General features: G+C 36.6%; 122 protein-coding genes, 1 tRNA gene and 3 pseudogenes (2 of these 126 running past the window's edge). 58 read left to right on the forward strand and 68 right to left on the reverse strand.

Going from position 1 to position 115,343, the window contains the following annotated elements; translation table 11 throughout:
* The 6 genes from IPL24_04295 to IPL24_04320 form a co-directional block, all read left to right on the forward strand.
* Positions 1-1,343: the 3' portion of a penicillin acylase family protein gene (locus IPL24_04295; protein MBK8362909.1), read on the forward strand. Its footprint begins 508 nt before the window's first position; only the last 1,343 of its 1,851 coding nucleotides appear in the window; its start codon lies beyond the left edge, outside the window; its stop codon occupies positions 1,341-1,343.
* 20 nt (positions 1,344-1,363) lie between these two features.
* Positions 1,364-1,549: a penicillin acylase family protein gene (locus IPL24_04300; GenBank protein MBK8362910.1), complete on the forward strand. Its 186-nt coding sequence runs from the start codon at positions 1,364-1,366 to the stop codon at positions 1,547-1,549.
* A gap of 6 nt (positions 1,550-1,555) precedes the next feature.
* Positions 1,556-1,891: a penicillin acylase family protein gene (locus tag IPL24_04305; GenBank protein ID MBK8362911.1), complete on the forward strand. Its 336-nt coding sequence runs from the start codon at positions 1,556-1,558 to the stop codon at positions 1,889-1,891.
* A gap of 79 nt (positions 1,892-1,970) precedes the next feature.
* On the forward strand, positions 1,971-3,467 hold the full coding sequence (locus tag IPL24_04310) for a redoxin family protein (GenBank protein ID MBK8362912.1): 1,497 nt from the start codon (positions 1,971-1,973) through the stop codon (positions 3,465-3,467).
* Positions 3,468-3,626: 159 nt separating this feature from the next.
* Positions 3,627-4,034: a hypothetical protein gene (locus IPL24_04315; GenBank protein MBK8362913.1), complete on the forward strand. Its 408-nt coding sequence runs from the start codon at positions 3,627-3,629 to the stop codon at positions 4,032-4,034.
* A gap of 59 nt (positions 4,035-4,093) precedes the next feature.
* On the forward strand, positions 4,094-6,286 hold the full coding sequence (locus tag IPL24_04320; GenBank protein ID MBK8362914.1) for a T9SS type A sorting domain-containing protein: 2,193 nt from the start codon (positions 4,094-4,096) through the stop codon (positions 6,284-6,286).
* A gap of 589 nt (positions 6,287-6,875) precedes the next feature.
* On the opposite strand, the gene IPL24_04325 is transcribed toward IPL24_04320, so the two are convergent.
* The 3 genes from IPL24_04325 to gldA all read right to left on the reverse strand — a co-directional run bounded on the left by IPL24_04325 (position 6,876) and on the right by gldA (position 10,457).
* Positions 6,876-8,168: a methionine adenosyltransferase gene (locus IPL24_04325; protein MBK8362915.1), complete on the reverse strand. Its 1,293-nt coding sequence runs from the start codon at positions 8,166-8,168 to the stop codon at positions 6,876-6,878.
* 215 nt (positions 8,169-8,383) lie between these two features.
* Positions 8,384-9,481 carry a hypothetical protein gene (locus IPL24_04330; protein ID MBK8362916.1) on the reverse strand — a complete coding sequence of 366 codons (1,098 nt, stop codon included), beginning with the start codon at positions 9,479-9,481 and terminating at the stop codon, positions 8,384-8,386.
* A gap of 67 nt (positions 9,482-9,548) precedes the next feature.
* A complete protein-coding gene (gldA, locus tag IPL24_04335; protein ID MBK8362917.1) occupies positions 9,549-10,457 on the reverse strand; it encodes a gliding motility-associated ABC transporter ATP-binding subunit GldA in 909 nt (302 codons plus the stop codon).
* A gap of 127 nt (positions 10,458-10,584) precedes the next feature.
* Between gldA and IPL24_04340 the strand changes: the two genes are divergently transcribed.
* The 4 genes from IPL24_04340 to IPL24_04355 all read left to right on the forward strand — a co-directional run bounded on the left by IPL24_04340 (position 10,585) and on the right by IPL24_04355 (position 13,720).
* Positions 10,585-11,433 carry a metallophosphoesterase gene (locus IPL24_04340; GenBank protein ID MBK8362918.1) on the forward strand — a complete coding sequence of 283 codons (849 nt, stop codon included), beginning with the start codon at positions 10,585-10,587 and terminating at the stop codon, positions 11,431-11,433.
* A 574-nt stretch (positions 11,434-12,007) separates the two neighbouring features.
* Positions 12,008-12,931 (forward strand): ribosome small subunit-dependent GTPase A, encoded by a 924-nt coding sequence (gene rsgA, locus IPL24_04345; protein ID MBK8362919.1) that lies wholly within the window; start codon positions 12,008-12,010, stop codon positions 12,929-12,931.
* A 4-nt stretch (positions 12,932-12,935) separates the two neighbouring features.
* A complete protein-coding gene (locus tag IPL24_04350) occupies positions 12,936-13,388 on the forward strand; it encodes a D-tyrosyl-tRNA(Tyr) deacylase (GenBank protein ID MBK8362920.1) in 453 nt (150 codons plus the stop codon).
* On the forward strand, positions 13,385-13,720 hold the full coding sequence (locus IPL24_04355; GenBank protein MBK8362921.1) for a nucleotide pyrophosphohydrolase: 336 nt from the start codon (positions 13,385-13,387) through the stop codon (positions 13,718-13,720). The genes IPL24_04350 and IPL24_04355 overlap by 4 nt, the downstream gene beginning before the upstream one ends.
* Before the next feature lie 198 nt (positions 13,721-13,918).
* Here IPL24_04355 and IPL24_04360 read toward each other — a convergent pair whose 3' ends face one another.
* Both IPL24_04360 and IPL24_04365 read right to left on the reverse strand, forming a co-directional pair.
* Entirely contained in the window at positions 13,919-14,623 is a 705-nt protein-coding gene (locus IPL24_04360) for a hypothetical protein (GenBank protein MBK8362922.1), read from the reverse strand.
* A gap of 5 nt (positions 14,624-14,628) precedes the next feature.
* Complete coding sequence (locus tag IPL24_04365) at positions 14,629-15,366, reverse strand: alpha/beta hydrolase (protein ID MBK8362923.1); 738 nt, start codon at positions 15,364-15,366, stop codon at positions 14,629-14,631.
* 161 nt (positions 15,367-15,527) lie between these two features.
* On the opposite strand from IPL24_04365, the gene IPL24_04370 reads away from it, so the two are divergent.
* The 4 genes from IPL24_04370 (at position 15,528) to IPL24_04385 (ending at position 18,423) form a co-directional block, all read left to right on the forward strand.
* Positions 15,528-16,340 (forward strand): energy transducer TonB, encoded by an 813-nt coding sequence (locus IPL24_04370; protein MBK8362924.1) that lies wholly within the window; start codon positions 15,528-15,530, stop codon positions 16,338-16,340.
* Between the two features lie 110 nt (positions 16,341-16,450).
* Positions 16,451-17,167 carry a MotA/TolQ/ExbB proton channel family protein gene (locus IPL24_04375; GenBank protein ID MBK8362925.1) on the forward strand — a complete coding sequence of 239 codons (717 nt, stop codon included), beginning with the start codon at positions 16,451-16,453 and terminating at the stop codon, positions 17,165-17,167.
* 17 nt (positions 17,168-17,184) lie between these two features.
* Complete coding sequence (locus IPL24_04380) at positions 17,185-17,586, forward strand: biopolymer transporter ExbD (GenBank protein ID MBK8362926.1); 402 nt, start codon at positions 17,185-17,187, stop codon at positions 17,584-17,586.
* A 3-nt stretch (positions 17,587-17,589) separates the two neighbouring features.
* A complete protein-coding gene (locus IPL24_04385; GenBank protein MBK8362927.1) occupies positions 17,590-18,423 on the forward strand; it encodes a cell envelope integrity protein TolA in 834 nt (277 codons plus the stop codon).
* A 118-nt stretch (positions 18,424-18,541) separates the two neighbouring features.
* Here the strand turns inward: IPL24_04385 and IPL24_04390 are convergent, their stop codons facing one another.
* On the reverse strand, positions 18,542-21,094 hold the full coding sequence (locus tag IPL24_04390) for a T9SS type A sorting domain-containing protein (GenBank protein ID MBK8362928.1): 2,553 nt from the start codon (positions 21,092-21,094) through the stop codon (positions 18,542-18,544).
* Between the two features lie 445 nt (positions 21,095-21,539).
* On the opposite strand from IPL24_04390, the pseudogene ligD reads away from it, so the two are divergent.
* Positions 21,540-24,292 (forward strand): annotated as a pseudogene (gene ligD, locus IPL24_04395) (DNA ligase D).
* A gap of 136 nt (positions 24,293-24,428) precedes the next feature.
* Positions 24,429-25,187, forward strand: coding sequence for a DUF72 domain-containing protein (locus IPL24_04400; GenBank protein ID MBK8362929.1), 759 nt, complete (start codon positions 24,429-24,431; stop codon positions 25,185-25,187).
* A 42-nt stretch (positions 25,188-25,229) separates the two neighbouring features.
* Here the strand turns inward: IPL24_04400 and IPL24_04405 are convergent, their stop codons facing one another.
* The 4 genes from IPL24_04405 to IPL24_04420 all read right to left on the reverse strand — a co-directional run bounded on the left by IPL24_04405 (position 25,230) and on the right by IPL24_04420 (position 27,395).
* Positions 25,230-25,787, reverse strand: a complete 558-nt coding sequence (locus IPL24_04405) for a hypothetical protein (protein ID MBK8362930.1) — start codon at positions 25,785-25,787, stop codon at positions 25,230-25,232.
* A 48-nt stretch (positions 25,788-25,835) separates the two neighbouring features.
* Positions 25,836-26,378, reverse strand: coding sequence for a hypothetical protein (locus IPL24_04410; GenBank protein ID MBK8362931.1), 543 nt, complete (start codon positions 26,376-26,378; stop codon positions 25,836-25,838).
* A gap of 198 nt (positions 26,379-26,576) precedes the next feature.
* Positions 26,577-26,984 (reverse strand): T9SS type A sorting domain-containing protein, encoded by a 408-nt coding sequence (locus tag IPL24_04415; GenBank protein ID MBK8362932.1) that lies wholly within the window; start codon positions 26,982-26,984, stop codon positions 26,577-26,579.
* 135 nt (positions 26,985-27,119) lie between these two features.
* Positions 27,120-27,395 (reverse strand): hypothetical protein, encoded by a 276-nt coding sequence (locus tag IPL24_04420; GenBank protein ID MBK8362933.1) that lies wholly within the window; start codon positions 27,393-27,395, stop codon positions 27,120-27,122.
* A gap of 1,072 nt (positions 27,396-28,467) precedes the next feature.
* Here IPL24_04420 and IPL24_04425 point away from each other — a divergent pair.
* The 6 genes from IPL24_04425 to IPL24_04450 all read left to right on the forward strand — a co-directional run bounded on the left by IPL24_04425 (position 28,468) and on the right by IPL24_04450 (position 31,390).
* On the forward strand, positions 28,468-28,761 hold the full coding sequence (locus tag IPL24_04425; GenBank protein ID MBK8362934.1) for a hypothetical protein: 294 nt from the start codon (positions 28,468-28,470) through the stop codon (positions 28,759-28,761).
* A complete protein-coding gene (locus tag IPL24_04430) occupies positions 28,745-28,972 on the forward strand; it encodes a phage integrase SAM-like domain-containing protein (GenBank protein MBK8362935.1) in 228 nt (75 codons plus the stop codon). Before IPL24_04425 ends, IPL24_04430 begins: the two co-directional genes overlap by 17 nt.
* A 10-nt stretch (positions 28,973-28,982) precedes the next feature.
* Complete coding sequence (locus IPL24_04435) at positions 28,983-29,684, forward strand: tyrosine-type recombinase/integrase (protein ID MBK8362936.1); 702 nt, start codon at positions 28,983-28,985, stop codon at positions 29,682-29,684.
* 308 nt (positions 29,685-29,992) lie between these two features.
* Complete coding sequence (locus IPL24_04440; protein MBK8362937.1) at positions 29,993-30,763, forward strand: hypothetical protein; 771 nt, start codon at positions 29,993-29,995, stop codon at positions 30,761-30,763.
* The gene (locus IPL24_04445; GenBank protein ID MBK8362938.1) at positions 30,712-31,101 is read left to right on the forward strand and encodes a T9SS type A sorting domain-containing protein; all 390 of its coding nucleotides are present in this window, start codon (positions 30,712-30,714) and stop codon (positions 31,099-31,101) included. The genes IPL24_04440 and IPL24_04445 overlap by 52 nt, the downstream gene beginning before the upstream one ends.
* A 40-nt stretch (positions 31,102-31,141) precedes the next feature.
* Complete coding sequence (locus tag IPL24_04450) at positions 31,142-31,390, forward strand: hypothetical protein (protein ID MBK8362939.1); 249 nt, start codon at positions 31,142-31,144, stop codon at positions 31,388-31,390.
* A gap of 771 nt (positions 31,391-32,161) precedes the next feature.
* Here IPL24_04450 and cadA read toward each other — a convergent pair.
* From cadA to IPL24_04535, 17 genes are all read right to left on the reverse strand, one after another.
* Positions 32,162-34,102 carry a cadmium-translocating P-type ATPase gene (cadA, locus tag IPL24_04455; protein ID MBK8362940.1) on the reverse strand — a complete coding sequence of 647 codons (1,941 nt, stop codon included), beginning with the start codon at positions 34,100-34,102 and terminating at the stop codon, positions 32,162-32,164.
* A gap of 164 nt (positions 34,103-34,266) precedes the next feature.
* The gene (locus IPL24_04460; protein MBK8362941.1) at positions 34,267-34,755 is read right to left on the reverse strand and encodes an SRPBCC family protein; all 489 of its coding nucleotides are present in this window, start codon (positions 34,753-34,755) and stop codon (positions 34,267-34,269) included.
* Between the two features lie 62 nt (positions 34,756-34,817).
* Complete coding sequence (locus IPL24_04465) at positions 34,818-36,086, reverse strand: efflux RND transporter permease subunit (protein MBK8362942.1); 1,269 nt, start codon at positions 36,084-36,086, stop codon at positions 34,818-34,820.
* An 11-nt stretch (positions 36,087-36,097) separates the two neighbouring features.
* The gene (locus IPL24_04470) at positions 36,098-36,367 is read right to left on the reverse strand and encodes a hypothetical protein (protein ID MBK8362943.1); all 270 of its coding nucleotides are present in this window, start codon (positions 36,365-36,367) and stop codon (positions 36,098-36,100) included.
* Positions 36,368-36,389: 22 nt separating this feature from the next.
* Positions 36,390-36,899 (reverse strand): efflux RND transporter periplasmic adaptor subunit, encoded by a 510-nt coding sequence (locus IPL24_04475; GenBank protein MBK8362944.1) that lies wholly within the window; start codon positions 36,897-36,899, stop codon positions 36,390-36,392.
* Positions 36,896-37,507, reverse strand: coding sequence for an efflux RND transporter periplasmic adaptor subunit (locus IPL24_04480; protein MBK8362945.1), 612 nt, complete (start codon positions 37,505-37,507; stop codon positions 36,896-36,898). Before IPL24_04480 ends, IPL24_04475 begins: the two co-directional genes overlap by 4 nt.
* Before the next feature lie 89 nt (positions 37,508-37,596).
* Positions 37,597-38,013 carry a hypothetical protein gene (locus IPL24_04485; protein MBK8362946.1) on the reverse strand — a complete coding sequence of 139 codons (417 nt, stop codon included), beginning with the start codon at positions 38,011-38,013 and terminating at the stop codon, positions 37,597-37,599.
* Positions 37,991-38,848: an efflux RND transporter periplasmic adaptor subunit gene (locus IPL24_04490; GenBank protein ID MBK8362947.1), complete on the reverse strand. Its 858-nt coding sequence runs from the start codon at positions 38,846-38,848 to the stop codon at positions 37,991-37,993. Before IPL24_04490 ends, IPL24_04485 begins: the two co-directional genes overlap by 23 nt.
* Positions 38,823-40,049: a TolC family protein gene (locus IPL24_04495; GenBank protein ID MBK8362948.1), complete on the reverse strand. Its 1,227-nt coding sequence runs from the start codon at positions 40,047-40,049 to the stop codon at positions 38,823-38,825. The genes IPL24_04490 and IPL24_04495 overlap by 26 nt, the downstream gene beginning before the upstream one ends.
* Complete coding sequence (locus IPL24_04500) at positions 40,039-41,934, reverse strand: efflux RND transporter permease subunit (protein ID MBK8362949.1); 1,896 nt, start codon at positions 41,932-41,934, stop codon at positions 40,039-40,041. Before IPL24_04500 ends, IPL24_04495 begins: the two co-directional genes overlap by 11 nt.
* Before the next feature lie 108 nt (positions 41,935-42,042).
* A complete protein-coding gene (locus IPL24_04505) occupies positions 42,043-42,261 on the reverse strand; it encodes a hypothetical protein (GenBank protein MBK8362950.1) in 219 nt (72 codons plus the stop codon).
* A gap of 111 nt (positions 42,262-42,372) precedes the next feature.
* Positions 42,373-43,806 carry a T9SS type A sorting domain-containing protein gene (locus tag IPL24_04510; GenBank protein MBK8362951.1) on the reverse strand — a complete coding sequence of 478 codons (1,434 nt, stop codon included), beginning with the start codon at positions 43,804-43,806 and terminating at the stop codon, positions 42,373-42,375.
* Positions 43,807-43,814: 8 nt separating this feature from the next.
* Positions 43,815-43,931, reverse strand: a complete 117-nt coding sequence (locus tag IPL24_04515) for a T9SS type A sorting domain-containing protein (GenBank protein MBK8362952.1) — start codon at positions 43,929-43,931, stop codon at positions 43,815-43,817.
* Positions 43,928-44,452, reverse strand: a complete 525-nt coding sequence (locus IPL24_04520) for a multicopper oxidase domain-containing protein (protein MBK8362953.1) — start codon at positions 44,450-44,452, stop codon at positions 43,928-43,930. The genes IPL24_04515 and IPL24_04520 overlap by 4 nt, the downstream gene beginning before the upstream one ends.
* A gap of 68 nt (positions 44,453-44,520) precedes the next feature.
* The gene (locus IPL24_04525; protein MBK8362954.1) at positions 44,521-44,946 is read right to left on the reverse strand and encodes a hypothetical protein; all 426 of its coding nucleotides are present in this window, start codon (positions 44,944-44,946) and stop codon (positions 44,521-44,523) included.
* An 83-nt stretch (positions 44,947-45,029) separates the two neighbouring features.
* Positions 45,030-45,542: a multicopper oxidase domain-containing protein gene (locus IPL24_04530; protein ID MBK8362955.1), complete on the reverse strand. Its 513-nt coding sequence runs from the start codon at positions 45,540-45,542 to the stop codon at positions 45,030-45,032.
* Positions 45,542-46,321 (reverse strand): T9SS type A sorting domain-containing protein, encoded by a 780-nt coding sequence (locus IPL24_04535; protein MBK8362956.1) that lies wholly within the window; start codon positions 46,319-46,321, stop codon positions 45,542-45,544. The genes IPL24_04530 and IPL24_04535 overlap by 1 nt, the downstream gene beginning before the upstream one ends.
* Before the next feature lie 950 nt (positions 46,322-47,271).
* On the opposite strand from IPL24_04535, the gene IPL24_04540 reads away from it, so the two are divergent.
* Genes IPL24_04540 through IPL24_04550 form a run of 3 tightly spaced genes read left to right on the forward strand, consistent with a single transcriptional unit; the run spans position 47,272 to position 48,567 of the window.
* Positions 47,272-47,757 carry a hypothetical protein gene (locus IPL24_04540; protein ID MBK8362957.1) on the forward strand — a complete coding sequence of 162 codons (486 nt, stop codon included), beginning with the start codon at positions 47,272-47,274 and terminating at the stop codon, positions 47,755-47,757.
* A 4-nt stretch (positions 47,758-47,761) separates the two neighbouring features.
* On the forward strand, positions 47,762-48,433 hold the full coding sequence (locus tag IPL24_04545) for a hypothetical protein (GenBank protein MBK8362958.1): 672 nt from the start codon (positions 47,762-47,764) through the stop codon (positions 48,431-48,433).
* Entirely contained in the window at positions 48,424-48,567 is a 144-nt protein-coding gene (locus IPL24_04550; protein ID MBK8362959.1) for a hypothetical protein, read from the forward strand. The genes IPL24_04545 and IPL24_04550 overlap by 10 nt, the downstream gene beginning before the upstream one ends.
* A 215-nt stretch (positions 48,568-48,782) precedes the next feature.
* Here IPL24_04550 and IPL24_04555 read toward each other — a convergent pair whose 3' ends face one another.
* The 5 genes and pseudogenes from IPL24_04555 to IPL24_04575 form a co-directional block, all read right to left on the reverse strand.
* The gene (locus tag IPL24_04555) at positions 48,783-49,367 is read right to left on the reverse strand and encodes a class I SAM-dependent methyltransferase (protein MBK8362960.1); all 585 of its coding nucleotides are present in this window, start codon (positions 49,365-49,367) and stop codon (positions 48,783-48,785) included.
* On the reverse strand, positions 49,342-51,249 hold the full coding sequence (locus tag IPL24_04560; GenBank protein ID MBK8362961.1) for a cation-translocating P-type ATPase: 1,908 nt from the start codon (positions 51,247-51,249) through the stop codon (positions 49,342-49,344). Before IPL24_04560 ends, IPL24_04555 begins: the two co-directional genes overlap by 26 nt.
* 11 nt (positions 51,250-51,260) lie before the next feature.
* Positions 51,261-51,593 carry an isoprenylcysteine carboxylmethyltransferase family protein gene (locus IPL24_04565; protein ID MBK8362962.1) on the reverse strand — a complete coding sequence of 111 codons (333 nt, stop codon included), beginning with the start codon at positions 51,591-51,593 and terminating at the stop codon, positions 51,261-51,263.
* 423 nt (positions 51,594-52,016) lie between these two features.
* Positions 52,017-53,117 carry an efflux RND transporter periplasmic adaptor subunit gene (locus tag IPL24_04570; protein ID MBK8362963.1) on the reverse strand — a complete coding sequence of 367 codons (1,101 nt, stop codon included), beginning with the start codon at positions 53,115-53,117 and terminating at the stop codon, positions 52,017-52,019.
* A gap of 7 nt (positions 53,118-53,124) precedes the next feature.
* A pseudogene (locus IPL24_04575) lies at positions 53,125-57,461 on the reverse strand (CusA/CzcA family heavy metal efflux RND transporter).
* A 531-nt stretch (positions 57,462-57,992) separates the two neighbouring features.
* Between IPL24_04575 and IPL24_04580 the strand changes: the two are divergent.
* The 6 genes and pseudogenes from IPL24_04580 to IPL24_04605 all read left to right on the forward strand — a co-directional run bounded on the left by IPL24_04580 (position 57,993) and on the right by IPL24_04605 (position 60,699).
* Positions 57,993-58,238 (forward strand): hypothetical protein, encoded by a 246-nt coding sequence (locus IPL24_04580; protein ID MBK8362964.1) that lies wholly within the window; start codon positions 57,993-57,995, stop codon positions 58,236-58,238.
* The gene (locus tag IPL24_04585; protein MBK8362965.1) at positions 58,216-58,359 is read left to right on the forward strand and encodes a hypothetical protein; all 144 of its coding nucleotides are present in this window, start codon (positions 58,216-58,218) and stop codon (positions 58,357-58,359) included. Before IPL24_04580 ends, IPL24_04585 begins: the two co-directional genes overlap by 23 nt.
* A 201-nt stretch (positions 58,360-58,560) precedes the next feature.
* On the forward strand, positions 58,561-58,776 hold the full coding sequence (locus IPL24_04590; protein ID MBK8362966.1) for a hypothetical protein: 216 nt from the start codon (positions 58,561-58,563) through the stop codon (positions 58,774-58,776).
* A gap of 194 nt (positions 58,777-58,970) precedes the next feature.
* The gene (locus tag IPL24_04595) at positions 58,971-59,144 is read left to right on the forward strand and encodes a hypothetical protein (protein MBK8362967.1); all 174 of its coding nucleotides are present in this window, start codon (positions 58,971-58,973) and stop codon (positions 59,142-59,144) included.
* A 255-nt stretch (positions 59,145-59,399) separates the two neighbouring features.
* On the forward strand, positions 59,400-59,816 hold the full coding sequence (locus IPL24_04600; protein MBK8362968.1) for a hypothetical protein: 417 nt from the start codon (positions 59,400-59,402) through the stop codon (positions 59,814-59,816).
* Between the two features lie 3 nt (positions 59,817-59,819).
* Positions 59,820-60,699, forward strand: a pseudogene (locus tag IPL24_04605) (hypothetical protein).
* A 386-nt stretch (positions 60,700-61,085) separates the two neighbouring features.
* Here the strand turns inward: IPL24_04605 and IPL24_04610 are convergent.
* The 9 genes from IPL24_04610 to IPL24_04650 form a co-directional block, all read right to left on the reverse strand.
* Positions 61,086-61,337 carry a hypothetical protein gene (locus tag IPL24_04610; protein MBK8362969.1) on the reverse strand — a complete coding sequence of 84 codons (252 nt, stop codon included), beginning with the start codon at positions 61,335-61,337 and terminating at the stop codon, positions 61,086-61,088.
* Between the two features lie 225 nt (positions 61,338-61,562).
* Positions 61,563-61,907 carry a hypothetical protein gene (locus IPL24_04615; protein MBK8362970.1) on the reverse strand — a complete coding sequence of 115 codons (345 nt, stop codon included), beginning with the start codon at positions 61,905-61,907 and terminating at the stop codon, positions 61,563-61,565.
* 14 nt (positions 61,908-61,921) lie between these two features.
* The gene (locus tag IPL24_04620; protein MBK8362971.1) at positions 61,922-62,086 is read right to left on the reverse strand and encodes a hypothetical protein; all 165 of its coding nucleotides are present in this window, start codon (positions 62,084-62,086) and stop codon (positions 61,922-61,924) included.
* Positions 62,080-62,274: a hypothetical protein gene (locus IPL24_04625; GenBank protein ID MBK8362972.1), complete on the reverse strand. Its 195-nt coding sequence runs from the start codon at positions 62,272-62,274 to the stop codon at positions 62,080-62,082. Before IPL24_04625 ends, IPL24_04620 begins: the two co-directional genes overlap by 7 nt.
* Positions 62,275-62,430: 156 nt before the next feature.
* Positions 62,431-64,455 carry a class I SAM-dependent DNA methyltransferase gene (locus IPL24_04630; protein ID MBK8362973.1) on the reverse strand — a complete coding sequence of 675 codons (2,025 nt, stop codon included), beginning with the start codon at positions 64,453-64,455 and terminating at the stop codon, positions 62,431-62,433.
* A gap of 692 nt (positions 64,456-65,147) precedes the next feature.
* Complete coding sequence (locus IPL24_04635) at positions 65,148-65,600, reverse strand: hypothetical protein (protein ID MBK8362974.1); 453 nt, start codon at positions 65,598-65,600, stop codon at positions 65,148-65,150.
* A complete protein-coding gene (locus IPL24_04640) occupies positions 65,590-65,901 on the reverse strand; it encodes a helix-turn-helix domain-containing protein (GenBank protein MBK8362975.1) in 312 nt (103 codons plus the stop codon). The genes IPL24_04635 and IPL24_04640 overlap by 11 nt, the downstream gene beginning before the upstream one ends.
* A 487-nt stretch (positions 65,902-66,388) precedes the next feature.
* Positions 66,389-66,688 (reverse strand): hypothetical protein, encoded by a 300-nt coding sequence (locus IPL24_04645; protein ID MBK8362976.1) that lies wholly within the window; start codon positions 66,686-66,688, stop codon positions 66,389-66,391.
* A gap of 241 nt (positions 66,689-66,929) precedes the next feature.
* Positions 66,930-67,004 (reverse strand) — tRNA-Val (locus IPL24_04650).
* Between the two features lie 213 nt (positions 67,005-67,217).
* On the opposite strand from IPL24_04650, the gene IPL24_04655 reads away from it, so the two are divergent.
* The 8 genes from IPL24_04655 (at position 67,218) to IPL24_04690 (ending at position 78,646) form a co-directional block, all read left to right on the forward strand.
* Positions 67,218-68,117, forward strand: a complete 900-nt coding sequence (locus tag IPL24_04655) for a YihY/virulence factor BrkB family protein (protein MBK8362977.1) — start codon at positions 67,218-67,220, stop codon at positions 68,115-68,117.
* 187 nt (positions 68,118-68,304) lie between these two features.
* On the forward strand, positions 68,305-68,766 hold the full coding sequence (locus IPL24_04660; GenBank protein MBK8362978.1) for a KTSC domain-containing protein: 462 nt from the start codon (positions 68,305-68,307) through the stop codon (positions 68,764-68,766).
* A gap of 93 nt (positions 68,767-68,859) precedes the next feature.
* Positions 68,860-70,017, forward strand: a complete 1,158-nt coding sequence (locus tag IPL24_04665; protein ID MBK8362979.1) for a DEAD/DEAH box helicase — start codon at positions 68,860-68,862, stop codon at positions 70,015-70,017.
* An 86-nt stretch (positions 70,018-70,103) separates the two neighbouring features.
* Positions 70,104-72,098: a T9SS type A sorting domain-containing protein gene (locus IPL24_04670; protein ID MBK8362980.1), complete on the forward strand. Its 1,995-nt coding sequence runs from the start codon at positions 70,104-70,106 to the stop codon at positions 72,096-72,098.
* Entirely contained in the window at positions 72,098-74,605 is a 2,508-nt protein-coding gene (locus tag IPL24_04675; GenBank protein MBK8362981.1) for a T9SS type A sorting domain-containing protein, read from the forward strand. The genes IPL24_04670 and IPL24_04675 overlap by 1 nt, the downstream gene beginning before the upstream one ends.
* 119 nt (positions 74,606-74,724) lie before the next feature.
* Positions 74,725-75,096 (forward strand): hypothetical protein, encoded by a 372-nt coding sequence (locus tag IPL24_04680; protein MBK8362982.1) that lies wholly within the window; start codon positions 74,725-74,727, stop codon positions 75,094-75,096.
* 61 nt (positions 75,097-75,157) lie between these two features.
* Positions 75,158-75,754 (forward strand): OmpW family protein, encoded by a 597-nt coding sequence (locus tag IPL24_04685; protein MBK8362983.1) that lies wholly within the window; start codon positions 75,158-75,160, stop codon positions 75,752-75,754.
* Between the two features lie 2,784 nt (positions 75,755-78,538).
* A complete protein-coding gene (locus IPL24_04690; protein MBK8362984.1) occupies positions 78,539-78,646 on the forward strand; it encodes a T9SS type A sorting domain-containing protein in 108 nt (35 codons plus the stop codon).
* Between the two features lie 141 nt (positions 78,647-78,787).
* Here the strand turns inward: IPL24_04690 and IPL24_04695 are convergent, their stop codons facing one another.
* Entirely contained in the window at positions 78,788-79,381 is a 594-nt protein-coding gene (locus IPL24_04695) for a hypothetical protein (protein ID MBK8362985.1), read from the reverse strand.
* A gap of 187 nt (positions 79,382-79,568) precedes the next feature.
* On the opposite strand from IPL24_04695, the gene IPL24_04700 reads away from it, so the two are divergent.
* Together IPL24_04700 and IPL24_04705 are read left to right on the forward strand one after the other, a co-directional pair.
* Positions 79,569-80,012, forward strand: coding sequence for a hypothetical protein (locus IPL24_04700; GenBank protein MBK8362986.1), 444 nt, complete (start codon positions 79,569-79,571; stop codon positions 80,010-80,012).
* Between the two features lie 265 nt (positions 80,013-80,277).
* Positions 80,278-80,517, forward strand: coding sequence for a DUF4258 domain-containing protein (locus IPL24_04705; GenBank protein ID MBK8362987.1), 240 nt, complete (start codon positions 80,278-80,280; stop codon positions 80,515-80,517).
* Positions 80,518-80,530: 13 nt separating this feature from the next.
* Here IPL24_04705 and IPL24_04710 read toward each other — a convergent pair whose 3' ends face one another.
* The 8 genes from IPL24_04710 to IPL24_04745 form a co-directional block, all read right to left on the reverse strand.
* The gene (locus tag IPL24_04710; protein ID MBK8362988.1) at positions 80,531-81,052 is read right to left on the reverse strand and encodes a GNAT family N-acetyltransferase; all 522 of its coding nucleotides are present in this window, start codon (positions 81,050-81,052) and stop codon (positions 80,531-80,533) included.
* Between the two features lie 25 nt (positions 81,053-81,077).
* Complete coding sequence (locus IPL24_04715; protein ID MBK8362989.1) at positions 81,078-81,470, reverse strand: DUF983 domain-containing protein; 393 nt, start codon at positions 81,468-81,470, stop codon at positions 81,078-81,080.
* A gap of 19 nt (positions 81,471-81,489) precedes the next feature.
* Positions 81,490-81,693, reverse strand: a complete 204-nt coding sequence (locus IPL24_04720) for a DUF2892 domain-containing protein (GenBank protein ID MBK8362990.1) — start codon at positions 81,691-81,693, stop codon at positions 81,490-81,492.
* Between the two features lie 222 nt (positions 81,694-81,915).
* Entirely contained in the window at positions 81,916-82,929 is a 1,014-nt protein-coding gene (locus IPL24_04725; protein ID MBK8362991.1) for a cytochrome-c peroxidase, read from the reverse strand.
* Positions 82,930-82,992: 63 nt separating this feature from the next.
* Positions 82,993-83,751 carry a hypothetical protein gene (locus tag IPL24_04730; GenBank protein ID MBK8362992.1) on the reverse strand — a complete coding sequence of 253 codons (759 nt, stop codon included), beginning with the start codon at positions 83,749-83,751 and terminating at the stop codon, positions 82,993-82,995.
* Positions 83,752-83,857: 106 nt separating this feature from the next.
* On the reverse strand, positions 83,858-84,175 hold the full coding sequence (locus IPL24_04735) for a hypothetical protein (protein MBK8362993.1): 318 nt from the start codon (positions 84,173-84,175) through the stop codon (positions 83,858-83,860).
* 289 nt (positions 84,176-84,464) lie between these two features.
* The gene (locus IPL24_04740; GenBank protein ID MBK8362994.1) at positions 84,465-85,754 is read right to left on the reverse strand and encodes a bifunctional folylpolyglutamate synthase/dihydrofolate synthase; all 1,290 of its coding nucleotides are present in this window, start codon (positions 85,752-85,754) and stop codon (positions 84,465-84,467) included.
* A gap of 409 nt (positions 85,755-86,163) precedes the next feature.
* Complete coding sequence (locus IPL24_04745; GenBank protein ID MBK8362995.1) at positions 86,164-86,517, reverse strand: hypothetical protein; 354 nt, start codon at positions 86,515-86,517, stop codon at positions 86,164-86,166.
* A 541-nt stretch (positions 86,518-87,058) separates the two neighbouring features.
* On the opposite strand from IPL24_04745, the gene IPL24_04750 reads away from it, so the two are divergent.
* Together IPL24_04750 and IPL24_04755 are read left to right on the forward strand one after the other, a co-directional pair.
* Entirely contained in the window at positions 87,059-87,400 is a 342-nt protein-coding gene (locus IPL24_04750; protein MBK8362996.1) for a hypothetical protein, read from the forward strand.
* A complete protein-coding gene (locus IPL24_04755; GenBank protein MBK8362997.1) occupies positions 87,397-88,554 on the forward strand; it encodes a hypothetical protein in 1,158 nt (385 codons plus the stop codon). Before IPL24_04750 ends, IPL24_04755 begins: the two co-directional genes overlap by 4 nt.
* A gap of 9 nt (positions 88,555-88,563) precedes the next feature.
* Here IPL24_04755 and IPL24_04760 read toward each other — a convergent pair whose 3' ends face one another.
* The 3 genes from IPL24_04760 to IPL24_04770 all read right to left on the reverse strand — a co-directional run bounded on the left by IPL24_04760 (position 88,564) and on the right by IPL24_04770 (position 90,585).
* Positions 88,564-88,704 (reverse strand): LysM peptidoglycan-binding domain-containing protein, encoded by a 141-nt coding sequence (locus tag IPL24_04760; protein ID MBK8362998.1) that lies wholly within the window; start codon positions 88,702-88,704, stop codon positions 88,564-88,566.
* Positions 88,701-89,600, reverse strand: a complete 900-nt coding sequence (locus IPL24_04765) for a glucosaminidase domain-containing protein (protein MBK8362999.1) — start codon at positions 89,598-89,600, stop codon at positions 88,701-88,703. Before IPL24_04765 ends, IPL24_04760 begins: the two co-directional genes overlap by 4 nt.
* A 100-nt stretch (positions 89,601-89,700) precedes the next feature.
* Positions 89,701-90,585, reverse strand: a complete 885-nt coding sequence (locus IPL24_04770; protein ID MBK8363000.1) for a pyridoxal-phosphate dependent enzyme — start codon at positions 90,583-90,585, stop codon at positions 89,701-89,703.
* Positions 90,586-91,266: 681 nt separating this feature from the next.
* Between IPL24_04770 and IPL24_04775 the strand changes: the two genes are divergently transcribed.
* The 3 genes from IPL24_04775 to IPL24_04785 are packed head-to-tail and all read left to right on the forward strand — an operon-like array spanning position 91,267 to position 93,581.
* Positions 91,267-91,431 (forward strand): hypothetical protein, encoded by a 165-nt coding sequence (locus IPL24_04775; GenBank protein ID MBK8363001.1) that lies wholly within the window; start codon positions 91,267-91,269, stop codon positions 91,429-91,431.
* Between the two features lie 6 nt (positions 91,432-91,437).
* On the forward strand, positions 91,438-93,120 hold the full coding sequence (gene hutU / locus IPL24_04780) for a urocanate hydratase (protein MBK8363002.1): 1,683 nt from the start codon (positions 91,438-91,440) through the stop codon (positions 93,118-93,120).
* Positions 93,121-93,170: 50 nt separating this feature from the next.
* Positions 93,171-93,581, forward strand: coding sequence for a hypothetical protein (locus tag IPL24_04785; protein MBK8363003.1), 411 nt, complete (start codon positions 93,171-93,173; stop codon positions 93,579-93,581).
* A 13-nt stretch (positions 93,582-93,594) separates the two neighbouring features.
* Here the strand turns inward: IPL24_04785 and IPL24_04790 are convergent, their stop codons facing one another.
* Both IPL24_04790 and IPL24_04795 read right to left on the reverse strand, forming a co-directional pair.
* The gene (locus IPL24_04790) at positions 93,595-94,143 is read right to left on the reverse strand and encodes a DUF1361 domain-containing protein (GenBank protein MBK8363004.1); all 549 of its coding nucleotides are present in this window, start codon (positions 94,141-94,143) and stop codon (positions 93,595-93,597) included.
* 6 nt (positions 94,144-94,149) lie between these two features.
* A complete protein-coding gene (locus IPL24_04795; protein MBK8363005.1) occupies positions 94,150-94,287 on the reverse strand; it encodes a hypothetical protein in 138 nt (45 codons plus the stop codon).
* A gap of 247 nt (positions 94,288-94,534) precedes the next feature.
* On the opposite strand from IPL24_04795, the gene IPL24_04800 reads away from it, so the two are divergent.
* Positions 94,535-95,986, forward strand: a complete 1,452-nt coding sequence (locus IPL24_04800) for an NAD(P)H-hydrate dehydratase (protein MBK8363006.1) — start codon at positions 94,535-94,537, stop codon at positions 95,984-95,986.
* A 147-nt stretch (positions 95,987-96,133) separates the two neighbouring features.
* On the forward strand, positions 96,134-96,481 hold the full coding sequence (locus IPL24_04805; GenBank protein MBK8363007.1) for a hypothetical protein: 348 nt from the start codon (positions 96,134-96,136) through the stop codon (positions 96,479-96,481).
* A 127-nt stretch (positions 96,482-96,608) separates the two neighbouring features.
* Here IPL24_04805 and IPL24_04810 read toward each other — a convergent pair whose 3' ends face one another.
* Complete coding sequence (locus IPL24_04810) at positions 96,609-97,163, reverse strand: GDYXXLXY domain-containing protein (protein MBK8363008.1); 555 nt, start codon at positions 97,161-97,163, stop codon at positions 96,609-96,611.
* Positions 97,153-98,436, reverse strand: coding sequence for a DUF2157 domain-containing protein (locus IPL24_04815; GenBank protein MBK8363009.1), 1,284 nt, complete (start codon positions 98,434-98,436; stop codon positions 97,153-97,155). Before IPL24_04815 ends, IPL24_04810 begins: the two co-directional genes overlap by 11 nt.
* 143 nt (positions 98,437-98,579) lie before the next feature.
* Here IPL24_04815 and IPL24_04820 point away from each other — a divergent pair, with 143 nt between their 5' ends.
* From IPL24_04820 to IPL24_04850, 7 genes are all read left to right on the forward strand, one after another.
* The gene (locus IPL24_04820; GenBank protein ID MBK8363010.1) at positions 98,580-99,155 is read left to right on the forward strand and encodes an RNA polymerase sigma factor; all 576 of its coding nucleotides are present in this window, start codon (positions 98,580-98,582) and stop codon (positions 99,153-99,155) included.
* A gap of 29 nt (positions 99,156-99,184) precedes the next feature.
* On the forward strand, positions 99,185-99,466 hold the full coding sequence (locus IPL24_04825; protein ID MBK8363011.1) for a hypothetical protein: 282 nt from the start codon (positions 99,185-99,187) through the stop codon (positions 99,464-99,466).
* A 69-nt stretch (positions 99,467-99,535) separates the two neighbouring features.
* Complete coding sequence (locus tag IPL24_04830) at positions 99,536-99,934, forward strand: periplasmic heavy metal sensor (protein ID MBK8363012.1); 399 nt, start codon at positions 99,536-99,538, stop codon at positions 99,932-99,934.
* A gap of 39 nt (positions 99,935-99,973) precedes the next feature.
* The gene (locus IPL24_04835) at positions 99,974-101,173 is read left to right on the forward strand and encodes a YHYH protein (protein MBK8363013.1); all 1,200 of its coding nucleotides are present in this window, start codon (positions 99,974-99,976) and stop codon (positions 101,171-101,173) included.
* Positions 101,173-101,904 carry a hypothetical protein gene (locus IPL24_04840; protein ID MBK8363014.1) on the forward strand — a complete coding sequence of 244 codons (732 nt, stop codon included), beginning with the start codon at positions 101,173-101,175 and terminating at the stop codon, positions 101,902-101,904. Before IPL24_04835 ends, IPL24_04840 begins: the two co-directional genes overlap by 1 nt.
* 2 nt (positions 101,905-101,906) lie before the next feature.
* Entirely contained in the window at positions 101,907-102,950 is a 1,044-nt protein-coding gene (locus IPL24_04845; GenBank protein MBK8363015.1) for a c-type cytochrome, read from the forward strand.
* 197 nt (positions 102,951-103,147) lie between these two features.
* Positions 103,148-103,858, forward strand: coding sequence for an endonuclease/exonuclease/phosphatase family protein (locus IPL24_04850; protein MBK8363016.1), 711 nt, complete (start codon positions 103,148-103,150; stop codon positions 103,856-103,858).
* Positions 103,859-104,032: 174 nt separating this feature from the next.
* On the opposite strand, the gene IPL24_04855 is transcribed toward IPL24_04850, so the two are convergent.
* The 7 genes from IPL24_04855 to rsfS form a co-directional block, all read right to left on the reverse strand.
* Positions 104,033-104,695, reverse strand: a complete 663-nt coding sequence (locus IPL24_04855) for a phosphatidylserine decarboxylase family protein (protein ID MBK8363017.1) — start codon at positions 104,693-104,695, stop codon at positions 104,033-104,035.
* 85 nt (positions 104,696-104,780) lie between these two features.
* Positions 104,781-106,061 carry a Glu/Leu/Phe/Val dehydrogenase gene (locus IPL24_04860; GenBank protein MBK8363018.1) on the reverse strand — a complete coding sequence of 427 codons (1,281 nt, stop codon included), beginning with the start codon at positions 106,059-106,061 and terminating at the stop codon, positions 104,781-104,783.
* Between the two features lie 557 nt (positions 106,062-106,618).
* Positions 106,619-107,428, reverse strand: coding sequence for a phosphatidate cytidylyltransferase (locus IPL24_04865; protein MBK8363019.1), 810 nt, complete (start codon positions 107,426-107,428; stop codon positions 106,619-106,621).
* A complete protein-coding gene (locus tag IPL24_04870; protein MBK8363020.1) occupies positions 107,425-107,628 on the reverse strand; it encodes a DUF2007 domain-containing protein in 204 nt (67 codons plus the stop codon). The genes IPL24_04865 and IPL24_04870 overlap by 4 nt, the downstream gene beginning before the upstream one ends.
* A gap of 5 nt (positions 107,629-107,633) precedes the next feature.
* Positions 107,634-108,341 carry an LUD domain-containing protein gene (locus IPL24_04875; protein ID MBK8363021.1) on the reverse strand — a complete coding sequence of 236 codons (708 nt, stop codon included), beginning with the start codon at positions 108,339-108,341 and terminating at the stop codon, positions 107,634-107,636.
* Positions 108,342-108,404: 63 nt separating this feature from the next.
* A complete protein-coding gene (gene ftsH, locus IPL24_04880; protein ID MBK8363022.1) occupies positions 108,405-110,456 on the reverse strand; it encodes an ATP-dependent zinc metalloprotease FtsH in 2,052 nt (683 codons plus the stop codon).
* An 88-nt stretch (positions 110,457-110,544) separates the two neighbouring features.
* A complete protein-coding gene (gene rsfS, locus IPL24_04885) occupies positions 110,545-110,961 on the reverse strand; it encodes a ribosome silencing factor (protein ID MBK8363023.1) in 417 nt (138 codons plus the stop codon).
* Positions 110,962-111,062: 101 nt separating this feature from the next.
* On the opposite strand from rsfS, the gene IPL24_04890 reads away from it, so the two are divergent.
* Positions 111,063-111,833: a biotin--[acetyl-CoA-carboxylase] ligase gene (locus IPL24_04890; GenBank protein ID MBK8363024.1), complete on the forward strand. Its 771-nt coding sequence runs from the start codon at positions 111,063-111,065 to the stop codon at positions 111,831-111,833.
* Between the two features lie 118 nt (positions 111,834-111,951).
* Here IPL24_04890 and IPL24_04895 read toward each other — a convergent pair whose 3' ends face one another.
* Positions 111,952-112,347, reverse strand: a complete 396-nt coding sequence (locus tag IPL24_04895; GenBank protein ID MBK8363025.1) for an SRPBCC family protein — start codon at positions 112,345-112,347, stop codon at positions 111,952-111,954.
* 15 nt (positions 112,348-112,362) lie between these two features.
* On the reverse strand, positions 112,363-113,013 hold the full coding sequence (locus IPL24_04900; GenBank protein MBK8363026.1) for an orotate phosphoribosyltransferase: 651 nt from the start codon (positions 113,011-113,013) through the stop codon (positions 112,363-112,365).
* Between the two features lie 105 nt (positions 113,014-113,118).
* Here IPL24_04900 and IPL24_04905 point away from each other — a divergent pair, with 105 nt between their 5' ends.
* Positions 113,119-113,730: an NUDIX domain-containing protein gene (locus tag IPL24_04905; GenBank protein MBK8363027.1), complete on the forward strand. Its 612-nt coding sequence runs from the start codon at positions 113,119-113,121 to the stop codon at positions 113,728-113,730.
* Between the two features lie 154 nt (positions 113,731-113,884).
* A complete protein-coding gene (gene coaD / locus IPL24_04910; GenBank protein MBK8363028.1) occupies positions 113,885-114,346 on the forward strand; it encodes a pantetheine-phosphate adenylyltransferase in 462 nt (153 codons plus the stop codon).
* A gap of 231 nt (positions 114,347-114,577) precedes the next feature.
* Here the strand turns inward: coaD and rsmD are convergent, their stop codons facing one another.
* Together rsmD and IPL24_04920 are read right to left on the reverse strand one after the other, a co-directional pair.
* Complete coding sequence (rsmD, locus tag IPL24_04915) at positions 114,578-115,111, reverse strand: 16S rRNA (guanine(966)-N(2))-methyltransferase RsmD (protein ID MBK8363029.1); 534 nt, start codon at positions 115,109-115,111, stop codon at positions 114,578-114,580.
* A protein-coding gene (locus IPL24_04920) for a DUF3822 family protein (GenBank protein ID MBK8363030.1) crosses the window boundary here: on the reverse strand, positions 115,102-115,343 show its end. Its footprint extends 643 nt past the window's final position; 242 of the gene's 885 nt are visible here — the last part of the coding sequence; the start codon falls outside the window, past its right edge; the stop codon is at positions 115,102-115,104. The genes rsmD and IPL24_04920 overlap by 10 nt, the downstream gene beginning before the upstream one ends.

A 115,343-nucleotide genomic window follows, 5' to 3' on the forward strand; every position in this document is an offset into this window, starting at 1 on the left:
ATCTCTATCTCATTGTTGATTATATGTCATTCAATTTTCAGATGGGATTCAAGACTGATCCGGTTCTCACACGTATAAATAGTACTCTGGGTGAAAAATATCTGGGTGACATTTTTCTTACAAAGCCTGATTCGACAGCTTTGAATTTAGATTCACTTGTCTTACCAATAATAGAAGACCAGTTAAGTTCAATTTCTGAATTGGAAGAAATTCTTCCGGTCAAGATCTGGAGCGGAAGTAATTCATGGGCGCTTTCCGGAAATCGTTCTGTCTCCGGAAAAGCACTTCTGGAAAATGATACTCACATCGGAATTCAGCAACCTGCTGTCTGGTACGAAGCGCATCTGGAATCTCCCGGCTTTCGTTTTTATGGAAATTTTCTTGCAGGATTTCCTTTCGCACCAATTGGTCATACAATGGATCATGCATGGGGATTAACAATGCTTGAGAATGATGACCTCGATTTTTTTGTGGAGAAAGTGAATCCGGAAGATTCAACATTAATCATGGTCAAAGATCATTGGGAGAAAATTGCAACACGTAATGAAGTCATAAAAATAAAAGATAGTACTTCCGTAAATATTGTATGTCGTTCAACTCATCATGGTCCTGTGTGCAGTGATGTGATGACTGAATTCAAAACGATGACCACTGCACCGGTTACTGCATGCTGGACATTTTTGAATTTCAATAACAATCTTATGGAGGCTACATGGACAATGGCGCACTCGAAAAGTATGTCAGAGTTCAGGGAAGCTGTCTCGACAATAGCTGCTCCGGGATTAAATATTGTTTATGCTGATGCGCAAAATAATATCGCATGGTATACAGCAGCGAAATTTGCAATTCGTCCCGATGGTGCGAATGCTTCTCTATTGCAGGATGGATCAGGTGCAAATGATTGGATTGGCTATCACGATTTTTCTGTGAATCCGAAACAGGAAAATCCGGAATTGGGTTTTGTATTGACGGCAAACAATGATCCGCAGAATGATACAACGAATTTATTTCCGGGATATTATGTTCCTAAAGACAGATATGTGCGTCTACGGAATTTGTTGTTTACAAAAAGTAAATTTAACCGCGAAGATCTGGAAAGGATTGCAATCGATGTAAAAAATCCTGTAGCGGCAGATATTGCTAAAACATTGGTTTCAAAACTTAGTGGCGTGTGCATTGTAAAAACTCAGATCAATGAACGCGCTGCAATGATGTTGAAAAACTGGGACGGCGATCATAAGGTTACTGATAATGCTCCTGTGATCTACTATAAATTTCTTTATCATGTAATGTCAGAAGCAATGATGGATGAATTAGGTGAGAAAGATTTTGAGCTGTTTTAAAAACACATGTGCAGAAAATAATGCTTGCGAATTTTTTTAATAATGACTCTTCAGTCTGGTGGGATAATAAAAATACTTTTAAGAAGGAAACTCAAAATGATATCATTGAAAAAGCATTTGATAAAACAATTTCGGAACTCGTTGTACAATTAGGATTTAATCCGGAGAAGTGGACATGGGGAAAAGTTCATACAATTGAATTCTAACACCCATTGGGAAAGCAAAAGCCTTTGGATAAGATCTTCAACATCGGTCCGTTTTCAGAAATGGGTGGAATGGAGACTGTAAATAATCAAAGTTTTGATCTTAATGGAAAAGGAATCTATAAAGTAAATTTAGGTCCTGCTTTACGTCGGGTGATCGATTTCGCTGAGCCGGAAAGTGCATACAGTATTAATCCAAGCGGGCAATCAGGAAACTTTATCAGCAGGCATTACAGCAATCAGGTGAAACTTTATATAAGTGGAAAATATCGCAAAGAATTGATGAACTTTGACGAAGTTAAACGTCTGAGCAAAGACATCGTGTATTTTCAGCCTTTAGATTAAAAATTGTCAGGCAGATTTCCTTCAAAATTCATTTTAGTTTGATTAAATTGCAACATCATTTCATCATCATTCTGAACTTATGAGAATATTAAAAAGAATCATCATCCTTTTCGTTATCGTCGCAAGTGCAATTGAAATTTCAAATGCACAAAAATTTGCTGTGATCAATGGAAAATTACCGCCATTGACAAATCCGGAACTTACGTTGCAGATCGATAAAAACCATCTGAGAAGAAAACCGGTTGTTATTCAAACAACGATTCAGAATAATCAATTCAGTTTTAAAGTTGAAGTTGACAGGGATTACATGATGGAATTGTCTAATCCTTCATTTCGTTTTCCACTATATGTTTCACCGGGTGATAGCATTGTTCTGGAATATATGGAACAGCCCTCCCAACTCATCGAAGTGAAAGGAAAAGGCTCTGTTGAAAATAAATTTCTTCAGGCCTTCTATACAAAATTTCAAAGTGATTTTACAGATTCAGTTTCGGATAACTTAGCATTGAATTCTTCTATCGATGGTTTTGAAAGCAGAATTTTTGCACAAAGAAAAACGTTGAACACATATTTCAAATCTGATCCTTCTTATCCATTATTCAGTGAGAGTTTTAAATCCTTTATTTCAAATTCCATTGAATATAATTACTGGAAACAACTTTTTGCTTATCCGATAGTGAATGCAAACAGCAGTCAGCAGATAATGACAGTTACTCCTTTACCCGGATTGATGCTTGCTGATTTTGACAAAGTGAAATATAATAGTCCGGGTGCTCTGATCAATGAGAGTTATCAAACTTTTCTGAAATATTATATTATCTATGAAACATCAAAAGCAAATGGCTTTAATAAATTTACTGACATGTCTGTTTCTGCTGACAGAAAGACCTCTGTTGCAAAGGAGAAATTGTCCGGTGAGGTATTGACTTATTGGCTTGCAAAATTTCTGACTGACGAATGCGAACGGATCAGTCCATACATGAGTAATAAGATCTTTGATGCACTAAAAGAATTTGACAAATCAAAAATCTATCAGGATCTGGCTCTTGAAATTTGCGGAGCTAAACTAAAAGAAAGTTCTAAAAAAGGTGATCCTTCTAAACAAGCAGTAGCCAAAGCCGAACCAAAGAGTGATGAATTAGATCTTACAACAATTGATGGAAAACCTTTTTCATTAAGTTCACTGAAAGGAAAAGTTGTATACATAGATTTCTGGGCAAGCTGGTGCGGGCCATGCAGAATGATGATGCCCTTCTCCAAACAATTGCATGATGGTCTGACTGAAAAGGAAAAGAAAAATATTGTTTTCTTATACATTTCAATCGATGCAAATCAGGAAGGCTGGAAAAAAGCAATGACTGATATGAAGATGGAAGGATTACAAGTTATTTCTCCCGGCAACTGGAGTTCGAAAGCTTGCAAGTATTATCAGATCAACAGCATTCCGCGGTATATGATCATGAGTAAGTCGGGAGAGATTGTTGATTTTAATGCTAAGCGACCCAATGATCCGGCTTTATTGGATGATCTCCGAAAATTATCTGAAATAACTATAAACAGTGCCTTACAGCGCTAGTGTAATTGTGCATTGCAAAGGTAAATTCGGACATTTAGAAGAAAAAGCGCGATCTTTGCGGCAACTTATAGGGTAAATAAGTGTTTTACCCAGATCAATATGCCTTTATTTAAGTCAATTTTCAATTTGATTTGCTGCCTTTTTCTAATTCAAAAAGGGGTGGCACAGACGAACCCTGTTGCGCAACAGATTCCACTTTCTCAGGACTTTGGGAATTTGTGGTTCAATTCTGCACCTACAGGTTTTGCAGTCTGGAAGGTTTCAGGAGCTCCCTCAACTTCATTGCTATCAGCGGCAAATAGTATTGCCAATGGTGATGAAATAATTGATACTGCTACGGTAGTAAAAAGTCCCGGTAAAGCGTATGGTTATTCAGGAGTCGGAGTAGGTGGGGTAAATGTTAATAATGGCCAGCTCTATATTCAGACGAGTTCAACTTCAAGCGGTTCGGATCAACTTATTCTTGCAATTAACACTTCGGGATTTTCCAACATCCGGGTATCTTATGAAGTTGAAATGATAAATCCTCAGCTGAAAAAACAGGAATTGTTTTTCAATATCGCATAGGAACTACAGGTTCCTGGACAATTATTGATTCTTCTTACAATCACAATAGCGCAGATAAGTTGCAGAATCAGATCGATTATTTTGTGAATCTTTTATTAGGAAGTGCAGCAGATAATCAAAGTGTTGTTCAATTGCGTTGGGCAACTTCAAGAGAAGCGACACCATTAGGAGCAGGTTCATGTGGACTAGCATTTGACAATATTATTGTCAGTGGAGATCCGGTTACGACTCCATTATATTTCAGATCAGTCGCTTCAGGTAACTGGAATAATGTTAGTACATGGGAATCTTCTCCTGATGCACTTACATGGTCACCTGCAATTAATTTTCCTTCTGCTGCCGATAGAAACATTCAGATTCGATTTCCACATACGGTAAGTACATCCGGTTTAAATAATCTTGTTATCGATGAATTGACAATTGATGCTGGTGCTACAATGGTAAATGCATTCAATACTGCATTGGCAATTGAAGACGGACCTCAGGCGATTGAGTTAAATGTAAACGGAACTTTCGAAGATTCAAGTAGCGTTTCAGTAGTTTGGGTAAACACTTCACGCTGGCAAATGGGTGTTACCGGAACTTACATTAAAACCTACAATACAAACAGTACTAACTGGCAGTTGAAATATTATAATGGAATAGCCACTATACCTGCAACATCAAACTGGATCTGCAGAAAAGCTGTCGGTTCTTCAATTGAACCGAGCATTTCAACTACCAATGGCGGACCACGTTTCCCGCAAGCCACGTATGGAAATTTATACATTGAAAACAATTCCGGAACATGGAATGCCAATACGCTTTGTCGTTTTTCCGGATCGAACAATGCACCATTAATAAAAGGAAATTTTTACATCGGTGGAAATGGAAGTGGAACAGTTAGTTTTCTTTCATCTAACACTTTTACGCTTCCAATAAAAGTTGTCGGTAATATTGTGATTGCATCAGGAAGCGCTTTGCGAAATGAAGGGACAGGATTCGAAATTCAAGGTGATCTGATCTGTAATGGAATTCATTCTTATGGATCGTCTGCTTCTTTGCTTTTATTCAGTGGTAATAATATTCAGACAGTTTCCGGTACAGGAAGCATTTCTGTATGGAAAACAGAAATCAACAAGACGGCAAATGAACTTTATCTGGCAACAAATATTTCTGTTTACAATAGTTTAAGTCTGGTTAATGGAATTGTAAATACTGCAGTTACATCGACATTTATTGTTCAGGATAATGCGACTGCAATTAATTCCTCCAATTCGAGTTTTGTAAGAGGACCGATGAATAAGATCGGTAATGATGCTTTTATTTTCCCTGTAGGAAAAGGAAATTTGCTTCGTACAATTGGAATGGATGCAGGAACCGGTTTAGTAACGGATATGTTTTCTGCAGAATATTTTTATGTAGATCCACAAACAGTGTATGGTAACACACTTGATCCTTCTTTAGATCACATCAGTTCTTGCGAGTACTGGCTTCTGAATCAGAATACAGGAAATTCGCAAAGGAAAGTTACACTCAGTTGGGCAAGCAACAGTTGTGGTGTAACAAATATTTCAGATCTGAGAGTCGCAAGGTATAACAACTTGTTATGGGTGAATGAAGGCCATTTTGCAAGCGCAGGAAGTCTTGCGGCCGGAACTGTTACAAGTAATGTCACAACAGGCTTCGGTCCGTTTACTCTGGCATCAGCAACTCCTCAGAATCCATTGCCAATTGAATTGATTTCATTCACAGCAATTGTTGTGGATGATCATATAGAAACAGAATGGGTGACAGCAAGTGAGATCAATAATGATTTTTTTACCGTAGAAAAAAGCCGCAATGGAATTGATTTTTCTCCCGTTGGAATTGTAGACGGTGCAGGTAGCTCGACTTTGACATTAGAGTATGAATTGAAAGACGAAGGGCCTTATAACGGAATTTCGTATTACCGATTAAAGCAAACTGATTATGATGGAAAATTTTCTTACAGTCCTATTGTTGCAGTTAAGGTAAAACATTCTACTGCAGAGATCATTTCAGTACTTGCGCAAAAAGAAACCGGAAGCATAGAAGTGAAGATCAGTTTTGTTGAATCTTCTAATGCTAGATTGATCATTCAGGACGTCAACGGTAAAATTGTTTACGAAGTTGAAATTTCCGGTAATGCAGAAATTCTAACGTTGCCTGTTAATTTAAATATTTCATCCGGATTATATTTTGTTCGTCTTATAACCGCTAAAGAAAATTTAATTAAAAAATTCTATTACTGATTAAATTTCAAATTCAAGTTTACTGATTTTTGTATAAACGTGAATCTGTTCAATTCATCACCGGTGAATTCAAGAAACACAAGCTCTGCGATTTTATCTGCGCCTTTATCTGTGCAATCTGCGGGAGAAAACACATAGGATAAAATAGACACCACATTCTCGCAGAGAATTCTGCGGATTTTCTGCGGTAATCTGCGCAACTCTGCGGGAAATATTTAAGCGCAAGCATACTCGAGCAGTATCGCAGATCGTCAAAGTTAAACAAAACCAGTTTTGAGAAATTTATATTTCGCTCTTCAAATCATCACTGCTGAATTCAAGAAACACAAGATCTGCGATTTTATCTGCGCCTTTATCTGCGCAATCTGCGGGAGAAAACACACAGGATAAAATACAACTTCATTTCATTCTCGCAGTGAATTCTGCGGATTTTCTGCGGTAATCTGCGCAACTCTGCGGGAAATATTTAAGCGTAATATTTTTCACTCAACATTCATTTTTAAAAAGCAAAAAAAAATCCCGGCAGATACTCTACCGGGATTTTTTTATAATAAGATAAATTTACATCGCAAATTCAAGTTCGCCATTTTTAGCAGCTACTTTTTTTCGGAGCAACTTTTTTTGCTGTTCCTGCCTTGAAAGCAGTCTGAATTTTTCCAACGTAATCCAATTCTTCCCAAGGGAATAATTTAACAGAGATACGTTTTTCGTTTTTCTTGCCTTTATTGAAGATCTTCACTTTCGTTTCCGGCTTACGTCCCATATGTCCGTATGCAGCTGTTTCAAGATAGATAGGCGTACGAAGGTTGAATCGTTTTTCGATTGCATAAGGACGCATATCGAAGATCTGTTCAACTTTACGGGAGATCTCACCATCATTCAGGTCAACTTTAGCTGTACCGTAAGTGTTGATATATAATCCAACCGGCTGAGCAACACCAATTGCATAAGCAACCTGAACTAAGACTTCATCACAGATTCCTGCAGCAACAAGATTTTTTGCAATGTGTCGTGTAGCATATGCTGCAGAACGATCCACTTTCGAAGGATCTTTTCCTGAGAATGCGCCACCACCGTGAGCACCTTTTCCACCGTAAGTATCAACGATGATCTTACGACCTGTAAGTCCTGTATCACCATGTGGTCCACCGATAACAAACTTACCGGTTGGGTTCACATGATATTTAATTTTATCGTTGAATAATGCCTGTACACGTTTAGGCAATTTTTTCATGATACGTGGAATCAGAATATTGATCACATCATCTTTGATCTTCTTCAGCATCGCTGCATCTTTATCGAAGTCATCGTGCTGAGTAGAGATCACGATCGTGTCAATACGCAATGGTTTATGATCATCGCCATATTCAATCGTTACCTGCGATTTTGCATCGGGACGGAGATAAGTCATATGTTTGCTTTCGCGGCGAAGAGCAGCAAGTTCCTTCAGTAGCAAATGAGCTAACTCAAGCGGAAGCGGCATATAGTTGTCAGTTTCACGACAAGCATAGCCGAACATCATGCCTTGATCACCGGCACCTTGTTTCCATGGATCAGTTTTTTCAACACCGCGGTTGATGTCAGCAGATTGTTCATGGATAGCAGAAAGGATGCCGCATGAATCAGCTTCAAACATATATTCGCTGCGAGTATAACCGATCTTGCGGATTACTTCGCGGGCAATTTCCTGCACGTCGAGATAAGCCGAAGATTTTACTTCGCCGCCCAGTACAACCTGGCCTGTAGTTACTAATGTCTCGCACGCAACTTTAGAAGTTGAATCATACGCGAGGAAATGATCGATTAACGCATCAGAGATCTGATCTGCGATCTTGTCCGGATGGCCTTCGGAAACAGATTCAGAAGTGAACAAATAAGACATGTTTCTTATGAAAGATTTTTGGTTAGAGAATAATTCTTCAAGGGAAAAGGGACAAACGGAAATAAAATTGCCTTAGCATTTTTTTTACCGTGGTTGCAATATCCCATAGGGACCAAATCCTTCCACCTTTGGCTGCAAAAGTAGGAAAATATCAGTATTACAATACAAATGAACTATTTTTTTTGAACAAGATTACCCTTAAAACAGCTTTAAAATCACTGATTCTTGCCATTGTAGAATATAGTTGTTGTATTGTTCCCGACTTCGTACTTGAGTACGTTTCCGATATAGTCGTAGCTATTGACATTTTCATAGCTGGCAGTATAGGTCGTTCCCTTATGAAAAAGCATCAGATTTCCATTGTCTCCGATCCAGGCAATGCCGTCATTTCCTATCTGAAAATTCGCGGGTGTCCAGCTTTGCAGGACGGTAGATTTTCCATCATAATAAACGTTGAAGTTATTATTATAACTGTAAACAATAGTGTTTCCTTTCACCTTAAAAAAATCAGGGCGATCAGAAAGAATTTTAAATGTAGAGCCATTTTCAAAAACACGGAAGTTTCCTAGTTGATCCACATAAGCCATATTTGCAAAACCAACTTTGAATGAATCAGGTGGAAAAGTTTCAACCATAGCTGTGTCACCATAGTAAAAGAGATGAAACTGTTGCAGGTAATTATCTACATAAGCCACAAGATCTCTTCCTGCTGCATATGCCAATGGTGCAACGTTATCAAGTTGTTTCAATTCTCCGTGATAAAATACATTGAAGTAATCCGATTGATTTACCCATGCAATAGTGTTAGCACCGGTCTTGATCGATTTAGGTTTATCGAGGTAGGAATCTTCCAGGTCTACAACCTTGCCATTGTAATAAGCATTGAAAGTATTTTTTGAATCGTCAAAATAAGCAAGCAGACTATCGTTCACTGCCATGATCGAGTTGTAATAGCACAATGTTTTTTTCTGTCCACGGTCAAATGCATAAAGAACGTTTCCAACTTTAAATGCAATCAGGTAGTCAGTAACATCGTATTGAAAATCTGCAGCATTTACCATGCTTATAGTTGCACCATTAGAATAAATTTTAAAATCATTTTTGTTGTCAATATAAGCAACACCCGCAGCGCCATATTTATAATCTTTCACAGGCAAATATTCCAGCTGTTTGTACATCCCTCCATCAAACACCTGCAAATTGCCTTTGTAGTCTGTATAAGCAGCCACATTCTGTGAATTCGATTCAGATCTAAATCCAAAAACAAATGTCGCCACCCAACATAGAAAGAATACTTTTTTATTTTTTTTCATTTTCACTTCTTTTTACTTCATTCCACTTCATTCCACTTCATTCCACTTCATTCCACTTCATTTCACTTCATTTCCGAGTCAGTTCCTGAAACACATCCTCCAGCCTCTGTTCTTCCACCTGCAATGAAAGCGCAGTCAGATTATTCGCTACTGCCCATTTGAAGACCGCTCCACGTACAGAAAGATCATTCACTTTAAGTCGCCAGTTGTTTCCTGAAATGTTTTCGCAAGCGGTCACGCCATCAATTGATCGGAGTTGATTTGCGGAAACTGCCTGATCAAATTCAACAAGAATTATTTCTCCGCTCACTCTGCTTTTCTGTAAAACACTTGTATTTTCATTGGCAACAATTTTTCCTTTGTTTATAATGATTACTCTGTCGCAGATTGCTTCTACTTCCTGCATAATATGCGTAGATAAAACAACTGTCTTTTCTTTACCGATTGATTTGATCAACGCTCTTATTTCAGTAAGCTGATTTGGATCGAGACCCGAAGTTGGTTCGTCAAGAATAAGAACTTTTGGGTCATGTATCAATGCCTGTGCAAGTCCCACGCGTTGACGATAACCTTTTGAAAGAGCGGCAATTTTTTTGTTTTGTTCAACAGTCAGTCCTGTAAGTTCAATCAACTCTTTTATCTTCGATTCCTTTTTACCTTCAAACTTATATACTCCGCAAATGTAATTCAGATATTCTTTTACGTACATCTCCGGATATAGTGGATTATGTTCAGGAAGGTATCCAACGATCTTTTTTACATCAATTGATTGTTCGGTAACATCAAATCCGCACACAGAAACCGCGCCTGATGTTTGCGGAATGTAACATGTGATGATCTTCATCATCGTAGATTTCCCGGCTCCATTGGGACCAAGAAACCCAATGACCTGTCCGCTGTTGATCTCAAACGATACATCGTCCAGTGCCTTTTGTGTTCCGTAAATTTTTGTAATGTTTTTTACTGAGATCATTATGTTATTTAAATGAATTGATGCAATGACAAAACTAAGGTTTTTAATTGAATTCTTATTGGAGAATAATACGGGAAAAGTGATTAAAACATGAATATGATGGTGTGTAAAATTTCATTATTTTAGCATCATGAAATTATTCTTTGTATGTCTTTGTTTGATCGTTTTCAATTCTTGTCGTCATGATAACAGTTTAGAAAAAGCGCCGAAAGAGGAGTTTGATTTCTTGTTCCTTTCTCATACCTATGTACGTGGTGGCACACATATGGATATTGATCCGCTGATCAAGGAAATTGATTTCAATGATTATGATCTTCTCATGCTTGGAGGAGATTTGCTTGAACACACAACACAATATGCAGATACTTTTGAATGGGTAAATTCAATTTTTAAACTTGACCAACCAAAAACATTGTGGGCATTGGGTAATCATGATTATGACAATGTCCAGAGCATTCGTGATAAAATTGGTGGACCTCAGTATTTTGCCAAGTATTTTAAAGGAATCACTTTTCTTGTTCTGGATACGCAAGACAGTTTGAGTAATTTTCGTGCTGACCAATTGGAACTGATAAAAAATGTAACAGATACGATCCTGGAGTCTTCTCATCTGATTGTGTTGATGCATAAACTAGTATGGATGGTTGATGGTGGCCTTCTGGAGACAATGGTTGATTCAGTTTGCAATGGTGGCCTTGGTACATGCTTCTATTGTAATAATCCGAACAATTTCTATTCTAATGTATATCCAAGATTAGTAGCAGTAAAAAACAGAGGGATTGGCGTACTTTGTCTGGGTGGCGATATCGGATTGAGTGTTCAAAAATATGAGCATGTCAGCAATGAAGGGATTCGATTTGCTGCGACAGGTTTATGTTCCGGATGTGCTGTGAATTATGGAATGCGGTTCAAGTGGATTTCATCTGCAAATGAACTGAGTTATGAGTATGTGCTGATGACGGAGCTGGCGGAAGAGTAGATTTCGATATGGATTCCTTATTGTGTTTTTTACCGGGATTTTATGGATAGGAGGATTGCCGGGAAAAATGTCAGCACCTGGATTACTCTGATTGATGGATTTTTGGGATTGCTTTGCACAAAGTTCCACGAAAAATGTCAGAACCTGCATTTTGCTGATTGATGGATTTTCCGGATTATAATGTCACCACTTGGATTAGATTGATTGTTGGATTTTTTGGATTGCATTACTTGTAGTTTCGGGTAATCCTGAAATCCGAAAAAATGTCAGAACCGGGATTTGTCTGATTAATGGATTTTTTGAGATAGTATTTTCATAGTTCCGCGAAAAATGTCAAAGCTGGTTTTAAATGTTTGAATGATCATTTGGATTTTATGAGTCAGCTTTCGAAATCTTGATTCATAAAGAAAATGTTACAATTTGTACAATGAGTAAAATGTTGACAGGGAATTTTTAGAAGGAATTTTACCAAGATTTTATCGATTTCATGACAATCCATAACTATGGGCAATGAAATCCCGAAAATCCATCAATCAGACAAATCCAGGTTTATTTTGTTAATTTCGCCACTTACATGCAAGGAATAGTAATCAAATCAACCGGAAACCAGTACCTCATCCGACTCGATGACCAGCGCCAGATCATTGGGCGAATCAGAGGGAATCTCCGTTTGCAGGATTTTGAGGCGACGAATCCGCTAACGGTTGGTGACAGAGTTGAAGTTGACATCAACGATTTTGAAGGGGACTTACATTGGATAACAAGCCTTGTCAAACGGAAAAATTATATCATCCGTAAGTCAGTAAAACTTTCAAAGCAAGTACAGATCATTGCTGCGAACATCGACTTCGCCTTTGTAGTGGCTACACCGGTTCTTCCAAAGACATCATTAGGTTTTATAGATCGTTTTCTTGCTACTGCAGAAGCTTATAGTATTCCGGGTGGAATAATCTGGAACAAAGCAGATCTCTACGAGGAAGACATTCGTGAATTTCTTGCTGAAGTAAATGGCTTGTATGAATCAATAGGCTATAAAACATTTGTTGTTTCATCCTTCAGTGGTGAAGGCCTGAAAGAATTATCGGAAACCTTAAAAGACAAGATCAATTTATTCTCCGGACATAGTGGAGTAGGGAAGTCGTCGTTGATAAATAAACTGATTCCCACTTTGAGTCTTAAGACAGCAAAACTTTCAACACAACACATGAAAGGTACGCACACTACTACTTTTGCAGAAATGCATTTGTTGCCTTTCGGTGGATTCATAATTGATACTCCCGGCATTCGTGAATTTGGAACAATTGATTTCAATCCGAAAGAGATCTCTCATTTTTTTCCGGAGATCTTTCATGCAAGTAAAGGTTGCAAATTCAATGATTGTATTCATACAAACGAAAAAGATTGTGCTGTAAAAACTGCAGTTGAGTCAGGTGAAATTGCAATTAGCCGGTATGAAAGTTATCTGAGTATTCTAAGCGGACAAGATATTTTTAAATAATAGTATGCGTTGTGTGATCCAAAGAGTTTCTGAAGCATCTGTAACCATTGCCGAAAAAGTGAAATCGTCAATAGGATTAGGCTTATTGGTTCTAATAGGAATTGAAGAAACAGATAACGATGAAGACATTGAATGGCTGTGTGGAAAAATTTCAAAGCTGCGCATCTTCAATGATGAGGCCGGTGTTATGAATTGTTCGGTCATGGATATGAATGGCGAGATACTTCTTATCAGCCAATTTACATTACAAGCATCAACAAAGAAAGGGAATCGACCGTCATATCTAAAAGCAGCGAAACCTGACATTGCAATTCCAATCTATGAAAAATTTATTTTCCAATTGGAGAAAGAAACAGGAAAGAAAATATTAACCGGTGAATTCGGGGCAGATATGAAAGTGCGGTTATTGAACGATGGTCCGGTAACAATTATCATAGATTCAAAGAACAGAGAATGAATTCAGAAATTACTTTGACCCAGGCTCAGCAAAAAGTTGATGAGTGGATCAAGACCTATGGTGTTCGTTATTTTAATGAGTTGACGAACATGGCCATCCTTACTGAAGAAGTTGGTGAGGTTGCACGCATAATGGCTCGAACATATGGTGAGCAATCGTCAAAAGAAAGCGACCTTAAAAAACAATTGCCTGATGAATTAGCGGATGTGCTTTTTGTTTTGATCTGCATTGCAAATCAGACCGGCATAGATCTTCAGGAAGCATTCATAAAAAATCTGGAAAAGAAAACTAACAGGGATTCCGATCGGCATTCAGGCTTAAGTGAAAAATAAAAAATAAAACACTAAGTTCACTAAAATTTATCACAAGAGCACTTATTAGCATTTTATTCCACTTCATTCCACTTCATTCCACTTCATTCCACTTCATTCCACTTCATTCCACTTCATTCCACTTCATTTCACTTCACTTCACTTCATTCCACTTCATTCCACTTCATTCCACTTCATTCCACTTCATTTCACTACTACTTACTTCTTTTTCTTTTCCTCCTGAAAATAATATCTGAGATCAACAGTCAAATAACTTCCCACAATAAAATTCACTGCTCCGACATCTTTACCTCTGTAAGTATATCTGGCTTTGTCAACGTAGATGTATGAAAATGGCCGGTGATAGGAAGCACCCAGGTAGACTGTTCCACTGTTCTTTGTTCGATATTCAAATCCTACATTTCCATTTATTGCCGGATTGAAAACCTGTTTTCTCGATGCTACATGTGTGAAATATTCATCATATGTCAAAATGCTGCTTGCAAACATATCGCATGAAGGTCCAAGTGAACCGCTTGCATAAATATTTTCACTCACACGCGTAAAGAACATTGCTGTAAGTGGAATTTCATATCCAATTATTCTGAATTCTGAATTTCCCTGAAAGTCGCCATCTGTAAAACCAAGTTCAAATTTTCTTTTAACGTAATTAATGCCGCCTTCAACCGCAATAATATTTGTAAATTGATGCCTTATGATCAATCCAAAACTGAAGCCGGAAGTAAGTTGATTTTTAAATTGAACGCCGCTGAAATCATTAGTCAAAGGACCCGTCCCCAGAAAATCGATTGGGAAAATAGGTTTGTACTGGATACCAACAGTTGTCAGACTTTTCTGTGCAAAGAGTGTGGAGCCGCAAAGGATCAGGCAACAAAAAAAAATACTCTTTGTAATAAATTGCATACAGATTATTGATTAGAAACTTTTTTCAGTTTGTCCAGATAACTCATAAAAGCGATCCAGTATTCCTGATTACCAGGTGTTGAAGGCCATAAAACTTTTGACCCGTGTTCTCCAAGTGAGTTTGGTAAATACTGAATCTTTAAACGGGAGTTAACATCTTTCAGAAGGTCAGTAACAGCATTCGCTTCTGCTTTTGAAGATGTGGCAAACACAGGCTTCATAAGTGTTTTGATATTATTACCGATATAATTTTTATCAGTAAAATATTCTCCGGGACTAAAAACTGCTGCAGCCATGATTTTATTGTTTGACGCAGCAATTTTCATTGCTAATGATGCTGAATAACTGCTTCCAACGATGATTATTGGTTTTTTATATTTTTCAAATAGAAAATCAACTGCTGCGATGATGTCTTGCTCAGCATCTTCAAATATTGGTTGCAAATTCTTTGCTTTTGCAGCATCTGCCGTTTCATTTGCAATGCTGTTAGTTGTTTGGCCAACTCTTTGGTCCACTGCCAGACAATTGAATCCGAATTTATTCAGACGTAGAGCGGTCTCGCTATATTCGCCACGGCTTGAATTGTTTTGATGACAAAGCAAGATCACAGGCAGGTCGCTGCTTACAGGATACCAGTCAGCAGTTACCTTTAATCCGTCTTTTGCGGGAAAGGTAACTTTCAATTGAGCCGAGATCGTCTGAATTGAAAAAACGAAAGCAATTAACAGTAGAACTTTTTTCATGTGGAGGTCTTGAATGAGGTGGCAATATAATAAAATCCTGTTGGTGCTTTGTCAATCGGTTATGTAAGTTTTTGACTATGCTTTGTTATTTGTCTTTGTTCTTTTAAGGTCCGATTTATGGAAAAATGTGATCCGGTACTCATGTCTTAAAATCAAACGTTATGAACAGAACTCGCTTCCCTTACGAAGATCTGATCTTCGAAAACCGTAACAAGGCCTATGGCGCCTATGATCTGAGAGTAAATTACGAAGTAAATTTGATGAAGGCTTTTTTTATTGGCCTTGGATCACTTACAATAATTTCAGTAATGATTTATTGGATAAACAGACCCGGCATTTCGGAAATTATATTTAAAGAAAATTCTAAAATAGTCCTCACAGAAAATTTTGTCATACAGCCTGATAAAATTGAAGCGGTAATTCCGGTCCAGACGCCGAAGAAAACACGAACGATAGCTCCACCTTCTCCACCCATTGATCCAAATGTTTTCCAAATGGTAAAGGGGGCAATTGAACCTGCGGTCACGCCATTGGATCCACCTGTTCCACCAGAACCTATCGGGCCAATTTCAGGAGGGGAGCCGGGAGGTGATCCGACGAATACTTTTGTCAATGCAGCTATTGCTGGAAATGGAAAAAGTTCCGGTCCGGTGATTGTGAGCAGTGCTGTAGTAGATAAGCAACCAATGTTTCCCGGAGGTATTGAAGGCTTTTACAAATACCTTTCAAGACACATGCGTTTTCCGGATGCAGCGAGAAAAGAAGGAATTAGTGGAAAGCTATTTGTTTCCTTCGTTATCAATAAAGAGGGAAATCTGACTGAAATCGAATTTATTAAGAAAGCCGGCTTTGGAATGGAAGAATCTGTGATAGCAGTTTTAGAAAATTCACCGAAATGGACTCCGGGTCAGGTTGGCAATGAACAAGTGAATACAAAGATGATCCTTCCGGTCAATTTCAACCTCGTTCAATAAGTGTTTTTAGATTTCGTTTGACTAACAAACTAATGTTTAAAAATACAGAGTAGAGCAAGTAGGCAGGGGATGGTTCTCAGTACTTTTGCTAGCTACTCAAATAGCATTCTATGACAGGATTTATCTTACAGATTACACAAACCGGCACAATGGCTGCTGACAGTTTAAACAGAGCAGCGACGACGATGACACCACCCGTTGAGCAATCAATATCGTTGTGGGAAATGGCAGAAAAAGGCGGGCCGATTTTAATACCGATCGCTATACTTTCAATTGCTGCATTCTATATATTCTTCGAAAGATATTTTACGATCCGTAAACTATCGAAAGTAGATAGAAATTTCATGAATCAGATCCGTGATTATGTTCACAGCGGAAATGTTGATGCAGCAAAAGCTCTTTGCAGAAATACAAACACGCCTGTTTCAAGAATGATTGAAAAAGGAATCATGCGTCTTGGAAAACCGGTAAAAGAAATTGAAGGTGCAATTGAGAATGTTGGAAAGCTGGAGATCTTTAAGATGGAAAAGAATATGAATATTCTCAATTCCATTTCCGGTATTGCACCAATGTTTGGATTCCTTGGAACGATCTTCGGAGTAATCAAGATCTTCTATCAGATCGCACAGCAAAATAGTTTGGAAATTAACACTATTTCCGGCGGACTATACGTTAAAATGATATCATCAGCATCCGGATTATTGGTTGGTATGATCGCTTATGCAGCTTATCACTATCTGACATTTATGATCGACAGAGTGATCAACAAAATGGAAGTAAATGCTGTTGAGTTTATCGATTTATTAGAAGAGCCTGTTAAAGGATAATATAAAAACAAAAAGTCATGAATTTAAGACGAAGAAGTCGTGCATCAACTGAAGTGTTTTCCGCTTCATTGAATGACATTATGTTTTTCCTTTTGCTGTTCTTTCTGATCACTTCAACAATGGCAACACCGAATGTGTTGAAACTTTTGTTGCCAAATGCAAAGAGCAGTAATCAGGGTTTCAAACATCCGCTTACAATTTCTGTTACTGAAGATCTTCAGTATGCAGTAAACAATACTCCCGTTACACAGGATGAACTCGAGGCTACATTGACAGCAATGATCGCAGGTCAGCCTGATCCGACTGCATTGTTGAAAGTGGATAAAACAGTACAAGTACAAAATCTTGTTGATTTGCTTGACATCGGAAATCGTTTAAAGATCAAGATGGTTTTAGCAACACAAACATCAAAGAAATAAAATATGGATGCGAACATCCGTTCCCGCTCGGTGATCTTATCGATTGCTGTTCACGCTGGACTGTTTTTAGTTTTACTTTTCACAATGTTGAAGACACAGATTCCGCCGTTTCCTGAGCAGGGTGGAAGCGGAGGTGTGATCGTAAACATTGGGACAGTTGATGAGGCATCTGGTGATGTACAGCCAATGGCAGAAGTAATATCAAAGGATCCGGTCATTCAGAAAGTGCCGCCTGCAACTGCACCTGAAGAAGATGTCGCTACTCAGGATCTGGAAGAAGTAAATATTCCACCTGCAAAAAAAGTAGATGTAAAGAAAGATGTTAAGCCAACAAAGACCGATATAAAAAATACGACTAAGCCAGCAGAACCTGTTAAGACAGTTAATCCAAGTGCTATTTACCAGGGAAAAACTACTGCATCGAAATCTCAAGGCACAGGTTCAGGTACAGGTGATCAGGGTGATAAAAATGGTGATCCGCTTTCAAAGTATACAGGCAAAAACGGAAATGGTACCGGTGATGGTGGCGGAGAAGGAACCGGTAAGGGTGATGGAAGCGGTAAAGGAATTTCATTCTCACTTTCAGGAAGAAAATTAATTCGCACTCCACAGATCACCGATCAATCTCAGGAAACAGGAAAAGTTGTTGTCGACATCACTGTTGATAAAGACGGTAATGTTGAAACAGCAATCCCCGGAGGTCGTGGTTCAACTACTACAAGTGCATATCTTTTCCGTCTTGCAAAAGATGCAGCGAAGAAAGCAAAGTTTAATCCAAGCCCTGAGGGCGCGGATATTCAGAAGGGGACTATTTCGTTTGTATTCCTGGTGCAGTAAAACGCTTTGTGAAAATAAACACTAAGTTCACTAAAATTTGTCACAAGAACACTTATGATAATCATATCACTTGTGCTCTTGTGCTAAAAACTTAGTGAACTTAGTGTTTTATTTTTTTTTATTCAATGATGACCCGCGCACATTTAACTCCAACATCATCTTTCAAAGTTAAAATATAAATTCCTTTTTCAAATTCATCCATTGAAATCATAATCTTATTTTCGCCAGGATTCGAATTTATTTTCTTCTCAAATTTTACTTGACCCATTGCATTGCAAATTTCAATTATAGCAGTTGTTGAAACTACTGAATTATATTTCAAATTGAATTTTCCATTCACCGGATTAGGATAAACGATAAGATCATTTTTATTTTTAGAAGAATGTTCCGAAACGCCGATCACTTCTTGCAAATCACCCGATTTCATTCCCGTTCCAAAACTTGTTACCCAGATCTTTGTATGATCATACGGATTAAAGAAAACCCGTTCAGGTTGACGGAAAGGATATGATAATACATCTGTCCAGGTTGGGACCAGACTATTCATATCTTCCGAATACCACAAGCCTTGTATTTCAGTAGTCAGATACGCTTTATTCAAATTGTCCGGATCAAAGGAGATTGAAGTTACACGATCAAATTGTGAACCGGTTAACTTCGTCCAGCTACTTCCACGGTTTGTTGTTTTATACAATCCGCCTAATCCATTTGGTGCGCCGCCCCAGCCGCTGAATACACATACATACCATGAGTTTTGTGAAGGATCATTCGGATCGAGAACAATATCTTTTGTCCAGTAATGCATTCCCGGATCACTTACATCTGTCCATGAATTTGCAACCGGGTTATAAATAAAAACACCTGAGCTCGCAGTGAATGTACCGCCTGAATTTCTTCTTCCTGAATACGTACAAACAACTTTCCCATCCTGAAGTACTACTATACTTGCAGGATGACCTTCAGTACGCGGAGGATTTGTAAGCTTTGTCCATGTTGAAGATTGCTGATTATTCAAATCATTCGTCCAGTAAATTCCACCTTGCTGATTTCCCGGCGTTCCTCCATAATGAATGACGGAAGCATACATTCTGTTTTGATTATTCGGATCGATAGCTAACCAGAAAACAGGATGATTGAAAACAAAAAGATCACTCCACGAAGCACCACTGTCAGTTGAGAAAACTATTTTTCCATTGCTGTCGTTACCATCAAGTTGTGCATCTGCCAGTCGTGTGCTTTGATACATGTCATGAATGTTGGAACATGCAGCGTAAATTGTTCCTGAATTTCCTTTTTCAATTCTGTAAATTGAATTCACGGCAACACCGGTATATTGATATCCCCAACTCCATCCCATATCAGTACTTCTTATCAAACCGATATCGCTGAATGCACCAAGCATATTTGTTGGCGATGTCCATAACACTTGCCAGCTAGTAGTATTCTCAAGTCCGATACTGTGATAAGCGCGATGTTTTGGCGTAGGATTTCCGGCCGGATTTTCATCATCGTGATCGACATAAGCTTGTCGCCAGTTATTTCCGCCATCACTACTGATCTGTACATTGGAAAAATTACTGAAGATGACACGCGATGAATTGTTTGGTGCAACAGTTATTCCGAAACATGTTTCACTCCATCCGAAATTCTTATCGCCCTGATACCCTTCCCAGCCTGTTGTGATGTTTGCATTGTTTATTGTCTGATAGACTGATGACCAATTTGTCCCACCGGTAGTTGATCTTAAAACAAGCGGTGCTCCGTTTGCATCATCATTCCCGCCTAAGTAAATTGTATTCGCATCATTCCATGACATTGCAGCATACATTATAAAATCATTAGAAAAATTAATTCCTGAAGATCTGTCAACCCAGGTACCATTGGCATTGTCCATTGTGTAAACAGCTTTTGCAAATCCGTAATATTCCCAGGGCTTGATTCCATTGTAAGTGTCGCCAATATCTGAAGCAATGCAAGTGAATCGTGTTGTTCCGCCATTCTTTCCTCCTGCAAAATTCCAGATAACTTGTCCGGCAGTAATACCTGTTGTCGGCATTACCATAAATGAACTACCACCGTTTGATGAATGCAAAAGACCATCATTTGTTCCAATGTAAATGTCATTTCCATCAAAGAACACACCGCCAACAATTAATCCGGCGCCAAGAGAATTTGCAGTCTTCACTATATTGAAACTCGCACCACCATCATTAGAAATAAGAATCTGACCATATGCGCCAACAATAAATTGCGCCGGATTGTTGTAGTTTGCTTTTATGGAATAAGCAGAACCATAAATGTTGAGGTCATATGCGTTTATTGCAGTCCATGTGCTACCATTGTCAGTGGATTTTACCGGAAATTCATTGCTGCCATCATTTGATATATTGTAAGCAGTTTGTCCATCGTTGGTAAATTCAAAAGTTGAATTAGAAGAAACATTCAATTGACGGAAATCACTTTGCGAATAAGTCATTCCAAAATTAGTAGAATGAAATGATTGACTCATATCGCAACTGACATAAAATTCATCTTCATTTCCGGGATTGATTGTTGGAAAAAATAAAGCTCCACCGCCACCGATACCATGCGGATAAAATGCTACAGGTTGAGAAGAAACGGATAAGACAAGAAATAAAATTTGTCCAATGAGGAGTAGTTTAATTTTCATTTCACAGATTTTAATGTTAGAAAGGCAAATTGACGATAATTAAAGGTAATTATTTTATCATTTTGAAAAAGGTGAAAACACTTAAAATCATACACAATTACATGTTCAGCAAGAACCTAATTTTGGATACAGAATCAATTGATATTTGAGAATTAAATCAGGTTTAATTTCTAGGGTTTAATCTGCGTTGTGCCAATCTGAGGGAAAAATTTACCGCAGATCAGATTATGGCGCAGATAAACTCGCAGATCTTGGTCCAATTATGCAGAGCGTTTTATAAAACCTGGTATAATTTGAATTTTTGTCTGCGAGATTTGCGAGATCTGCGGGAAAATATTTATTGCAATATTTTTTCCCAAAGATTTCGCAGATAACGGAGATTTTATCGCAGAGTTTTAGTAATTTAAATCATGCCTTGGCATCAATTTTTTATATTGCATTATCTATGGGCCTGACCAAATACAAAGCAAAAAGAAACTTCAAGGAATCTCCTGAGCCTACGGGCGGAAAGTCAGACATTGAAAAACTACGATTTGTGGTTCAAAAGCACCAGGCTTCTCATCTCCATTATGACTTCAGACTTGAAATGGATGGAGTTTTGAAGAGTTGGGCAGTTCCCAAAGGCCCTTCAACCGATCCGGACGTAAAACGATTGGCAATGATGGTCGAAGATCATCCCTATGATTATAGAAATTTTGAAGGAATTATCCCAAGCGGATATGGAGCAGGAACTGTTATGGTTTGGGATGAGGGATTTTATGAACCATACGATAAAAAAATAACCGGGAAAAAACTTCAGGAGAAATCGCTTTTAAAGGACCTGAAATCCGGTAAACTGAAGTTTGTTTTAAAAGGGAAAAAACTAAAAGGGGAATGGGCATTAATTAAAGCTCATGGAAGAGGTGAGAATGGCTGGTTACTTTTCAAAATAAATGACAAATACGCTTCGACGGATGATGTCACTCTGAAAAAAAATAAATCTGTGATATCTAAAAAGACGATCGAACAATTGGAGAAATCATCAAAGAATTTTACGGCACAGATGAAAAAGCAGATAAAACGAAAAATGATTCACCGGTAAGAAAAAAGAAAAAAGCAAAAAAGACCGGGACTTCGAAAAAATCCGGTTCTGATAATGAGGATGAAATTGAAAAGAAAAATGTTGATGTAAAAGAAATTCTTGCAAAAGCAAAAAAGAAAAAATTTCCCGGATCAATTTCACCAATGCTGGCAACGCTTGTGGATAAACCTTTTGACCAGCCCGGATGGCTTTATGAAGTGAAGTGGGATGGTTATCGTGCCGTAGGTTTCCGGAATGGAAAGATCACAAATATAAAATCCAGAAATGATAAATCGTTTAATGAGAAATTCTATCCGGTAACTCAGGCGCTGAAAAACTGGAATGTGAATGCAATTGTTGATGGCGAAATTGTAGTTGTAAAAGAAACCGGAATTTCGGATTTTGGATCATTGCAGAATTGGAGAAGTGAAGCAGATGGTGATATATATTATTATGTCTTCGATTTACTCTGGTATGAAGGAAAAGATCTGACGCAACTTCCCTTGATTGAAAGAAGAGCAGTATTGAAATCAATTTTGCCAAATGATGGAATTATTAAATTAAGCGATGATTTTAATGATTCCGGTATTGATTTTTTTGCAGCAGCTCAAAAGATGGGTCTGGAAGGAATAATTGCAAAAAAATCGGATAGCACTTATGAGATCGGAAATAGAAGCAGAGACTGGCTGAAAATAAAAGCAAACAAGCGGCAGGAAATGGTAATAGGTGGTTATACTCTGAATGATGATTCAGGAAAATTATTCAGTTCATTACTGGTTGGTGTATTTGAGAAAGGAAAATTGATTTATACAGGTAAAGTCGGAACCGGATGGAATGTAAAGACTCAACAGGAAATGATGAAGGAATTCAAGCCTTTGATCACGAAAGAAATTCCATTTACTGAAACTCCTGACATAAATAAGCCAAGTCGCTTCAGACATGATCCACCGCATGCTACAGCAACCTGGCTTAAACCTAAACTTGTGTGCGAAGTAAGTTATACTGAAATGACAACTGATGGGGTGATGCGTCATCCTTCATTTCAGGGAATGCGAACAGATAAAAAAGCAACAGATGTGAAAAAAGAAAAAGCCATTCCGGTGAAGAAAGCAGTAAAGACTGCGAAAAAAAGTTTACCGAAAAAAGAGTCATCTAAAAAAACTTCGGTGAAAAAAGTTGCATCAAAAGAAATTGTAAAACCTGTTTCGAAAAAGGATCGTTCAACTTTTTTAAATCCGGGTGACGAGACGCAAGTAAGAAAAGTTAACGGACATGATCTGAAGTTTACAAATCTCAGCAAAATTTACTGGCCGAAAGAGAAGATAACAAAGCGCGACATGTTGAATTATTATTATCAGGTTGCGCCATACATATTACCTTATCTTAAGGACAGACCGCAATCAATGAATCGTCATCCGAATGGAATCACCGGTGAGAGTTTTTATTTCAAAGATGTGACCGGCACAGCTCCTGAATGGGCTGAGTTGTTTAAGTATAAAAGTCCGGCAGATGGAAGATTGCGCCATTATCTGGTTGCCAAAGACGAAGCAAGTTTACTTTACATGGCTTCATTAGGATGTATTGAAATGAATCCATGGCACTCCAGAGTAAAATCAGAAGATTATCCCGATTGGTGTATCATAGATCTTGATCCTGCTAAAAATACCTTTGATCAGGTAATTGAAGCGGCACGTGTAACGAATGACATTCTCGAAAGCATGGGAGTGAAGGGTTATCCAAAAACAAGTGGTTCAACCGGAATTCACATTTACATTCCTTTGGGAGCAAAATATACCTATGAGCAATCGAAAGAATTTGCCAGAGTGATCGTGAAACTTGTTCATCAGGAATTACCTAAGTTTACAAGTATAGAGCGAATAGTAAAAGCCAGAGGTGGAAAAATGTATCTGGATTTTTTACAGAACAGAGCGCAGGCGACAGTTTCTGCTCCTTATTCATTACGTCCTAAGCCCGGTGCAACAGTGAGTATGCCATTGCATTGGGATGAAGTGAAAAAGGGATTGAAGATGTCTGACTTTACCATCTATAATGCTCTTGAAAGAATAAAAAGTGAAGGCGATATTTTCAAACCTGTTCTTGGAAAGGGAATCAATCTGAAAAAAATTGTAGGATTATAACAAAAATATAAAACCGAATTATGAAAAACAGATCAAAAGGAAAACAGCTTACAAAATTTCAGGTGTTTAAAAAACTCTTATTAGGATTTTTAAAAAGGAAGAGGAATGCAAAGAAGTTTAAAGCTGCCTGATTTTGATGGAGAATTCAGGAAAGGGAAGTTTATATTTTTCAGGCACAAGTGGAATTCAGATTCCATTTCCGAAATATCTTTTTCCGAAAGAGCATGAAAGTTCATCACGACTGAAATTTTATTCTACACTTTTCAATAGTCTGGAAGTAAATAGTAGTTTTTATAAGTTGCATCGTGCTAAAACCTATGAGTCGTGGTCAAGTCAGGTTGGAGAGGATTTCAGATTTACATTTAAAGTCTGGAAGCAAATCACTCATAATAAAAACATGCAATTTGAACAGCATGATATTGTAAATTTCATGCGTAGTCTTGATTTATTAGGAAACAAAAAAGGTTGTCTGCTATTTCAGTTTCCGCCATCAACAGGAAAAGAGAATTTTAATCAGCTGAATTATTTATTAGATTCCATAAGAAATGAAAAGAGTTCTCTAGAATGGAAACTCGCAGTTGAATTCAGGAATTCATCTTGGTATAAAGAGGATGTATATGAACTATTGAAGTCGTATCATGCAAGTATTGTCCTGCATGACATATCAAAATCCAATCCGCCATTCCTTAGTTCAGAGGAAGATTTTATTTATGTCCGCTTTCATGGTCCTGCAGGAGATTACCGCGGGAGTTACACCGAAGCGTTTTTATTTGAGTATTCAGGATATATTAATGACTGGCTAGCAGAAGGTAAGACGGTTTATGTTTATTTTAATAATACTGCAGGTGAGGCTTTGAAAAATTTAGAAGAGTTAAATCGTATGATTATAAAATAAAGAAATCCGCCGAAGCGGATTTCTTTAAAATGATATGGTCAATTAAAGACCACCACTTTGTATTTTTTCCCCGCTATGAGCACGCCATTTTTCTTCGAAATATTTAGAGTCTTCGTCATTACGAGGATGAACACCCATAACGATCCGACCTTCTTTCACTCCTTGCTCATAAAGTTTCGCTCTGTCCTCAGGAATTCCTGAACCAACTAAGGCACCGATAATACCGCCTGTAATTCCACCAGCGCCTGCACCGGCAAGTCCTGCAGCTATTGGACCGGCAACAACAAGACCAAGGCCCGGAATTACCAGACTGGTTCCGATTGCGGCAATTACTCCGGCAATAGCACCAACGGTACCTCCGATTGCAGAACCTTTTCCTGCGCCTTCAGCAGCTTTGGTTCCTAATTCTGTATCGCGCATTTCTCCTGAGAAATGTTTTTTACGAGTATCATCAGACATCACTAGATTGATATCATCCTTCGTATAACCTCTTTCGTTAAGAGAGCTATATGCCTGCTCCGTACTTTCACGATCAGCAAACATCCCTGTCAGCATCTGACGGTCTGATCTTTTATCAGACATAGAATTGTTCTTTTCCATTTTTTATTTTTATTTATATGATTGAAAACATGCAAATTTGTTTTTGCATTACTTTATTTTATTTACTGCACTATCAGGAACCAGATACATATCTTTTTTGTCTGTAGCTTTTTTAGGTCTGGTATTTTCTTTTGGAGCTACCGGTTTCGTAACAGAAGTAGTATCTGATTTTGTATCTGATTTTGGCATTATAGTTTTTTGTTTCGGAGTCGTAGCAGGTTTTGTTTGCAAAGGTTCATCAGTCGGTGAACTCTGCATATCAGTTGATGGTTTTGTTCCCACTGATGTTTTGTCTTGCGGTGTAGGAGCAATTGCAGGTGCTGGCTTGCTGCCACTGTTAGCTTTTTGTGTTGGAGTAATTAAAACCTCAGTTCCGGGAGCCTGAGCAGGAACAGGTTTATTTTCTGAGTTTTGTTTTTCTGAAGGTGTATTCAGTGACCTGTCATTTAACATCACCGGATTTTTTTTGATATGATGTTCAGAAGAATCAGAGATCATATTTTTAGATGAATCCAGTTTCATAGAATCGGTCTGTGCCTTAAGACTTATTGCTGTAATACATACAATAATAAATGTGAATAGTGCTTTCATTTTTAAGAAGTTTTTGGGAATGATAGTTAAAAACGTGTGCCACATAAATGTGAGTAAATTCATTTACGTTTACTAAAAAAGTCAACGGACGTTGATCAATTCAGGATATTTGAACTTTGGCATTATCAAATCAAGAAAAAAATACACTTTTTAGTTTGTTGAATAGATAAAAAAATAAAAATCGATGAAAGAGGTAAATTACTTGTCCACCTTAACAATTTTCCGGCGAAAAATTTTATTTAGAATATGTAACTCAAAATAATAAATTCCAGGTTTAAAATTGACTAGATCTAACTCTGAATTTCTGGAAAGATTTCCAGACATAACGTTCCTGCCTAAATGATCAAACATTTTAAAGTCACCTTGAGCTTCTTCGCTTAACTTAATATAAAATTTATCTGTTGTAGGATTAGGATAAATTTCAAAATTAAAGTCCAAGTTCTCTAAGACGGAATTTGTTAAGCTGTCACAAATACTCCCTGCCACAGATCCCATTGAATAATCAGGATTGTTTGGAAGACCCCAATATGTACGTTTGCCACTAAGATAAAAACTATACATAGTAAAAATACAGCCTGAACCTAGAACGTTTGGATCATTGATCACGCTCAAATTCATGTTAAACTGATTATACATGGTATCGGCATAAGGATAGGTAATTACACCATTGTTCCATAATCAGACCAATAAATTTTATCATCTGGTGCGAGTCTTAATAACCCTGCATAATAAACGGGTGAATTAATTGTACTTAAGTGTATCCTTACTGGCAGCGATATTACTTGCTGTCAGATCATATTGAAACAAATATGAAGTGGTATCATTCTGACTCACATAAATAACATTCTCATTTGCAGAAAATGTAGAGCTTAACGTAATTGCAGAACCACCACCTCGTATACCTGAAATTACAATTGCATTAGAAAAGATACCTGTGCATCTGTCAAAATCGAAAAACTCAATCAATCCAGCATTAGTTGAAAATAATAATCGTGATCCGGATTTTGAAAACTGCATGTGACAAGCATTTCCCCATACTCTATTTCCGATTCCTTGCCTTGATTCTGCAATTCCGGAAGGTGAGATAAAATAAATCGTAAATATATTATCCCCAAGTGGATCACCGTTCCTGTCATCCTTTGTTATTAACCACCAATCCCTTCCATTGGCATGCTTTACTGCTGCAATTCCATCCCATCCTTGATATGGATGTATTTGAATATTTTTTGAGTAACTACTTTCCCTAGACCCTGATTTTCTTTCATATCAATTAATTGGAATAATATAATCCAAAAAGATGTCAGTATCGCCTGCAGAAAATAAACTGAGTGCAAATGCTGGATCTTGGAATGTATAATAAAAAGTTCATTGTACCAGGCTCTTCCAACTATAGAGTCTCCTTATCCATTATTTGGTTATTTATGTTGAAGACAAGTGTGGTTACCTGAATAACTTCCCAAAGTTCCTGCATAAAACAAAAGTTGTCCACTACTATCGGCAATAGAAGCACACGAGCCGCGTGTATCAAGCGCAGAGGTTAATGATATTAGATTTGATGTATCACTAAAATTGATCCCTGCGCTATCCCCAAAACACCAAAAGGAATTTTGCAATTGAGCAATCGCGGAATTATTTAGTAAAAAATTAAATATTATAAAAATGCGAGCTAAGAATCCTGCAGCTCAGCTTGCATTAATTTTAGAGAATAATCACCAATCTGACCACATTGAGAAATTACACTTTTCATCAGAAATTAAAAAAGTTTTAGACTTCTTAATTTAAAGTCATTAATGTTTATTTTGAATTTAATCAAATTATTGCTTTAACAAAGTATGCAATTTGTATGTATAATAAAAAAAGGCTTACAGGTTTAAACCTTGTAAGCCTTTGATCTTTAGTGTGGGAGCTACAGGGTTCGAACCTGTGACCCTCTGCTTGTAAGGAGGTAGCTAGTACTTGATTGTTGTTTATTGTTACTTTCCATTACTTTGCAAATGACTGATTTATAATTATATATTTTAATATGCGCTTGCTTAATTTGCATTGTTTTTTACATTTGTTGCAACCATGTTGCAACCGACATAAAAAAATGGCATCTGTAAAACTCAAACTGTTCAAAGGCAAGGTACTGAAAAACGGGGAACATCCGATAGTGATTCAGCTAATCAAAGATCGCAAACGAAAGGTAATTTCTACCGGACGGTCCTGTCCAATTGAACATTGGGATGAGAAAGAAGGATTGCCTAAAAAGCAGCATCCCAATCGTGTCCAATTGACAACTTTCCTTTTGCATAAAAAGAAAGAAGCACATGACTTACACAATACCATTGAAACTGACAAAGGTTCATCCTATTCAATGGAGGAGTTTGAAAGGAAAATATAGAAACGAGAATAAAAAAGCATCTTTCTTTAAATATGTCGATGAATTAGTTGCAAATTTCATTGCCACTGGACGAGTCGGGAATGCCAAAATTTATAAGGATACCAAAAGAGAAGTCTATAAATTCCGCAATGGCCTTGATTTGGCATTCACCGACATTGATCTTAAATTCCTTAAAAGCTTAGAAAATTTTTTTCCGAACACGAGGTTATAAAGAAAATACGATGAGTGTTTTTTTCAGAACATTGAGATCGATTTATAACAAAGCCATCATTGAGAATTATGTCAAGAAAAGTCTTTATCCATTTGACATTTTTAAAGTTTCACAGTTTGATACAAAAACTCAAAAGAGAGCATTGTCTCAAATAGACATAAAAAGTCTAATTGAATATTACCCTGCCTTAGACAATCCACTCTTCAAATCTTATAGCTATTTTATGTTCAGCTTTTACATGATGGGAATGAATTTTCATGACATGGCTTTTTTAGAATGGGATCAGATTAGTTCCGAAAAATTATCATACATAAGAGCAAAAACTAGAAAACATTTTGTAGTAAAGATTCTTCCTCCAGCTCAATCAATAATAGATATTTTCAAGATAGCAAAAGAAGGTAAATATGTATTTCCGATTTTCAATGAATTAAAACATACGACTCCGCAATCCAAACATAACAGAATTAAAAAAGTTCTTAAAATGTACAATAAAGATTTGAAAGAAATTGGAAGTGCATTAGAGATTAAAACACCTTTGACTTCTTATGTTGCCAGGCATACATGGGCAACTAGTATGAAAAAACTAGGCGCCTCAGTAGGAATTATTAGCGAAGGATTGGGACATGACTCTGAAGAGACAACTCAAATTTACTTAGATAGTTTTGGCAATGACGTTATGGATAAAGCAAATGAATTGCTATTAAAAATTTGATTACCCTAAAATGGCGAATTTAGCCATAAAATTATATTCGTCGAGTTAATTTTTTAATTGAAGTGATATCATTAAAAAATAACTTCATAATTACTCCAGAAACGGATAAGGGTTTTTTCTTAAAATTCAATGAAAATTTATAATTTTCATTTGATTTTTTATTTAATGTTGAAAACCTACTTTGTAAGAAACGAATCATCTTTTAATAATTTTACCTTTGCAGCCGATTAAATTTGGAAAACCTCAGACATCTGTTAGGGTATACAAGAATCATTAAATCATGGGTAACAATAAATTTAAAAAATCTAATGAGGATTTTCTTAGTCATTACTATGTGCTTGGCTATTATTACATCAAGAGCTGTAACAGCCACGGTCAAAGGTGCACTTCCATCTGTTCTTACCGAATGTTCCGGTTTAGACTTTAATGGAAATTCGTCCTTTTGGACACATAATGATTCGTGGGGTGATGATCAACTTTATCGAATATCATCAACTGGAAATCTCCAACAAACGATTACAATCAATGGGGCAAATAATCGTAATTGGGAAGACATTACTCATGATCAGAACAGAGATCATCTATTCATAGGCGATTTCGGTAACAATGATAACGATAGAACCGACCTCAAAATATATAAGATCCCATATCCGAATGCTTCAACCACATTTTCAACAGCTGAAATCATCGAATTTACATTTTCTGATCAAGAAGATTTTCCTTCCGCTTGGATGAATTTTGATGTCGAAGCATTTTTTCATTTCAACAATCGTTTATATTTATTTACAAAGGCCGACGGTTCGGCTGTGGGTTACACAAAGATGTACTCTCTTTCTCAAAATTCTGGACCTCATATTGCTAATCTGGTTGATAGTTTTTATACAAATGACCGTACTACTTCCGCTACCATAAGTCCCGACGGAAACTCTATGATATTAATGTCTAATTCTCACATTCATATTTTTAAGAATTTTAGCGGTACAGATTTCTTCGGTGGACAGCATACGCAATTAAATATAAGCGGATCGTGGACACAGAAGGAAGGAATTTGTTTACAAGTAATAACGAAGTTCATTTAACAGATGAAAATACAGGTTCTGGCAACAATCTATATTATCTCAATCTGGCAAGTTATATACCAACTTCAACTACAACGAGTGTAGATGAAAATATAAATTTGGAAGTTGATATTTTTCCGAATCCTACTACACAATATGTAAACATGCGTTTTGAGGAGAATTTGAAAATTTTGGAAGTAAAAGTTTCTGATGTTTCCGGAAAGTTAATCGATTCTCATCTTTTCAATAGTGTGCAGGAAATTAAATTGGACCTTGGCAAACTCAATCCCGGTCTTTATTTTTGCAACATTTATTCTAACGGAATTTTAATAAGGACAGAAAATATTTTAAAGCATTAGCACATTCAATCTAATTTAACCTTCCTAAAATAAAATAATCATGAAGAAAATAACTTTTGCTCTTGTAGTTTCGATAGGAATACTCTTTGGCTGCAATAGCAATACACCAAATGAGGATACTAAAAATCAAAAAGCAGAACACAAACATGGCGATCATAATGATGGCAAGCATGAACATAGTGATGGGGCCATTCACGAAAATGAAGATTCTGTAAAACACGGAGGATTTGATGCCGAAAAAGATTCGTCACATCATGAGCATGAATCACACAAAGGCCATGATCATTAATCGGATATGTAAAGCAAGCGGATATGAATCACTTGTTTTTAAAATTTCTATTAATCTAAATTCTTAATTTTAAGCATGTACTTAAAATTAAGAATTTAGATTAAACTTTGAATATCTTTTAAAATGAAGCCAAAAGGCGTTATCGTATTGGCACTATTCTTTACATTGTCTGTAATCTTTCTCGTTTATATCATGTTAGGTTTAATACCAATGGTTCTTTTCTCATTTGGTTTTCTTGGCGGATTCGTTCTTTGGTTGATTATACCTACTAACTTGTCTTTTAAAAATATCAAATCTCCATTTTTTTATTACCCTTTTTTTTCATTCTTCATAAATTAGAAGAATGATATATGGGATTTTTCTCAAAGCTTTCGGAAATTACTGGTGTTGCTACACCATCAACCGATTCTATTCTAGTCTACTTATTGTATTGCTTCGCCAGATCCTGGTTCTTAATTCCATATTTGATGAAGCACAAATATTCTTTTGGGCACTACCTCGTTTGGACCTTTTTTTACCGCAATGGGAGTTAATGAGCTTGCCCATTTTATCTTTCCATTCTTAACGAATAATCCATACGGATATTTCCCGGGAATGGCTACAGTTGTTTTACTTGCACCAGTTGCTTGGTGGGGGATGTTTCGACTTTCACGAAAGGATATTGAGAATAATTAGGCAAAATCATTAAGCTAAAAACCATTAAATTAAGGACAGAGTATTCGCCAGCCGAAATGGGACTATTAATTTGAGGAATTTGATCTATTAGTTGAACTATGAAATCTTCAAAAACCTAGCATTAAAAGCCACAATAATAGTACTTAAACTCATCAAAACTGCACCTGCTGCCGGATTAAGCATTATTCCAAACATGCCCGCTGCCAATGGAATAGCAACTACATTATATCCGGTAGCCCATATTAGATTTTGAACCATTTTCCTGTAGGTGGCCTTTCCAAAAAGAATAAGACTGACAATGTCTTCAGGATTGCTGTTTACTAAAACGATTCCTGCTGTCTCCGCTGCAATATCGCTTCCACTTCCAACTGCAATGCCGACATCTGCTTGCGCTAAAGCAGGAGCATCATTAACACCATCCCCGGCCATTGCAATGTACTCACCCTTTTGTTGTAGTTCTTTGATCTTGTCAAGTTTTTGATGTGGTAGAACTTCAGCATAATAACCATCCATATTTAATTGCCGGCTGACACTTTCAGCGACTTTATTATTATCGCCTGTTAAAAGGATCGATTTTATTTTGGCAACATGTAGTCTTTCAATTGCTCTACCTGATTCCGGACGTATTTCATCGGCAAGAGATATAAATCCACTTACTTTATCATTAACTAATACATACACAACCGTTTCATTTGGTTGACTGTCTTTAAGTAACATTTCAGGATAATTTTTCTGAATAAATGCCGGACTGGAAACTAAAACTTTAGAGTTGTTTATAATTCCAGTGATACCTTGCCCTGTAATAGCTTTAAACTCAGAAACAGGAAGTGGGTTCAATTTTCTTACATTTGCCTTTTTAACTATCCCTGTGGCAATTGGATGTTCGGAATTTTGTTCAAGTGAAAAAGCCATTTGAAGTATTAACTCATCATTGACAGACGAATCAAATGAACCATACCGGATCACATTGAAATTTCCAAAAGTAAGTGTACCCGTTTTATCGAATATAACTGTGGTAACCTTTCTGGAATTTTCAAATGCTGTTCTGTTTTTGATCAACAAACCATGTTTTGCAGACAAGGAGGTAGATTTTGCAACTACTAATGGCACAGCTAAGCCTAATGCATGTGGACAGCAAATTACTATTACTGTAACCATTCTTTCCATTGCAAATGCCAATGACTCATTTGCAATAGACCACCAATAAAAGAAAGTAGATATACCTGCAGCTAAAGCTACGATAGTTAAAATTCTTGCCGCTTTGTCAGCGAGTAATTGTGTTTTGGATTTTGTCTTTTGGGCATCATTGACTAACTTAATAACACTTGCAAGATAAGAGTCTTTCGAAGGATGTGTGACAGAAATTTTTAAGGAACCATTTCCATTGATAGAACCTGCAATCACTTTTTCCCCCTTTTGCTTTTTCACGGGGACCGATTCACCTGTAAGCATTGATTCGTTAATATAGCTTTCTCCATCTGAAATAATTCCATCGGCTCCAATCTTTTCTCCGGGTTTGATTAGAATCAGGTCGCCGATATTTAAGGAATCAACTTTAACTTCGTGGGTCATTTCACCTTTAATTAAATGAGCGCTTGATGGTAATAATTGTACCAGCAGTTCCAATTCTCTTGAGGCCCCGGCAATAGATTTCATTTCTATCCAATGTCCAAGTAACATAATTAGAATAAGTGTACATAGTTCCCAAAAGAAATCCATCCCTTGTAAACCAAATACAGTAGCAACACTATAAGCATACGCGACAGTGATAGCAATCGCAATCAAGGTCATCATTCCAAAAGTTCTTTGCTGGAACTCATCAACAAGACCTTTCAGGAAAGGAAATCCTCCATATACAAAAACCACAGAGGATAAAGAGAAGAGAACATAAATTGAACCTGAAAAAGAAAAATCAAAACCAAACCATTTTTGGATCATAGGCGAAAGCAACATAACCGGAATAGTAAGGAATAGCGTTACATAAAACCTACGTTTAAAATCCTCGATCATCATTTTATGATGGTCATGGTGCATCATTCCCATCGGGGATTTGCATGATTCGAATGTTCAACGTTATTATGTCCTTGATGTTGATGTTCCATATGATTGTTTTACTTTTTAATTTAAGAGTTAATGTTCTATTCTAATCAGGTATAAATTAGTGCTTAAATTAACCGCTTTAGCTCCGATGATCAAATTGTTTATAGGATTCTTCCATCAATGTTTTTTTTAGTATCCTCTAACATATTTTTCAAACACCAGTTACAATACATATTTGCGAAAAGGAAGGAAAGAAACTTATAGAACCATTGTTTTGGCGGCAAATAGCTAATAGAAAGTTTCGCGATAGTTGAATTTTCAAGTGGAGATAATTCAAACCACATTCGATACCATGACATTATAATAATTTTAGCATCACCAATTGTCTCCCATTCTTTTAATAAAGGCGCTTGCCACTTGGTAATTGTTGTGGTGAAATAAATAATCATTCCTGCCATCTTTCCATACCAACGATATTTTGCTCCAACTCCACTTGAATTTTTCGATAGTTGTTCTAATTTTAATTTGCTTCCCATCATCATCATAGAACTTTCGCTCATGTGCATTCCTGTTTTTGAAAAATCATCCATTTGCTGAAAAACAATTTCAGGACTGGAATTAATTATAATACTTTTCGATTTTGTCTTCATACTTTAAGATTTTTCTGACTAAAATAGTTTGTTTTATTTGTCAGGAATTTTATTCGACAGATTTATTCTTTCAACTGCGCTTCACTTAAATGCCTGTAAGCATTTTCTACCATAACAATTCCATCATCTACAATTACACCAATTGCCAAAGCAATTCCCGTAAGTGACATGATGTTGGAAGAAAACCCTAGAAGATTTAAGAGAATAAAACTTGATGCAACCGAAACAGGAATTTGAATGAGAATTATAATTGCGCTTCGCCAATGGAAAAGAAAAATTAAAATGACTATAGTAACACTAATAAACACTTCAACCAGTGTTCCCTTTACTGAACTAATAGCTTCTTCAATTAATCCACTTCTGTCATAATTAATTTTAAATTTCACGCCTTCAGGTAAACCTTTTTGTAATTCAGCCATTTTTGCCTTTACGTTTTTTATAACCTCATCAGCGTTTTCTCCGTATCGCATTACTACAATTCCACCGACTTTTTCGCCTTCTCCGTTTTCGTCAAAAATTCCGTATCGGATATCGCCACCCATTTGCACCGACCCAACATCTTTAATTCTTATGGGAACATTATTGGAAGTGCTAAGTGAAATATTTTCAATTTCACCGATTGATTTAATGTAACCCAAACCTCGCACGATATATGACTTATCGCTCATTTCAAATTTTCGTCCTCCAACATCATTGTTATTTGATTTTACCGCTTGCAAAACGTCCATCATTGAGAGATTAAAGAAGTTCAGTTTCACAGGGTCAATAATTACCTGATACTGTTTTTGAAAACCTCCGAAGGAGGCAACTTCACTTACTCCGGGAACTGTTTGTAAAGAAAACTTGATATACCAATCCTGCAAAGCACGTTGTTCGCCAAGATCATATCCTTTGGCATCTAACGAATACCAAAAGATATGGCCAACGCCTGTTCCATCGGGGCCGAGTGTGGGTGAAATTCCTTCAGGTAAAAGTTTCTGTGCAAAATTTAACCGCTCTGCTACCCTCGTTCTAGCCCAATAAATGTCAACATTGTCCTCAAAAACTAGATATACGAAACTCATTCCGAACATAGATGAACCTCGGATATTTTTAAGTTTCGCAATGCCTTGCAAATTTGAAACGAGTGGATATGTAATCTGGTCCTCGATTACCTGCGGGCTTCTCCCCATCCATTCAGAAAAAACAATTACCTGATTTTCGGATAAGTCAGGTATTGCATCTACGGGGTTGTGCTGCACTTCGTAAAGTCCCCACCCTAACATGCCTGCTGCAAAAAGTAATACAACAAAGCGATTGCGCAATGAGATTGATATAAGACGTTCAACCATTGTTGTTTGAATTAGTGTTTTTTCATTTCAGATAATTCCATTCCACACTTTGGGCAATCTCCCGGTTTATCGGATAGTACTTCTAGGTCCATCACACATTGGTAGAATGCTTCTCCATTTTTCAACATCGTTGTGTCAATATTGAAGTTTTGTGATGTGTTTTGACCTTGATTTGTTGTGGAATCGGGCAAAGTTCCTTTTTCACTTCTGTTTGATGAACTATTGCAGGCGCCTAGTAATATTATACTATTTAATGCTAGTAAAAGAATTGCATTTTTCATTTATACTATTTACTTAGAGAGTTTACATTTTCATTCCCGGCATTTCTTGATGGCCTTCCATAGGGTTCGCTCCTTTTTTAAAAATATATTCGCTGTTCAATAAGTATGCACCTTTCACAACAACAACATCTCCTTCTTTCAATCCATCAATTATTTCAATTTGGCTACTGTTCTGCATACCTACTGTTACCATTTTATTTTCAAACACTCCATCATTGTTTCTCACCCACACATTTGCTCCTTTACTATCCTGAACAATTGCATCTAAAGGCAGCACATAAGATTTTTTCTTTTCTGTTTGTAAGTTTATATTAGCTAACATTCCGGGCTTTATTTGTCTTGATGAATTAGTTAACTGAAATCTTGCCAAAACATACCGTTGTGGCGCTTGCACTTGTGGATCAATAAAAACTACTTTCCCCGAAAACAATTCTTGAGTTGCAGCAGGAATAGAAAAACTAGCTTCCGTTCCAATTTTTATATAAGTTAAATAGGGGAGATAGACTTGGGCTTCTACCCATAGTGCATTTATTGAAGCGAGTCGGAAAGAGTAGCGCCTGCTGAGACGTAATTCCCTTCATTAACAGATATTTCGCTCACAAAGCCCTCCGTTTTCGCAAACACCGGAATATTTTGCAGAATTTGCTTGGAGGTATTAAGTTGATCGATTTGCAATTCGCTCATTCCAAATAACAGCAACTTATTTTTAGTGCTTTCGATAAAATCACCAGTTGAAAATGACTTTTGTAGAGCTAGCAAATATTCTTCTTGCGCCAAGTTTAAATCTTCACTGTAGATTTCATAAAGCATCTGACCTCTGCTAATGTATTCTCCAATGTTTCTTACGGCTAACTTTTCAATTCTTCCTTGGACTCTTGCACTGATAGCATCTGAAAGATTTTGGTCCACTGTAACTTTTCCTGTAAGGGTAATTTCTTTAGCCAACTCATGAACACGAACTGTGTCATATGTAATGTTACCTAATTGGATTTGTTGGGAACTTAGTTTTATTTGTCCCGTTTTGAGATTATTCCTTTTTACCTTAATCAGTTTCATGTGGCAAATTGGACAGTTGCCAGCTTTATTTTCTATCACTTGCGGATCCATTGAGCATGTGAAATACTCATCTGATCCCGCCATCTCGGCCTGATTATTATTTTTTTTGCATGAAATTAGCAACAGAATGGATGCTAAAAAAAAGCATCATGACTTGGTTTGCGATATTTATTTTATTTCTGTACATTATTTTCGGTTTGAATAAAGCTTTCGCTGTCTACCATAAATTGTGCATTGGCAGCAACCATTTCATTTTCTTTTAATCCGGATTTTATTTGAACCAATGAATCTGTGAAAGCTCCCGTTTGTATTAATTTAGTAACAAAACAGTTTTCTGATTTTACAAATACGATTTGATTATATCCTAAGTTTACAATTGCATTTCGTGGCAACCATATTCCCTTAATTTCTGATGAAGTAATATTAGCAGAAACCAGAGTACCTATTTTAAGTTGTCGGTCTTGGGAATTCTTCAAATACACTCTTGCTTTAATTGCAGAATAATTTTGACCGGCAACAGGTTCAATGTAACTGATGGTGGATTGAATAACAGTAGTTGGATTTGCTTCAGTAGTGAGAGACTTTATCACCTATATTGATTAGTGCAGCATCTTGTGGAAATATATCCAACACTGCCCAAACCTGACTTATATTGTAAACCGAAAAAAATGCCTGACCACTTTGCAAATACATTCCTTCCTTAATTGAAAGTGCGGAGGTTCTTGAGGAGGAAAGATTCTCAACTTGCATTTGTGTGGGCGATTCACTAGTTGTATTCATTCCTGAACTCATTCCATTCCCCTTGGAAGGTGCAGCAGAAGTAACTCCACTGCTAATTCCTAAATCATGAATGTGCCCAGTATAAGGGCTGTATATTGGTAATGGATTTATCGGTTGTTTCGTGGTTTCAATTTGTTTAAGTTGTTCATTGTTTAATCCTAGCAATTGTAATTTAGTTTTAGATGAATTGATGAGCGGAAAGTCCTTAATAGAACTGTTCAAAAGATAAATTAGATTTTGTTGTTCAGTCAAAATTTCCGGACTGTAGATATCCATGATTCGCTGACCTTTAAAAACATTTTCAAAATTGAAGCGCACATACAATTTTTCAATTCGCCCACTGAACCGTGCGCTGATATTGTTGAGTGAGCGAGGATCGTAAACAATTACGCCTATTGCATTTAATCGGGGCGTGATCGTTTGTTGCATAGGTAGAATTGTTTTTACGTCACTAAATACTGTTTGATTAGTTGGTTGTTCTAAGCCTTCCAACTCACTGGTCTTGTTTGCCTGAATGTGTTTGTGTTCGTCTCGGCTACTACAAGACGAGATGAAAATCAGAATTGCAATCCCGATAAACACCGAGAAAGCAACGATCCCATTGCCTCTTGCCATGCCCTTATCGAATTTCCAATTCTTTTTCATATTCTACTTGTAATTTAAAAAGTACATTCAATTGGTCTAATTCATTCATTTTTGCCATTCGATGCATCTTCAACGCATCAAGTACGACAAAAAGATCCTCTGTATTTTGCTCATAGGCAAGCATTGAGGTTTCATAACTCTTGAAATAGGTTGGAATTATCAGATTGGTATAATTAGTTAGTTGCTGCTTTGAATATTTCATTTGTGTCTGCAATGAGGCTATTTTCCCTGCTGTTTCATTGACAAGAGATTGTTTTTGATAACCTATAGCATTGAGGGTGTTGTTCAACCCTTTAATATTTGATTTGTATTCTTTGGTTGCCCACGGCGCAATTGGAATTGTCATCATTCCCATTGCTGAATACTGATTAGGCATCATACCCAGTGATTGCATGTGACTTAGTGAAATTCCAAAGTCAGGCAAGCGTTTCGATTTTTCGTATTGCTGTTGGAATTTAAGTAAGCCAATATTTGCATCAAATTGTTTGATATCGCTGCGTGATGTTGTAATAAGGAAAGTATCAATTAACTGCAATTCATAATCGTATGATATGAATGAGGTATCAACATCAAACTCATATGACTTGTCAATATTCATGAGAGTGTTAAGTTCAATATTTTTCATTTTCATATCGCCAACCAACATTGCTTCCATATTGCGTAATTCAAATAAGTCTGCCTGAGATTTGTAAATGTTATTGAGTTTTTCTTTGTTAAAGGTGAAACGATTTTGTGCAACCTGAACGATATAATTTAAAAGGGAATCGGTTTGCATCAATACATAGTATTTCTTTTGCAGCACTATCCATTCGTAATAATTCGTTTTAGCCATTGCGAACATTTCATTCTTCTTTGCAGCTTTTCCTTGTTGTTCAATTGAAGCCATGCCCTGCATAAATTGATAATTCGCCTTTTGTTTTGCAGGATTCGGAATCATTTGTTCTCCTGTTATCATCCACATCCCATCGCTAAAGTTTTTGTAGGGAGCTTGCCACGGACCTGTAGAAAAAGTGGGAGGCATCCAACTTTTTGCCATCTCCGAATAATTATTCGCAGCATTGATTTGCTCATCATACATTTTGAGCATTGGGTTATTACTTTCTATCCTACTCAAAACTGAGTCAATTGTCAACACTTGTCCGAATGTTTGAATTGCACAAACACAAAAAATAAATAGCAATATTCTTTTATTATTCTTCATTTATTCCCGGCAGGATTATTTTTCCATGTTTTTTTAATTCTCTTTCCTTTCCCATTTCATAAATTATAGGTGTTACCAATAAGACATAAATAGTAGAAGTAATTACACCGCCAATCAAGGGAATTGTAATTGGCAACATCACATCGCTGCCCGTACCAGTTGACCAGAGTATAGGAATTAAGCCAAAGAGCGAAACGGAAACAGTCATTAATTTTGGCCGCAACCGTTGAACGGCACCGTCCATTATGTATTTACGTAAATCAGCCTTTGAAATAGTTTCATTTGAATTACCTTTATCTTTAACCAACTTTTCCATATACTCATTAAGGTATATAACCATCAACATTGCTGTTTCAATTGCTACACCAAACAATGCGATAAAACCAACGGCAACGGCAACTGATAAATTCACTCCATAGAAATAAACCATATACACTCCGCCTATTAATGCAAACGGAACAGTAATAATAGTCAGTAAAGCTTCTTTCAATGATTTGTAAGTAAAATACAATACCATAAAAATGATAATAAGAACAATTGGCATTATAAATTTTAATGTTTTGTTCGCACGAATTTGATTTTCATATTGACCGCTCCATTCAAGGTTGTAACCTTTCGGAAGTTTGGAAAACATTTTGTCCAATTTGTCTTGTGCTTCTTTCACTGTGCTTCCCAAGTCACGATCCCGTACATTGAACAATACTGTTCCCCGCAACATAGCGTTTTCTGAGTTAATCATTGGTGGACCTTCCGAAACAGTTACTTCAGCTACTGATGAAAGCGGAACGGTTCCATAATTCATAGTTTTTATTGGAATTTGGTTTATGGCTTCTAAACTGTTTCTGTAGTCCTGTGCGAACCGTGCATTCACCGTAAATCGTTCTCTGCCTTCAATTGTTGTAGTTAGATTCATTCCCCCTAATGCAGTTTCAACATACATATTCACATCATCCACACTCAAACCATATTTCCCAATTTCGTTTTTTTTCACTGTAATATCCACATATCTCCCTCCTGTAACGGGTTCAACATATAAATCTTTAATGCCATTGATCCCTTGCAATTCATTTTTCATTTTTACCGCAAGAGTATAGATGGAATCTAGATTCTGTCCATAAATTTTCAATCCTACATCTGTTCTTATTCCTGTTGAAAGCATGTTGATTCGGTTGATAATAGGTTGAGTGAAACCGTTAACTACACCTGGAATTTGCAACTTTGCATTCAATTCGTTAATTATCTCGTTCTTGGTTATACCGATTCTCCATTGTGCCTTTGGTTTCAATAGAATAATTGTTTCAATCATACTGATTGGAGAATTATCGGTCGCTGTGTTTGCTCTGCCAGCTTTGCCTAATACATTTCCTACTTCAGGAACTGACATAATTAATTTATCCTGTACCTGTAAAATTCTTTTAACCTCAGAATTTGATACATCTGGTAGTGTTACAGGCATGAACAGTATAGAGCCTTCATCCAATGGAGGCATAAACTCTGAGCCCATTCGAAACAACATAATACCACCAACGGTGAGCGCTATTATATTTAGTGCTATTACTGTTTTTCGCCAATGCAAGCACCATTTCAAAATAGGAGAGTAAATCTTCTCCAAGACCCGCGTTACAGGGTTTGCACTTTCAGGTTTTAATTTCCCTTTTAGAATAAATGAAATCAAAACAGGTGCAAGCGTAATAGCAAGAAATGCATCAATAATAAGTATGAAAGATTTTGTCCAAGCTAGTGGATGAAACATTTTTCCTTCAATACCGGTAAGTAAAAAAACGGGGAGAAAAGAGGTAATTACAACGATGGTTGAATAAAACACACCAGGCCCTACCTGTTTCGAGGACTTTTCAATAATTTGTAATCGTTCTTTACTTTCCACCTTTGCAATTATTTTTAAAAAAATAGCGAAACTATTTATTAATAACAGCACAAGTTACAATAAACAATTTTTTAAAATATGACTTCTGTCCTGTAATACAGCATATAACTATTGCTTTACAACACTTTCCAAGGCCATGTCACACTTAGGACAATTATCTGCTTTCGCTGAAATTACTTCCAAGTGCATTGGACACTGAAAAAATGTTTTTCCCGAATCAACTTTTGACGTGTCGAGAGTAAATGTGCTTGTTGTTGATCCATCTTTTGGTGATGAACACGCTACCATTAAAACTGCAATAGCGGAAATTACAAATGCTTTTTTCATATTTTATTTATTTATTAACCTTGTTTTATTGTTCACTCTCGCTTCTAATAAATTACATTTTGAATCCATCTTGAATGCTTACATGCCATCTTTTATCAAGCATTTTTATATTTATTGTCTGATAAATTTGCTTAACAATTCTCCCTTTTCTGTTTCAATTTTTAAAACATACATTCCATTTTCAGGAGAAATTTTCAAATTTACTTCTCCATTGATTACCTGACATTTGCTGTTAATAGTACATTGCCCTAAAACATTTTCAATTTTAAAATTGTACTCTCCATCTGGAACCGCACTAAGTAGCATTTTAATTTCTTCAGAACCCGCGGGATTAGGATACAATAAAATTCTACCCGTTTCAACCACAGAAATATTTGTCGTCGGAATATAAATACCACTTTTGAATTTTACAGTTCCTGAAATATCGTCTTGCCAAACGACATAGACATTTCCATCATGAATTGCAACGTCTGCGTTCACAACTCCTGCATTAGCAATTGTGTCAGTTACCGGATTCAAGCCGTTATTTATATCAGATGAAAACCGTAATAGTGCTTTATTTTCACCTGAAACTGTTTCCTTCCACACTATTCCGACGGCAGACTCATAGTTTGAGATTCGTGGGTAGTTCTGATCATTATTACCTGATAATTGTTGAACAGATGTAAGCGACATATTACTGATAGACGAACTGCTGAAATAAACTTTTGGAGAACCACTTGCACCATTCATGAAAACCGAATACAGAGAATCTTCAACGATAACTCCATCTGGTCCCGTAGACGGACAAGCCATAATCATCCAATTATTTAAATCAACATTCCAGCCGTTTGTAAACGATATAGCATTATCCATTGAGATACTTGTCCAGCTATCTCTAATATTGTTTAGGTTGTCACGATAAAGCATAGCAACAGTATTTCCTTCGCTTACAATTGAACTCGGACAGCAATCACATACGACGCCACCTGACCAGCCACTTGCTAAAACATCTGTTATAAAAGTATTTCCATAATCCGAAGATCTTGTTACCATCCATCTTGCATTTGAAAAGTTAGGATCCAATTTCATAAACCCAACTATTGGATTTCCTGAATCGTCTATTGTAACTGTTGGAAACCGACTAAGGTCAGGAGTAACGAAATCCACTTGAATTGGTGATGAAAATGACTGTCCACCATCAAAAGAACTGACAATGTAAATCGGGTTAACATCTTCGGGTGTTTCTTTGATCACAATGTAAACTGTATCTCCTCGTGAAGCAATGTCTGGCCCGGCCCAAGATGCAGTAAATACAGGGATTGAAGGTGGGTTGATCGTTATAGGGCTTGTAAACATTGTTCCGTTCCACTTGGAGAATTTACATTCATTTGACGATCCTTTTCCCCAAATAATCATAGGATTTCCTGAAGCATCAGTAACAACTCTAGGATGAAGGTTCCCATCCATTGACATTGCAACGGTGACTTCAGATGACCATGTCACTTGCTGGGCATCTGCTCTTAGGATAAATAATATTGAGAGAAGTAGGATAAGATATTTCATTTGTTAGATTATAGTTTAATTATTTTACAATACTGAGATTTATGGTTGTCAGTAACTCTTAAAATATATATACCTGATTGAATACTGTGCAAGTCAATAATAAATTCTGATGAATTGTAATTCAATTTTTTTGAGAGAGCACAGTCTGGTTTGAGCTATTAAATACAGAGTATTCTATTTCTTTTTCAAAACCTTTCAGTGAAATCCTTACAGATCCGGAAACGGGATTAGGACTGCATTCTAACACTTCAATATTCTTACTTGGATTATTTATATCTGATGTTCCTGGTAAAACAACAAACGATCCCATCATACCATCATCTTCATGGTGTAGTAAATGACAATGATACATGTAAGGTATGGTGTCTGCAAAATCTTCAAACTTGGTTATAAAGGATACTGATTCATTAGGCATGACTAAAACAACATCCTTCTTCACTTGTTCTGAAACAGGAACAGAAATACCATTGACATCGGTGACATAAAATTGTACATCATGAATATGAAATGGATGGGCGATCAGTGTATTATTTATTAAAGTCCATTTTTCAACATGATTTAAATAGGTAGTATCGTTTATCGTATCCATACTAAATTGATGTCCATTGATTGTAAATGGACCTTCAACCATTTCCATCGGCCCCATAGTTTGTGGCGCAAAAACGATATCTCTTGTTCTGTTTATCAGACTAGCATCAATTGGTTGGAAATTAACTAATGAAGTTGGAATAGAGGTAACGGATTAAGTGTTGGGGCAACAACATTTATTTCAAGAAGATCATAATCCGCACCATTTAAGAAATTCAGGTTGTAGTCGGGAATTTGACTCATTCCATTTCCAACATTTTGAGCACCTAGAATTCCATCAGGTAATCCACTGCCGTAATTCATCATTGAAATAGTTTGCCCCTGCATTCCGGTAAGATCAATTAGAATTTCAGCTCTTTCTCCGGGTGATAATTGTAATCGGTTTTTTGCAATAGGGGATCTAACTAAACCACCATCCGTTGCGATTTGATAGAAAGTCATATTGTTTGAGAAACCAAATAAGAATGAACGATCAGATGCACCATCGAGTAATCTAAAACGCACAACTTGCGCAGGTGCATTAAAAAAAGCATCGATGGTCGCATTGATCATTGGCACAGTATCAAACACAGTAGCAATTGCTGTCTGATATAGTACATCAAAACATTTGGTCTGAACTATAAGTGGAACATCATCTATTCCATAAGTTCTCGTAAATTCAATGCTGATTCAGCACTGTCTTTCACTATTATTAATCCTGCAAGTCCTTTTGAAACTTGAATATCAGTACGATTTTGACCATGTGGATGATACCAATATGTTGCAGCATCATTCATTACGGTAAATGAAGGCGACCAGGTTGCTCCCGGCATGATCATTTGGTGTGGACCACCATCCGCATGTGCAGGAACATGTAAACCATGCCAGTGCATAGTTGTAACCGGTGGAATATTGTTTGTTACATTCAGTGTTACATTGTCACCTTTATTTAAAATCAACGTTGGGCCAAGAATGTTTCCATTAACACCATAAGTCGGGGTTTGATGGCCTGCAAAAAATTCCGTTGAATCCGCTTGAACCGTTAAATTGAAATTTGTACCCGACAAAGTGGGTGGAATAAATAAAGGATTTTGTGAATACGATTTATTAGCAATGACGAAAAGGATCGTCACTGCTAATAAATTGAATATTGATTGTTTGTTTTTCATTAGTGAGCAATATTTATTCTTTTGTTAATTGATTTGCCATTACTAAGGATTTGTACTGTATAAACACCGGATGGGATGCTAGACAGGTTCGAACTTACTTTATGGATTCCGCTGTTGGCTTCTTCATTTGCAATCTCGCGAATTAATTTTCCTGAAACATCTAACAGATTGATCGTAACATTAGTCTTTGATTTCATATTCAATTCAATTGAGAATAGATCATTCACAGGATTTGGATACAATGAAACATTTTCAATTGTTGCAGGTAAATCATTTACTTTTGACGTTGCAAAGAAGTTTCTTGCCGCAATACCAATTGCAGTTGTATCACTTATGGAAAATCCCACATTTGTAAAAAGCACATCATGTCCTGACCCTGCAGCAACTGCTACAGTTGGCATTCCGAAGCCTCCATAATAAGCAACCAATGCCGCACCCTGATCGAATATTGCACTATTGAATCCATTTGTGTTTTTGAATCCGGACATAGTAGCGCAAGTGTAGCTATTCGTGTAAGCGATCTGATACCACTTTACTCTGCCCGGATATTCTGCCTGAAGATCCATGACCATTGCCTCAATAGCATGCCCAGCAGCTATACAAGAATTGCAAGTCATGACAAATTCCATGATCACAACCTGACCTGAATCAAGTTCAGAGAATAAATGATGTGATTGACCATCGCAATCAACTTTTGTAAAATCCATCGCAGTCGTTTGAGCTTTGGAAATCACCGAAACGAACATCAAAGCAATCATTAGATAAAATGATTTTTTCATTTTGTTTTATTGTTTTTTGAATTATGTATAAATAGGAATAGTCGCCCTTCCGAAATGGAGGCGACGCTTAATAGAAAGTATTATTTCAAATTAAGAAAGTACTGTTTCGCTTGTAAATAGGAGCCTGATTTAAATTAGGCGGTGGTTTGTCCAATGAGAAATGGACGTATTCAGAAAAAGAGATAAGAGATTTAACATCAAAAATCGTTGGTATTAATAATGAGAACTGGTAATTAAGAAATGAAGAGGTTGAAGATTTACTGTGAACAGACTTAACTTTAAAATACTTGATCTCATTTTTACAGCAATCGGGATTCATTTCCCCTTTACCGCATTTGCAAGAATGTTCATCTGTAAAAACAATCTGCACAGAACTAATTTTTTCCGCAATAATGAAATTGAAGTCCGACACCGAAGGTGGTCACGGAATAAATAATCAAAATAAGGAAGGAGATCAATCGCTTCATTAAGGTCGAAGATAAGCTATTTGCATTTAACTTCAAAAAATGAAAGATTAAATTGAATTTAACCAATTGATTGAAGAATCAGGGGTTTCATACAAATTTCGAAATTTACTTAGAAATGAAATATTTAAATCTTTTTAGATGAAACTCACAAACTGCATTTGTACTCCTCACTGGACTGAGTTTGAACCTATTTTATGAGGATTTGAAGAGATTAAAGGGTGTAAAGGAAGTTTTGGTCTAAATTTTTAAAAAGATGAGTCCTTGTTTCAAAAAAGCTGCATTATTTCAAATGGCATTAAAATCAAACCCTGCTTCAAAATAAGATTACTTCACTTTCATTCAGCGAAAAGTATGTGGAAAGGAGAGCCTAAAACATTTATTTAGGTGATTTCTATCATTTCTCGTAATGAGGTATATCATCTCATTCCTGATTTCATTAATGGAGATTTACAAATCAATATAATATATACTAAAAAAAAGAAAATGGAAACGAAATATCTACATAATATAATAATTGTGCTTGGGCTACTTTTCTCATTCAATAACACAAATGCTCAATGTGGTCCGGCAGGAAATGGAACTAATGGTGGAATCCATTGCATGTATCCGGACTCAATGCGAAATTGCTTATATGTTGGAGGTGGATTTCATAATTCTGGAATGGATACGATAAATCATTGTGGTTATTGGAATGATAGTACCTATTTTCCAATGTCGATGATGGGAAATAATGGGTGTAATGATTCAGTATGGTGTTTCGCCATGTTTAATGGTGATTTATATGTTGGAGGCGAATTTACACAGGCTGGTGGAGTTGCATGCAATCATATTGCAAGATGGGATGGAACTAGTTGGTATGCTGTAGGAGACGGTTTTAATCAACCTGTACATGCATTGGCAGCATTCAACTACGAACTTTATGCAGGTGGCGATTTTACTTCTTCAGGTGCAACCACTTTAAACATATAGCAAAATGGTCTGGCTCCAATGGAATCAAATTGGCACCGGAACTAATGATGATGTTGAAGCTATGTGCGTTTGGAATAATGCTCTATATATCGGTGGAGATTTTACTATTGCAGGCGGGATTACCGTCAATCGAATTTGTAAATGGGATGGTACCAATTTTCGTTCTGTTGGTAGTGGCTTCACTTCCGGAATGGGACAATGCATGGTGCATTCACTTTGTGTTTACAATGGAAATTTATGCGCAGGTGGCATGTTTGAGCACGCAGGAACAAATGACATGCACAACTTGGCAATGTGGAACGGTTCAAATTGGTCCTCACTTGGAGACATCGATGGTTCAGGAATGGGCGATAATGTAGTTAGTGCAATGTGTGCTTATAATGGACATCTATTTATTGGCGGTAATTTTGGTTCATGTGGCTCAACCTCATCAAGCAATTTAGGAATGTGGGATGGTTCTTCTTGGTCAAGTATCGGAACAGGAATAGACGGCCAAGTGAATTCTCTTGCTGTCTATCACAATGAGCTTTACATTGGTGGTTCATTTACAAATGCTGCTGGAACTTCTGTAAATAATATTGCTAAGTACTCCCTAATATCGGTATTCAACCAATTGATGTTAAGATTAATTCAATCAAGGTTTATCCTAATCCGGCAATTGATTATGTGCAAATAAGCTGGATTAACGAGCAATCATCAAAAATAATTTTGAGCATAACAGATATTACCGGAAGGATTCTATTTGAAAAAAATGAAGGTGAAATTGCTGTTGGTTTTCATCAGGAACTTGTTCCGAAATTATTTAAGTAATGGAATTTATTTCGTTACTCTCAATTCAACGGATAGAAAATATTCACTTAAGTTTCAAATAAACAAGTAGGGTTAAAAATATTTATTCTTTGGAAGTTTTAATGATAGCAGTTCTGGGAATTGCATGTAAAGTGGGCACTTAAGTGCATCAACCTCAGAACTGCTTATCGGAACTAGACGAATGAGTTTAATTCATTGGCTGATTCCTAAGTAGTTCAATTTATAAGCCGTTTAAAACTACAAAACAAAAAATTCTGAATGGTGTTGAACGGTGTCTTGTGATCTTCGGTCAAACATTTCAGTTTAGTAAAACCATCACTTAACTGATGTTGAAGTTCTTCTTCAGTATATTGGTGTACATCAAGCATACTGCATTTTTTCGGCCCCTTATCTGAAAAAGTTCCTATAACCATATATCCATTTACAGCTTGTCGTGCAGTTTCGAGATAAACATTCATATCATCTGAACTTGTAAGGAAATGGAAAGTTGCCCTGTCGTGCCAACAATCATAACTCGATGAAGGTTTGAACTCTGTTACATCACTCACAATCCAATTTACTTTTATAGCTTTTTCTCCAAGCCGTTGCTTCGCCCTATTAATTGCCGTTTCCGAAATATCGAGAACAGAAATATTTTCATAGCCTTCATTGAGTAGATAGTCAACAAGATTACTATCACCTCCTCCTATATCAATTATATTTGCAGACTTCGGCAAATTAAAGCTATGAAAAAAATCTAATGACGTTTTAGGGATTTCTTGTGTCCAACTAACTTCATTTGGTTGCTTGGTTGAATACACTTTTTCCCAATGTCATTAGATTTAAACTTATCAATATTACTATTAAGGTTACACCAACATCAGCAGCAATCGCAAAAACCAAATTGCTATAACCCATAAAAGCGAGAATAATAAATATCACTTTTACGGCAATTGCTCCTGTAGTATTGATCTTGATTGTTCTGAGTGTTCTTTTCGAAAGTTGAATTAGAAAAGGGATAAGGGAAAGCCTATCATTCATTAATGCAATATTAGCAGTTTCAATAGCTGTATCACTTCCTGCTGCCCCCATTGCAATCCCAACAGTCGATTGTGCAAGTGCGGGAGCATCATTAATACCGTCACCTACCATTGCAACATTTTTATACTTTGTTAGAAGAGCTTTTATTTTTTCTGATTTATTTTCCGGCAATAACCCACCATAGCTTTCATTTATTCCTACAATTGCAGATGTGTGTTTAGCAGCTTTATCACTATCTCCTGTCAACATAATTACATTTACTCCCATATTTTGAAGCTGACTTATTGCTTCTTTACTGTCCGGTTTAATTTCATCCATTAAACCAATGATTCCTGCAACACCATTACCAAAACTTACAACTACACTTGTTTTCCCTTCTGAAGAAAGTTTTTCTACTATTTTTTCTGCTTCCTCAGTCACAGGTTGATGCTCTTCTATAAAACTTAATTTACCAATGAAAATGGTTTCATCTTCGCAAACAAGACACTCCGCAATTGCACCTTTACCCGCAACACTTTTGAAATTCTCAACTTGATGCGGAGTTAATCCTTCTTTTTTTGCCGCATCAATAATCGCTTCCGCTAAAGGATGTTCAGAAAAAACCTCTGCACCCGAAGCACAGGCAAGTAATTCTTCTTTATCAGTTCCATTCATTGGAATAACATCTGAAACGATTGGCTTCCCAAAGGTAATAGTTCGGGTCTTGTCAAGACAAATAGCTTTAATCTTTGCCATTGCTTCAAGATACTTACCACCTTTAATTATAATTCCCTTTGAAGAAGCATTTCCTATTGCAGCATAAATAGCGACAGGAGTAGAAATTACTAAAGCACAAGGACAAGCTATCACCAACAATGTAATTGCTTGCTGTAACCATTTTTCTAAAGGTTGATCTAAAATGAAAACAGGTATGCAAAAAACAAGAACTGCCAAAATAATAATGGAAGGTGTATAATACTTCGAGAATTTTTGAATGAACTTCTGTGTATCTGATTTTGTTGCTTGAGCTTCAAATGTCAATTTAATGATCTTTGAAAAGGTAGTGTCTGTTGACAATTTAGTAGTTTCAATTTCGATGAAACCGTTCTTATTGAGAGTTCCAGCAAAAACAAAGTCCCCTTCATGCTTGTCTTTAGGAATTGGTTCGCCTGTTATTGCAGCTTCATCAACTGTTGTATTTCCTGACACAATCTTTCCATCCAATGGAATCATTCCGCCCGGTTTAACTTGAACAATTGAACCTATGGCGATTTGATCAATCTGTATTTCACCACCTTCCTTTAATGTAGCTATTTTAGGTGATTTAGAAACCAATTCATCCAGTGCATTCTTACTGTTCTCGATTCCTATATCCTCTAATCTTTCACCCAGAACATAAAGGACAATTACAACTGCTGCCTCTGGATATTCCTTCAGATAAAATGCACCTACAACTGCTATAAGCATCAATAAATTAATACTACTAAATTTAAGCTTCACAAGCGCTTTTAATCCGTTCCAAAGGACGCTGTAGCCAAATCCTATAATTAATACTGCAAATACATACGGAGCGTATAGAGGAGGCACTTCTATTCCAGTGAGAGAAAGAATTTCAAGTGTTACAACTACTATTACCGCAAAAAGAAGAAAGAGAAATTTTTTATCGTTTATTGGTATCTTCATTTGAATTAAAATTAAATTAACCTGTGAGTTTGGAGCATATACATAGAATACTTTTCACCATGTTGGACTTTCAAGTGAGCTTCCTCCAATCTTATCTGAATCTGTATAATAAAATATGTTAGGACGAGGGTTGTTAAACTTAATGCATTAGGTAAAATCAAAAACAAACCGGAAGCCGTCAGGATCATTCCTAAAAATACAGGATTGCGGCTTATTTTGAACACGCCACTAGTAACAAGATCCGTACTGTTAATTTCATCAATTCCAATTCGCCAGTTTTCTTTCATTTGTTTTTGTGCTATACCTATCCAAATCAAAGAAGCGTGGATGATAACTAAGCCCACAATTTTGGAATTCTTATTATCTAAATAGTGAATTGAGCTAAGGAAATTGTAATACTTATCACTTAAGGAATATAGACAGATATTTAATGCAATCCCTATGACTATTATTTTCATTACAAGACCAATATAATCATGCACACTGTCTGACCGCTTAAAAGTTATAGGATTTATTCCTTTTAACTTATAAACACGGTAAGACGGAATAATGAATATAAGTAACAGATAAATTAATAAATAGATTGGCAAGTATATTTTAAGAATGTTAATCATGTTTCTAATTTTAATGTTCGTGGGCTTCACCCTGATTAGTCATTTTGGCTAATAGAAAAAATGCGCCATTCACTACTACTTTGCTGTTTTGAGGTATATCCTGAAGCAATGAAATCTCAGAATAGCCAATATCGGTAGTCCCTTTTTTAATTGCTATTCTTTCAAATGTAAGAGAGCCTTCAGGTAATTCTTCATGATGCTCATGATCATGTGCCTCCTCACTTTTTCTGCGGTTGAATGCTTTTCTTCTGCTTCCTTTTCAGTTACAATAAATATAAAGTCTTGTCCTTCACTGCTTACAATAGCGTTTGTTGGTATTGCATCAACAGTGGCATTCTCTAAACTAACTAAAGCTGTAATACTCATTCCGTCAATCAGACCTTGCCGATTACCTTTTACGGTAGCATGTACTGCTATTGCTTTAGTACTTTGTTCAAATGTATTGCTGATTGCAAAGACGTCTGCATCATACTCCTTACCGGGATTGTTGGTTAACGTAAAGTGAATAGTTTGAGCTACTTTTAATTTTGCCAAATCCTTTTCATATACATATAAATCCAAATGCAGTTGATCATTATCTACTATTTCAGCAATAGGATTATTAGCTTCTACATAACTTCCTATGTTAACAAGTACATTACTTATCGCACCATTGATTGGACTTTTTATATTTGCAACAGATTGAATGTTGTCAGATGTAATATTCTCTGTATTAAAACCAATTAATTCCAACTGTTTTCTTAAACTTGATTTTCTCGCTTTTAAGGACTTTAATTCTGATTCGGCACTTTGCAGATTTTTCAAAGCGCCTGCATTTCCCTGCTGTAAATCTTTTTGCCTTGCAAGTTCCTGTTCTGCAAATACGGATTTTGCAGAAACATTTATGAATTCTTCTTGCATTATTATAAATGAATTGTTTGAAATCGTTGCTATCACTTGTCCCTCTCTAACTTCATTTCCGGTTTGAACTAGAATCGATTTAATTACTCCGCCCAATGAAGCAGTTGCAGTAGCTCTATTTTGATTGGGTACTTTGAGAATACCATTGGCCTTTAATGAAGCCGTTAACTGCTTTTTCTCAATATTTCCTAATTCTATTTTGATTGATTTTATTTGTTCCGGTGAAAGCGAAACCGAATTTGAAAACTCCTCTGATTCATGATGCTCGGTTTCTTCTTCCTTGTGATTATGATTATCTTTACAGGAAGCAAAAAATGTCAGTGCAATAGCTGCTATGGTGATTATGTTTTTCATTTTAAGATTATTTGTTAAGTAAGTAATTTAAATTTATCACAGACTGATTCATTTGATTGACAGCATTGAGATAGGCAAGTTGTATGTCAATTGCTGTTTGAAGAGCATTGAGATACTCGATATAACCAATTTCGCCGGACTTTAGACCAACGCTAGCTGTATTGGTAACAACATCTGAATTGTTTAATCCTGTTGATCTATAATAGCTATAGACAGAACGACTCTGCTCATACTTATTCAATGCATTCTGAAAATGGACTACAATATCCGTTTTCATTTTTTCTTTCTTTTACTAATGATTGCTGCCTGAATTTATAAGACTTGATCCGTGAACTGCTGCTAAAGAAAGTCAGAGGTATATTAACACCAAAATTAAATCCTGTAAATCGTTTATCAGATTCATAGTAAACTTCGCTACCATTTACATTCTGAAAACCAATTATACTTTGATTGTTATATCCAATACTAAATTCAGGAAGAACATTTGCAGATTCTACTTGCTTTGTTTTCTCCGCAATCAAAGCCTCTTGAAATATCAGTTTTAATTGAGGATTTTCATTGAGAAGGAAGTGTCCGTTAATTCTGTAAGATTAAAAATCAATGTGTCTGCTTCCGGGATCAACACAAATTCATCTTTTAGATTTAAAAGTGATTTTAATGAAAGATAGACTTCTGAATATTCTCTTTCGTATTGTGTCTTTAAGATAGTTAATTGTCCCCGTTTTGATTCTGCTGTTGCTTTCTCTAGCAAATTACTTTCACCGCTTTTATAACGTACTTCAGAAGCACTTACAAAATTGGAATAAAGGCTATCAAGAGAATTGAGTTTAACATTTACGTTTCGTAAATACTGCATTTGATAAAATAACGATCTTATTCGCGTTCTGACTTCATTGATTTTTGCATTCCCTTTTAGCTCTGCACCTTCAAATTCTGCTTTATATAAACCAGCCTTTGCTGAATAGACCGTAGGAAAAGGAATATTTTGCTGAATTGACAATCCGTTATCCTTATTGATGCTATTATATTGACCGTATTGATATTGAATCTCTGTTTTAGGAAGTTCAAATACAGATTTTTTTAATGCTGCTGAGGATTTTATATTAAGTTGTTCAGATTGGATTTCTAAATTGTCTTTTAGTGCTTTATTTATTGCATCAGGCAAACTCAGATTTTGCTGAGCATTTACTTTAAATGACTTAAGCAAAATATAGCAATAATCATCGTCGAACCGATCTTTACTTTACGTCCTGAATAGAAAACCAGATATAGCAAAGGAAGAATAAACAGAGTTAAGAAGGTCGCTGAAAGCAAACCACCTATTACTACGGTTGCCAGTGGTCGCTGAACTTCTGCACCCGCTCCATGAGAAAGAGCCATTGGAAGAAATCCTAATGAAGCTACAGTTGCTGTCATAAGAACCGGACGCAAGCGCATCTTTGTACCAGTTTTAATTCTTTCAATAATATCTGACATTCCCTCTTTTTCAAGTTGATTAAACGTTCCTATCAAAACGATTCCATTTAGTACAGCTACACCAAATAATGCAATAAAACCAACCCCCGCTGAAATACTGAAAGGCATATCTCTAATTAGTAGCGCAAACACACCTCCAATAGCAGACATTGGTATTGCAGAATAAATAAGAGTTGCCTGTTTAACAGAATTGAAAGTGAAATATAGCATCAAAAATATTAATGCAAGAGCCACAGGTAAAGCAATCAGTAATCGTTTACTTGCAGCTTGAAGGTTTTCAAATGTTCCGCCATAAGTATAATAATATCCTTCCGGTAATATTACCTTCTGATCTAGTTCTTTCTGAATATCTGTAACAACGCTTTCAACATCTCTCCCAGAAACATTGAAGCCGACAACAATCCTCCGCTTACCGTCTTCTCGACTGATCTGTGCAGCACCTAATTCCATTTTTATTTCCGCTACTTGTGAAAGAGGAATTTGAGTTCCAGTCGCAGTCGGAATATATAAATGACTTACATCTTCAATGTTACTTCGATTTGCGCTATCAAGTCTCACAACCAAATCAAACTTCCTCTCATTCTCATATACAACGCCCGCAGATTGTCCGGCAAATGCTGTACTAACAATGTGATTAATATCTTCAATATTTAATCCATAGTTTGCAATCTGTGAACGGTTATAGTTAATGACAATTTGCGGAAGACCTTCAACTCTTTCAACACTTGGTTCTGTAGCTCCTTCAATGTTCTTCACAACTGAATTTACTTTATTCGCATAACTTACTAGAGTATCCATATTCTCACCAAAGATTTTTACAGCAACATCTTGTCTAATTCCTGTCATAAGTTCATTAAACCTCATTTGGATTGGTTGGTTCTTTTTCAAAGAAAACTCCGGGAATGACACTTACTTTTTTCAAATTCTTCAGCAAGTTCATCGTATGTAATTTCTCTTTTCCATTCATCAGGACTTTTTAAAATGATCATTAAATCTGTTGCCTCAGGTGGCATTGGATCGGTTGGCACTTCACCTGCTCCCGTTTTACCGACAACCATTTTTACCTCATCAAATTCTTTTATTAAGCGGGACGCTTGCATTGAAGTTTCAAGACTTTGAGAAAGCGAAGTTCCCTGAGGAAGAATACAGTGAAAAGCAAAATCGCCTTCTTGCAATGTTGGAATAAATTCTCCACCCATTCTTGAAAATATGAACACTGCAAGAATAAAGAAGCCAATTGTAATGGCTACAAGCGTTTTTTTAATTCCGATTGCCTTTGCAAGCAGAGGAGCATATTTACTTTGCAAATAGGACATCATCTTGTCGCTGAAAGTTTTCTTATGACTTAAGTGCTTAGGTAAGAACAAAGCGCTCATCATTGGGATATAAGTCAATGAAAGAATCATAGCTCCTAAGATTGCGAAGGCTACTGTTTGTGCCATTGGTCTGAACATTTTTCCTTCAATTCCAATTAGACTAAGAATAGGAAGGTAAACGATCATGATAATAATTTGTCCAAATATTGCGCTGTTCATCATTCGTTTAGCACTACCTCCAACAGCCAAATCCATTTCATTTTGAGAAAGTCGATTTTTCTCTCTTCGTTGCTCTATATTAAACAAAGATGCTTCAACAATTATTACCGCACCATCTACAATTAATCCGAAATCAATTGCTCCAAGGCTCATTAGATTCGCACTGACACCGAAAACATTCATTAGTCCAAGAGCAAAAAGCATTGAGAGTGGTATAGCAGACGCTACAATTAAGCCTGCCCGAAGATTGCCTAAAAACAAGACTAGCACTAAAATTACAATTAGTGCTCCTTCAATCAGATTCCTTTCAACCGTACTCATAGATCTTTTGACAAGATCAGTTCTATCAAGAAATGGTTCAACGATTATATCATCAGGCAAGGATTTTTGAATTGTAGTCATTTTACTTTTAACCCTATCCACAACCTCTGCGCTATTAGCCCCCTTTAGCATCATAACAATACCCCCAACAGCATCAACTTCTCCGTTGTAAGTCATAGCGCCGTACCTTACAGCACTGCCTAAACGCAACTCAGCTATGTCCTTTATTAAAATAGGAATTCCGTTCGGATTTGTTTTAACTACAATGTTTTTGATGTCCTCAAAAGTTCTAATTAAACCAACTCCTCTTATAAAATATGCATTTGGTTTTTTATCAATATATGCTCCTCCGGTATTCTCATTGTTTTTTCAAGAGCAGTAAAGACCTCCGGTATTGTTATTCCCATTGCAATAAGTCGATCAGGATTGAGTGACACTTCATATTGCTTCAATTGTCCTCCAAAACTATTCACCTCTGCAATTCCCGGTGTTCCGTAAAGTTGTCGGGCAACAATCCAGTCCTGCATAGTGCGAAGGTCCATTGAAGTGTATTTGCTTTCACTCCCTTTCTTTGGGTGAATGATATACTGATAAACCTCTCCTAAACCTGTGCTGACAGGGGCAAGTTCCGGTTTGCCAATTCCGGCGGGTATATCTTCTTCCGCTTCTTTTAGTTTTTCATTTATCAGTTGACGGGCAAAATAAATGTCAACCTTGTCATCAAACACAACAGTAACTACAGAAAGCCCAAAGCGCGAAATGCTTCGCAACTCCACAAGGTCTGGAAGATTAGCTATGCTTTGTTCAATGGGATAGGTTACTAATTGTTCAACTTCCTGTCCGGCAAGTGTAGGACAAACAGTGATGATTTGAACTTGATTATTTGTGATGTCAGGTACTGCATCAATTGAAAGTTGGGTTGCACTCCATACGCCCCAGATTATTAGTGCAAAAGTCATCAAACCAATGATGAACTTGTTTTTATGCTAAACGCAATTATTTTATCGAGCATTATATATCAGTTAAAATGAATAAATACACAGATTACTACAAAGCAAATGCTAAGTAGAAAAAGTGATTACTCGTTGACAACGAGTTTAGAAATTCATTAACTGATTTTAGGCGGTTGCCAGATAGAAGAATTGTCTATTGAAAAAAACTGTTGATCGAAAAGAACAAAGTCCTGTAATGCAGGTTTGGCTTGGAAAGTAATATTTGGTAAGTAATGAATGTTCATTGCAGTTGAACAGCATGAACAGAAACAAAACGGACTGCACATGTCATCCTCCTCTTGATGATGTTCTGAAGCGCTCTGAACTGAAGAAGTGACATCAAGTTTATGCGAATCGCAAATGTCATTACAGGGCATGAGCATTATCGTCATCAGATAGATGACAAGTGAAAAACTAAAGATCCGCCTGAAAATGTTCACAAGGCAAAAGTAGTGAAAGTTCCTAAATTACCAATTTTTGAAAGAAAAGTGCTTTTTCATGTATTTTTCATTACTGTTTGCTCTTGTTTCGTACCTTTAATAATCTAAAAAATGAAAACCATGAACGCATTCCATAAAATGAAGGTTATTTTCACCTTACTTTTCTTATTTACGATTTCGAATTTCATACAAGCAAAAGATGCAGATACACTTGTCATCAAAACCAACATCTATTGTGATCATTGCAAAGAATGTGAAAGTTGTGGAGGAAAAATTGAACGTGATTTAACTTTTGATAAAGGTATTGAAGCAGTTCAACTTGATGAAAAAAGCAATGACTATCAAAGTAACTTATAACTCCAAAAAGACCAACCCTGAAGCTATTCGACAACTAATTTCAAAATATGGTTTTGATGCTGATGAAGTAAAAGCTGATCCGGTTGCTTATTCTAAGTTGGATGAGTGTTGCAAGAAATAATGGCATATAAAACATCAATCATCTCATAACGATTGCGCTTTTTTATAAAAAAGTCAATTTAAATTTACTGCAATTTTAAGAATGTATAAATATTCAAAAGCAAAGTTGAAAAAGCAATAAATATATTTTTTAGCGTTTTACTCTTTTGGGACTTTTTGTTTGCCCTTAGGTGACTTTTCTTTGCTGCAAGACATACCTGAAATGTATCGCCACTGTAAAGCGACTGAAGACAAGGACATGACACCTATTGACTTTGTTACAGACCATTTGGTAAACATTGATAGTCTGTTTGACAAACATGAAAACGGTGACGAACAGAAACCACACTCTACAAATCAAACACAGCATCACGGACAGAAGCAGGTTACGCTCATTACTTCCTTTGCCTTTTTTCCATTTCACAGTTTATCAAAATGAGTCCAAACCATCAATTCCCAATTTAAACTTTCTTCCATCAGACTACATCACAAAATTTTTTAGACCTCCGATATTTGCTTGATCTTTCGTAGTTGCTTTTTATTAAGCGACAGTTCAATTTCAATAACAATTAATCAAGCAAACAATGAAAAAAATAATTTTCGTTGCAATGGTTCTTTTATTGCCTTTGCGACATGTTTGCCCAAGGCAAAACACCAACGGCTGTTACGACAGCGTTCAATCAGAAATTTCCAAACGCTACTAAAGTAAAGTGGGACAAAGAAAATGCTCACGAATACGAAGCATCGTTTGTACAGAATGGTGAAAACTATGCAGCCAACTTTAGCGACACAGGCGAATGGGGTTAGAAACCGAAACTCCAACTACTTTTAATCAACTTCCAAATCAAGTGCAGACAGCGTTTAATACTTCACATAGGGGGTGACGCCAAAAGCTGTTTCAAGAATTGAAACTTCCAAACAAGGGACAATTTATGAAGTGGAAATGAAAGGAGGTTCAAAGACTGTTGAAGTATTTTACAAAGCAGATGGAACAGAAGTGAAAGAATAATAACCAAAAAGGCAAAACAATAAAGTGTTTTGCCTTTTTTAATCTTAAGCAAAATGACAAAAAATAAAAAAATAATTCAGCAAGTGTTAGGAACACTTGTGGCGGCAAACGCAATCATCTTTCTCTTGCTTGCTTATCTGCATGTGTTTTCCGACACACCAAGAGCCATTGTATTCATTGACTTTTGGGGACGGCTATGTGTCTATTCACTTTGGTTTACGGGCTATGCACTTTACAGAAAGTATTTACCACAGAAAAGCATTTTAAAAAGCATCATCATTACTATTGTATGCTTAAACATTCCTGTTTTTTTGACACTTGGTTACATGAATAAGCTTTCTCCCGACTTAGCAACACTACCATTTATTGACTTTTGGGGGCGAATAACAGTATATTCATTGTGGTTTATGGCATACGAATATTACCGCTACTATATTGGCGACAATTCAAGTGAAACCGAGACAGTTTAAGCCATGAATAAACTTCCGGCAATCACACTTTCATTTTGGATAATGAAAATTTGTGCAACCACGCTTGGCGAAACCGCAGGCGATTTACTTTCCATGACAATGAATGTTGGCTATGCAGTTAGTTCAGCAATTCTTTTGAGTTTCTTTTTTGCAACGCTTATTGTTCAACTTTCCAGTAAAATGTTCCACCCAATTATCTATTGGTCAGTTATTCTTGCGACAAGCACGGCAGGGACAACTATGAGCGATTATATGGACAGGACTTTAGGTTTAGGCTATGCAACAGGTTCTTTGATTTTAGTTTCCCTCTTAGTTACGACACTCATAATTTGGAAAATAACAGAAAAGTCTTTGTCGGTAACAAACATTAGATCAATTCGAGGTGAAGTGTTTTACTGGACAGCAATTTTATTCTCCAATACTTTGGGAACAGCGCTAGGCGATTTTCTTGCAGATAATTCCGGTCTTGGTTTTGCAGGTGGAGCACTTCTAATTGGCAGTTTACTAGCCCTAATTGTTTTGGCTTACTACTTTAGTAAAGTATCTCATGTGATTTTTGTTTTGGTTAGCATTTGTTCTTACAAGACCATTTGGTGCAACCTTTGGCGATTTGCTGACGAAGACACAAGACAAAGGCGGATTAAATTTCGGGACGCTTGGGTCATCCATAATTTTATTCACGATACTTGCAGTGTTAGTTATAAATTCAATTATCAAATTAAAAAGAATCAAGGCCTGCTTGACCCACTATCTTATATTGGCTGCTTTTCCGCCTGAAAGAAGAGCAGCCGATATAAAAAAAGAATTTAGCACAGGTTCCGTGCGTAGTAGATGCTTTTGTGAAAATCAAAAATTACAAATTCAATTATTCTATTTGGCATAAAATGATTTTCAAAAAAACTATCTAAATGCATCTGTGTAACTTCACCTTCTTGTAAATAGTGAAATTACCGGTTGTTTTACTTCTGTAATTTTTTAAGTCGATTAGTAGTAATTTTATATTGATGTTCTATATTCGAAATTAGTTCAATGGTTCTATTACAAATTCGACCATTGTTATCTAAAAAATATTTGAAGCATACTTCGTATATATTTCTATCAATTCTGAAGTTAAATAACTGTAGTTTTCAAACGCACCCATCTATTCTTTTCCAATAATATTGATTTCTGAATCGGTCAAAGTGTAAAGGTTATTTACAATATCGTCTATTTCCTTTTCAAGATGTTTGGTTTCAGCAAGTGGATTTTCTTTCTTTATTAGTAATATTTTTAACGATAGGTTCTAATAAAGTATTTCTCACTTAAATCTTTAAAAACAGGCAGCTCCTTAAACTCTCCAATCTTGATCTTTGGAAATAATGCATCAAATTCATTACTCGAATATTTAAAATAAGTGGAAATTAATTTTGAACCAAGCAGGCCTTGAACTCCGTAAAAATACTTCTTATTTTCTTTATTCGGCGTAGCAATAAAAACACTTTGATCAATAATAAATTTCTCTTCAATTAATGTACAATTCAATTTTTCGCCACATTTGCCTCATAATTAATCTCAATCCTTGAAAATATTTCATCTCACGAGGAGCGGCTAACCATTCACCATAACTGATATAATGTTTTTTATCCCAATTGTACGAATAACTATTTACATGTTTTCCTCTTAATTCTGGAATGAAGCTGGATCTTTTTGTGATCAGAATGGTAAACCTTATTTTGATTACTTCCTCAGATTGGCCCCTATATTTATCTAAGGATTTACCCCTCGTGTTATTTCAGCAATGTCTTGTAACTTAATTGATTTTGCTCTAATCTTTTCTAATAATTTAAACACTTCATTCTGCGATTCAACATCTATAACTAGTCTTTCATTTTCGCTAAACCGCTTCTGTTCTATGGAATGCTTAATAAATGGAACTTGATTTTTGAATGAGTATACTTTTACGTTGGAGTCTCCTTTGCCTTTTAAGGCAAGAAAAATTAATGTGTCGACCGAAGCTTCTTGGAATACACTTTCTAAATTTGGAAAAATTGATTGAATTTTGACAGCATTTAAAATGTATTCTCTGCATTTTGTAAATGTGATATTTTTCAACCAAGAATTAGGTGTTATAAATGAGATCGATAGTTTTCTTTTAATATGGATATCCCTTTTTCAATGAAGCTAACATATAAGTCAAGTTGGTATTGAGAAGTTATGTAATTGTCACTCAAATATTGAATGATGTTTTTATTAAATGACTTACTTGAAATGTAAGGTGGATTCCCTACAATAACATCAAACCTTCAAAACTCCCTTCATCGTCCAACACTTCAGGAAATTCAAACCTCCACTCAAAAGCATTCCGATAAATCGCATTGCTTTTGATATCTTCTATTATGGTTTCTTGTTTACTTATTTTCTCTGTAAGTTTTTTAACGTCGTCTTCAAATAGCTTTTTTTCTTTGCGCAGTTTTTTCAAATAGACCAGTTTGCATGGTTAAGTTAACAAGTTCGCCTTTCCATTTGGCAAGATCTTTAAACTCCTTGCTGTTATTATTTATCTCAATTCTAAAATCTGATTTAATTGAATTAATTATTTGTTCCAACCCGTTTTACTTCTTTATCATGGGCGTTCTTATAATCTTGAACAAATCCCTTTGTATTGATTGATGTTATATTTGATGCTTTTCAACGCCTTGCTTAAATCAGCATCTAATGCGAAACGACTTACAAGCGAGTTCCCGCATTTGATATTGATATCAATGTTAGGAAGAGTTTCCAGTTCTTTGAATTTGCTTTCTTCGGTGAAATAAGCATTTTTAAGAAGTTCGATCCACAAACGTAAACGACAAATCTTTACCGAATTTTGATTGATGTCAACACCGAATAAACAATTTTCAATGATGATTTGCTTTTCATGAAAAAGTGATTTCTGTACTCGCTGAATTTCTTTGTTAATGCTTCCATTGTTGACCTGATATTCAAAAATATCTTGTCCTTCGTTATAGGTAACAATTAATTCGTCGTTTTCAATTTCTATTTCATATCCCGATAAACGAACGCCTTTGTTATCTGCAAGAATTCCTAGCTCTGCCTTTATTGAAATGATCTCGTTTAAAGAAGAAACTAAAAAGTGACCGGAACCGACGGCGGGATCGCAAATGTGCATACCGTTTATTATGTCGTTGAATTCAAGAACCTCTTTAGCTGTTCTACGATCTGCCATGTAGTTTTTTAAATCTTCGAAAACTTCACAATTCCAACCATAAGCATCCTTGAATTTCTGAACTACCGCCAAGCGAATAGATTCCCTGCACATGTACATGGTAATAAATCCCGGTGTAAAGATTGAACCGTCTTTATAGCCATTTATTTTTTCAAAGATCAAACCTAAGACAGAAGCATTAATTAATGTCTTACTGTCTTCTTGAATTTCCTCCGCACCTTCAGAAGCAAAATCATAAGCTTCAAGAAAATCGAAAAGGTATTGCAAGCTATTTAAGCTCTTTGCGATTGGTTTATTTTTTGCGTCACGCAATACCGTTCCGCTATATAGATCCAGTTGTTGAGAATCATCGAGGCTATTTATTTTGATCGTTTGATCTTCAAGTTCGCTGATTTCAAATAGCGAACTATTCAGATAAGGAATGCTACCGAATTTTTTATTTATTATTTCATTCCGGTCAGACTGTCGTTTGGCCAATACTTGAAAGAAGAGTTTATACAACTCATCGTATTGCGGAATCTTTGTGTAATTTAAAAACTTATACGATTGATCGCCTTTGTGGTATTTGATCAATTGCGCTTCCAGTAATTTTAAAAACAAGATCCTGTTGATCCACGTTATGCAAAGTTCTAATGACAGATTGAACAAGCGATCTTGTCTTGTATCACCATAACTACTCAAGTCCGGAACTTTGTGTAAACTATCTTCTAAATCAAGAATGGTAATCGCATTTTCAAGCAGCGATCCACCATCTCTTTTTCCTTCTTGCTTTCTGCGAATTAACTTCTTGCTACCTTCTTTTACTTCTTCTAACCCTATTATGTGCAACAATTCAGAATAGAAACCTTTATCGAGTGAATTACTATCGTTAGCAAATTGAATTTTTAATAGATGTATAGGGCTGAAGATCTTATATAGCGCTATGAGTTTTGTATCATCTGCCTTATCGTTATTCTTCAACGGTTTTTCATAATCGCGAATGTCAAACCAAGTAAAAAGAACATCTTCCTTTAATTCATCTAAGAATGGTTTTGCGATTTCTTTGTAAAACAAATCGGTGTTGGTACTTACTTTTTGACCCCTTTCCCAATCAGTCAAGGCTTTGACTAGCTTAGCGTTTTTCGCAAACAATCGTTCAAAAACTGAGGCATCAAAAATAAACCATTCGTAAATATTGGTAATTACAAGATGTCGAATATCAATATTCTTTCCGGTGATCCTTTCGCGCAAATAGTAAAGGATGAGTTCATGCATGGCTTTGGCATTGAGATTTTGCCTTGACACCATGTCTGTCTTATTGGTTGGTCGCTTAACTTCAAACAAAACACCACTAGGTGCTTTTGCATCCTTGCCTGTATGAATAACAAAATCAGTCCGGCCTTTCGTAGCAACAAGATACTCTTGCTTGTACCAAGTCTCCTTTAGAAAATCCATCAAATGAATTTTCACATTCTCTTCGCTTTCCTTTTCATCAATTTGTCCAAGCAACTTAATCAAGTTGCCTTTGACCGATTCAATGTCCGGGCGTTTTGGTTTTACTAATCGATAAGCTTTATTGAGGGCCTTCTTTAGGCTAATTTCGTGCAAGGTCATTTTTACTAAACACTTAGTTTGTAATCTTAAACTGGTTATATCTGAAAATTTTAGTTTTTTATTCTTTTTTTATAATTCACATCAGACGAAGTCAAATATATAGAAAATAAACCCAAAAAATGAATTTCCGGAAAAACCAGTACTTATATTAAGTGATCGTCTTTAAGAATATAATCTTGCAAAATTAGTTGACGGAAAAGAATTTATAGGTTAAACCTATTTTGCAAGCTTATATTTGATTCGGAACGTCATTTTGGTGATCGTAATTGAAATTGGAGATAACCAAACTAATTTTATTAACTACTTTACTTCTCGTTTTTTTTAACATCAATAATTTCCGCCTTAGGCTCCTTTATCCTAATGTTTTCGAACCCATATGGTTTAATAAGTTTATACACTCCTATGATTGCTAGGACAACAACTGCTGTACCAATGACAATTTGGATTTTACTAAATTGTCTAGGATTGAACGGTACCGGAATCTGAGATATCGGTGTCCGTATAATTTTATAATATCAGAATAGTTTATCATTTTATATAGTTTTTTTGTGAATTAAAATTACGTCTGGTTTTACTAAGAAGGTTTCGTATTCCCCGTATACTACACACTGAATATTTAAGCGAGAATTAAATGGAAATCTATAAGTATATGCAGAGAAGTTGAAACCGAACTTTTGAAGTTCTTGGATCTGATAATGATTTCCTTCTGGTTTAAGCATTAAAGAATCTAGAATTTTTTTATTTGATTCTAAAATATCTTTGGTTGCATCTTTATTATATTCTTCTTGTACCGGATGTGGCTGTTGCTTTTTTACTGCTCTATGAGTTGCATTATAAAAGTCCTGATAACATTTGTTGGAACAATAATCTCTTCCTTTATTATAAACCATGTGAGGTTTTTTGCAAGCAGGGCAAACTCTATAGTTTGGTGAATCTGGATCTAGCTTTATTTGTCTAGAGTCCTTGTTAAACTTCTTATCGTCCATTTTCAATTATTTCTTCTTTAGTTTTAATACGCTTTCCATTGATCCATTCTTCAATAATTTCAAGATCAAACATCAATACCTTTCCAACTTTTGAATGAGGAATGTATCGCTTATATACCCATCCATAGATAGTCGCTTTAGGCCAGCCATATAATTGACACAATTTTTCTATATTCACTTTCCTAGTTGATTCGGGGCGGTTAAAAGAATTAAGAATTGTAGAATCCAATTTATTTTGGATAATAGCTTCCAGTTGTTCTACACTGAGATCAATGATTCTAATATTCGAGTAGCCTGACATGGCTCAAGATTAAGAACAATAAAAGGTCACAAAAAAGTACTTTTACAAGTACCTTAAAAATTTAACATTTCAATTAATCCTGGGATTGGCTTAGCAGTGGGCGCATTCGCAGATGAAATACTTTTATGAACATAATTTTCAGTTAGTTCGATTATCTCATTTCTTTTCTGCCCTTTAAAATACCTGCAAATCCACGATTCTAAATTCTTCTTCGAATTCAAGATCAGATTTTTGTGGTGAAGTCTGTGGAATGCATCTAAAAGTTTGATGCAGGGTGCTTGAAAACTTAATGGATTTTCAATTGGATTCCCTTTCAAAAGCATTTCAAGGACTTCGTGTTCCTTAGAATCAAAATATGGTTTTAAAAGAGCATGAAATTTTGGAAGAAAATGTTCATTGATTGCAATTTCTTTAAAAACATAACTATCGACCTCGTTTTGGTCTTTGCTCCTTTTTGAATCAACCCAATTCATTATTGCTTGTCTTCTTAAAATGCACTCATGAAAACAATTTTGCAGACTTTGTCATAAACTCCATATTGAATCATTCCAACAAACTCAATTTTATCTTTTGCATAATAATTTCCTTCAAACGCAGTAAAATGATAGTCTAAATAGGAATTGATTTTAAATACATCAATTATTGCAAGCTGAATCTGAAGAAACACGTGATACATAGTAGATCTTGGATCAATCAGAATGGGAAGCAATCTTTCCGTATTATGCTTATAAATAATTCCATTTGGTTCAGCATACAGAGGTCCTTGAAAATCTAAAATGCTAATCAAACTTTCACATTTGCTCTTCACTTTTAGATTGGTTGCTGAGGTAGATAATTCTAATAATCTCTTTCTTATTGACGAGAGATTTAGATCATATATGTGAAATTCAATTTTGGCCATTATTAATATTTTATTGAAGAAAAGAAAAAAAATAGAGTTTAGAAAATCAAAAATGTTTAAACCATGTTTAAACCACCTTAAAAAGAAAAAGCCTCTACATCTCTGTAAAGGCTTGATTTCTAAAGTGTGGGAGCTACAGGGTTCGAACCTGTGACCCTCTGCTTGTAAGGCAGATGCTCTGAACCAGCTGAGCTAAGCTCCCCTTTTCAAAGAAAAAAGCACTTTTTTTCTTTGGGATGGCAAATATAGAGGATTTTTTTCGCTGAACAAGAATTCAAATCGAAATAAGTGAAAAAATGTGGTCTTTTATGGGTTTTGGCTCATTTTGAAAGAGTTAATAATGGCATATGTTTTTAGTTTTTAAAAGGACAATATCTCATTTGAAATAAGCATATCCCAAAATGGAAAATAGTTTATGAAGTATAACGTAAAATCTCTCTTCAAAATCTTTAAAACCGCCGCCAAAGAATGGTGGTCAAAAGATCCCTTCAAAGAAAGTGCTGTGATCGCTTACTACGCGATCTTCTCTTTGCCCGGATTGTTAGTGTTGATCTTAACTGTTGCCGGATATTTATATGGTCAGGACGATATTAACAACAAATTATCTGATCAGATTGCATCAACGATGGGACAGGATACTGCTGTCCAGGTTAGTGAAATGATTGAAAAAGCGCGAGCGACCGGTAGTTCGGTCTGGGCAACCATTATTGGAATTGTAACAATTATTGTCGGAGCAACCGGAGTATTTGCACAATTTCAGAAATCGCTCAACATTATCTGGGAAGTAAAAGCAGACGAATCCAAATCAGGTATACTTTCGTTGATTAAAGTGCGGTTGTTTTCTTTTGGCTTAATTATATCTGTCGCATTTATCCTCGTAATTTCTTTAGTTGTATCAACATTGCTTGCAGCATTTGGTGGTTGGTTGCAAAGTAATTTTTCAGAAACATTGCTAGTGATAGTGCAGATTCTGAATGTAATTATTTCACTTTCCATTCTTGCGTTAATTTTTTCACTAATGTTTAAATTTTTCCCTGATGCAAAAATAAAATGGCGCCATGTTTGGGTGGGTTCATTTGTAACAGCAATACTTTTTGAGTTGGGAAAATTCGGATTGAGTTTATATTTCGGAAAAGCCAGTCCTGAATCGGGATATGGAGCCGCAGGTTCAATTATATTAATTCTGCTTTGGGTGAGTTATTCATCCATGATCGTATTTCTCGGAGCTGAATTTACCAGAGCGTTTGCAAATTATTATGACGGCGATATTCCTGCAGATAAAAATGCTGTTAAAGATAACGGCAGACAAAAATAATCAGCATCTGAAATACATAACAGTTGGCAATTAAGATAAAAAAATATTTTTTTTATCTTAATTGACCTTTGACCTTTAAGCCCTCATCACTTTGATTTTCAGCTTTTAATCACTACTTTTGCAAGCCTTTTAAAATAAGAAGTAGATTATTTGTTCAAAAAGGGCATATTTAAAACAAAGAGAAGAAATGAAACGCATCATCGAAAGCCGTAAACTATTAAATGCCGATAAAACAACCGATCTGGCTAACCTTAAATTGATCTACAGAAATCTGATCAAAGAATGGCATCCTGATAAATTTCAGGATGGCGATGCGAAAAAAGAGGAAGCTGCGTTAACGAGTAAAAATATAATTGAAGCATACCATCTTTTAGTAAGTGTGAATCCTGAAACACATGCTTTGAATTCTGAATCGTATGCAAATACGATCAACAATTCAGGCATTGATGATTTCACTTATAAAGGACAAACGCTGAAAGTTACTTTTCATGATGGTAGTGTGTATGAATATTTCGGTGTGCCGAATAATGTCTATACTAAATTTCTGAATTCACCCGGACAGTCACGTTTTGCAAGACGACATATCTTTAATGAATATCTTCATAGAAATGTTATTAAAGCATCAGTTGCTGTTGAAGAACTGGTTTAATAATAAAATCGATTAAAGTGTTTAAGGGGTTTAAGATGTTTCAGGACATTTTAAGCCCCTTGACTTTATCTAACATGCAATAAATAAATCAATATGTCATTTTCCGATTTAGGAATCTCTTCCCGATTAATAAAGAAACTCTCTGAGCAAAATTACACTCAGCCTTATCCGATACAACGCGAAACAATTCCTGCGATATTGAGTGGAAAAGATATTTTGGGAATTTCTCCAACAGGTTCGGGAAAGACGGCGGGATATGTACTTCCAATTTTAATGAGCTTACATGAAAATGTTATTTCAAAAAACAGGCATGTCAAAGTACTCGTAATAGTTCCTACCCGTGAGTTAGCTATTCAGGTAAAAGAAGTATTTGAAACTTTTGGTTCTGCAATGATGAATCCTGTTAAGTCACTTGCAGTTTATGGTGGTGTTTCCATCAATCCGCAAATGATGGCAATGAATAATGTCGATGTTTTAGTAGCGACACCGGGCCGATTACTGGAGCTTGTTGATTCAAATGCAGTTCATCTTTCTGAAGTGAATACACTCGTTCTTGATGAAGCTGATAAAATGCTGAATCAGGGTTTTGAAATCGAGATGAACAGGATACTTGATCTATTGCCACGCAAGAGACAGAATCTTTTGTTCTCTGCAACATTAAGTGAAGATCTTGAACCGATCAAAAGAGTTTTGTTAAAAGACCCTGTGATCTGTAAGATCGCTAATGCTGAAAATACTGAAGAGAATTTTAATCTTGATCTTATTCGTCAGCTTGGATATTTTGTGAGTGAAGAAAGAAAAGGTCCATTGTTGCGATATCTAATTAAGAAGAATGAAATGAAACAAGTTCTTGTTTTCACTTCATCTGTTTTTGAAGCTGATAAAGTCACTGACAAACTCCGCAAGAATGGTATCGATGCAGCAGCAATGCATAGCAAAAAAAGTCAGGGCGCGCGGACTGATGCTTTGTCACGATTTAAGGATGGGAAACTAAATGTTCTTGTCGCAACAGATCTGATCTCCCGCGGAATCGACATCGCTTTTTTACCACACGTGATCAACTACGAATTGCCGCGTTCACCGAAAGATTATGTTCACCGTATTGGTCGCACCGGCCGTGCAGAAAATCCCGGTGAAGCAATTACGTTTGTTACTCCTGCGGATTCACATCATTTCAGGGTAATTCAGAAAAAAATGGGGAAATGGGTGACAATGATCGATAGTGAACCGATCGACCTGTTAGGAAATTAGCATTATATTTTTTTATGCAGTCTAATATTGATTGAGGAAATCCAATATATTTGGTTTCGGTCTTTCATTTTTAAACTAAGCGGCTAATGATTTCCTGTATCAAAACTCTTTTGTTTTTTACCCTGACGTTTGTAACAATCAATGTTACTGCTCAGAATGGATACACACTTCTGGATTCTTGCTACGAAAATTCTAATGGTTATGTAGAATTCACCAGAACTTTCTTGGTTACAAAAGATAGCGGAAGTTTTCATGTTGAACAATTCAAACGGGAATTGGATTCAGTATGGACAACGACAGATACTACTGCAGTTGTATTGTGCAACATTCTTACATCTCAGGACAATTTTGGACGAGTTTTAGAAACGAATTATTATCTGAATGATTCATTAAACTGGAATATTTCCAGACGTACAACATTTGGTTATGATTCGAATAATCATTTAACAGACAGTGTAGTACAGGTTGATTCGTCAAATGTACTTGTAAATTCCTATTCTTGGCACAGAGAATTTGATTCATTTGGGAATTTGATATTGAAAGAAACGAAGCATTGGAGTAGTGGGCAATGGTTAAATAATAGCAGAGAAGAATGGTATTTTGATGTTATGGGAAGAGACACACTTCATGTAAACTTTGCCGGAGATTCTTTAAACTGGCTTCCATATGCGCAGATGAGAAGAATATTTGATTCGAATGGAATCATTGACAGTATGAGTTATTCCTGGGATGGTACAAGTTGGAATAATCAACATAGAAATCAATTTTCTTATCAGGCAGCACTTCAAGACACTTTGGAATTGTCATTTAATGGAAATGGAATTTTATGGGATAGTTCTACTGCTATTCGTAAAACTTATGATTCATTTGGAAATAGAACCAATAGTATACAACAGAATTTTGTCAGTTCGGTATGGGAAAATTATTTTAAAGCAATTTATACTTATGATTTAAGTAATAGAGTTGTTCTTGAAACAAGAATGATCTGGGCTGATAGTTTGTGGGAAAATTCAAATCAAACTATTTTTACTTATTCCGGAATTGATGCAGTTGACAGAGTTTATCAGCTTTGGGTTGATACAGTGTGGGTGTGCGAATCTTTCACGTACAATGATTATACTTATGGCCAGGAAGTTTCCGGTGTATTCGGAGGAGGAGATTGCAATTCAAGAAATATTGATTCAGATGAGACACGTAGATATGATAGCCAAGGCCATTTGATTTATTCTGCTACTGATGGCCATGCTGGCCAAAGTCAGGGATCGACCCGATATTACTATGAAGAAGACTTTTTGTATCTGGTACAAAATCACTCAACTTCTATGGGGGGATTGACACATGATTTAGAATGTTATTATTATAAACCTCTAACAATTACTTTCGCTAATTTCAATTTTGAGATTTGCAGTGGTGATTCTTTATCTATAAATATTAACGGTGGAGTCGAGCCATACACGATAAGATGGTACATAAACGATTCTCTTGAAACTAATCCATCCTCTGATCCGACTTTATTTTTTCCGGAAGTAAGTGGAGAGTATAGTGTTTTGGTTTCAGATTCATTGAATAACTATTTCACACAATCAATCCCTGTCGATGTTAGCGTGGGTGTAGAATTAGGAATGGATAAAATTGTGTGTTCAGATGCCCTTGTTTCATTAGCTGCCGGGCAGTTTGAAACTTATGTGTGGCAGGATGGAAGCACAGATTCATTATTCATAGCTTCCAGTCCGGCTCAGCTTGCTGATACCATTGAATACTGGGTTGAAGTAACAGATTCTTCAGGATGTATCAGCAGGGATTCAGTGTCCGTTGTTTTTGAAATTTGTATTGGTGTAGATGAACTATCAGATAAATTGACGCAAGTATTTCCTAATCCGGTTTTGAGTGGTGAAGAATTTACAATTAAAGGAACTGTAAAAGCAGATAGAATAACACTGGCTAATCTGTCAGGAGAAATTGTGCAAGAGTTGAACATTGATAATTCAGGAATTTATAAACTTGAATTGGAGCCGGGAATTTATTTTCTTACCATTTATACAAATGAAAAAATGGTTGTTCAAAAATTAATTATACTCTGATGAAACAAATTGTAATTACTTTCCTTGCAGCTTTTAATGTCTTTTTTGCAATAGCATCAGGCGACAGTACAAGAGTGTCATTTTGTACAACTACAGGTGATATTTGTTATGGCAGGCCTTCGTATTCAGAATCAATTGAAGTAATTGATTCGGCAGGTAGAGTAATTCGTGAGGATGAATATTCGCTTTCGGGATGTTGGGAAGGAGTAATTGATTCAATATTCAGAAAAAGTGCATCGAATATTTATCAGTATGACGCCAATGGAAATATTGTCTCTCATCTTACCTCAATTTATTTTCTTAATGATTCGATTAAAAATCAATACACATATTCTTACGATAGCCTGGATCGTAGATTAACGGAAGTCAGAACAAGATTGCATCCTTTACCCGTATTGGATTATTTCTTTGAACAATTTGAATATTATCAGGACAGCCTGAGTTCAGATCTTTATATGCATAATCCCGGTTCCGGATTAGATACTTCATATTTTAGAACTATGGAATATGATTCAGCTATGAGAAAAATAAAAGAAACATTTCGTCGCTATGAAACATCAAGTGGAAATTTAAACACTTTTTATATACAATATTACATGTATGATTCAACAGGGAACCTGAGTACATTATCGTATAAAAATTTGCTTCCTTCAAACGATTCAACGAGGATCACTTATTTTTATAATGTGCTTAATAATATTTCCGAAGCGTCCTATGAGCGATTTGATACTCTTAATTCAATATGGGAACTGAATGAGAAAACAATCTATAATTATGATAGCTTAAATTATTTGGATATAGCTTATGATATAAGGTGTTTTGCGGGAATATGTACTGATACATCAAGTTATGTTGATTATACTGTCGATTCAATAGGACGTATTACAAGAGAGGCCTATTATTCTTATCCCGGGGAATGGAATGGTTCATCTGCTGTTAATTTTAATGCATACGGTGATACATTATATTATGGTAGTAGTTCTCCTACTGAAAATGGCTGTGGTGAAAGCGAATATATTTATTTCACCTACAGTAATTCACAGGAGGTTATACATAGCCGGACACAAACTTTAGCTTCGTGTGCGTTTATGTATGTCGATTGCGATTATTATAATCTCAACAGTGATTCAATGGTAATTAATGTTTCCAGTCCGTTGACCGTTTGTGCAAATGATACAGTTTACCCTGTTGTTTTTCATGCAGGTGGCAATGAGCCCTTGCAGTATCATTGGTCACCTGGGATTTATTTTTCTGATTCAACGATCAAATATCCATATCTTATTAATAATGTTTCCGGAACTTATACTTTAACCGTGACCGATTCATCCGGAAGAAGCATATCCGATACGGTATCTGTACAAACGCATCCCGATCTCATTCATCCGCTTGATATTTCTGCATTTGGAGTTCCGCCATGTGAAGGTGTTGTCCAGCTGACATTCTCACCTGATTCTTTGAACGGGACATGGTATAGTCACTGGGAGTTTGATGGTTCTACTTATTGGGAAGATACCATTGTAGCCGGGTCAAGTGGATTGTATTCACTTATTATCAATAATGATTATTGCACGTACAGAACCGACACAAATCTGGTGCTGATTGAACCACAACCTCTGACGATAAACACTATTGGAAGTTACCATGTTTGCGAAGGGAATAGTGTGACCTTGTTTACGCAGGATCAGTTTAATTTTACCTGGAATACAGGAAGTACTGCCGATACAATTGTTGCCGATACTTCGGGTTATTATTATATAAGTATGACGGATACAAATTCGTGTCCTGATACATCAAATATGATATATGTTTACATTGGCTCATTTGAATCTGCTGAATTAATCCGTGATACATCTTTTTGCAGTGGTGATTCTGTAAGACTTAATCCCGGGTTTTATTATTCTTATTTTTGGAGTGATAGTTCAACACAGAACCATCTGGTTGTTACAGATCCGGGAGTGTATTCTCTGAGAGTTACTGATTATTTTGGTTGTCCGAATCATGATACTATTACAGTAACTGAAAATTTGCTTCCGGCAGTGAATCTGGGAGTTGATACACTTCTATGCAGAAACACTTCGATAATATTGGAACCCGGAAATTTTCAAAGTTATCAATGGCAGGATGGAACAAACGATTCGATATTTATTCCGGTTTATTCCGGAGTTGATACCGTAATTATTTCAGTTTTAGTTTCTGATTCGGCAAATTGTTTTGCATCTGATACAGTAGCTATTTTCTATGATGTTTGTAATGAAATAGTTTTTATTACCGGCAGTTCAAGTTATGTTTGGCCAGTACCTGCTGATGATATATTTTATCTGCAGTTTTCTGACAAGAGGGGTGAAATAATGGTATTCAATTCGCTTGGTGAAATATTTTATAAAGACCGGTTATTTAATTCTGCAAGTATAAATTGTAAATCCTGGCCGTCCGGTTCCTATTTTTATAAGATAGTAAAAGAGGATGGGCTTAATATTTCAGGAAAAATATTTATTCGCCATCCCTGACATAGTTGCTTTTAAAAATTGGGAATCTGTGACGAGTGTCATTTATGTTGTTGACGATTATCAATACATGGCATTTTTCTTTGTCGGAGATTTGGATATTAATCCTAAATCTCAAAACCATGAAAAAGCAATTTCAAGTCCTTGCAATTATTTTAGTTTCCTTCTTGTTCACTTCCTGTGGAGTAAATCAGGCATATTTGTTGAACAGTAATCAAAACAATACGCAGGTTAATCTATCAAGTAACAATTTTAAAGTAACTGATAAGATCAGCGGCAGTGCAGAGGTAAGCTATATCTTGATCTTTGGTGGATTGAATAAGAAAAAGCTTTATGAAAATGCATATTCCGATATGATGAACAAAGCCAATCTTTTGAATACTTCTAAAGCAGTGATCAATATTGTTACAGAAGAGCATGTTGGTGGTGTTCCGCCTTTTTATTTTAAAAGGACAGTAACAGTTAGTGCAAATGTTATTGAATTTGTAAAATAAAATTGTCGTGTTCGGTTTATATTCGGGCATTATATCTATTTGCAGAATTAAAAAAGGTTGTTTGCCTTTTTTAATTCTGTTTTTATTGATCTCTATAGAAACCTTTTCCAGGGATACTTTACAGACTCATTCAACGTGGTCATTTCAGACAAGAATGGTCATGACCGGATCATCGGATCATTCAGATCCGGCTGGATATACTGTGTACAGTGCATTTTCTGTTGAACCTACTCTTACCCGAAAAATTACTTCCCGATTTTCTTTAACCTTCAATATTCGTACAGAATCTCATGAAATAGATTTTATTGATTCTGTCGGTAATGAAACTCCATTAGGTTCGATCGAATTACTTCCGCTAAATTTACTTGTGCAGTACGATCTGATTCAATCAACAAATGCGAGGATATATATAGGTGGAGGAGCAAATCTGACTTTTTGCTGGGAAAAGAGTGGCGCATTAAATTCTACTGATCTTCCACCATCGTTAGGGCCGGCACTCCAGCTTGGAACAGATTTGAACATTTCAAAAGCCATGTTTATGAATTTTAATATTGGCTGGAATGCACTTCAAATGGATATAGAATCAGCTGGAGATAAGTTCTCAAGTTTAAAGATGGATCCAATTAATCTTGGAATAGGTTTAGGATACAAATTTTAGACAGTTTAGCTGTAATTAGCAAATTTTCATTTCTATGTTTTAGATTACGTCTTTGTGACATTTTTTCAGAATAAGTTTACTATACTTGAAACTTAAATTAGTTTAACTTGAAAATTATTTTACTTTAGATTGTTTGAATCACTCAAATAATCTGAAAACTTCTTCCAAAAAAGTAGTTATACCTTAATCACCTGAAGAGCTTTAGGTCCAATTCAAAATATTTCATGAAAAAACTTTTACTTGGTTTCTTAGCAGTCGTAATTTTTGTCATTGATGTCGATGCGCAAAGTTATGATGAATTCACCTGGACTGCTCCAACACCAAATATGTCCCAGAAATCTGCATTTAAGTTTGGTCCTGATGATTCATTATACATTGGTGCAAGAGGTTTATTTGTTTATAAGGATTCAACTATTAATCATTACAACTTTTATCCATTATCAGGATCTTATATCAAAGGAATTGCTTTCGAGAACAACAATATCTGGTTAGGGACAGATAGTGGTCTTGTTAAAAGGTCAGGGAGCGTAATTCAGGTGTTTAATAAAAGCAATTCCGGAATGAATAGTAATAGAATAAATGACATTTGTTTCAAAGGTTCTGACCTTTACATTGCAACTGATAGTGGAATTACAGTCTATGATGGAATGACCTGGACGAATACTTTACTGTCGGATTTGCAAATGACCAGTCGACCCAATTCAATTGGTGTAAACACTTTTGGAGTTTATTTAATGGAGAGTTCCGGAAAGATAGTTTACAATTCAGGAACGACGTGGAGAGTAATTTATGATACTCATCCTTATCAATATGGAAATAGAAAGTTTCGAAGTACGAATAGTGATACACTTTATATTCCCGGCTTCCCCGCATATTTGACTGATACAATCATACATTATATTGAGATTCCATTTGATCCATGTATATTAAAAGATAATTTATTTAAAAAAGCCTATCTATTTGCAAATCCCATCACGTATGAAAAGTCACTCGCAATTAGTGAAGGTACAATAGATTTAAAATATTTACTGAGGTGTGATAATCTTCAACCTGATCTGGCAAATGTAAAAGAAAATTTAAATTCTTCAGGTCAATATGATTTCAACCAGATAGCTGAGGGAGAATTCTATGACTACAATTCTTCGGGAAAACTTTTTTGGACAAATAGAACTACCACAAGACAGATATTTTCTAGGTATCTCAGATTAGATTCATTTCCTTCAAATGTTCCTTACGATGTTTGCCCATACCTCGACATTAACCAGGTTCGGGCGAAGGTCATGAACGATGGTGGTATGTTTTGGGATTACACTGGTGATGCTTTATATGAAGTTCCTAAAGGTTCGGGAACAACTTTAATATTTTGTCAGGGTCTGTGGATAGGAGGACTGGATCAGAATAATCAGCTACATATTGCTGCACAAACTTACAGACAAAGCGGTAGTGATTTCTGGCCGGGACCGCTGGATACTATTTCTGCAACAATTGATTCTGTAACTCATGATATTTTTGATACGATCTGGAAGATCAACAGAAGTACAGTAGATGATTTTATCTGGCGTTTTGCAACGGGTCAGGTTCAGAATGGTTCATGGACAGTGCCTGCAATTATTTTAAACTGGCCTGCAGAAGGATCCGGTAGTTATTCACGCAGTCTTGCGCCTTATTACGATTTCAATCAGGATGGACATTACAATCCTTATGATGGCGACTATCCGGATATAAAAGGTAGTCAGATGATCTGGTCTGTCTTCAACGACAATTTCGGACCACATGGAACAGATGAATCAGATCGGAATTTAGGTGTAGAAATCCAGGCCTCTGCTTATGCATATAATTGTCCTATGGCAATTAACGATGACAGCGTTATAAATTATACAACCTTTTATCACTATGAAATTATCAACCGGTCGGATACAGATTATCATGATGTTTATATTGGAAATTTTACTGATGTTGATTTAGGAAATTATCTGGATGATTATGTAGGATGCGACACCATAAATGATTTTGGATTTGGATATAATGGAGATGATAATGATGATGGTTTGTTGGGTTATGGTTTGCACCCACCCATGATCAATAATTTAATACTTAAAGGCCCTCAGGCAGATCTTTTGGATGGAATAGATAATGATCATGATGGAGTTCTGGATGAGCAAGGTGAAATGTGTATGATGAACAATTTTACTTACTGGAATAATGATGCGTCTGCAAATGGTAATCCTAGAACAGCGATGGAACATTACTATCGGATACAATCACGTTGGTTAGATGGTTCACACGTCGTTACGGGTGGAAATGGTTTTCTTACACCAAATGGTGATTCAACAAATTATATGTTCAGTGCAACACCATATAGCGGATTATTCTGGTCAGAACAGGTGCCTGATCAACAGAATCCTACTCCCAATTACCCAAGTGATAGAAGGTTTTTAATTTCAGCCGGGCCTTTTACTTTGAATACACATCAGTCAAAAATAATTGAATTTGCTTATGTGTATACAAGAGACCCGAATTCTTCAAATGGCTTAAACACATCAATAGCGAAAAACACACAAGATGTATTAAGGATAAAACAATTTTACGAAAGCAATAGTTTTCCTTGCGATAATGTGATATCAGTAAATGAAATTGAGAATATTCATTCAAGTTTATTTCCAAATCCTGCTGATCATTCTATTGAAATCGAAATTGTCGCAAGACCTAATATAGATGCACAAATAAAAATTACAGATGCTTTAGGGCAGTTGATATTTAAAAGATCTTCATGGAGAAAGAAAGATAAGATACTCAACAGAACATTTAGCTCCGGGAATCTATCTGTTGAATATTATTTCCGGTGATCAGATGGTGAGTAGAAAGTTTGTGGTGCAGCATGGTGGCAGGTGAAATGGTGAGCAGTAATTAGTGAGTCGTGATCAGCACTGCTTTCTTCATTTATAACTTTTTACTTAGCGGAAACTCCTAAAGTTTATGCTTATGAAATTGTGAAAATTAGGAATCCCGTGCTACTTACTACTCACTAAGATTTCATTTCCAGATCCTAAAAACCAGAACCAACCTTTTCTTCTGTAGCAACATGCGCCAGTCGATAAACAGAAGTGCGCTTACCATAATTAGTCCGATGGAAATACTGAAGACGCTTCGCATTGATGATGCTTCTTCTAAAATTGCTTTTGCATTTTTTGTAGCATAGTTTCCTACAGTTACTGCAACAGTGTCGCTGATAAATTTTCCTACAAAGAAGGCAGGAATTATCTTGATTGGTTTCAGTCTGGCGATACCTGCAGCCAGAAAGAGTGGTGTTGTTGGTAATGGTAAAAGTGAATATGCCAGTATCATCACCTGACTGCGCCAGCCTTTTTCCTGCATTTGATTACCAAGAAATTCGATGTCTTCTGTCTTTGCGCGTTTAAAAATTCTTCCGGCCAGGCGGGGAATGTATAATGTCAGGACATATCTTCCAAAAATAGAGCCGGCCACACCAATAAAGATAACAGCCCATATATTCAGATCAAAAAGAATCTGAAATGTGACCATTATTGTAAAAGCAGGTGGAAAAGGGAAGGGTACCACATCAAAAATAAAAGCTCCCAGAAAGACCAGGAAATAGTGATACCACATACAATTAATTGGAATAAATTAAATTACTCACAAACGAGACTTTAAATTAGTAAGATAAAGGTATGCAGAATTTTCGTTTAAAGGACAGTTCAAGTCAGATTCTACTGACCTCAACAATAGCTACTTTAGTCAAAAAATATTTTGTTAGTTTTTACAAATATCTTAGATTTATAACAAATAACAGCACATGGCGAACCTTGTACCCTTTTTTATAAGCACAGAGTGTGATATCTACTACAATCCCGAATACAAAATTGTGCAATCGCGCTGGAAGGGGATCTATGTAGAAGGTCATCGCCTCAAAGAAATATTTAACGAGTTGATCTACGCACTTGAATCGTATAAGTGTTCTACAATTATTGCTGATGCGAGGGAAATGCTGATCATTACTCAGAAAGATCGTCAATGGACGATAGACGATTGGTATCCACGTGCAGTAAAAGCAGGATTCAGAAATCAGGGACTGATATTGAGTAAAGACACATTTAATGAACTTACTGTAAAACAAATTTCGGCAAATTATGATAATGCAATTATTACAACAAAATATTTTACTTCGCCTTCACATGCTTTGGATTGGGTGAGGGAGATTGGGGGGGAAACTGTTGGGAAAATGAATAATGAAAAGTGAAAAGTGAAAAGTGAAAAAAATGCCCCGAGAGTCTATGATAACCTAAGTAGGAGACGCATTATTCATTATAAATTAAAAAAAGGTGGCTGCCCAAAATAAATTTAGTCTATTTACATTTGTTGTTATAATTTTTCTCGCTCTTTTAACTCTTTGGGTTCGGAAGTGTAGCAATTCGAATGATAATTTTAAAGAGCGGCCGATATCAGCACAAGTTGGTGATTGGAGACATCATAAATTAATTTTCACGAAACACGCCAGATGCAGAATGGAATGCAGGGATATTTCAGAATCAGAAATAGCGGATATACTGGTAACCGGAATTATTAATGAATCGAAAAGTAAAGAAGCAGATGCTGAAGCAAGCGGACAATGCCCGACATTTGCACTAGAAGGAAAAACAGATGATGGACAGAATGTGAGGATTGTTTTTGGAGCATGTGAAAAGATCACAAAAGTCATTACTGCAATTGATCTCGGGGCGGAGCATGAGTGTGATTGCAGATAGTTTTTATAATTAATTATTCATTTCTAATTATAACAAAGCAAGCGCCGGGATGTTCTGCGAAGACAAAATCATTTCTGTATTTCATTCCACATTTTTCTAAGACGCGGATGCTTGCAAGATTTTCTTTCATTGATCTTCCTGCAATTTCCTTGACTTTCAATTTGTGAAATCCAAAATCCAAGCATCCAATTCCGGCTTCTGTTGCGACACCTTGTCCCCAGAATATTTTGTGTAATCGGAATCCGAGATCAATTTCATTTAATTTCTCAACGAATTTTAGTCCACACCAGCCGATAAATGTATTGTCTGATTTTCGGATAACTGCCCATCTGCCAATAGGGGTGTTTGGATTGGAAGGAATAGAAGAGTAACTGTAATCGTTCACAAACTGTTGTGCTTCACGCAAGTCCCTGAAAGGTTTGTCGCCTGTGTATTTCACAACATCAGGATCATTGTTCAGGTTGAATAATTCAATTGCATCGTCCGCAATAAACTGTCTGAGAAACAATCGGTCGGTTTCAATAATTACATTCATAGAGAAAAGCAATGGACTTATCTATTCAGATTTTTATTGCTGCTGCCTTTTTTTTGTCGTAGCGGACAAAGAAATTGATCCAGATAATTCTGGACCACCGAAAAGTCAGAGGGCTGAGGAGTAGAATAGTGATGGCCATAAATCCAATAAAGAAGGCTGTGGACCAATCAAGGACCAATCCATAGAGTATGAACCACGTAATGAACCAGCCTGATGTTAGCGCATACGAAACGTACATGGCGCCGAAAAAATACCCGGGTTCTTTCTCATAGATCTCACCACAATGAGAGCAGGTTTTTTCCATTTTAAGCATTCCGCCCTGCAAGCGATATGGGTTATTATGCGTGAATACTTTTCCCTGATGACAACGCGGGCATTTATTCGCAGCCATTGAATACAGGATTTCTGTTAACATCATGGCGCAAAGGTAAGAAACATTATTTTTGTTTGCAGGTATTTGCGCCAATCAATGTATAAAGTGGGCAAAAACTGATTAAACTGGTTAAAAGGAAGACTCCTGCAAAGATCATTAAGATGATGCCAAGTGTTCCTGTGATAACATTCGAAAAATAAAGACCTGCGATGATTACGGCAATGATTGTCCGGATCACTCTGTCCGTTGTACCCATGTTCTTTTTCATAATAGCTTTAGTTTAATTTTAACCAAAGCTAAACCCTTCAATGTCCCAAAAAGGTGACTAATGTTACACAACCCAAACTATTTCATCATCAAACCCTAAAAAAGACAACTTAATTTTTCATTATAAAGCTAATTCATTATTTTTCATCCCGATAAATCGGGATTCACTTTTCACTTTTCACTTTTCACTTTTCACTTTTCACTTTTCACTTTTCACTTTTTACTATTGATCCGTCAACGCTTTCAAAAAATTAACCAGATCTTGTTTCTGTTGCGGAGATAAATTTTTCGGTCGCACAACATTGCTTTTATTCGGATGAGGCTGTCCGCCACTATTGTAGTGTTCGACTACTTCTTCGAGTGTTGCAATACTTCCATCGTGCATATAAGGGGCCGTGAGTTCAACATTTCGTAAAGAAGGTACTTTGAATTTACCGACATCACTTGCATTGCCTGTGATTCGGGCTCTTCCTGAATCAGGATAAACGGAATACAAGCCATTGTTTTGAAAACTAAAATCGGTGAAATTGTAATCGACATGGCAATGAAAACAATCTGCTTCTTCATTGAAGAACATGATCATTCCATTTTTTTCAGAAGTATTCAATGCAAATGAATCACCTTCATAAACAAATCTGTCGTACTTTGATTTACCTGTAAAGAGCGTACGCTCATAGCAAGCAATTGCTCTTGTCAAAGTATAAACAGAAGGTTCAAGGCCATAACTTTTCTGAAAATCTGCAACATAGTCTTTGTTGTTCCTAAGTCTTTCCACAGCCAGATTCACATCAAAGTCCATTTCATTTGGGTTTTCGATAGGAGCAAGCACCTGTTGTTCAAGATTCGGAACACCACCATCCCAGAAGGAATAAGGCTGATAAGCAACATTCAAAATTGTCATTGCATTTCGCATTGCATGTCTGCCACTGATTCCTAAACTTAATGCTACACCATCTGTGAATTTTAATCCCGGCAAGTGACAAGATCCACATGAAATAGAACTGTCTCTTGAAAGAATTGGATCGAAAAATAATTTCTCACCCAATGCAATTCTGTTTAAAGTCGGCTTGTTATCGGAAGGAATATTCGGATAAGGAAATCCAACAGGCACATCCAGAATTATAAATTCATTTCCCGGATCGATAATAGGATCTGTAGCTTTTTCCTTTTTGCAGGCAAAAGTCATTAAAGCAATAAAGAATAAGAATACATACTTTTTCATCCTGTCAAATTGCATTTTAAAAAATACCGAATCCGGAGCCCAGATTTGTTTATGGTTCCGGATTCGATATAAAGTTCTTTATTCTACTTCAAAAGCAGACTGCCAACTGTTAGCTATTTTGGTTGCTAACATCATATTATCCATTGTATGCGTCATAAGTTCTGAAGTCATATCAACATTGATCAATGCAGCAGCAAGATCAAAATTCAAGTGGATCACCTGATCTTGTCCTGAATTTACGCTGAATGCGTCCGTAGAAAAGTCAATGGTACGTTTAAATTCGTCCATGCCGATATGATATAAATAGTCAACGTTTACAGGTCCGGTTTGAGCAACAGTTGTATCAACCTTGCCTTCAACTTTCCAGAATATGTAACCGCTATTCCATGACCAGTGAATCGAAGGTGTTTGAACAGAAAGCGGATTTGACGAAGGGTATGTTGACGGATCGGAGTGATTTATTGTTGAATCAAGTCCTACAATAAATCTGAAGCCTTTGTAATTTCCGACAGGAACCATTCCTAATTCATACTCATCAATTTCCGGATTTGTAAGAAAAATTTTTCCTGTAATCGGCAATTCGCTTCCGTCACTTTTGATCAGCACAATATTTGAAATATACATTCTGTAATCTTCAATTGTGAATCGTTGACCGGCTGAATTTATAAATGTAGAATCATAATTTGCTGTATGTGTTCCAACATTCGAGTGTAAATGCATTGTCAGATTTTGCTCTGTAGAAGGAGTTGGTTCTTCAGATTTATCCTTTTTACATGAAGTGAATAATAGAGTTGTGCATGCTAATGTCATAGCTGCAATGGAAAATAGTTTTTTCATTGATTGATTGGGTTGATTAATTTAAATTAGTGATTGACGCAAACAATAATTCAAGACACATAGTGTTGAGATTTATTGATTGAAAATAAAAAGTGAATAAATTGTATTAAGAGCGAGGTGGCTGAAAAGGTTGATTCTGGAAAGCTACCGTTAGTTTCTCAAGATAAGGTGTTGAAATCTGTTCAACCAGATTACTAATGTATAAAGTGGTTGGGTTGAAAACAGATAGGTAAACAATTGTTTCCATTTTTTCCTTTACCGTACTTAAAGGAGTGGATTCACTTTGTTCATGAGCTTTGAGCTCTTTCATCAAATGACATTTACCATTGCAACTTAACTTTGGCTTGTCTTTATTGATACAATAGTTTTTGGTAATATATTCTTTGTTCAAAGCGTAACCGGCGAAAATTACCACACTACTCATAGTTTGACTAAGAATAGCGAGGCTAATTACAAATAAGAGAATCCGGTTGATCATAATTTACTTACGCAAAGATAAGCATATTTGGTACGAAAAAGCATGATAAATGTTGTGTTAATTGCAGTTTTTTATGTGTTAGATTGGGTTTTTTTAAGCTGAATTTGAATTTTGGAAAGGGAGAGTAAGTAATTTTTTTTTAACACAAGATCACTAAGGTTTTATCACAAGAGCACAGTGTTTTCACTTAGTGTTTTTGGATATAACTTTAGTGAACTTGTGTTTAATTGATATGTTAAATAATAGCCTCAGCCACAACAAATGTGCTCCCGCCAATGAAGATCATATCTGACAAACTACTGTTTGATCTTGCTGCGGAAATTGCTTTAGAAACGGATTCGTAAGCGTTGCCATTCAGGTTATATGCTTTTGCCAGATTTTTTAATTCTTCTGCATCAAGGGCACGGGGGATATTTGCTTTGCAGAAATAGTAGCTTGCATTTGCTGGGAGCAATTCCAGGATTCCGGAAACGTCTTTATCATTAACAACTCCGATCACCATATGAAGTTTCTCAAATTTACATTGCGAAATTTGCTGAACAATAAATTCAATACCGGCTTTGTTATGTCCGACATCGCAAATGACAAGTGGTGCATCAGAAAGTTTTTGCCATCGCCCCATCAGTCCTGTTAATTCCTGCACATTAGAAAATGCATCTCTCACGTGCGACTCAGAAATTTTCCATCCTGACTTTTTCAGCTGTTCGATAGCACAAAGAACTGTTGTGATATTTTTTTTCTGATAATTTCCTTGAAGATTAAGTTTGAGGTCGGTATAGAGAATTTTTTTGTCTATAAAAACATTGAACATGATTCCGTTCTCATCATTAGTAATCACTTCGGTTTGGATAATATCTTCTGCAAAAGTAAATGGTGAATTTAATTTTTTTGCATGCTCAGTGAAAACATTTTGAATTTCAATTTGTCTTTCTCCAATGATCACGGGGACAAACCTTTTTATGATACCTGCTTTTTCAGTAGCAATTTTTTCAAGTGTATCGCCCAGCAATTGCATGTGATCATAACTGATATTTGTGATGATAGAAAGTTCAGGTGTAATGATATTTGTTGAATCAAGTCGACCTCCCAATCCTGTTTCAATGATTGCTATATCTACTTTTTCTTTTGCAAAATAATCGAAAGCAAGTCCAACGCACCATTCAAAAAAGCTCAGGTCAATCTTTTCAAAAGAAGATTTATGCTCATTTACAAAATCGACCACTACTTTTTCAGGGATCATTTCACCATTAATACGGATTCTTTCTCTGAAATCTTTCAGGTGCGGTGAGGTGTAAAGTGCGGTATTATAGCCCGCCTTTTGTAAAACCGCAGCCAATAAGTGGGAAGTCGAGCCCTTTCCATTTGTCCCGGCAATATGTAAAGATTTAAAGGAATTTTGCGGATTTCCGAGCGAATTGCAAAGTTCGATTGTATTTTTCAGGTCGGCTTTATAGGCAGCTGCGCCTATTCTATGGAACATAGGAAGCCTGGAAAAGAGGTAATCTAACGTCTGCCGGTAAGTCACTTGATCGAAGTACAAATTTGATTTCAGGGGCAATTTACGACCAAATTAGTTCGCAATGTGAAAATTATCTTTGTGGGAATAAGTTTTTTTCTAAATTGCTTACGCTAACAACCACCACATTATGCCTTTAACGAAACGGGCCACAAGAAAGCTGATAGGCACTTGGCCACAAAGACTAGCCTTGTCAGGATTGACCGCTTTTGTCGTTTGGAGTGTAACCGAAGAAAATCTTTTTCTCTTTGCCTCGGTCTGGTTAGTGTCCCATTTAATTCTCACTTTGCTCAATTCAAAAATTCCGGAAGTGACGACGAATTTTAACGAAGAGATGCGTTATTGAATTGGGAGATCGTAATTCGAGACTCGTAATGCCTAATAAATGTGGGCTTCAAGTCATTTTAATTATTTACCGTTAAGTACTCAGAGAAAAATTTTTCCAGAAGAGTGGTCTGCACATTTTGATTCTTGCTTGCATTTTCTTTTCAATTACTTCCGGATTGTTTCGGACAAATTTCTGAATCTCTGTTTCAGATTCTGCTTCAAGTAAATTAATTATTCCGCTTCCATTTTCAAAAAGTGCAGCCATGATCAATCTGCCGTCAGTATATGCTTGTCGCATATAATTTTCATGTCGGCGCAGATCGACCGTAGTAAATGTTTTATGAGAAGGAAAGTTTTCTCCCATTGTCCACAGAATAAAATACAGATGTTTTAGTCCGCTTCTGATGCTTGGTGGAGATTCAATTTTGTCAAGAGGTTCTATCATGGTTCGTGTGATTTTCGTGTCAAAAACAATAGCAATAAAAGTCAGACAGTATCATTTGTGGTATATTTAACATTGCCTTAACTGATATTCAAATATTCATTATATGTTTCGAATTATTATCAGTCTTGTGTCAGTTGTCTGTCATCGTAGCGTCAGGTGATGTAGGTATTTATTTTCGTGAATCGTGATTCGAGTTGTCCTTGATTCAGCGGTTTACTTGCTGCCAGGATTTTTATTTCCCGCAGATCCCGCAGATCCCGCAGATTAAGGCGCAGATCTTGTGTTCCAATTATTCACTGCTATTGCAAGAAAAACGATCTGGTATAATTTCGACGAACACTATCTGCGGATTTATCTGCGCCTTAATCTGCGGGATCTGCGGGAGAAAAAATTTTCAACAACTAGCTGAAAATTTGCATATGTCAGTGTCTTAGAATAGGCGGATTTCAGCATATAAGACGAAGAAGGGCTCAAATCATTCGCAACTCGTGTTACGAATTTCGCATTACGAATTACAAAATCGAATTGCTACCTTTACGCTATGAAAAAGTTATTGCTTACTTTCTTGTTTCTTTCAGTCTTTGTTGAATTAAGTTCTTCGCAGACGATTAAATTTTCGGAAGAGATAAAGGAAAATAAAAATGCTCGCTACATGCGTGTATTGGGTTCGGATGAAGAAGGGAATATTTATGTATTGAGAAGTAATATCTCTCTTGAAACAGATCGTGACCGTTCCGGATTTAAGAGCAGAGTTTATTTTCTTCAATACTTAAGTGAGGATCTGAAACTACTCTGGGAAAAAGAGCTGCTAACTTCTTTTGAAGATGGTCATATTGCCGATGTGCAAATGAACAATGGCAGAGTAGTGGTCGTTGTTTTTTGAATAATAGAAAAGAGAAAACGTTTACTTTTTATATTCAGGCTTTAGACAACAGAGGAAACTGGGTCAATAAGCCAAAAGAAGTTGATCAGTTTATTGCAAACGATATTGATGAAGACGACAAACCCGGTATTATAAATTCACAGGATGAATTGTCGATTGCATTCTCTTACCGGAAAGTGAGCACTGATAAAAATTTTCAGGGTTATCAGGTGCTTGTCATGGATACTTCTTTCAATGTCCGCTATAAAAAACAAATAGATATCGAAGCTTCTGTAAATACCTATATTCCGGTATCATTTTTATTTTCTAATCAGGCGTCTTTCTTTGTTCTTGGAATTCATTATACCACTGAGAAACGTATTAAGACACAAGGCCAGGCGTTTTATGAGTTGTATGGATTTAATTCGAAAACGAATCAGGTTCTTCACTCAGAAATTAAAAGTGAAACTAAATTTTTGACTGATGTAGGTTTCACAATTGATAATGTAAACAAGCGGGTAATTGCTGCAGGATTTTATTCAGACAAGACCACATATTCAGTGGCTGGAGTATTTTACAATGCCTTTTCGGAAGATAGTCTTATTCAACTTTCATCGCAGAACTCGGCTTTCCCTGAATCGTATATGCAGAAATTCATAGGAGAAAGAAAAGACGGCCGTAGTAAAGAACTTGTCAATTACACGATTGATCGTCTCATCGTTCGCAGAGATGGTGGTGTAGCAATACTCGCTGAATCATTCAATCGCGCTGAGCGGTCGTACTGGGACTATTACATGCAAACATATGTTTATCATTACTACTATCACTATGGCAACGTAATGATCTTATCGATCAATCCTTCAGGTGATATTTTGTGGAATAATGTTGTGTCAAAAGATCAGAACTCTATCGATGATGCTGGATATTCTTCCTCTTATATAAGTTCAATTGTGAGTGGAAAAATAATTTCTCTCTATAACAAATATATCGACGATGATTCATCAGTGCTCATGACAACAGTCGATGGAATAGGAGCACAAAAAACCGATGTGCTGTTCAATGAAAATGAAAAAGTGGTTATAATTCCCAAGTCGGCTAAACAGATTGATGAAGACACTATTTTATTGCCGGCTTATAAGCAGAACAGGTTTTTTATACTAAAAGTCACCTTGTAATTAATTGATTCAGGATTTTTTCTGCAGTAATATCTTCTTTCCCGGAGGAATCGAAGCTCCTTCATTCAGTTCGTTATACTTATAAATGTATTTGGATTTAATTCCATATTCCTGAGAGATAGAGAAAACAGTATCTCCGGGTTTTGTTATATAGAATTTTTTATCGCTTTCTTTTTCTTTGGCTGGATGTACACTATCTGACCTTCTGAAAGATTTGCATCATCACGAACTTCATTATATTTTGGTAACTGCCAGTAGCCGAGATTTAATTCTTTTGCAAGACTTTCATATGTATCTCCGTGGCGGGCTATAACATATTTAATTCCGTTTTTCTCTTTTACCTTGCGGGTTGCAAATGCATCAACAACTTCAACAGAAGGAACAAAAACCCGTTTCTCTTTTATATCTCTTTTAGGATAAGACTCAGCTATTACTTCATCAGTTGAAGTGCTATTAGAAGCTGTAGTAGTATTTGTATTTGAATTTGGTGAAGGAGCAGGAGTCTTGCTGTCAGCATAAAGTGGAAGTTCTTCCTGAGTATCCAGTAAATGCAATTGATAATCTTCTATGATCTTGATCAAACGGGTAGCATAAGCAGGATCAGTTGCATACCCGGCTTTCTTCAAACCTTTCGCCCAGCCTTTGTAATCTGTTTTGTCGAGTTCAAATAAGAATGCATAACGTGACCGGGTTTTGAGGAAATTACTGTGATCGTCGTATGATTCTAAAGTTGTATTGTATTTTCTGAAACATTCGTCTTTTTCATCATCATCCTGAATGTACGAAGGTCCAACCCAATTAGCGCATTTGATACCAAAGTGGTTATTAGCCTGAACAGCTAACGGACTTTTTCCATCACTTGATTCAAGACAAGCCTGAGCCATAGTAATACTAGCAGGCACGCCGGACTTGATCATTTCACGGATAGCATCTTCTTTGTGATCGGCAATGTATTGCAATCTTGCTGCTTTTGGATCTGCAGCGAAAGTTGAATTTAAGCCAATAAGTAAAAAGAAGGCAAGAATGGATGAAACTTTCATAGTCATTAAACGCAATTTTGTGATGGTTATTTGTGAGATTATTACGATGATTTAATGTAGTAAGATACACTTAGAAGTGTAATTAATTGCCTGAAATTCTTAAAAGTTATGGATAAAATGGAAAAATTCCGCCTGTATGGATCGCCGTAATACTGCTTTTGGTCTGAAAGGTTCCCTTTTTGAGTAGATCATTTATTGCAAAAAACATTTTTCCGGTATAAACAGGTTCGATCTGAATGTTGTTTTGGAAATAAAATTCTCTGCAGAAATTATCGAGTTCAGATGTTGATTTTGCATAACCTCCAAAATGATAGTCGTAATGCAAAGTGATCTTTGAAAGATCGCCACCCAAATCTGAAATATTTTTCTGCATGAATTGCGCACCTTTCAATACAGGAATTCCATGCACTTCTTGTCCGGGTTTTACACCTTTTGAGATCCCGGCAACTGTAGCACCTGTTCCACATGCGCAGAAAATATAATTGGCTTCAGGAATTTCATTTGCAATTTCTGAAGTTCCTTCTACTGCTGCAAGATTGGATCCGCCTTCGGGAAGAATAAAAACATCATCAGGATCTTTTATAATTCCTTTACTCTTCAATGTTAGTAACAGATTGGAAATATATTCCGCATTATCTTTTTGTCTGTACTCTTCTCTCGAAACAAAAATCAGTTTCATTTTATTTTCAAGCATGAATTGAATACATGGATTTGAAATTTCATCACCACGAACAATTCCGATAGAATCAATTCCAAGTTGATGAGTAGCAGCAGCAGTTGCGATCAGATGGTTTGAATATGCGCCGCCAAAAGTGAGAAGCACTTTTTTATTCTGTTCTCTGAAATCGATCAGATTGTATTTCAGCTTGCGCCATTTGTTTCCGCCGGTAAAAGGATGCACAAGGTCTTCGCGCAAAACGGAAATTTTAAAATCTCCTGATTCCGGTAGACGGATTTCCTGAAGGATTGACTTGGATTGGAGATTCAACATCCGGCAAAAATACTTATATAATCACCTGCTTATATGCGGTTCCGATTTACATTTCAAATAAAGTTCTTTGACTATTTAAAAAAAGCTGTCCGCCGCGAGCTGGATAGCCATGCGTGAGGGGAAATCGAGGGGACTCGGCGCATGGCGTAAGCTACTTTTACTATCAATAATACATTTTATTACGATATTAAATTTACTATCTATACTACATTTTACAATCGATAAGTAAACTATACAATCAACAATTACTTTTACCTGGAATAACGAAAGATCATAAGGGAAGTGCTTTTTGCGCGGCCCCCGGGGTTAAATATGAGTCATCGAAAAATCTAAATTTCTCAAGGCTATTTTGGTTATAATTGTTAGTTCATTGACATTCAACATTACCAAACTGCAATTCACACTGACACTTTTTATTGAGTAGTTGAAAGTACAGCAGTTTGAGTTTGATATCTGGAGCGCGGGAAGTAACAAAGTCAATTCCTCTATATTCCTTAAATCAACGCATAAGCATTATCGCAATCCGCAATCCGCAATCCGCAATCCGCATTTCAATAAATCCCCCAAACCCTTCAAATCAACCCTATAAATTCTTTAATTAAACAAGTTGCCCCACCCACTGTTTTTTGATAAATTTGCCCGCCAATCATCAAACAATACCGTTGATTGCACTGTTATTCCATGGCAATTCAAGACAAATTTGATCCTGAAGACTATTATCTCTCGCCCGAAGGTTATATTATCTTTACTGAAAAATATCACCTGAAACGCGGATATTGTTGTCAAAGCGGGTGCAAACATTGTCCGTGGGACTTCAATAAAACCAAATCCAAAAAAGAAAAATAAGCGAACATGCTCACAAGTATATCCTCTGAAAAATTAGATCTAAGTACATCAAAGACGCCAACCGGCACTAAGCTCTCTTGTAAAGGCTGGGTTCAGGAAGCGGCATTGAGAATGTTGTTGAACAATCTCGATCCTGATGTTGCTGAACGTCCGGAAGATCTGGTCGTGTATGGTGGAAGAGGAAAGGCAGCACGTAACGTTGAAAGTTTTCATCTGATCGTAAAAGCGTTGAAAGACTTGAATGATGATGAAACATTGTTGATCCAAAGTGGGAAACCGGTTGCAATACTTCCCTCACACAAAGATGCACCGAGAGTAATTTTAAGCAACTCTCAGTTAGTGCCGAAGTGGGCAACATGGGAAGTGTTCGATGAACTAGAAAAGAAAGGTTTGATCATGTATGGTCAGATGACAGCAGGTTCTTGGATCTACATCGGCTCGCAGGGAATTGTACAGGGAACGTATGAAACATTTAATGCTGTTGCTGATAAACATTTTGGTGGTTCATTGAAAGGGACTCTTTCTGTAACAGCAGGACTCGGTGGAATGGGTGGTGCACAGCCTTTAGCTGTGACAATGGCTGATGGAGTTTGTCTGGCCGCAGAAGTTGAAGAATGGCGTGCACAAAAAAGAGTAGACACAAAATATCTTGACTTTATCGAAAGAGATCTTGATAAAGCAATTGATCTCGCATTAGAATTTAAAGCGAAAGGTGAAAATAAATCGATCGGTGTAATTTGTACAGCAGTTAAGTTGTTGAAGAGATTGATCGAGAGAAATATTGTTCCCGAAGTATTGACTGATCAGACTTCGGCACATGATCCGTTGATCGGATATTTACCTGAAGGATTGACGAATGAAGAAGCAAATGTTTTGCGCGAGACAGATCCTGCAAAATACATTGATATGGCGTATGATTCTATGGCAGAGCATGTACGTTTAATGCTTGAATTACAATCACGCGGATCTGTAACATTTGATTACGGAAATAATTTACGAGCACGTGCACAAGAGCGTGGAGTAAAGAATGCATTTGATTTCCCCGGATTTGTTCCGGCATATATTCGTCCGCTTTTCTGTGAAGGAAAAGGTCCGTTCCGTTGGGCAGCATTGTCAGGTGACCCGCAGGATATTTACGAAACTGATAAAGTCATTCTGGAATTATTTCCTGAGAATAAATCATTACATCGCTGGATGAAAATGGCGCGTGAAAGAATTGCATTTCAGGGATTGCCTGCAAGAATTTGCTGGTTAGGAATGGGCGACAGAGAGAAGGCAGGTTTAGCGTTTAATGAATTGGTAAGAACAGGAAAAGTAAAAGCTCCGATCGTAATTGGTCGTGATCATCTTGATACCGGTTCTGTTGCATCTCCGAATCGTGAAACGGAAGCAATGCTGGATGGAAGTGATGCCATCGCTGACTGGCCTATTCTGAATGCATTGATAAATACAGCAGGTGGTGCCAGTTGGGTATCGTTGCATCATGGGGGTGGAGTAGGTATGGGGTATTCAATACACTCAGGAATGGTGATTGTTGCTGATGGAACTGCCGATGCAGAGCGCAGACTGAAAAGAGTGTTGCATAACGACCCTGCAATGGGAGTGATCCGCCATGCTGATGCCGGTTATGATATTGCAAAAGATACTGCAAGAAAATTCCGTTTAGATCTTAACACAAGGTTGAAATAACGTTTGGAGCGGTATTTGCGTATCAGGAATAAATCAATCTTCAACTTAAAATGAAATCAAGAGCCTCAAGATATCTCTTCGCAGTATTACTTTGTACAGTATTTTTTACAGCCTGTGAAAAGACAGAAGATACAGGTCCATCGACCACTGACAGAGACAAATATTTAGGAAGTTGGTCAGGAAGTTCAACCGGAAGTGGCGGCACACGTAATTTTAATATGCAGATCACTGCCAGTAACAGTGCAGCAGATCAGATCGTATTGAACAACTTCGACGGTGTTGGAACAGGAAATTTTATTTATGCAAACATCAGCGGCAACTCACTTTCAATCGTAAGTACATTAGTCGGTTCCGATCGTTATGAAGGCACCGGTTCAATTTCCGGAAATACGTTGAGTTTTACTTTTACAATTGATGATGGGCAGACGATAGAGAATCGGTCGGCTACGGCTACTAAATAATATTGTTGTCGCTTCAAGCAGGTTTTTCTTCGAGCTCTCTTTTAAGTTTTCGGCCATCTTTGAAAGTAAAGTAAGCAAGGTTTAAGAAAATCCCCATTATTATTGTAATGCCCCAGGTTCTCGGGTGTTCCATTGGATAAATCAGCCGATGTGAAATATCATTAAACAGTTCCGTTGGATTGCTAACAATATCCCAACTATTCCAGCGGAGGAACCTGCCGACGTAAACTCCGAAAGCACTTGCAAAAAGGAGCGTAGTGGAAATTACTTTGATAAAATTGTCATTGAATTTTTTTCTGAGAATACTTTCAATTTCCATCAGACTGTAAAAGCCGAAAGACAGTCCTGTCCATGCAAAGGTAAGGATGAGAATTAAATCATACCACACCGGAAAAGTGTCGCGTTGTTTCAGGTGGATAAGATCTGTTAGTATGTACGGCGAATTGGGAAAGAACAAGAGCCAGCTGAATAGGAGTAATGAAAAAGTGAAAATACTTTTTGATCTGTGCGCAGATAAATTCCAAAAATGCTCAGTACCCAGGAATTGCTGCCAGAAATAAATTCCAGTTTAAAAGAGGAACATTGTATTTCCTGTCAGATAAAACCGGAACAATGATAATCCGAAACAAAAGATCGACATCGTACCCAAAAGTATTCCTGACTTGATCTTTTCCGATTGTCCGGTAATGCGAAAGTCTGTGGTCATGTGTGGGAGTTTGGTGATGAACGGATGTTTGGGGGCAATATTTTCTTTTGAGGTGTTAATGAATACTTAAGTATAAATGCTAAAAAAATTTTAACACTAAGATCACTAAGTTTTTGGCACAAGTGCACAAGTGATGCTTTTACCATAAGTGATCTTGTGACGAATTTTAGTGATCTAAGTGTCTGGCATCTCTAGCCCAAACCTTTGAGCTTTCCTCTTTTTAAACCTACCTTCGTTAAAATCACAAATGCAAATCCTCTCCGCCTTACAAATAAAAAAAGCCGATCAAGATACAATTACAAACGAACCAATATCCTCAATTTACCTCATGGAACGCGCCGCAGAAAAATGCTGTGAGTTTTTTCCACCTGTTGGTAAATGGAATCATTTAGTTGTCATCTGTGGAACCGGTAACAATGGTGGTGATGGTTTAGCGATTGCAAGACTGCAGTTAGGAAATTTCAAATCAGTCAGAGTTTTGATTCTGATAACCGGCAAGCAACCGTCTGAGAATTTCGAAATTAATTTAAAGAAGTTGCAGAATGAGAATGTAAATATTCAGTTCATTACAGATGCAAATGATATTTTCCTCAATGATGAAGAATTAGTTGTCGATGCAATTTTAGGTGTCGGAATAACAAGACCTGTCGATGGTTTTATTTCAGATTGTATCGATGTAATAAATGAACTTGCAGTTTTTGTAATTTCTATTGACTTGCCCAGCGGATTGATTGCAGATTCGTTTTCTTCAGGCAAAGCAATAAAAGCAAACTTAACACTTACCATCGGAGCTCCGAAGCAAATATTGTTTTTTCCGGAGTCGTCAGAGTTTGTAGGTGAATGGAAGTTGGTCGACATTTATAAGAATAAAGCAAGTGTATCGTCTAATGAGGATGCGCCCCAAATTGTTGATTTGAGTTATGCGCGCAAACACTATAAAGTGCGTCCTGAGTTTTCTCATAAAGGAACATTTGGAAAAGCCTTGATCGTTGCCGGCGGACAAGGCAAGTATGGTGCAGCGGTGCTTTCAGCGAGAGCGTGTATGCGAAGCGGAATAGGATTGTTGACAGTTCAGGTTCCGAATGAAGCAACAATGCTTATTCATAGTAGTCTTCCTGAAGCATTGCTAAAGCCTGATAGACATCAAACAATGATCACAGAGATCATGGATGTTGATCTGTATGATTCCATAGGAATCGGTCCCGGAATAGGAACAGCAAATGAAACTGTTGATGGATTGATTCAATTAATCAAGGAGCAACAAAAGCCAATTGTCATTGATGCCGATGCATTGAATATTATCAGCGAGCATCCCGACCTGCTTACAAAGTTACCTTTGAACAGTATTCTAACTCCGCACCCGAAAGAATTCGAGCGTCTGTTTGGTCCGACGGAAAATAGTTTTGAACGCCTGGAGAAACAAAAAACACAATCTGCTATTCATAAAATAATTATTATTTGCAAAGGAAGATATACGACGATCACTACTCCGGAAGGAAAAGTTTTCTTCAATATGAGTGGAAATTCCGGATTAGCAAAAGGCGGCAGCGGTGATGTATTGACGGGAATTTTAACATCGTTGTTAGCTCAAGGCTATTCACCGGAGAGTGCGGCGGTATTTGGTGTATTTATTCATGGCTATTCAGCAGATTTATTAGCAGAGAAAATCGGTAAAGCCGGAATTTTACCGGAGATGTAATTGAAAATTTGCCCTATATTTTTAAGGTCTTTGAAGATTAGATTATTTTTTTTCATAATTAATTTATTTTTAAGGCTGATTATTATTTTTGCCAAAAAATTAATCTACCACATGATGAAAACTAATTTAAAAATTGCCGGCGCATTCTTGGTCGGCGCGATCACACTTGCTGTGACTTTCGGTTTTAAACCGTCGCAAAATCAGGTACAGTACACGCAAATTACAACAATTGAATCAGTAGTTCCAGGAGGACTTGGTCGTTCAAGAATGATTACGACTGATCCTAATGGTGAGTTTAAAGAAATTGACATGGAAAACTTTTTTTCAATGGTTGGAATCAATTTCGGTAACGTTCGCAAGAACGATAAAACGATCACTGATAAATTAAATCAGATGACAGCTGATGGTTGGGAACTGGCTGAAGTTAATTCAGGTGTATATAGCGCAGATAAAAGTACCGGCATCTTCGTTACAAGATATTTGTTTAAGAAGTAAATCGACACTTTTTAATTTCAAAGTGTACGAATTGTTATTTAACACGGAGAAAAAGAGGAAAAAAGGGAGAAAAAAGAGGTCTCCATTTTCTCCCTTTTTTCCTCCTTTTTCTCCGTGTTTAAAAAAATTACTTCACCAAGGCAACCCCATTTATATACACATTCGAAATCACCGCCTCCCCATTTAAAACAGATACACTTGCATAAGCCACAGAATTCGTATCGCGTGAAGCTTCGAAGTATGCAGTTTCTGCAGCGCCGGCTTTTGATTCTTCCATGTAGAATATATTGAAAGAAAAATCCAGATTGAGATAAGCAGAATCTGATTCCTCATAGTTCTGAAAGTAATCCACTTTTGTTTTCAGATAAACACCGGACTCAGGTTTTGTTCTGTAAACATTATTGATTTTTGCAAAGCCATCTTTGTCGGTTCCAAGAGTTGCATAAACTTCCTCATTGGAATACCACGGACCTTTGTCAGTTACATAAAACCTGCTGGCATCAAAGCGTAATACAATATACTTTCCTCTGAACGGATCTGAAGGATCGATCGGTGCAGTTTTGAATTTGAATTTTTCTCCTTTCGATAGAATTGATTCATGATCATAGATCATTTTAGCCGGTACAAATAATTGTAACAGTATAAGTAAAGCCAGTAAGACGTATATTCGTTTATTGCTCATGCTGCTTTCTTTTTTTAATGATCAGATAATTTGTGTAAAAAAAACCAAGTCCAAGAGCGACGAATACTAATCCCCGGATCACAAAAGATAATTGGGAGTCAAAGAACTTACATGCTACAGCAGTTGCTAAAACCAGCAAGCCGAAATTCAGAATTCCCAGATGATCTTCTGCAATTCCATTCTGAATGATTCTTATTCCTATGAATAACAACATCAGATTTGATAACAATTGAGAAAATCCTGGAGAAATGGCAGCAAGAAAAAATATTCCTATAAAAACAATGAATGAAAATTTGAAGATCGCTGTGTGCTTGGTCAGCGGGAGGTGATCGTGACGGACAAGTAGAAACAATGCTGCAAGAGTGGTAAAGACTACTGCATGAAGTTCAGATGTTCTTATCAAAACTGACAATGGTTCAAGACTTCGAAAGAGATTTGGCCAGATCCAGTCGAAGGTGAGTGGAATCAGAGTAACAACTATTCCGAGTAACCCAAAGAATGAAAATGATTGAGTGTTCTTTGATGTGCGATGAAAGACGGGTAAACTTCCAAGCAGTAAGAATGCAGAAAACAAACTCATGAATGCGATGAACATCAATTCCTCATTCTTCTCTGCACTGGAGCCAAGTCCGATCATTATCGAAATTGGGATCAATCTGCTATGAAGAACTGCATAGTTGCTCTCTGCCTTTTTCTTCAGCAACATAATGTAATGCGGAATCATCGCTATCAATAGAACCCAGAAGATCAAAGACTCAAGAGAGTAAAAGCGTGAGTAACCAACTTCCATTACATAATAATTAATTCCTGTAAGGTAGAAGAGAGATGCAACCGACGAGTTCATTATGTATATCTGCGGTAAAGCCAGAAGCATCCACGTTAAAATGAAGTCGGGCAATTCTCCGGAGATGTGGTAGATCTGACTGATCATTGCAATGCATGCACCAACACTGAAAAATAAAAATGCAGAAGTTCCTTCGATCCATACTTTCTGATCTTTCTTTTTGATCATGGCATAAGCCGCTAAGATCTGTCCTGCAATTAATGGAAGAAAAGCCAAAAGTGATTTAGTAAATCGATTAAAATTATCCCAGTTGTGAGCGACAATCAGAATGATTCCCATTCCAACCAATATTGCTCCGACGATTCCAAAAACAGCAATTAGTCGGTTGGGTTCTTTGTTTTTCTTGTTTTTATAATATTCGGTGATTTGATCTGCAGTGCTCTGAGAAATCACATTAGCATTGAGCAGTTCCTGGAGGTCTTTTAGCATGTGATAAATATAGGATTATTCTTAAAGTGAAATTAACTTTGGATTAAAGGGTTTAAGGGGTAGTTTCTTAACTCGGTTTCGATTCTTTTTATTTTTCGTCCGCAAGTTTTTTATATCATTGTCATCTAAGCTAAAAGGACCTTTTGGACGAACAAGTTTTCATACAGCAATTGCGGGAAGGTGATGATGTCGCTTTTGAAAAACTTATTCAGTTTTATTCTTCGCAAGTATTGAATACATCGGTCAATATCCTTGTTTCAAAAGAAGATGCGGAGGATGTCAGTCAGGAAGTTTTCATTGAATTATTCAGATCGATAAGGAATTTTAAAGGAGATTCTAAACTTTCCACCTGGATCTATAGAATTACGATTTCAAAATCACTGGAATTTTTAAGAAAGAAGAACAGGAAAAAGCGTTCAGGTTTTTTCAGGGAACTTTTTGGAATGGATGATCAGGAAATTAGTGTTCCGGCAGATTTCAATCACCCCGGTGTTGTTTTAGAGAATAAAGAACTTTCTGCAATTCTTTTCTGTGCATTGGAAAAACTTCCGGAACGCCAAAGAATTGCATTTTTACTCAGTAAGACAGAGAATTTATCTTATTCTGAAATTGCAGAAGTAATGGAAATTTCAGTTGCATCAGTTGAGTCCTTGCTTTTCAGGGCAAAACAAGGGTTGCAACGGATTTTAGAAAAATATTACAAAAAACATTATAAGTGAGCGCAAGTAATTATTAAAAATAACATCTAATGAATATGATCAGAAAAGAAAGCCGGATAAAGGAGACAATGGATTCAATTTATTCGATTGAAAAACTTCCGGTTTCAGAAGAATTAATCCAACGGATTAAATCGGTTCGTGGAAAGGTTATAGATTTTACGATCAAACCTTCAGTACGGCTGGCAATTGCAGCTTCAGTTGCTGTGTTGTTTTTTATCAATTATTATGCATTGAATAAAACATCAAAAGGGAGAAGCAGTGAAAAATCAATTTTTGCAACAGAATATTTCTCCTACATGAATTCACTATAAGACATGATGACGGATACAAAATTTCTTAGAATAATTATAGTCTGTCTCATTGTGTTAAATATTGGGACATTGTCTTATTTACTTTTAAATAGACCCGGAAACTCGCGTGGTCCGGGTGGAAGAGAAAGAATCATTGAGTTCCTTTCTGAGGAATTAAACTTTAGTAGTGAACAAAGGGCTCAAGTAATGAAGTTGCATGAAGAAAACCGGGAGCAGATAGAAGAGATCCAGGCTGAAGACCGTAAGTTGCATGATAATTATTTTAATTACCTGAATCAAAACAATCCTGATTCAGCAGTTGTGGATTCAATGGCAACATTGATGTCACATAAAAGAAAGCAAATTGAAATACAGACGTTCTATCATTTTTCTATGGTAAGAACCATCTGTACCGAAGAACAAAAAGCTAAATTCGACCGGATCATCAACGATGCATTAAGAATGATGGCTCCCCGTCCACCGCGCTAGAATATATCAAACACATATCCACCTAAATTAAACCACTGAATGAGAAAAAATTTTATCGCAATTGTTTTGGCATTATTTTCATTTGCAGCACTTGCTCAGGCACCTGAACTGGCTACCTGGAAACAGAATACAACTGCTACAGGATACAATGGAATTGTTTCCAATGTTCAAATAGTACAATATTCCACTAACAATGTATACATTTCATGTACGTGTATTCCGGGCTATAGTATCGGTCCCTGGACAGGCAATCCAAATGTTGCAAGTAATCAGAATTTTGTTTTCAAGATCACAAGAAATCCACAACAGAATACCGGAACAGCGACAGCTGTTGGACTTGGTCACATTGGTGTCTGGTCGAATGGTGTGAGTGTATTTAATGTTTCTGATGCAATGTCGTATATGAACCAGGGCGTCTGGAATAGAAATGCTTACTATTGGGAAGGCTCGGGATTTGACAATTGCCTCGGTCACCCGCAACAACAAGGCGAGTATCATCATCATGTTAGTCCGACATGTTTGTATGACGATACTGATAGCCTGAATCATTCACCAATCATCGGGTTTGCATTCGATGGTTTTCCGATCTATGGTGCATATGCATTCACCAATGTAAATGGTACGGGAGCTATTAAGAGAATGCAAAGCAGTTATGTAATGAATTCTGCAACCACGAGAACGAATGGTCCTGCAGTAGCTGGAATGTATCCGAACGGATGTTTCATTGAAGATTACACATACGCTGCAGGATCCGGAGATCTTGATGAGCGTAACGGACGTTTTTGTATCACACCTGATTATCCTGCGGGGACTTATGCATACTTCGTAACGATTGACTCCAATCTGGATCCACAGTTTCCTTATACTTTTTTTGGAACTTACTATGGAATAGTTCAGTCAGGAAATACAGGAATGGGAAGCGGGCATGTTACCATATCAGAGCCTACAACAATTTACACTGAAACTACAGATGTAAAAGAAGTGTCAGATGATATAAAATTCACATTATCAGAAAATCCGGTTAAGGACTTTGCATATATTTATTTTGATCCGAAAAGCGTGAATAATGTTACAGCTGAAATTTATGATATTAGAGGGCAAATTTTGTTTTCTCAATCGAATATGCAACCAAGCATTAGCTATACTTTTGACTTTACGAGCTATTCAACAGGAACTTATTTTCTGTATCTTACAACCGCAAATAAAAGGGTTGTTCAAAAGATCATAAAAGTTAACTGATGAAAATATTGTTTTTCATTCTTCTGAATTTCATTGGAATTGTTTCTAATGGCAATCCGGAAAATGGGAATGAGTTGCAGATCAATTTCCGGCATTTTGTCGGTTCTGATTCCTTGATTTTTAAAACAAAAGAGTATGTAAATGAATTAGGACAGAAGTATACTGTTACTAAATTCAAATACTATATCAGCAACATTCAATTGATCAATGATTCAGGAAAAGTGTTTTCTTCAGAGGAATATTTTTTAATTAATGAAGATGAACCACAGTCGAAAGGATTTTCTGTAAAAGATGTCCCTCCCGGAAATTACAAAACCCTTTCATTTATTATTGGTGTCGATAGTCTGCGGAATTGTAGTGGTCTGCAGGAAGGTGCACTTGATCCGGTCAAAGGAATGTTCTGGGCATGGAATACCGGATACATTTTTTTGAAATTGGAAGGAACATCAGAATCCTCAACTGCTCAGGGTGGAATTTTTGAATATCACATCGGTGGGTTTAAAGAACCTGTTAATGCTATCAGAAAAATTTCTTTAGAAATGGATAGTTTAATTTTTGCGGATGAAGTTCCTGATTCCAAAAAGATTTTTATCAAAGCTGATATTTCTCAGATACTTAAACAACCTGTGTCAATAGACTTTTCCACGATGCCTGTTGTAAGCGATATGACCAATGCAGAATTGGTTGCCAATAATTATTCTGATATGTTCAGTCTGATAAAAGAGAAGTGAAGATGAAATTATCGAATCTGAAGCTTGCATTTCTCGCAGTATTTTCACTTATTATTCTGAGTGCATTTGTTATTGAAAATCCATATTATTCCATTTCTCAGAAAGATGTTGAAATAGTTATTCCGCAAGGTTTTCCTAAACCGGTTTATGATTTCAGGAAAAATAAAATGTCTGCAGAGGCATTTACACTGGGAAGAAAATTGTTTTATGATCCACTTCTGTCAAAAGATAATTTTACTTCGTGTGGTACATGTCATCTCCGTTTTGCTGCCTTTGCACATGTCGATCATGCATTGAGTCATGGTATTGCAAACAGGATCGGTAAGCGAAATGTTCCGGCCTTGCAGAATCTCATCTGGAAAAATGAATTCATGGCTGATGGCGGAATCAATCATCTCGACCTGCAGCCCATTGCTCCATTAACAAGTGAAGATGAAATGGGAGAGACTCTGGAGAATGTAATTCTGAAACTGCAGAATGATTCAGTTTATCCAAGGTTATTCCAAACTGCATTTGGTGATTCAATTGTTTCAACAAAAAATATGATGAAGGCCTTGTCGCAATTTGTTTGTCTGATGATTTCGTCAGATTCAAAGTACGACAAATTCATTGCCGGGAAAGTTGAGTTTACATTGAATGAAAAGAACGGATTGAATTTGTTCAGGGCAAAATGCAGCAGTTGTCATAAGGAACCTTTGTTCACTGATAATACCTATCGGAATAACGGACTGGCTCCTGATCCGAAACTGAATGATATTGGAAGAAAACTGATCACAGGAAAAGAATCTGATCTCTATAAGTTCCGAGTTCCGACATTAAGAAATATTGAAATGACCTATCCATATATGCATGATGGAAGATTCAATACTCTAGAAGAGGTGTTGAAATATTATTCTGAAGGTAAATTTCATTCGACCGGATTTGATAAGGAATTGACCAAAACGACCGGCCTCACTGAATCGGAAAAAATTGACCTGATCATTTTTTTGAGGACGTTGACGGATAAGACGTTTTTGTATGATAGGCGGTTTGCGAATCCGTTGTAAGGTGAAAAAAACACAGAGAACACTAAGTTCACAATGAGAACACGGAAATCAGTGTGTAATTGAATCTAAGGTAAGACTAAAAAAAGACAGTAAATATTTTCGATATTGGAATTTAATTAGCGATATATTCCGTGTTCTTATTGTGAACTTAGTGCACTTAATGTTTTATTTTCACTAGCAAACTTGTAGAGAAAAAAATGAAATTAGTAACCTGGAACTGCCAAGGCGCATTCAGAAAAAAGGCCGCAGCTATCTTGCTACACAAGCCTGATATTTTGGTAGTGCAGGAGTGCGAGCATCCGGATAAATTAATTTTTGGTTCGGAAACTCCTAAGCCGAATGATGTGCTTTGGTTTGGTGATAACAAGCATAAAGGTCTTGGTGTATTTTCTTATGGTGATCACAGATTTCAAATTATTGATAAACACAATCAGGATTTAAAAATAGTGTTGCCGGTTCTTGTTACAGGAGGGAAAGTCAACTTTACACTTTTTGCTATCTGGGCAAATAACCGTGACGATCCGGATGGCCAGTATGTTGAGCAGATCTGGAAAGCGATCCATCACTATGATGAATACTTATCCGGGCTTTCAATTCTGACAGGAGATTTTAATAGTAATACGATCTGGGATAAGCCGAGAAGAATTGGTAATCATACTGCAGTAGTAAAAAAGTTGTTTGAAAAAAACATTCACAGCATTTATCATAAGCATTTCAATCAGGAGCAAGGAAAAGAAAAGCATCCGACTTTTTATTTGTACAGAAATAAAACAAAACCCTATCACATGGATTATTGCTTTTCTTCAGGAGTGCTTTTAGAAAAAGTAAAAAGTATAAAAGTAGGTACCTTTAAAAAGTGGATTGCGTTGAGTGATCATACGCCTTTGATGGTGGAGTTTGAATTGTGAAATCGAGACAAGAGTCTTATTACAAAGTTCCCCGGGATGACACCTTTGTAATATCGATAAGAAAATAAAAGAGCGACCAAGGGGCACGTTTAATTCCGTGCTCTTTGTGTTCCTAGTGATCTTTTAAGTGATGTTTTTAATATCCTTTTACCCTTACCTTAATTTTGACTTATTCTATTGCAACTCAGCAATCACCGTCACCCCGCCCAAAACCTTCTGTTCCATACCGACTTTGATCTTTGTTCCAAGCGGTAAAAAAATATCCACACGCGAACCGAATTTTATAAAACCAAGTTCTTCGCCTTGTTTTACCATCCATCCGGCTTTTGGATAACAAACAATTCTTCTTGCAAGAGCACCTGCAATTTGTCGCAGAAGAATTGGAGTTTTTGCACCATTCTCAATTACTACAGTTGTGCGTTCATTTTCGGTTGATGATTTCGGATTCCATGCAACAAGAAATAATCCCGGATGATATTTTGAAAATGTGATTTGTCCACTGATGGGATATCGATTAACGTGCACATTGATTGGCGACATAAAGATCGAAACCTGAATGCGGCGATCTTTCAGTACTTCCGTCTCCGTTGTTTCTTCGATCACAACTACCTTTCCGTCTGCCGGTGCTACGATATATTTTTCATTCTTAGTAAGAGTTCTGCTGGGATGACGAAAGAACTGCAGAACGATAAGAAAGAGAATTACAGAAATAGAAAGGATAGCTATTTTGATCCAGTTATATTCAGGGCCGATGAAAATATCGGAGGCAATATTTATCGCTGTTAAAACAATCAGTGAAATTGCCAGTGATGCATAACCTTCTTTGTGAATTGTCATTTTGTTAATTTTCTAAGTGGGAATGGGTGCAAAATAAAAAAAAGGAGATAACAATCTCCTTTTTTAATAAATATGTGAAGTCTTCTTAGTAGCTCCCTCTTGATTTCAGCGATTTTGAGACTTTTTCAATTGCAAAGATGTATGCAGCAATTCTTAAAGACACTTTATGCTTATCAGCAACTGCCCAGATGTTTTTAAATGCATTGATCATGTATCTGTCAGCACGTTTGTTGATCTCATCTTCCGGATAATAGTAGCCGAAACGATTTTGAGTCCATTCGAAGTAAGAGACAGTAACACCACCACCATTTGCAAGGATATCAGGAACTACGATTATACCTTTTTTAGTCAGGATCTCATCGGCACCTGCAGTGATAGGACCATTAGCACCTTCTACGATCAATTGAGCTTTGATCTGATCAGCGTTTGCACCGGTGATCTGGTTTTCAAGAGCACAAGGAGCAAGTACATCTACATCAAGAGTCAATAATTCTTCGTTAGTGATTTCTTTGCCATCTGCAAATCCTCTTAACACGCCGTTATTTCCATTTCTGAAAGCAATAGCTTTTTCAATGTTAATTCCTTTTGCATTATAAAATGCACCGGTATGATCAGAGATCGCAACTATGCGAACACCATGTTCATCCATGTGCTTTGCAGTGATCGAACCAACATTACCAAATCCCTGAACAGCACCAATTGCTTTCTTAGGATCCATTTTAATTTTTTTCATCGCTTCCATTGCAGCGACAGTAACACCACGTCCGGTTGCTTCAACACGACCTTCAGATCCACCTAAGTGAAGTGGTTTGCCTGTTACAACACCGGGAGTAAATGCACCTTTTAGTTTTGAATATTCGTCAACGATCCATGCCATTTCGCGTGGACCTGTTGCAACATCCGGTGCAGGAATATCTTTATCGACACCGAATACATCCACCATTGCGGCAGTGTATGCGCGTGTAAGTCTTTCTAATTCGCCTTCTGATAACTTCGAAGGATTCACTGTGATACCACCTTTAGCACCACCATAAGGAATATCAGCAATAGCACACTTCCATGTCATCCATGCAGCGAGTGCTTTTACTTCATCCAGATTTACTTCCATTGAATACCGGATTCCGCCTTTAGAAGGGCCGCGGCTTGTATTATGAACGATTCTGTATCCTTCGAATACTTCAATCTTTCCATTGTCCATTTTGATCGGAAGACTCGCCAGATATTGTCTGTGCGGAGTTTTCAGAATGTTGTAAGTGTCTTCATCCAGATTCATGATCTTCGCTGCAACCTCGAAGCGTCGGATCATCGATTCATAAGGATTCGTTGTGTCTGTTGACATTTGTTCTTTTTCTACCTGAGTAATCATTGTGAGTAATTAGGGGTGCGAAGGTAGAATATTTTTAATAATGATGCGGGTTTTCAGGGGTTTATGTTTGCAAAGGTTTGCACCTCAGTAAGTTATACTTCATGCAAATTAGGGCTAAATCACCTGAAAAAGGGGTTTTTTAGAACTTCCTCTAGATTCACAGAATCGCAGGAAATCCAGGAAGTAATTTACGAGAATCCCGGGTAATGGAAAATTAAATGCTGTGTGTATTTTCCCGCAGATTGCCGCAGAAAAGGACGCAGATAAAATCGCAGATTTGTGTTTTTTAATATTCGTCTGCAATGAATTGATTCAACTTCAAATAAAAAAAACAGATTATAAGCCAAGCTAAATTGCGAATAACTTTAATCAACGAAAGACAGATCTGCGCCTTTATCTGCGCCTTCATCTGCGAAAATCTGCGGGAAATAATTTAGCGTAACTATTTACGAATAAGTGTAATTACTGAAATACAGATCTGCGATTTTATCTGCGCCTTATCTACGAAAATCTGCGGAAAATATTTTAAGCGCAAAAACTTTTGGCGCTAATTATCTTTAGTATAGATTCAAATAAAAAAACACAAACGGTGCAGATATAAACAACGCATCAAATCGATCTAAGAAACCACCATGTCCGGGAAGTAAAGATCCGGAATCTTTGATCACAAGACTTCTCTTGAACATAGATTCAATCAAGTCGCCAAGTACTCCGGCAATGAAAATTATCGATGCAATAACGATCCATTGCGTCAATGTGAAAGCAGTACAATAATGTGCAACAGCGAATGAAATTCCGATAGCGCATACTCCGCTGCCGATAAAACCTTCCCAGGTTTTCTTCGGACTGATGCGTTCGAATAATTTATGTTTGCCCCAGATTCTGCCCGCTGTATATCCACCAATATCATTTGCCCAGAGAATAAAAAGATAGCCAACTAAGTTCAATGGTTTATATTCTTCTCCCGGTCCATAAAATGACAGGAGAAAGAACATGAACATCGGTGCTGATATATAAATGTTGCCAAGAAGGGTGTAAGCAATATTCGTAAACGGCTTTTCAGATTTAGTAAATAGCTCTCTGATAAAAACAAGGTAAGGAAGAATGAAGATCAGCGGCAGCAGATTAATATTCTGCATGAAGGTGCCAAACAACATTGGTAGAAATAAAATAATTCCTGTAGCTAATCCAAGAGCTATATGCGGTTGAATGTTGTCGTTTTTCGAAAGCTTATAGAATTCGAAGAGCGACATGCTGGAAATGAGAGCGATCAAAAGCAATCCTGAAAGCTGACTATAAAGAAGCGCAGAGAGTACGATTGCAACTCCGATGATACCCGTAATAAATCGTTGCGTTAAATTGTTCACAGTTGATTCTGTTCGATTATTATTTTGGCTAAGATAGCATCTTCTTTTTTAGCATATACTTCAATTTCGCCGATCATAGTATAGCTGGAATCTCTTTTGTCGAGTTTTACGGCTTCTATATCCTGGTCTTTCAAAACTTCAAGAACGATCTCGACCTGATGTGGTAACGTAGAAGTGTAAATCAGTTCCCAACCGGTCATAAAGATTATTTAGCATCATCAATAACAAAAACGAAAATATCACGAGGACCATGCGCCGGAGTGACCAATGTCTTTTCAATATCGGCGGTACGGCTTGGTCCGGTCAATGCAGCGATCATTGATGGCAACTCGTTATATTTATTTTTGATCAGAGTAAGCGCGTCTTTTAATTCAGGAACGATCTGCGAAGAGTAGGCCATAATAATATGGATCGTTGGCACTACGAAAAGTTTTCTGCCGCTACCAAGTTTACTTGAAATAATAACTGAGCCTAATCGTGCAACCAAAGCTTCACAGGATGTAATTGCAACCATTCCTTCCGGAAATTTCTGTTGCTCTTTAGTATAAGGAAATTCGATCTGATCCATGAAATCTGTGATCTTCTGTTCCTGACAATAGAATTGCTTCCATTTATTTTCCTGAGCAAGCATGATCACATTCTCTAAAAATTCCATTTCATTCTCACAAAAAACAAACTGACCACCAACTTTGGTAAATACCTCTGCAAATTTTTCCTCTAAACTATCTCCGGCAGTATTATATACATTCTTCTCCCAGTCGATATTAGGAAACCGACCGGTAGTTTTGTGTATCAAAGCCTGACGGATCTTTTTAAGGATCTTTTCACGGGAGGTGGTGTCTTGCATCTTTTTAGTAAGTGGAAAGTAGTGAGTGGTAAGTAGCACAGCTTCCAGATTGCACTCTATTTTCATTTTGTAAAGAATAAGTAGTAAGAAGTAAGTAAACTGTGCTACTCACCACTTACTACTCACCATTTACCCAGTTGGTGGCGTCGTCACAATCGTCGGAATAGTCTCAGAAGAATCACCGGCTGCTGCAGTTGTTCCTGCGAGGTGTGCCATTTCGCTTTTATCTTCCCATTTCCTTTTTCCGAAAATTGCTTCAAGATCTTCTTTGAAGATAACTTCTTTCTCCAGTAAATGTCCCGCAAGCTGATGTAGCTTCTCTACGTTTTCAGAAAGTAATTTCTTCGTCCGCTCATAAGCTCCTTCGATGAGTTTTTTCACTTCGTTATCGATGAGCTCAGCTGTTTTTTCGCTATAAGGTTTTCCGAAAGTATATTCCTGTTGTCCTGATGAATCATAGAAACTTACATTTCCGATCTTATCATTCAAACCATAAATGGTAACCATTGCATAGGCTTGCTTGGTGATTTTTTCAAGATCGCTTAAAGCACCTGTTGAAATTTTTCCGAAGATAATTTCCTCCGCAGCTCTTCCGCCCAATGCAGCACAGATCTCATCCATGATCTTCTCAGTCGTTGTGATCTGTCTTTCTTCAGGAAGATACCATGCAGCACCAAGAGAATTTCCTCTCGGTACGATCGTAACTTTGATAAGTGGATGTGCATATTCCAGTAACCATGAAACTGCAGCGTGACCTGATTCGTGATAAGCGATTACTTTTTTCTCGTGAAGAGAAACGATCTTGTTTTTCTTTTCAAGTCCACCGATAATTCTATCGACAGCATCTAAGAAATCCTGTTTCTCAATCGATGTTTTATTTTTACGAGCAGCGATAAGCGCCGCTTCGTTACATACGTTTGCAATATCAGCTCCTGAAAATCCGGGAGTCTGGCGTGCTAAAAATTCAATGTCAAGAGATGCATTTATCTTCAATGGCTTCAAGTGAACGTTGAAGATCTCTCTACGGCCATTCAGATCCGGTAATTCTACATAGATCTGTCTGTCGAAACGACCCGGACGTAACAATGCACGGTCAAGAATATCTGCGCGGTTAGTTGCAGCAACAATGATGACACCTGAATTACTTCCGAATCCATCCATCTCAGTCAACAACTGATTCAATGTACTTTCTCTTTCATCATTTGATGAGAAAGAAGGTGATTTACCACGGGCACGACCGATTGCATCGATCTCATCAATGAAGATGATACAAGGAGCTTTTTCTTTCGCCTGACGGAAAAGATCACGTACACGTGATGCACCCACACCGACAAACATTTCCACGAAATCAGAACCTGAAAGAGAGAAGAAAGGAACTTGTGCTTCTCCGGCCATTGCTTTTGCCAAAAGAGTTTTACCTGTTCCCGGAGGACCAACAAGTAATGCACCACGCGGAATTTTTCCACCGAGTGTAGTATATTTTTTCGGATTCTTCAGAAAATCTACGATCTCCATTACTTCCAGTTTCGCTTCTTCTAATCCTGCAACATCATTGAAAGTAACTTTTACCTGAAGATCTTTATCAAATAATTGTGCTTTCGATTTTCCGATGTTAAAGATCTGACTGCCGCCACCGCCGCCACCCATTCTGCGCATGAGAAACATCCAGATGAGAATAAGGAATACTCCGGGAATGATCCAGTTCAATAAGAATTCCAGATAACCACCGGTTTCCTGACTGTATTCAATCCCTACTTTTTCATTTTCAGGAAAGTCTTTTTGAATTTCTTCAACTTTCTTTACGAATAGATCAGTCGGACCGGTATTGACTCTGAAATGCGGGCCTTCATTAACGACTTGCGGAAAACTTTTGTAACGAAGTTCTTTGTATTTTTCTTTTGCAAGAAGTGAGTCTTTCTTAATCGTGATGTGTGCAACTTTATCGACGATTTCGATCTTCTTCACATCATGTTGTTCAAGCATATTTTTTTCAAAGTCGTCGATGCTTGTTTGTCTTTCTTCAGTTCCCCAATGCAAAAGCTGGGTAATGATCAGAACTACTATGATGATTCCATAGATCCAATAGAAATTAAAATTAAATCGTGGTCCACCCGGGAATTTTTTCCCCGCGTTACCTTTCGCAGAATTTGGCTTGTTGTCACTATTTCGTTGTTCGCTCATTAGAGTAAAAAGATTGGCATTAAGTAGTCAAGAAGAGTGCCCGTTGCGGGATTCCCGACAAATAGTCATTGTTTAACAGATTAATGTATTAATTGTTGCTTGCGATTTGTTGAATTTCTGCATCAGCCCAAAGTCGTTCGATGCCATAATAGTCGCGTTTTTCTTTTTGGAAAATATGTACAACTACGCTCAGGTAATCGAGAAGGATCCATTCGGAAGTCGACATTCCTTCTTTGTGAAAAGGATCTTCACCAATTTTTTTATTTACGAAATCTTCAACAGATCTTGCAATGGCATCGGTGTGGGTTTTAGAATCTGCATGGCAGACGATAAAGAAATCGGCTACAGAATTTTTCAGGTTTCTTAAATCTAGTGATACAATCTCCTTTGCTTTCTTTTCTTGCATCCCATCGATAATGAGGTCTCGCAGATTTTCGGCTTCATTGATCTTTCGGATTGGTTTTTTTACTACTTTTCGGGTAGGAGACTTCGTCTTTTTAATCATCAAGGGGGAGATAGGTTATTATTGATATTAGTGACGCAAAAATAGGGAAAATATTGCAGTCCTTTAAAGATACATCACTGATATAGTTTACTATTAAATTCATGAATAAAGAGTTAACAACCTTATTCACAGGTCGGAATATTATTGAGATCGAAACTGTGGAATCGACTAATTCTTACCTTTCAGAACTATTGAAAAGCCAATTGGTTCCTGAAGGTAGTGTTGTGCGTGCATTTTCTCAGTTTTCGGGCCGGGGGCAAATGGGAGCACGCTGGAGTAGCGAAGACGGTAAAAATCTGCTGATTAGCTTTGCTTTTTACCCCACTTTTGTTGTTCCAAGAAATCTGTTTTTACTTAATAAAACCTATGCTTTAGGAGTTTACGACTTTATTAAGGCGTTTTTAGGAAGCGATATTAAGATCAAATGGCCGAATGACATTTATTGGAAATCCAAAAAACTTGGCGGCATTCTGGTCGAGAATACCATCACAACCTCTGTAGTGACCAACAGTATCTTCGGTTTGGGTCTCAATGTAAATCAGCTGGAATTTCCGGCGAATTTGCCAAATCCGGTTTCTATGGGACAAATCGTTCCCGGAAATCATAATTTACAGCATATCCTCAATGGTTTGTCCAACAGTATAGAAAATCGGTATCTCCAGTTACGAAGAGGTGAGAAGCAGACTTTGGATGAAGATTATAAAAAAGCGTTATTCCGTTGCGAAGAGTGGGCCTTTTATGAAGACAAAAAAGGAAAATTTCCAGGATGCATTAAAGGAGTCGACAACCAGGGATTATTAAAAGTTGAAGATGAGGAGGGGGAAATTCGGTTGTTTGATTTGAAGGAATTGAAGTATTTGGGGCTTTCTTAGGTGATTAGTATTTGGTAATTGGTAAGTGGTAATTGGTAAGTGGCACCACATGGTTCTTCAAAGTAAATACATGAATTAAAGCATGTAGTGCTACTCACTACTTACCAATTACTACTTACTAAAGTACAGCCAACTTCCCAACTAACAAATTCAAAAAGTTAGTCAAAGGTTTTACGGCCATCATTTTCATCATTGGATTCAAGTCTGCATCGAAAGCAAGTTGAACAGTGCTTTGTCCGGGTGTAGATTCTTTGATGATACAATCCAGTCCGAAATCAAAAGGTGCTTTTCCATTGCGTGCAACCTTAATCAATGAGTAAGGAGTTTTATCGGTGATCTTCATTCCTAAACTTGCCATTCCTGCGATTGTAAAACTGCATTCTTCTTCAGTTGATTGCCAATTGGTAACTTGTTCCGGCATTAGCTTTTCAAAATTATTGAAGTTGCTCAGGAAATTATAGATCTCTTCCGGTGATTTTGTTACCGGGGTTATATCGCTTTCAATTCTAGTCATGATAAATTATTTGATTTAAGAAATAACGCCGGTCCAGTTTTCCGGTTCTGTTTTCCATTTGTTCAATACTTCAAGGTCTTTTTCTTTGATGTAATTTGACTCTACTGCTTGTTCAAGTAAAATTGAATAGTCACAAAGAGAAATAAGCGGACATTGTTCTTTTTCGAAATTACTTTCGGCCAATGAAAATCCATAGGTAAAAATGGAGATCATACCTTTCACCTTGCAACCTGCTTCGCGCAAAGCTTCGACGGCTTTCAAAGAACTTTTGCCTGTTGAGATCAAGTCTTCAATTACTACAACCGTTTGACCTTCTGTAATTTCGCCTTCGATCAGATTTTCGCGACCGTGATCCTTTGCGGAGGCACGAACGTAAACAAAAGGAAGTCCCATGGCTTCAGCCACAAGTGCTCCTTGTGCGATAGCAGCAGTGGCAACTCCGGCAATTACATCCGGTCGGCCGTAAGTTTCTTCTATTGCAGTTACGAGTTCCTGGCGGATGTAAGTACGCACTTTAGGATAAGAAAGTGCAATACGGTTATCACAGTAAATAGGTGATTTCCAGCCTGAAGCCCACGTAAAAGGCTTTTCGGGTTGAAGTTTGATTGCTTTGATCTGAAGTAAAGATTCAGCTATTTTTTTCGAAGTGATAACATTCACAGGCATAGCACAAACGTACGAATTCGCTGTTAAAGGCAAAGGTATTTTCAGGGAAAAAGTTATTCAATGCATTCAATATTCCCGTTTAAATAACGAGATTTGAATGAACTTATGCAGACTTCCCATATTGTATTCATCAACGACAGGCCACTTGTCTTTTCTTATGTTTATAGCAAACAATTGCCGGTAGAGTATACAGGATATGCAATTCTGAATGATGAGAGTTCGACCATTGATAAAGCCATTAAACTTCTTGAGAGCGGAAAAGAAATTGGTGTTGTTTATTTCAGTGAATCTCCTGATGAAAGCTGGAAAAGATTTATTTCAAAATATATTCTGATTGAAGCTGCAGGCGGATTAGTGAAAAATAAAGAAGGAAAATTTCTGTTCATTTTCAGAAATGGTAAATGGGATCTTCCGAAAGGAAAAGCAGAGTATGATGAAACTCCTGAAATGACAGCGCTTCGTGAAGTTGAAGAAGAATGTGGTTTGAAGAATCTTAAAATTGAAAAAGTACTTACCAAAACTTTTCATACTTATAAAGAAAAAGGAAAGTTGATCTTAAAAAAAACGCATTGGTATTTAATGACCATCGATGAATATCAAAAATTAATCCCCCAGACGGAAGAAGGAATTACAGAAGTAAAATGGGTTGCAGAAAATCGGATAGAGCGGGAGGTTTTGGTGAATACGTATGCTTCGATCAAAGGGATATTTTCGTGATGATTCATTAAAGTTTAAAGTTTAAAGTTCAAAGTTCAAAGTTGGCTTCGTAGGCGCCTACAAAGCTAACTTTGAACTTTGAACTTTGAACATTCAACATTGAACTTTGAACAAACAAGTTTTTTCCTAACTTCGTTCACCAACAAAAAACAAAATGAGCAAACGCATTGCAGTTTTTCCAGGGTCATTTGATCCTATCACAAAAGGGCATGAAGAGATCATCAAAAGAGGATTGCCATTATTTGATGAGCTGATCATTGGGATTGGTTATAATACGAACAAGCATTATTTTTTCTCGCAAGACAGACGGGAACATTTTATTTCAAAAACATTTGAAGGTGAATCAAAAATAAAAGTCGTTCGTTACTCCGGGCTTACTGTTGAATTTTGCAAACAGATAGGAGCAAGTTATATTTTAAGAGGATTGCGAACTTCTGCCGATTTTGAATTTGAAAGAGCAATTGCACAGATGAATCATTCAATGGCACCGGAAATAGAAACGATCTTTATTGTTTCTGATCCATCGTTGTCACATATTTCTTCAACGATCGTGCGTGACATTCTTTTATATCAGGGTGATGTTTCGGCGTTTGTGCCGAAGCCGGTGTTGGGGTAGGACGGGATTTTTACCGGGATTAAACTGATTATTGGATTACCGGGATGGTGGTGGTGAGTGCACTTTTGATTATCAACTTTGCTGCTAATCCAAAACAAGTCTGAACCTGGATTTATCTGATTTTTGGATTTCCCGGAAAGAGGTTCATAGCAGGCAAGTGTTTTAGTCCTAAATAAATTATGAACCATTTCCAACAGATCAAGGAAATCCAAAAATCAGATAAATCCAGGTTCAGATACTGTATAATGAAAACGCACAATTCCCATACTTCCTTATATCCTTAGCATCTATGTGACTTTGCAGAATTCTTTTCGCCTGATGTTCTACGATGAGGATTCCATCTTCCGTCAACAGTTCTTTTTGAAAGACAAGATCAGGTATAGTGTCTGTTTCATTTAATTCAAAAGGTGCATCAGCGAAAATGATATCAAATTTTGTATCACAGGATTTAATAAATTTAAATACATCTGATTTTATGACAGATATATTTTTCACGTCAAATTTCACAGCTGTTTCTTTGATGAAAGCACAGCATTTGAAATTCAAATCGACACATGTTACATGTTTTGCGCCACGCGAAATAAATTCCATGCTTACTCCGCCAATTCCTGCGAAAAGATCGAGCACTTTTATTTCTTCAAAATCAATTCTGTTGTTGAGAATATTAAATAGGGCTGACTTTGCATAATCAGTTGTCGGCCGGACCGGTAAATTTGCAGGTGCATTGATCAGTCGTCCGCTGAATTTTCCGCCAATTATTCGCACAATGCTAAATTGAAAAGTGTATGATAAAAATGTGCAGGCAATTCATTGAATTTATTGCTGAAAGCAAGTGTTCTTGTTCGCTCGCCAAATGAAATTTTACGAATATAATTATAGAGCAATTTATACAAAGCGCTTTCTTTTTCAATTTCACCCAGCAAAGTAAATGGTGTTCTCTCAGGATCTATTCCCAATTGTTCGCAGACAAACAATGTATAGTACAAAACATCTTCAT

The sequence above is a fragment of the Bacteroidota bacterium genome, from assembly GCA_016711505.1.
Classification (GTDB): Bacteria; Bacteroidota; Bacteroidia; order AKYH767-A; family 2013-40CM-41-45; genus JADKIH01.

Bases quoted from the DNA above. Each gene is read 5' to 3' on its own strand.
- IPL24_04300 (MBK8362910.1), top strand. From the start codon at position 1,364: ATGCTTGCGAATTTTTTTAATAATGACTCTTCAGTCTGGTGGGATAAT.
- IPL24_04310 (MBK8362912.1), top strand. From the start codon at position 1,971: ATGAGAATATTAAAAAGAATCATCATCCTTTTCGTTATCGTCGCAAGT.
- IPL24_04325 (MBK8362915.1), bottom strand. From the start codon at position 8,168: ATGTCTTATTTGTTCACTTCTGAATCTGTTTCCGAAGGCCATCCGGAC.
- IPL24_04330 (MBK8362916.1), bottom strand. From the start codon at position 9,481: ATGAAAAAAAATAAAAAAGTATTCTTTCTATGTTGGGTGGCGACATTT.
- IPL24_04340 (MBK8362918.1), top strand. From the start codon at position 10,585: ATGAAATTATTCTTTGTATGTCTTTGTTTGATCGTTTTCAATTCTTGT.
- rsgA (MBK8362919.1), top strand. From the start codon at position 12,008: ATGCAAGGAATAGTAATCAAATCAACCGGAAACCAGTACCTCATCCGA.
- IPL24_04350 (MBK8362920.1), top strand. From the start codon at position 12,936: ATGCGTTGTGTGATCCAAAGAGTTTCTGAAGCATCTGTAACCATTGCC.
- IPL24_04355 (MBK8362921.1), top strand. From the start codon at position 13,385: ATGAATTCAGAAATTACTTTGACCCAGGCTCAGCAAAAAGTTGATGAG.
- IPL24_04360 (MBK8362922.1), bottom strand. From the start codon at position 14,623: ATGCAATTTATTACAAAGAGTATTTTTTTTTGTTGCCTGATCCTTTGC.
- IPL24_04365 (MBK8362923.1), bottom strand. From the start codon at position 15,366: ATGAAAAAAGTTCTACTGTTAATTGCTTTCGTTTTTTCAATTCAGACG.
- IPL24_04370 (MBK8362924.1), top strand. From the start codon at position 15,528: ATGAACAGAACTCGCTTCCCTTACGAAGATCTGATCTTCGAAAACCGT.
- IPL24_04375 (MBK8362925.1), top strand. From the start codon at position 16,451: ATGACAGGATTTATCTTACAGATTACACAAACCGGCACAATGGCTGCT.
- IPL24_04380 (MBK8362926.1), top strand. From the start codon at position 17,185: ATGAATTTAAGACGAAGAAGTCGTGCATCAACTGAAGTGTTTTCCGCT.
- IPL24_04385 (MBK8362927.1), top strand. From the start codon at position 17,590: ATGGATGCGAACATCCGTTCCCGCTCGGTGATCTTATCGATTGCTGTT.
- IPL24_04390 (MBK8362928.1), bottom strand. From the start codon at position 21,094: ATGAAAATTAAACTACTCCTCATTGGACAAATTTTATTTCTTGTCTTA.
- IPL24_04400 (MBK8362929.1), top strand. From the start codon at position 24,429: ATGGAGAATTCAGGAAAGGGAAGTTTATATTTTTCAGGCACAAGTGGA.
- IPL24_04405 (MBK8362930.1), bottom strand. From the start codon at position 25,787: ATGGAAAAGAACAATTCTATGTCTGATAAAAGATCAGACCGTCAGATG.
- IPL24_04410 (MBK8362931.1), bottom strand. From the start codon at position 26,378: ATGAAAGCACTATTCACATTTATTATTGTATGTATTACAGCAATAAGT.
- IPL24_04420 (MBK8362933.1), bottom strand. From the start codon at position 27,395: ATGCAGTTTTCAAAATCCGGATCACGATTATTATTTTCAACTAATGCT.
- IPL24_04425 (MBK8362934.1), top strand. From the start codon at position 28,468: ATGGCATCTGTAAAACTCAAACTGTTCAAAGGCAAGGTACTGAAAAAC.
- IPL24_04435 (MBK8362936.1), top strand. From the start codon at position 28,983: ATGAGTGTTTTTTTCAGAACATTGAGATCGATTTATAACAAAGCCATC.
- IPL24_04440 (MBK8362937.1), top strand. From the start codon at position 29,993: ATGAGGATTTTCTTAGTCATTACTATGTGCTTGGCTATTATTACATCA.
- IPL24_04450 (MBK8362939.1), top strand. From the start codon at position 31,142: ATGAAGAAAATAACTTTTGCTCTTGTAGTTTCGATAGGAATACTCTTT.
- cadA (MBK8362940.1), bottom strand. From the start codon at position 34,102: ATGATGCACCATGACCATCATAAAATGATGATCGAGGATTTTAAACGT.
- IPL24_04460 (MBK8362941.1), bottom strand. From the start codon at position 34,755: ATGAAGACAAAATCGAAAAGTATTATAATTAATTCCAGTCCTGAAATT.
- IPL24_04465 (MBK8362942.1), bottom strand. From the start codon at position 36,086: ATGGTTGAACGTCTTATATCAATCTCATTGCGCAATCGCTTTGTTGTA.
- IPL24_04470 (MBK8362943.1), bottom strand. From the start codon at position 36,367: ATGAAAAATGCAATTCTTTTACTAGCATTAAATAGTATAATATTACTA.
- IPL24_04480 (MBK8362945.1), bottom strand. From the start codon at position 37,507: ATGGCGGGATCAGATGAGTATTTCACATGCTCAATGGATCCGCAAGTG.
- IPL24_04490 (MBK8362947.1), bottom strand. From the start codon at position 38,848: ATGAAAAAGAATTGGAAATTCGATAAGGGCATGGCAAGAGGCAATGGG.
- IPL24_04495 (MBK8362948.1), bottom strand. From the start codon at position 40,049: ATGAAGAATAATAAAAGAATATTGCTATTTATTTTTTGTGTTTGTGCA.
- IPL24_04505 (MBK8362950.1), bottom strand. From the start codon at position 42,261: ATGAAAAAAGCATTTGTAATTTCCGCTATTGCAGTTTTAATGGTAGCG.
- IPL24_04510 (MBK8362951.1), bottom strand. From the start codon at position 43,806: ATGAAATATCTTATCCTACTTCTCTCAATATTATTTATCCTAAGAGCA.
- IPL24_04520 (MBK8362953.1), bottom strand. From the start codon at position 44,452: ATGGGGCCGATGGAAATGGTTGAAGGTCCATTTACAATCAATGGACAT.
- IPL24_04525 (MBK8362954.1), bottom strand. From the start codon at position 44,946: ATGATCAATGCGACCATCGATGCTTTTTTTAATGCACCTGCGCAAGTT.
- IPL24_04530 (MBK8362955.1), bottom strand. From the start codon at position 45,542: ATGAAAAACAAACAATCAATATTCAATTTATTAGCAGTGACGATCCTT.
- IPL24_04535 (MBK8362956.1), bottom strand. From the start codon at position 46,321: ATGAAAAAATCATTTTATCTAATGATTGCTTTGATGTTCGTTTCGGTG.
- IPL24_04540 (MBK8362957.1), top strand. From the start codon at position 47,272: ATGGAAACGAAATATCTACATAATATAATAATTGTGCTTGGGCTACTT.
- IPL24_04545 (MBK8362958.1), top strand. From the start codon at position 47,762: ATGGTCTGGCTCCAATGGAATCAAATTGGCACCGGAACTAATGATGAT.
- IPL24_04560 (MBK8362961.1), bottom strand. From the start codon at position 51,249: ATGAAGATACCAATAAACGATAAAAAATTTCTCTTTCTTCTTTTTGCG.
- IPL24_04570 (MBK8362963.1), bottom strand. From the start codon at position 53,117: ATGAAAAACATAATCACCATAGCAGCTATTGCACTGACATTTTTTGCT.
- IPL24_04580 (MBK8362964.1), top strand. From the start codon at position 57,993: ATGAAAACCATGAACGCATTCCATAAAATGAAGGTTATTTTCACCTTA.
- IPL24_04585 (MBK8362965.1), top strand. From the start codon at position 58,216: ATGACTATCAAAGTAACTTATAACTCCAAAAAGACCAACCCTGAAGCT.
- IPL24_04590 (MBK8362966.1), top strand. From the start codon at position 58,561: ATGTATCGCCACTGTAAAGCGACTGAAGACAAGGACATGACACCTATT.
- IPL24_04595 (MBK8362967.1), top strand. From the start codon at position 58,971: ATGTTTGCCCAAGGCAAAACACCAACGGCTGTTACGACAGCGTTCAAT.
- IPL24_04600 (MBK8362968.1), top strand. From the start codon at position 59,400: ATGACAAAAAATAAAAAAATAATTCAGCAAGTGTTAGGAACACTTGTG.
- IPL24_04630 (MBK8362973.1), bottom strand. From the start codon at position 64,455: ATGGATTTTCTAAAGGAGACTTGGTACAAGCAAGAGTATCTTGTTGCT.
- IPL24_04635 (MBK8362974.1), bottom strand. From the start codon at position 65,600: ATGGACGATAAGAAGTTTAACAAGGACTCTAGACAAATAAAGCTAGAT.
- IPL24_04640 (MBK8362975.1), bottom strand. From the start codon at position 65,901: ATGTCAGGCTACTCGAATATTAGAATCATTGATCTCAGTGTAGAACAA.
- IPL24_04655 (MBK8362977.1), top strand. From the start codon at position 67,218: ATGAAGTATAACGTAAAATCTCTCTTCAAAATCTTTAAAACCGCCGCC.
- IPL24_04660 (MBK8362978.1), top strand. From the start codon at position 68,305: ATGAAACGCATCATCGAAAGCCGTAAACTATTAAATGCCGATAAAACA.
- IPL24_04665 (MBK8362979.1), top strand. From the start codon at position 68,860: ATGTCATTTTCCGATTTAGGAATCTCTTCCCGATTAATAAAGAAACTC.
- IPL24_04670 (MBK8362980.1), top strand. From the start codon at position 70,104: ATGATTTCCTGTATCAAAACTCTTTTGTTTTTTACCCTGACGTTTGTA.
- IPL24_04675 (MBK8362981.1), top strand. From the start codon at position 72,098: ATGAAACAAATTGTAATTACTTTCCTTGCAGCTTTTAATGTCTTTTTT.
- IPL24_04680 (MBK8362982.1), top strand. From the start codon at position 74,725: ATGAAAAAGCAATTTCAAGTCCTTGCAATTATTTTAGTTTCCTTCTTG.
- IPL24_04695 (MBK8362985.1), bottom strand. From the start codon at position 79,381: ATGTGGTATCACTATTTCCTGGTCTTTCTGGGAGCTTTTATTTTTGAT.
- IPL24_04700 (MBK8362986.1), top strand. From the start codon at position 79,569: ATGGCGAACCTTGTACCCTTTTTTATAAGCACAGAGTGTGATATCTAC.
- IPL24_04705 (MBK8362987.1), top strand. From the start codon at position 80,278: ATGGAATGCAGGGATATTTCAGAATCAGAAATAGCGGATATACTGGTA.
- IPL24_04710 (MBK8362988.1), bottom strand. From the start codon at position 81,052: ATGAATGTAATTATTGAAACCGACCGATTGTTTCTCAGACAGTTTATT.
- IPL24_04715 (MBK8362989.1), bottom strand. From the start codon at position 81,470: ATGATGTTAACAGAAATCCTGTATTCAATGGCTGCGAATAAATGCCCG.
- IPL24_04720 (MBK8362990.1), bottom strand. From the start codon at position 81,693: ATGAAAAAGAACATGGGTACAACGGACAGAGTGATCCGGACAATCATT.
- IPL24_04725 (MBK8362991.1), bottom strand. From the start codon at position 82,929: ATGCAATTTGACAGGATGAAAAAGTATGTATTCTTATTCTTTATTGCT.
- IPL24_04730 (MBK8362992.1), bottom strand. From the start codon at position 83,751: ATGAAAAAACTATTTTCCATTGCAGCTATGACATTAGCATGCACAACT.
- IPL24_04735 (MBK8362993.1), bottom strand. From the start codon at position 84,175: ATGAGTAGTGTGGTAATTTTCGCCGGTTACGCTTTGAACAAAGAATAT.
- IPL24_04745 (MBK8362995.1), bottom strand. From the start codon at position 86,517: ATGATAGAACCTCTTGACAAAATTGAATCTCCACCAAGCATCAGAAGC.
- IPL24_04750 (MBK8362996.1), top strand. From the start codon at position 87,059: ATGAAAAAGTTATTGCTTACTTTCTTGTTTCTTTCAGTCTTTGTTGAA.
- IPL24_04765 (MBK8362999.1), bottom strand. From the start codon at position 89,600: ATGACTATGAAAGTTTCATCCATTCTTGCCTTCTTTTTACTTATTGGC.
- IPL24_04770 (MBK8363000.1), bottom strand. From the start codon at position 90,585: ATGTTGAATCTCCAATCCAAGTCAATCCTTCAGGAAATCCGTCTACCG.
- IPL24_04775 (MBK8363001.1), top strand. From the start codon at position 91,267: ATGGCAATTCAAGACAAATTTGATCCTGAAGACTATTATCTCTCGCCC.
- hutU (MBK8363002.1), top strand. From the start codon at position 91,438: ATGCTCACAAGTATATCCTCTGAAAAATTAGATCTAAGTACATCAAAG.
- IPL24_04785 (MBK8363003.1), top strand. From the start codon at position 93,171: ATGAAATCAAGAGCCTCAAGATATCTCTTCGCAGTATTACTTTGTACA.
- IPL24_04795 (MBK8363005.1), bottom strand. From the start codon at position 94,287: ATGACCACAGACTTTCGCATTACCGGACAATCGGAAAAGATCAAGTCA.
- IPL24_04800 (MBK8363006.1), top strand. From the start codon at position 94,535: ATGCAAATCCTCTCCGCCTTACAAATAAAAAAAGCCGATCAAGATACA.
- IPL24_04810 (MBK8363008.1), bottom strand. From the start codon at position 97,163: ATGAGCAATAAACGAATATACGTCTTACTGGCTTTACTTATACTGTTA.
- IPL24_04815 (MBK8363009.1), bottom strand. From the start codon at position 98,436: ATGCTAAAAGACCTCCAGGAACTGCTCAATGCTAATGTGATTTCTCAG.
- IPL24_04825 (MBK8363011.1), top strand. From the start codon at position 99,185: ATGAATATGATCAGAAAAGAAAGCCGGATAAAGGAGACAATGGATTCA.
- IPL24_04835 (MBK8363013.1), top strand. From the start codon at position 99,974: ATGAGAAAAAATTTTATCGCAATTGTTTTGGCATTATTTTCATTTGCA.
- IPL24_04840 (MBK8363014.1), top strand. From the start codon at position 101,173: ATGAAAATATTGTTTTTCATTCTTCTGAATTTCATTGGAATTGTTTCT.
- IPL24_04845 (MBK8363015.1), top strand. From the start codon at position 101,907: ATGAAATTATCGAATCTGAAGCTTGCATTTCTCGCAGTATTTTCACTT.
- IPL24_04850 (MBK8363016.1), top strand. From the start codon at position 103,148: ATGAAATTAGTAACCTGGAACTGCCAAGGCGCATTCAGAAAAAAGGCC.
- IPL24_04855 (MBK8363017.1), bottom strand. From the start codon at position 104,695: ATGACAATTCACAAAGAAGGTTATGCATCACTGGCAATTTCACTGATT.
- IPL24_04860 (MBK8363018.1), bottom strand. From the start codon at position 106,061: ATGATTACTCAGGTAGAAAAAGAACAAATGTCAACAGACACAACGAAT.
- IPL24_04870 (MBK8363020.1), bottom strand. From the start codon at position 107,628: ATGACCGGTTGGGAACTGATTTACACTTCTACGTTACCACATCAGGTC.
- IPL24_04875 (MBK8363021.1), bottom strand. From the start codon at position 108,341: ATGAAAATAGAGTGCAATCTGGAAGCTGTGCTACTTACCACTCACTAC.
- ftsH (MBK8363022.1), bottom strand. From the start codon at position 110,456: ATGAGCGAACAACGAAATAGTGACAACAAGCCAAATTCTGCGAAAGGT.
- rsfS (MBK8363023.1), bottom strand. From the start codon at position 110,961: ATGATTAAAAAGACGAAGTCTCCTACCCGAAAAGTAGTAAAAAAACCA.
- IPL24_04890 (MBK8363024.1), top strand. From the start codon at position 111,063: ATGAATAAAGAGTTAACAACCTTATTCACAGGTCGGAATATTATTGAG.
- IPL24_04895 (MBK8363025.1), bottom strand. From the start codon at position 112,347: ATGACTAGAATTGAAAGCGATATAACCCCGGTAACAAAATCACCGGAA.
- IPL24_04900 (MBK8363026.1), bottom strand. From the start codon at position 113,013: ATGCCTGTGAATGTTATCACTTCGAAAAAAATAGCTGAATCTTTACTT.
- IPL24_04905 (MBK8363027.1), top strand. From the start codon at position 113,119: ATGCAGACTTCCCATATTGTATTCATCAACGACAGGCCACTTGTCTTT.
- coaD (MBK8363028.1), top strand. From the start codon at position 113,885: ATGAGCAAACGCATTGCAGTTTTTCCAGGGTCATTTGATCCTATCACA.